General features: G+C 70.4%; 114 protein-coding genes, 1 tRNA gene, 1 other RNA gene and 2 pseudogenes (1 of these 118 running past the window's edge). 60 read left to right on the top strand and 58 right to left on the bottom strand.

The annotated features are described in order from the left end of the window. The 6 genes from CBM981_RS02260 to maeA form a co-directional block, all read left to right on the top strand. A protein-coding gene (locus CBM981_RS02260; RefSeq protein WP_087067083.1) for a DUF427 domain-containing protein crosses the window boundary here: on the top strand, positions 1 to 131 show its 3' portion. The gene continues 148 nt to the left of window position 1, outside the view; only the last 131 of its 279 coding nucleotides appear in the window; the start codon falls outside the window, past its left edge; the stop codon is at positions 129 to 131. Then, a complete protein-coding gene (locus CBM981_RS02255; protein WP_087067082.1) occupies positions 128 to 1,120 on the top strand; it encodes an isopenicillin N synthase family oxygenase in 993 nt (330 codons plus the stop codon). The genes CBM981_RS02260 and CBM981_RS02255 overlap by 4 nt, the downstream gene beginning before the upstream one ends. Positions 1,121 to 1,144: 24 nt before the next feature. Further along, a complete protein-coding gene (locus tag CBM981_RS15685) occupies positions 1,145 to 1,453 on the top strand; it encodes a hypothetical protein (RefSeq protein WP_197686665.1) in 309 nt (102 codons plus the stop codon). 119 nt (positions 1,454 to 1,572) lie between these two features. Further along, entirely contained in the window at positions 1,573 to 2,205 is a 633-nt protein-coding gene (locus CBM981_RS02250) for a PCC domain-containing protein (RefSeq protein WP_087067081.1), read from the top strand. 9 nt (positions 2,206 to 2,214) lie between these two features. Next, the gene (locus CBM981_RS02245) at positions 2,215 to 2,802 is read left to right on the top strand and encodes a hypothetical protein (RefSeq protein ID WP_087067080.1); all 588 of its coding nucleotides are present in this window, start codon (positions 2,215 to 2,217) and stop codon (positions 2,800 to 2,802) included. Positions 2,803 to 3,037: 235 nt separating this feature from the next. Beyond that, positions 3,038 to 5,620 (top strand): oxaloacetate-decarboxylating malate dehydrogenase, encoded by a 2,583-nt coding sequence (gene maeA, locus CBM981_RS02240; RefSeq protein WP_087067079.1) that lies wholly within the window; start codon positions 3,038 to 3,040, stop codon positions 5,618 to 5,620. Here maeA and CBM981_RS02235 read toward each other — a convergent pair. The 3 genes from CBM981_RS02235 to CBM981_RS02225 form a co-directional block, all read right to left on the bottom strand. Beyond that, entirely contained in the window at positions 5,536 to 7,647 is a 2,112-nt protein-coding gene (locus tag CBM981_RS02235) for a glycosyltransferase (RefSeq protein ID WP_087067078.1), read from the bottom strand. The two genes, maeA and CBM981_RS02235, sit on opposite strands and share 85 nt — an antisense overlap. Positions 7,648 to 7,706: 59 nt before the next feature. Then, a complete protein-coding gene (locus CBM981_RS02230; protein WP_087067077.1) occupies positions 7,707 to 8,417 on the bottom strand; it encodes a DUF4079 domain-containing protein in 711 nt (236 codons plus the stop codon). A 79-nt stretch (positions 8,418 to 8,496) separates the two neighbouring features. Then, on the bottom strand, positions 8,497 to 9,105 hold the full coding sequence (locus tag CBM981_RS02225) for a cysteine hydrolase family protein (RefSeq protein ID WP_087069123.1): 609 nt from the start codon (positions 9,103 to 9,105) through the stop codon (positions 8,497 to 8,499). Between the two features lie 108 nt (positions 9,106 to 9,213). On the opposite strand from CBM981_RS02225, the gene CBM981_RS02220 reads away from it, so the two are divergent. Next, entirely contained in the window at positions 9,214 to 10,602 is a 1,389-nt protein-coding gene (locus CBM981_RS02220; protein WP_087067076.1) for a glutamine synthetase family protein, read from the top strand. 13 nt (positions 10,603 to 10,615) lie between these two features. Continuing rightward, on the top strand, positions 10,616 to 11,746 hold the full coding sequence (locus CBM981_RS02215) for a DUF819 family protein (RefSeq protein WP_225867482.1): 1,131 nt from the start codon (positions 10,616 to 10,618) through the stop codon (positions 11,744 to 11,746). A 10-nt stretch (positions 11,747 to 11,756) separates the two neighbouring features. Here the strand turns inward: CBM981_RS02215 and CBM981_RS02210 are convergent, their stop codons facing one another. Further along, positions 11,757 to 12,692 carry a carbon-nitrogen hydrolase family protein gene (locus CBM981_RS02210; protein ID WP_225867481.1) on the bottom strand — a complete coding sequence of 312 codons (936 nt, stop codon included), beginning with the start codon at positions 12,690 to 12,692 and terminating at the stop codon, positions 11,757 to 11,759. 39 nt (positions 12,693 to 12,731) lie between these two features. Continuing rightward, a complete protein-coding gene (locus tag CBM981_RS02205) occupies positions 12,732 to 14,372 on the bottom strand; it encodes an NCS2 family permease (protein ID WP_225867480.1) in 1,641 nt (546 codons plus the stop codon). Between the two features lie 69 nt (positions 14,373 to 14,441). Between CBM981_RS02205 and CBM981_RS02200 the strand changes: the two genes are divergently transcribed. The 3 genes from CBM981_RS02200 (at position 14,442) to CBM981_RS02190 (ending at position 17,103) form a co-directional block, all read left to right on the top strand. Beyond that, on the top strand, positions 14,442 to 15,455 hold the full coding sequence (locus tag CBM981_RS02200) for an ATP-binding cassette domain-containing protein (protein ID WP_172820794.1): 1,014 nt from the start codon (positions 14,442 to 14,444) through the stop codon (positions 15,453 to 15,455). A gap of 110 nt (positions 15,456 to 15,565) precedes the next feature. Continuing rightward, a complete protein-coding gene (locus CBM981_RS02195) occupies positions 15,566 to 16,300 on the top strand; it encodes an ABC-2 family transporter protein (RefSeq protein ID WP_087069119.1) in 735 nt (244 codons plus the stop codon). After that, positions 16,300 to 17,103 carry an ABC transporter permease gene (locus tag CBM981_RS02190; RefSeq protein WP_087067075.1) on the top strand — a complete coding sequence of 268 codons (804 nt, stop codon included), beginning with the start codon at positions 16,300 to 16,302 and terminating at the stop codon, positions 17,101 to 17,103. Before CBM981_RS02195 ends, CBM981_RS02190 begins: the two co-directional genes overlap by 1 nt. Here the strand turns inward: CBM981_RS02190 and CBM981_RS02185 are convergent. Then, positions 17,082 to 18,713, bottom strand: a complete 1,632-nt coding sequence (locus CBM981_RS02185; RefSeq protein ID WP_087067074.1) for a glucose-6-phosphate isomerase — start codon at positions 18,711 to 18,713, stop codon at positions 17,082 to 17,084. The two genes, CBM981_RS02190 and CBM981_RS02185, sit on opposite strands and share 22 nt — an antisense overlap. A 186-nt stretch (positions 18,714 to 18,899) precedes the next feature. Between CBM981_RS02185 and CBM981_RS02180 the strand changes: the two genes are divergently transcribed. Further along, positions 18,900 to 19,763, top strand: coding sequence for a helicase DnaB (locus tag CBM981_RS02180; RefSeq protein WP_087067073.1), 864 nt, complete (start codon positions 18,900 to 18,902; stop codon positions 19,761 to 19,763). A gap of 55 nt (positions 19,764 to 19,818) precedes the next feature. Here the strand turns inward: CBM981_RS02180 and CBM981_RS02175 are convergent, their stop codons facing one another. From CBM981_RS02175 to CBM981_RS02165, 3 genes are read right to left on the bottom strand one after another with little or no spacing between them, the layout of a single operon-like run. Beyond that, positions 19,819 to 20,700: an N-acetylmuramoyl-L-alanine amidase gene (locus CBM981_RS02175; RefSeq protein WP_087067072.1), complete on the bottom strand. Its 882-nt coding sequence runs from the start codon at positions 20,698 to 20,700 to the stop codon at positions 19,819 to 19,821. Then, positions 20,697 to 22,436, bottom strand: a complete 1,740-nt coding sequence (locus CBM981_RS02170; RefSeq protein WP_087067071.1) for a M61 family metallopeptidase — start codon at positions 22,434 to 22,436, stop codon at positions 20,697 to 20,699. Before CBM981_RS02170 ends, CBM981_RS02175 begins: the two co-directional genes overlap by 4 nt. Before the next feature lie 10 nt (positions 22,437 to 22,446). Then, positions 22,447 to 22,806 carry a DUF1257 domain-containing protein gene (locus CBM981_RS02165; RefSeq protein ID WP_087067070.1) on the bottom strand — a complete coding sequence of 120 codons (360 nt, stop codon included), beginning with the start codon at positions 22,804 to 22,806 and terminating at the stop codon, positions 22,447 to 22,449. Positions 22,807 to 22,813: 7 nt separating this feature from the next. Here CBM981_RS02165 and purN point away from each other — a divergent pair, with 7 nt between their 5' ends. Beyond that, positions 22,814 to 23,488, top strand: a complete 675-nt coding sequence (gene purN, locus CBM981_RS02160; protein WP_087069118.1) for a phosphoribosylglycinamide formyltransferase — start codon at positions 22,814 to 22,816, stop codon at positions 23,486 to 23,488. On the opposite strand, the gene argC is transcribed toward purN, so the two are convergent. After that, positions 23,468 to 24,532, bottom strand: coding sequence for an N-acetyl-gamma-glutamyl-phosphate reductase (gene argC / locus CBM981_RS02155; protein ID WP_087067069.1), 1,065 nt, complete (start codon positions 24,530 to 24,532; stop codon positions 23,468 to 23,470). The genes purN and argC overlap by 21 nt on opposite strands. Before the next feature lie 110 nt (positions 24,533 to 24,642). On the opposite strand from argC, the gene ribBA reads away from it, so the two are divergent. Continuing rightward, a complete protein-coding gene (gene ribBA, locus CBM981_RS02150; protein ID WP_369801662.1) occupies positions 24,643 to 26,346 on the top strand; it encodes a bifunctional 3,4-dihydroxy-2-butanone-4-phosphate synthase/GTP cyclohydrolase II in 1,704 nt (567 codons plus the stop codon). 78 nt (positions 26,347 to 26,424) lie between these two features. Here ribBA and CBM981_RS02145 read toward each other — a convergent pair whose 3' ends face one another. Beyond that, on the bottom strand, positions 26,425 to 26,865 hold the full coding sequence (locus CBM981_RS02145; RefSeq protein WP_087067068.1) for a peptidylprolyl isomerase: 441 nt from the start codon (positions 26,863 to 26,865) through the stop codon (positions 26,425 to 26,427). 100 nt (positions 26,866 to 26,965) lie between these two features. Here CBM981_RS02145 and mtnP point away from each other — a divergent pair, with 100 nt between their 5' ends. Beyond that, positions 26,966 to 27,946 carry an S-methyl-5'-thioadenosine phosphorylase gene (mtnP, locus tag CBM981_RS02140; RefSeq protein ID WP_225867479.1) on the top strand — a complete coding sequence of 327 codons (981 nt, stop codon included), beginning with the start codon at positions 26,966 to 26,968 and terminating at the stop codon, positions 27,944 to 27,946. Here the strand turns inward: mtnP and murQ are convergent. The 4 genes and pseudogenes from murQ to dnaK all read right to left on the bottom strand — a co-directional run. Next, positions 27,919 to 28,881, bottom strand: a complete 963-nt coding sequence (gene murQ, locus CBM981_RS02135; protein ID WP_087067067.1) for an N-acetylmuramic acid 6-phosphate etherase — start codon at positions 28,879 to 28,881, stop codon at positions 27,919 to 27,921. The two genes, mtnP and murQ, sit on opposite strands and share 28 nt — an antisense overlap. Then, on the bottom strand, positions 28,878 to 29,330 hold the full coding sequence (locus CBM981_RS02130) for a DUF3110 domain-containing protein (RefSeq protein WP_087067066.1): 453 nt from the start codon (positions 29,328 to 29,330) through the stop codon (positions 28,878 to 28,880). Before CBM981_RS02130 ends, murQ begins: the two co-directional genes overlap by 4 nt. Positions 29,331 to 29,454: 124 nt before the next feature. Continuing rightward, entirely contained in the window at positions 29,455 to 30,438 is a 984-nt protein-coding gene (locus CBM981_RS02125; RefSeq protein WP_087067065.1) for a DnaJ C-terminal domain-containing protein, read from the bottom strand. Positions 30,439 to 30,815: 377 nt separating this feature from the next. Further along, positions 30,816 to 32,933: pseudogene (gene dnaK, locus CBM981_RS02120) on the bottom strand (molecular chaperone DnaK); the annotation flags it as partial. A gap of 149 nt (positions 32,934 to 33,082) precedes the next feature. Here dnaK and pstC point away from each other — a divergent pair. The 3 genes from pstC (at position 33,083) to pstB (ending at position 35,920) form a co-directional block, all read left to right on the top strand. Next, complete coding sequence (gene pstC / locus CBM981_RS02115; RefSeq protein WP_172820793.1) at positions 33,083 to 34,072, top strand: phosphate ABC transporter permease subunit PstC; 990 nt, start codon at positions 33,083 to 33,085, stop codon at positions 34,070 to 34,072. A 22-nt stretch (positions 34,073 to 34,094) separates the two neighbouring features. Next, positions 34,095 to 35,021 carry a phosphate ABC transporter permease PstA gene (gene pstA, locus CBM981_RS02110; protein ID WP_225867478.1) on the top strand — a complete coding sequence of 309 codons (927 nt, stop codon included), beginning with the start codon at positions 34,095 to 34,097 and terminating at the stop codon, positions 35,019 to 35,021. Between the two features lie 95 nt (positions 35,022 to 35,116). Further along, positions 35,117 to 35,920: a phosphate ABC transporter ATP-binding protein PstB gene (pstB, locus tag CBM981_RS02105; protein ID WP_369801680.1), complete on the top strand. Its 804-nt coding sequence runs from the start codon at positions 35,117 to 35,119 to the stop codon at positions 35,918 to 35,920. Positions 35,921 to 36,014: 94 nt separating this feature from the next. On the opposite strand, the gene CBM981_RS02100 is transcribed toward pstB, so the two are convergent. Continuing rightward, positions 36,015 to 36,101, bottom strand: a tRNA-Ser gene (locus tag CBM981_RS02100). 38 nt (positions 36,102 to 36,139) lie between these two features. Between CBM981_RS02100 and CBM981_RS02095 the strand changes: the two genes are divergently transcribed. The 11 genes from CBM981_RS02095 (at position 36,140) to CBM981_RS02045 (ending at position 44,195) form a co-directional block, all read left to right on the top strand. Then, positions 36,140 to 36,508: a 2Fe-2S iron-sulfur cluster-binding protein gene (locus CBM981_RS02095; protein ID WP_087067062.1), complete on the top strand. Its 369-nt coding sequence runs from the start codon at positions 36,140 to 36,142 to the stop codon at positions 36,506 to 36,508. After that, positions 36,505 to 37,422, top strand: coding sequence for an inositol monophosphatase family protein (locus tag CBM981_RS02090; RefSeq protein ID WP_087067061.1), 918 nt, complete (start codon positions 36,505 to 36,507; stop codon positions 37,420 to 37,422). The genes CBM981_RS02095 and CBM981_RS02090 overlap by 4 nt, the downstream gene beginning before the upstream one ends. A 32-nt stretch (positions 37,423 to 37,454) precedes the next feature. Next, complete coding sequence (locus CBM981_RS02085; RefSeq protein WP_087067060.1) at positions 37,455 to 38,642, top strand: ATP phosphoribosyltransferase regulatory subunit; 1,188 nt, start codon at positions 37,455 to 37,457, stop codon at positions 38,640 to 38,642. Between the two features lie 26 nt (positions 38,643 to 38,668). After that, positions 38,669 to 38,893 (top strand): ferredoxin family protein, encoded by a 225-nt coding sequence (locus tag CBM981_RS02080; protein ID WP_087067059.1) that lies wholly within the window; start codon positions 38,669 to 38,671, stop codon positions 38,891 to 38,893. 26 nt (positions 38,894 to 38,919) lie between these two features. Next, on the top strand, positions 38,920 to 39,384 hold the full coding sequence (locus CBM981_RS02075; RefSeq protein WP_087067058.1) for a hypothetical protein: 465 nt from the start codon (positions 38,920 to 38,922) through the stop codon (positions 39,382 to 39,384). Positions 39,385 to 39,816: 432 nt separating this feature from the next. After that, on the top strand, positions 39,817 to 40,041 hold the full coding sequence (locus tag CBM981_RS02070; protein ID WP_087067057.1) for an acetyltransferase: 225 nt from the start codon (positions 39,817 to 39,819) through the stop codon (positions 40,039 to 40,041). Positions 40,042 to 40,264: 223 nt separating this feature from the next. Continuing rightward, on the top strand, positions 40,265 to 40,963 hold the full coding sequence (locus CBM981_RS02065; protein ID WP_157665306.1) for a hypothetical protein: 699 nt from the start codon (positions 40,265 to 40,267) through the stop codon (positions 40,961 to 40,963). A 67-nt stretch (positions 40,964 to 41,030) separates the two neighbouring features. Further along, positions 41,031 to 41,267 (top strand): hypothetical protein, encoded by a 237-nt coding sequence (locus CBM981_RS02060; RefSeq protein WP_087067055.1) that lies wholly within the window; start codon positions 41,031 to 41,033, stop codon positions 41,265 to 41,267. Between the two features lie 19 nt (positions 41,268 to 41,286). Continuing rightward, positions 41,287 to 43,293 (top strand): molecular chaperone HtpG, encoded by a 2,007-nt coding sequence (gene htpG, locus CBM981_RS02055; RefSeq protein WP_369801661.1) that lies wholly within the window; start codon positions 41,287 to 41,289, stop codon positions 43,291 to 43,293. Between the two features lie 61 nt (positions 43,294 to 43,354). Continuing rightward, positions 43,355 to 43,591: a 50S ribosomal protein L28 gene (gene rpmB, locus CBM981_RS02050; protein WP_087067053.1), complete on the top strand. Its 237-nt coding sequence runs from the start codon at positions 43,355 to 43,357 to the stop codon at positions 43,589 to 43,591. A gap of 25 nt (positions 43,592 to 43,616) precedes the next feature. After that, positions 43,617 to 44,195: a peroxiredoxin gene (locus tag CBM981_RS02045; protein WP_087067052.1), complete on the top strand. Its 579-nt coding sequence runs from the start codon at positions 43,617 to 43,619 to the stop codon at positions 44,193 to 44,195. A gap of 494 nt (positions 44,196 to 44,689) precedes the next feature. On the opposite strand, the gene CBM981_RS15155 is transcribed toward CBM981_RS02045, so the two are convergent. The 4 genes from CBM981_RS15155 to CBM981_RS02030 all read right to left on the bottom strand — a co-directional run bounded on the left by CBM981_RS15155 (position 44,690) and on the right by CBM981_RS02030 (position 48,635). Further along, positions 44,690 to 45,670 carry a hypothetical protein gene (locus CBM981_RS15155; RefSeq protein WP_157665305.1) on the bottom strand — a complete coding sequence of 327 codons (981 nt, stop codon included), beginning with the start codon at positions 45,668 to 45,670 and terminating at the stop codon, positions 44,690 to 44,692. A gap of 280 nt (positions 45,671 to 45,950) precedes the next feature. Next, positions 45,951 to 46,973 carry a zinc-binding alcohol dehydrogenase family protein gene (locus CBM981_RS02040; RefSeq protein ID WP_087067051.1) on the bottom strand — a complete coding sequence of 341 codons (1,023 nt, stop codon included), beginning with the start codon at positions 46,971 to 46,973 and terminating at the stop codon, positions 45,951 to 45,953. A gap of 22 nt (positions 46,974 to 46,995) precedes the next feature. After that, complete coding sequence (gene csaB / locus CBM981_RS02035; RefSeq protein ID WP_087069113.1) at positions 46,996 to 48,036, bottom strand: polysaccharide pyruvyl transferase CsaB; 1,041 nt, start codon at positions 48,034 to 48,036, stop codon at positions 46,996 to 46,998. A 29-nt stretch (positions 48,037 to 48,065) separates the two neighbouring features. Next, the gene (locus CBM981_RS02030) at positions 48,066 to 48,635 is read right to left on the bottom strand and encodes a rhomboid family intramembrane serine protease (RefSeq protein WP_087067050.1); all 570 of its coding nucleotides are present in this window, start codon (positions 48,633 to 48,635) and stop codon (positions 48,066 to 48,068) included. A 48-nt stretch (positions 48,636 to 48,683) separates the two neighbouring features. Between CBM981_RS02030 and CBM981_RS02025 the strand changes: the two genes are divergently transcribed. From CBM981_RS02025 to psaK, 3 genes are all read left to right on the top strand, one after another. Continuing rightward, a complete protein-coding gene (locus CBM981_RS02025; protein WP_087067049.1) occupies positions 48,684 to 48,998 on the top strand; it encodes a DUF2499 domain-containing protein in 315 nt (104 codons plus the stop codon). Further along, a complete protein-coding gene (locus tag CBM981_RS02020) occupies positions 48,995 to 49,330 on the top strand; it encodes a DUF3593 domain-containing protein (protein WP_172820791.1) in 336 nt (111 codons plus the stop codon). The genes CBM981_RS02025 and CBM981_RS02020 overlap by 4 nt, the downstream gene beginning before the upstream one ends. Before the next feature lie 87 nt (positions 49,331 to 49,417). Continuing rightward, complete coding sequence (gene psaK / locus CBM981_RS02015; RefSeq protein WP_087067048.1) at positions 49,418 to 49,675, top strand: photosystem I reaction center subunit PsaK; 258 nt, start codon at positions 49,418 to 49,420, stop codon at positions 49,673 to 49,675. A gap of 11 nt (positions 49,676 to 49,686) precedes the next feature. Here psaK and CBM981_RS02010 read toward each other — a convergent pair whose 3' ends face one another. Together CBM981_RS02010 and dxs are read right to left on the bottom strand one after the other, a co-directional pair. Next, entirely contained in the window at positions 49,687 to 50,862 is a 1,176-nt protein-coding gene (locus tag CBM981_RS02010; RefSeq protein ID WP_087067047.1) for an NAD(P)/FAD-dependent oxidoreductase, read from the bottom strand. 56 nt (positions 50,863 to 50,918) lie between these two features. Continuing rightward, entirely contained in the window at positions 50,919 to 52,844 is a 1,926-nt protein-coding gene (gene dxs / locus CBM981_RS02005) for a 1-deoxy-D-xylulose-5-phosphate synthase (RefSeq protein ID WP_087067046.1), read from the bottom strand. 71 nt (positions 52,845 to 52,915) lie between these two features. Between dxs and ilvA the strand changes: the two genes are divergently transcribed. The 3 genes from ilvA (at position 52,916) to CBM981_RS01990 (ending at position 55,478) form a co-directional block, all read left to right on the top strand. Continuing rightward, positions 52,916 to 54,508 (top strand): threonine ammonia-lyase, biosynthetic, encoded by a 1,593-nt coding sequence (gene ilvA / locus CBM981_RS02000; protein WP_087067045.1) that lies wholly within the window; start codon positions 52,916 to 52,918, stop codon positions 54,506 to 54,508. 112 nt (positions 54,509 to 54,620) lie between these two features. Continuing rightward, complete coding sequence (gene scpB, locus CBM981_RS01995; RefSeq protein WP_087067044.1) at positions 54,621 to 55,166, top strand: SMC-Scp complex subunit ScpB; 546 nt, start codon at positions 54,621 to 54,623, stop codon at positions 55,164 to 55,166. A 24-nt stretch (positions 55,167 to 55,190) separates the two neighbouring features. Further along, positions 55,191 to 55,478: a YggT family protein gene (locus CBM981_RS01990; protein ID WP_087067043.1), complete on the top strand. Its 288-nt coding sequence runs from the start codon at positions 55,191 to 55,193 to the stop codon at positions 55,476 to 55,478. Positions 55,479 to 55,521: 43 nt separating this feature from the next. Here the strand turns inward: CBM981_RS01990 and CBM981_RS01985 are convergent, their stop codons facing one another. After that, complete coding sequence (locus tag CBM981_RS01985; protein ID WP_172820790.1) at positions 55,522 to 55,995, bottom strand: hypothetical protein; 474 nt, start codon at positions 55,993 to 55,995, stop codon at positions 55,522 to 55,524. 54 nt (positions 55,996 to 56,049) lie between these two features. After that, positions 56,050 to 56,379, bottom strand: coding sequence for a nucleoside triphosphate pyrophosphohydrolase family protein (locus CBM981_RS01980; protein WP_087067042.1), 330 nt, complete (start codon positions 56,377 to 56,379; stop codon positions 56,050 to 56,052). 58 nt (positions 56,380 to 56,437) lie between these two features. On the opposite strand from CBM981_RS01980, the gene pyk reads away from it, so the two are divergent. The 4 genes from pyk to ftsH all read left to right on the top strand — a co-directional run bounded on the left by pyk (position 56,438) and on the right by ftsH (position 61,982). Next, on the top strand, positions 56,438 to 58,222 hold the full coding sequence (pyk, locus tag CBM981_RS01975) for a pyruvate kinase (protein ID WP_087067041.1): 1,785 nt from the start codon (positions 56,438 to 56,440) through the stop codon (positions 58,220 to 58,222). Between the two features lie 19 nt (positions 58,223 to 58,241). Beyond that, on the top strand, positions 58,242 to 59,471 hold the full coding sequence (locus tag CBM981_RS01970) for an ABC transporter permease (RefSeq protein WP_087067040.1): 1,230 nt from the start codon (positions 58,242 to 58,244) through the stop codon (positions 59,469 to 59,471). Between the two features lie 131 nt (positions 59,472 to 59,602). After that, positions 59,603 to 59,992 (top strand): DUF1830 domain-containing protein, encoded by a 390-nt coding sequence (locus CBM981_RS01965; RefSeq protein WP_225867477.1) that lies wholly within the window; start codon positions 59,603 to 59,605, stop codon positions 59,990 to 59,992. Positions 59,993 to 60,047: 55 nt separating this feature from the next. Then, positions 60,048 to 61,982, top strand: coding sequence for an ATP-dependent zinc metalloprotease FtsH (gene ftsH, locus CBM981_RS01960; RefSeq protein ID WP_087067038.1), 1,935 nt, complete (start codon positions 60,048 to 60,050; stop codon positions 61,980 to 61,982). 161 nt (positions 61,983 to 62,143) lie between these two features. On the opposite strand, the gene clpP is transcribed toward ftsH, so the two are convergent. After that, positions 62,144 to 62,734: an ATP-dependent Clp endopeptidase proteolytic subunit ClpP gene (gene clpP, locus CBM981_RS01955; RefSeq protein WP_087067037.1), complete on the bottom strand. Its 591-nt coding sequence runs from the start codon at positions 62,732 to 62,734 to the stop codon at positions 62,144 to 62,146. 76 nt (positions 62,735 to 62,810) lie between these two features. On the opposite strand from clpP, the gene psb29 reads away from it, so the two are divergent. Continuing rightward, on the top strand, positions 62,811 to 63,587 hold the full coding sequence (psb29, locus tag CBM981_RS01950; protein ID WP_087067036.1) for a photosystem II biogenesis protein Psp29: 777 nt from the start codon (positions 62,811 to 62,813) through the stop codon (positions 63,585 to 63,587). On the opposite strand, the gene CBM981_RS01945 is transcribed toward psb29, so the two are convergent. The 4 genes from CBM981_RS01945 to petN form a co-directional block, all read right to left on the bottom strand. Further along, positions 63,475 to 64,896 carry a hypothetical protein gene (locus tag CBM981_RS01945; protein ID WP_172820789.1) on the bottom strand — a complete coding sequence of 474 codons (1,422 nt, stop codon included), beginning with the start codon at positions 64,894 to 64,896 and terminating at the stop codon, positions 63,475 to 63,477. The genes psb29 and CBM981_RS01945 overlap by 113 nt on opposite strands. Then, entirely contained in the window at positions 64,893 to 66,164 is a 1,272-nt protein-coding gene (locus CBM981_RS01940; RefSeq protein WP_225867476.1) for a CofH family radical SAM protein, read from the bottom strand. The genes CBM981_RS01945 and CBM981_RS01940 overlap by 4 nt, the downstream gene beginning before the upstream one ends. Before the next feature lie 71 nt (positions 66,165 to 66,235). Beyond that, complete coding sequence (locus tag CBM981_RS01935) at positions 66,236 to 66,502, bottom strand: hypothetical protein (protein ID WP_087067034.1); 267 nt, start codon at positions 66,500 to 66,502, stop codon at positions 66,236 to 66,238. A gap of 33 nt (positions 66,503 to 66,535) precedes the next feature. Continuing rightward, positions 66,536 to 66,637 carry a cytochrome b6-f complex subunit PetN gene (gene petN / locus CBM981_RS01930; protein ID WP_071778245.1) on the bottom strand — a complete coding sequence of 34 codons (102 nt, stop codon included), beginning with the start codon at positions 66,635 to 66,637 and terminating at the stop codon, positions 66,536 to 66,538. 62 nt (positions 66,638 to 66,699) lie between these two features. On the opposite strand from petN, the gene clpS reads away from it, so the two are divergent. After that, positions 66,700 to 66,990 (top strand): ATP-dependent Clp protease adapter ClpS, encoded by a 291-nt coding sequence (clpS, locus tag CBM981_RS01925; RefSeq protein ID WP_087067033.1) that lies wholly within the window; start codon positions 66,700 to 66,702, stop codon positions 66,988 to 66,990. Further along, positions 66,990 to 67,268 (top strand): DUF2103 domain-containing protein, encoded by a 279-nt coding sequence (locus tag CBM981_RS01920; RefSeq protein WP_087067032.1) that lies wholly within the window; start codon positions 66,990 to 66,992, stop codon positions 67,266 to 67,268. Before clpS ends, CBM981_RS01920 begins: the two co-directional genes overlap by 1 nt. Here the strand turns inward: CBM981_RS01920 and CBM981_RS01915 are convergent. From CBM981_RS01915 to CBM981_RS01900, 4 genes are all read right to left on the bottom strand, one after another. Further along, positions 67,250 to 67,747, bottom strand: a complete 498-nt coding sequence (locus tag CBM981_RS01915; protein WP_087067031.1) for a hypothetical protein — start codon at positions 67,745 to 67,747, stop codon at positions 67,250 to 67,252. The two genes, CBM981_RS01920 and CBM981_RS01915, sit on opposite strands and share 19 nt — an antisense overlap. A 164-nt stretch (positions 67,748 to 67,911) precedes the next feature. Beyond that, positions 67,912 to 68,095: non-coding RNA, 6S RNA (ssrS, locus tag CBM981_RS01910), on the bottom strand. 56 nt (positions 68,096 to 68,151) lie between these two features. Beyond that, entirely contained in the window at positions 68,152 to 69,432 is a 1,281-nt protein-coding gene (locus CBM981_RS01905; protein ID WP_172820788.1) for a 5-(carboxyamino)imidazole ribonucleotide synthase, read from the bottom strand. A gap of 166 nt (positions 69,433 to 69,598) precedes the next feature. After that, on the bottom strand, positions 69,599 to 70,510 hold the full coding sequence (locus CBM981_RS01900; protein WP_087067029.1) for a carbohydrate ABC transporter permease: 912 nt from the start codon (positions 70,508 to 70,510) through the stop codon (positions 69,599 to 69,601). A 54-nt stretch (positions 70,511 to 70,564) separates the two neighbouring features. Here CBM981_RS01900 and recQ point away from each other — a divergent pair, with 54 nt between their 5' ends. Continuing rightward, complete coding sequence (recQ, locus tag CBM981_RS01895) at positions 70,565 to 72,460, top strand: DNA helicase RecQ (protein ID WP_304441608.1); 1,896 nt, start codon at positions 70,565 to 70,567, stop codon at positions 72,458 to 72,460. A gap of 132 nt (positions 72,461 to 72,592) precedes the next feature. On the opposite strand, the gene CBM981_RS01890 is transcribed toward recQ, so the two are convergent. The 4 genes from CBM981_RS01890 to CBM981_RS01880 all read right to left on the bottom strand — a co-directional run bounded on the left by CBM981_RS01890 (position 72,593) and on the right by CBM981_RS01880 (position 75,360). Further along, a protein-coding gene (locus tag CBM981_RS01890) for an IS3 family transposase (protein WP_369801644.1) occupies positions 72,593 to 73,707 on the bottom strand; the annotation gives its coding sequence in 2 pieces (ribosomal slippage) (positions 72,593 to 73,446 and positions 73,446 to 73,707; 1,116 coding nt in all). A 71-nt stretch (positions 73,708 to 73,778) separates the two neighbouring features. After that, positions 73,779 to 73,928, bottom strand: a complete 150-nt coding sequence (locus tag CBM981_RS15570) for a hypothetical protein (RefSeq protein WP_172820787.1) — start codon at positions 73,926 to 73,928, stop codon at positions 73,779 to 73,781. 61 nt (positions 73,929 to 73,989) lie between these two features. Then, positions 73,990 to 74,673 carry a hypothetical protein gene (locus tag CBM981_RS01885; protein ID WP_087069108.1) on the bottom strand — a complete coding sequence of 228 codons (684 nt, stop codon included), beginning with the start codon at positions 74,671 to 74,673 and terminating at the stop codon, positions 73,990 to 73,992. 375 nt (positions 74,674 to 75,048) lie between these two features. After that, entirely contained in the window at positions 75,049 to 75,360 is a 312-nt protein-coding gene (locus CBM981_RS01880; protein ID WP_087067027.1) for a hypothetical protein, read from the bottom strand. A gap of 371 nt (positions 75,361 to 75,731) precedes the next feature. On the opposite strand from CBM981_RS01880, the gene CBM981_RS01875 reads away from it, so the two are divergent. Further along, positions 75,732 to 76,256, top strand: a complete 525-nt coding sequence (locus tag CBM981_RS01875) for a M23 family metallopeptidase (protein ID WP_225867475.1) — start codon at positions 75,732 to 75,734, stop codon at positions 76,254 to 76,256. A gap of 45 nt (positions 76,257 to 76,301) precedes the next feature. Here CBM981_RS01875 and CBM981_RS01870 read toward each other — a convergent pair whose 3' ends face one another. Continuing rightward, a complete protein-coding gene (locus CBM981_RS01870) occupies positions 76,302 to 77,111 on the bottom strand; it encodes a prohibitin family protein (RefSeq protein WP_087067026.1) in 810 nt (269 codons plus the stop codon). Positions 77,112 to 77,168: 57 nt separating this feature from the next. On the opposite strand from CBM981_RS01870, the gene aroB reads away from it, so the two are divergent. Beyond that, a complete protein-coding gene (gene aroB / locus CBM981_RS01865) occupies positions 77,169 to 78,368 on the top strand; it encodes a 3-dehydroquinate synthase (RefSeq protein WP_087067025.1) in 1,200 nt (399 codons plus the stop codon). Here the strand turns inward: aroB and CBM981_RS01860 are convergent. Together CBM981_RS01860 and CBM981_RS01855 are read right to left on the bottom strand one after the other, a co-directional pair. Further along, on the bottom strand, positions 78,313 to 79,095 hold the full coding sequence (locus tag CBM981_RS01860) for a DUF429 domain-containing protein (protein WP_087067024.1): 783 nt from the start codon (positions 79,093 to 79,095) through the stop codon (positions 78,313 to 78,315). The genes aroB and CBM981_RS01860 overlap by 56 nt on opposite strands. Continuing rightward, positions 79,058 to 79,411, bottom strand: a complete 354-nt coding sequence (locus tag CBM981_RS01855) for a hypothetical protein (protein WP_087067023.1) — start codon at positions 79,409 to 79,411, stop codon at positions 79,058 to 79,060. Before CBM981_RS01855 ends, CBM981_RS01860 begins: the two co-directional genes overlap by 38 nt. A 184-nt stretch (positions 79,412 to 79,595) precedes the next feature. Here CBM981_RS01855 and CBM981_RS16015 point away from each other — a divergent pair. Then, positions 79,596 to 79,694 (top strand): annotated as a pseudogene (locus tag CBM981_RS16015) (Nif11 family protein); the annotation flags it as partial. A 28-nt stretch (positions 79,695 to 79,722) separates the two neighbouring features. On the opposite strand, the gene CBM981_RS01845 reads toward CBM981_RS16015, so the two are convergent. Beyond that, positions 79,723 to 81,189, bottom strand: coding sequence for a Rieske 2Fe-2S domain-containing protein (locus CBM981_RS01845; RefSeq protein ID WP_087067022.1), 1,467 nt, complete (start codon positions 81,187 to 81,189; stop codon positions 79,723 to 79,725). A 41-nt stretch (positions 81,190 to 81,230) separates the two neighbouring features. Further along, complete coding sequence (locus tag CBM981_RS01840; RefSeq protein ID WP_087067021.1) at positions 81,231 to 81,992, bottom strand: class I SAM-dependent methyltransferase; 762 nt, start codon at positions 81,990 to 81,992, stop codon at positions 81,231 to 81,233. 76 nt (positions 81,993 to 82,068) lie between these two features. Here CBM981_RS01840 and CBM981_RS01835 point away from each other — a divergent pair, with 76 nt between their 5' ends. Then, entirely contained in the window at positions 82,069 to 82,734 is a 666-nt protein-coding gene (locus CBM981_RS01835; protein WP_087067020.1) for an SDR family oxidoreductase, read from the top strand. Here CBM981_RS01835 and CBM981_RS01830 read toward each other — a convergent pair. From CBM981_RS01830 to CBM981_RS01795, 8 genes are all read right to left on the bottom strand, one after another. Next, a complete protein-coding gene (locus CBM981_RS01830) occupies positions 82,731 to 83,393 on the bottom strand; it encodes an MnhB domain-containing protein (protein WP_087067019.1) in 663 nt (220 codons plus the stop codon). The genes CBM981_RS01835 and CBM981_RS01830 overlap by 4 nt on opposite strands. Continuing rightward, entirely contained in the window at positions 83,390 to 83,959 is a 570-nt protein-coding gene (locus tag CBM981_RS01825) for a hydrogenase subunit MbhD domain-containing protein (protein ID WP_087067018.1), read from the bottom strand. The genes CBM981_RS01830 and CBM981_RS01825 overlap by 4 nt, the downstream gene beginning before the upstream one ends. After that, a complete protein-coding gene (locus CBM981_RS01820; RefSeq protein ID WP_087067017.1) occupies positions 83,956 to 84,282 on the bottom strand; it encodes a monovalent cation/H(+) antiporter subunit G in 327 nt (108 codons plus the stop codon). The genes CBM981_RS01825 and CBM981_RS01820 overlap by 4 nt, the downstream gene beginning before the upstream one ends. Then, positions 84,279 to 84,527 carry a hypothetical protein gene (locus CBM981_RS01815; RefSeq protein ID WP_087067016.1) on the bottom strand — a complete coding sequence of 83 codons (249 nt, stop codon included), beginning with the start codon at positions 84,525 to 84,527 and terminating at the stop codon, positions 84,279 to 84,281. Before CBM981_RS01815 ends, CBM981_RS01820 begins: the two co-directional genes overlap by 4 nt. Then, positions 84,527 to 84,958, bottom strand: a complete 432-nt coding sequence (locus CBM981_RS01810; RefSeq protein WP_225867612.1) for a Na+/H+ antiporter subunit E — start codon at positions 84,956 to 84,958, stop codon at positions 84,527 to 84,529. Before CBM981_RS01810 ends, CBM981_RS01815 begins: the two co-directional genes overlap by 1 nt. After that, complete coding sequence (locus CBM981_RS01805; protein WP_087067014.1) at positions 84,955 to 86,487, bottom strand: proton-conducting transporter membrane subunit; 1,533 nt, start codon at positions 86,485 to 86,487, stop codon at positions 84,955 to 84,957. Before CBM981_RS01805 ends, CBM981_RS01810 begins: the two co-directional genes overlap by 4 nt. Next, positions 86,484 to 86,897: a cation:proton antiporter subunit C gene (locus CBM981_RS01800; protein WP_172820919.1), complete on the bottom strand. Its 414-nt coding sequence runs from the start codon at positions 86,895 to 86,897 to the stop codon at positions 86,484 to 86,486. The genes CBM981_RS01805 and CBM981_RS01800 overlap by 4 nt, the downstream gene beginning before the upstream one ends. A 65-nt stretch (positions 86,898 to 86,962) precedes the next feature. After that, on the bottom strand, positions 86,963 to 88,147 hold the full coding sequence (locus CBM981_RS01795) for an SAM-dependent methyltransferase (RefSeq protein WP_087069106.1): 1,185 nt from the start codon (positions 88,145 to 88,147) through the stop codon (positions 86,963 to 86,965). 47 nt (positions 88,148 to 88,194) lie between these two features. Between CBM981_RS01795 and CBM981_RS01790 the strand changes: the two genes are divergently transcribed. Further along, the gene (locus CBM981_RS01790; RefSeq protein WP_172820785.1) at positions 88,195 to 89,016 is read left to right on the top strand and encodes a TPM domain-containing protein; all 822 of its coding nucleotides are present in this window, start codon (positions 88,195 to 88,197) and stop codon (positions 89,014 to 89,016) included. A gap of 23 nt (positions 89,017 to 89,039) precedes the next feature. On the opposite strand, the gene CBM981_RS01785 is transcribed toward CBM981_RS01790, so the two are convergent. The 3 genes from CBM981_RS01785 to CBM981_RS01775 form a co-directional block, all read right to left on the bottom strand. Continuing rightward, positions 89,040 to 89,933 (bottom strand): glycoside hydrolase family 104 protein, encoded by an 894-nt coding sequence (locus CBM981_RS01785; RefSeq protein WP_087067012.1) that lies wholly within the window; start codon positions 89,931 to 89,933, stop codon positions 89,040 to 89,042. Between the two features lie 236 nt (positions 89,934 to 90,169). After that, entirely contained in the window at positions 90,170 to 91,246 is a 1,077-nt protein-coding gene (locus CBM981_RS01780) for a hypothetical protein (protein WP_087067011.1), read from the bottom strand. Further along, positions 91,240 to 92,145 (bottom strand): TIGR04168 family protein, encoded by a 906-nt coding sequence (locus CBM981_RS01775; protein ID WP_087067010.1) that lies wholly within the window; start codon positions 92,143 to 92,145, stop codon positions 91,240 to 91,242. Before CBM981_RS01775 ends, CBM981_RS01780 begins: the two co-directional genes overlap by 7 nt. A 45-nt stretch (positions 92,146 to 92,190) precedes the next feature. On the opposite strand from CBM981_RS01775, the gene nadA reads away from it, so the two are divergent. Then, positions 92,191 to 93,189: a quinolinate synthase NadA gene (gene nadA / locus CBM981_RS01770; protein ID WP_369801660.1), complete on the top strand. Its 999-nt coding sequence runs from the start codon at positions 92,191 to 92,193 to the stop codon at positions 93,187 to 93,189. A gap of 300 nt (positions 93,190 to 93,489) precedes the next feature. Here nadA and CBM981_RS01765 read toward each other — a convergent pair whose 3' ends face one another. Continuing rightward, the gene (locus tag CBM981_RS01765; protein WP_225867474.1) at positions 93,490 to 94,473 is read right to left on the bottom strand and encodes an SDR family NAD(P)-dependent oxidoreductase; all 984 of its coding nucleotides are present in this window, start codon (positions 94,471 to 94,473) and stop codon (positions 93,490 to 93,492) included. A 14-nt stretch (positions 94,474 to 94,487) separates the two neighbouring features. Further along, positions 94,488 to 95,570: a class I fructose-bisphosphate aldolase gene (locus tag CBM981_RS01760; RefSeq protein WP_087067009.1), complete on the bottom strand. Its 1,083-nt coding sequence runs from the start codon at positions 95,568 to 95,570 to the stop codon at positions 94,488 to 94,490. Positions 95,571 to 95,695: 125 nt separating this feature from the next. Here CBM981_RS01760 and CBM981_RS01755 point away from each other — a divergent pair, with 125 nt between their 5' ends. The 7 genes from CBM981_RS01755 to CBM981_RS01725 all read left to right on the top strand — a co-directional run bounded on the left by CBM981_RS01755 (position 95,696) and on the right by CBM981_RS01725 (position 100,232). Next, the gene (locus CBM981_RS01755; protein ID WP_087067008.1) at positions 95,696 to 95,869 is read left to right on the top strand and encodes a conjugal transfer protein TrbI; all 174 of its coding nucleotides are present in this window, start codon (positions 95,696 to 95,698) and stop codon (positions 95,867 to 95,869) included. Between the two features lie 29 nt (positions 95,870 to 95,898). Further along, complete coding sequence (locus CBM981_RS01750) at positions 95,899 to 96,972, top strand: ligase-associated DNA damage response exonuclease (RefSeq protein ID WP_087067007.1); 1,074 nt, start codon at positions 95,899 to 95,901, stop codon at positions 96,970 to 96,972. Next, complete coding sequence (locus CBM981_RS01745; RefSeq protein WP_087067006.1) at positions 96,969 to 97,385, top strand: hypothetical protein; 417 nt, start codon at positions 96,969 to 96,971, stop codon at positions 97,383 to 97,385. Before CBM981_RS01750 ends, CBM981_RS01745 begins: the two co-directional genes overlap by 4 nt. 347 nt (positions 97,386 to 97,732) lie before the next feature. After that, on the top strand, positions 97,733 to 98,050 hold the full coding sequence (locus tag CBM981_RS01740) for an HPF/RaiA family ribosome-associated protein (protein WP_087069102.1): 318 nt from the start codon (positions 97,733 to 97,735) through the stop codon (positions 98,048 to 98,050). Between the two features lie 71 nt (positions 98,051 to 98,121). Then, complete coding sequence (locus CBM981_RS01735) at positions 98,122 to 99,048, top strand: hypothetical protein (protein WP_087067005.1); 927 nt, start codon at positions 98,122 to 98,124, stop codon at positions 99,046 to 99,048. A gap of 129 nt (positions 99,049 to 99,177) precedes the next feature. Further along, positions 99,178 to 99,663 carry a hypothetical protein gene (locus tag CBM981_RS01730; RefSeq protein WP_087067004.1) on the top strand — a complete coding sequence of 162 codons (486 nt, stop codon included), beginning with the start codon at positions 99,178 to 99,180 and terminating at the stop codon, positions 99,661 to 99,663. Between the two features lie 56 nt (positions 99,664 to 99,719). Then, positions 99,720 to 100,232 (top strand): hypothetical protein, encoded by a 513-nt coding sequence (locus CBM981_RS01725; protein WP_087067003.1) that lies wholly within the window; start codon positions 99,720 to 99,722, stop codon positions 100,230 to 100,232. A gap of 153 nt (positions 100,233 to 100,385) precedes the next feature. On the opposite strand, the gene CBM981_RS01720 is transcribed toward CBM981_RS01725, so the two are convergent. Further along, on the bottom strand, positions 100,386 to 101,624 hold the full coding sequence (locus tag CBM981_RS01720; RefSeq protein WP_087067002.1) for a M20 aminoacylase family protein: 1,239 nt from the start codon (positions 101,622 to 101,624) through the stop codon (positions 100,386 to 100,388). 541 nt (positions 101,625 to 102,165) lie between these two features. Between CBM981_RS01720 and CBM981_RS15145 the strand changes: the two genes are divergently transcribed. After that, positions 102,166 to 103,191 (top strand): hypothetical protein, encoded by a 1,026-nt coding sequence (locus CBM981_RS15145; protein WP_157665302.1) that lies wholly within the window; start codon positions 102,166 to 102,168, stop codon positions 103,189 to 103,191. Positions 103,192 to 103,195: 4 nt separating this feature from the next. Here CBM981_RS15145 and CBM981_RS01715 read toward each other — a convergent pair whose 3' ends face one another. Beyond that, positions 103,196 to 103,867, bottom strand: coding sequence for a TetR/AcrR family transcriptional regulator (locus tag CBM981_RS01715; protein WP_087067001.1), 672 nt, complete (start codon positions 103,865 to 103,867; stop codon positions 103,196 to 103,198). Between the two features lie 59 nt (positions 103,868 to 103,926). Here CBM981_RS01715 and CBM981_RS01710 point away from each other — a divergent pair, with 59 nt between their 5' ends. Genes CBM981_RS01710 through CBM981_RS01700 form a run of 3 tightly spaced genes read left to right on the top strand, consistent with a single transcriptional unit; the run spans position 103,927 to position 106,864 of the window. Continuing rightward, positions 103,927 to 105,033: an HlyD family efflux transporter periplasmic adaptor subunit gene (locus CBM981_RS01710; RefSeq protein WP_087067000.1), complete on the top strand. Its 1,107-nt coding sequence runs from the start codon at positions 103,927 to 103,929 to the stop codon at positions 105,031 to 105,033. Then, complete coding sequence (gene devC / locus CBM981_RS01705) at positions 105,030 to 106,178, top strand: ABC transporter permease DevC (protein ID WP_087066999.1); 1,149 nt, start codon at positions 105,030 to 105,032, stop codon at positions 106,176 to 106,178. The genes CBM981_RS01710 and devC overlap by 4 nt, the downstream gene beginning before the upstream one ends. A gap of 14 nt (positions 106,179 to 106,192) precedes the next feature. After that, positions 106,193 to 106,864 (top strand): ATP-binding cassette domain-containing protein, encoded by a 672-nt coding sequence (locus CBM981_RS01700; RefSeq protein ID WP_087066998.1) that lies wholly within the window; start codon positions 106,193 to 106,195, stop codon positions 106,862 to 106,864. Positions 106,865 to 106,886: 22 nt separating this feature from the next. Here the strand turns inward: CBM981_RS01700 and CBM981_RS01695 are convergent, their stop codons facing one another. Beyond that, complete coding sequence (locus tag CBM981_RS01695; RefSeq protein WP_087066997.1) at positions 106,887 to 107,636, bottom strand: SIMPL domain-containing protein; 750 nt, start codon at positions 107,634 to 107,636, stop codon at positions 106,887 to 106,889. Positions 107,637 to 107,883 lie beyond the last annotated feature (247 nt).

Below are 107,883 nucleotides of genomic sequence, written 5' to 3'. Positions count from 1 at the left end.
CCCACTACTACGACGTGGTGGTGGACGGAGCCGTGAACGCCAATGCCGCCTGGTTTTACCCCGAGCCCAAGGACGCCGCCCGCCAGATCCAGGGCCGGGTGGCCTTCTGGAAGGGGGTGACGGTGCAATGAGCCCGGCCGCTGGGCTGGACCATGCCGACGAACCGGCCGTGCTCGATGTGGATCTGCTGCGCTTCGAGCGGGGCGACCGGGCCGCCCGGGCCGCCGTGGTCGATGGGGTGCGGCGCAGTCTGGCCACCGGCTTCGTGACCACCAGCCACGACCTACCCAGCGCTCTGCTGGATGAGGCCTACGGCCTGCTGGAGCAGTTCTTCCAGCTGCCCCAGGAGCGCAAGCAGGCCTGCGTGGCCCCAGGGGCCTGCGGGCAGACGGGCTACACCGGCCACCTGGTGGAAACCGCCGCCGGGGCCGCCCTGGCCGACTGGAAGGAGATGCTCAACTGGGCGGAGCCCCTGCCGGCGGGCCACCCCCTGCGCCGCCGCTTTCCCGTGCTGTATCCGGAGCAGCTGCTGCCCGAAGCGGCCGTGCCCGGCATCACCGCCGTGCTCACGGCCTTCCACCGGGCCATCGCCGATCTGCAGCGGCGATTTCTGCGGGTGATCGCCGTGGGCCTGGGCGTGCATGACACCCTCTTCGATGCCATGGTCGAGGAGGCGCCGACCCTCACCCGGGCGGTGCATTACCCGCCGATCCATGAGGCGCCGGCGGAGGGCCACGTGTGGGCGGCGGCCCACGCCGACATCAACCTGATCACCGCCCTGCCCCGCGCCACCGCCCCGGGCCTCGAGGTGCGGGTGGGGGAGCGCTGGGTGAAGGCCTGCCCGCCTGACGGGCACGTGATCCTCAACACGGGGCTGATGCTGGAGCGGCTCAGCAACGGGCTGATCCCCAGCGGCTGGCACCGGGTGAAGGCCGAACCCGGCAGCCGCGGCGGTCGGCTCAGCGTGGTGCAGTTCTGCCATCCGCGACCCTCCACCGTGCTGCAGCCCTTCCCGAGCTGCTGCGGTGCCGCCCACCCCCAGCGCTTTGGAGCTGAACTCGCCGCCGACGCCCTCGAGGCCGTGCTGCACCGCATCAACCTGACCGGTTCGGCATGCTGAGAACCCCGTTGCCGCATCCCGCCGATGGCCTGCCCCAGCTGCGGTAGCTGGTCGGTGAAATCCGACCGCAGCCTCGCCGGGCGCTATGTGTGCGGGCGCTGCGGCCGCCCGCTTGGGCTGCAGGCCGAGCGGCGCATCCGGCGCGGGAGAGTCCCTGGCGGACGAAGCAGGCGCCGCGGCTGGTGTCTGGTGCTGGGCCTGCTGGCCATCGGGGCGGGGCTCTCGGCGCTGGAGTTCAGCCGCCGTCCACCACGGGGCCTGCCCCCCGTTCCCGCGCCGCCGTCGCCGCCCCAGAGCCCGTTCCAGGCCGCACCCCCCGGGCGAAGCCTCTGAAGGCCGTGCCGGCCGGAGAACGCCATGGCTGATGCCGGGCCTGAGCAGCGGCGGGGGAGGCCGATGGGGGAGGGCGATAGGTTTGCGGAGCTCTCCAGCCCCCATCATCCTTCCTGCCGATGCGCTGTCTGGCCCTCCACCTCGAACCCGGCACCGACGTGCGCAAGGCGCTCGAGCAGGTGGCGGCCCAGGAAGGGGGCTCGGGCTTCGTGCTCAGCGTGGTGGGCAACCTCTCCCAGGCGGCCTTTCAGTGTCCGGGCAAGGCCGCGCCCACCGTGCTGGCCGGTGAGCTGGAGATCATCACGCTGCAGGGCACCCTCGCGGCCGGCGGGGTGCACCTGCACCTGAGCTTCTCCGACGACGCCTGCCAGGTGTGGGGAGGGCACCTCGAGCCGGGCACCCTGGTGCTCAGGGGGGCAGACCTGCTGGTGGGACTGTTCGACCCCGAGCCGATCCAGCTGGGCCCGGAGGCGGCCGGGCTCAGCCAGCCTGCCCTCGAGGCACCACCGCCCCGGCCGCAGCCGCCGTCGTCCCAGGAGCCTCGGGTGGCGATCGCGGTGCTGCCGGGCTGTCCGTTCTCGGCCCGGGCCCTGCGGATGCTGCACACCCTCGGCATCCCCCATGTGGTCAGCGAGCCCAGCCAGCCCGGCAGCGTGCCCCAGGTGTTCATCGACGGCAGCTTCATCGGCGGCTACGACGCCCTGGCGGAGCTCCATGCCCAGGGCCAGCTGGACAGCCTGCGGTTGCTCTAGGGCCATCCCATGGCCGACGACTCCGCCCCCACCCCGCCCGCCGTTCTGCGCCTCACCACTGGCAGGGGCTGCGGCCTGGCGATCGGGCGCTACCCCCGCTTCCGCTACGACGCCAGCGGCGGCGGCGGCACCGGCTCCGTGCCGCACGGGTCGGCAGGGCCCCCCGGGCCCCGGCCGGTGCGTTTCGATCCAGCCGCCCTGGCCATTCCGGATCTGAGCTGGCGCACCACACGGGTGCTGGGCGTGCCGATCCCGCCCGGCGTGCGCATCGCCATCGAGCCCCTGGAACTGGCGGGCCAGCTGGATACGGCCACCGGCGCCATGGAGCTCCGCTTCCGGGCCCGCTTCCATTGCAGCCTGTTCGGCAGATACCGCCCCGGCGCCCTCCAGGTGGACACTCTCTTGAGCACGGGCTCGGTGAGCGGCAGGCGCCACAGGGACGCGGGAATGCCGGTCGGCCCGGATGGCCACGCCGTGCTGGCGGGGGTGGCCGAGGTGCCGGCCAGCGGCGATGGGGTGCTGGATGCCTTCCTGGGGCTGCCGGACGATGCGCTGGCCGTGCTGCGCTGCCAGATCGTGCTGCACCCACCGGCCTGAACCCGGAGACCCCGTCGTGGAGACCGCTGCCCACCACACCCCTGCCATAGCGTGACGGCAAGCCCAGCCTGCGCCCGCCATGCAGCGCCATCCCCTTCAGGACGTCTTTCTCTCCCTGGTGGGCGGCCGCCGGCGGCGGTGGCGCCCGGCGGTGGTTTGATGTTCCGTTCCCTTGGCGGCTGCGACGGTCACGACCGACCGGGCGGATCCGGCCCGGGTGCCTGAGACAGACCCGATGTTCTTCCGGATCCACCACACGCTCCACTACCACTACGAGAAGCCGGTGTTTCTGGAGCCGCACACCCTGCGGCTCACACCCCGTCAGAGCACCTCCCAGCGGCTGCTGAGCCACAGCCTCACGGTGCGCGAACCCGCCGCCGGCAGCACCGCGGTGGAGGAGCCCGGGGGTGGCGACACCACCGAGATCTGGTTCACCGGCCTGCGGCAGGAGCTCTGGATCCACACCACAGCGGTGGTGGAAACCCTGCGCGACAACCCCTTTGCCTGGATCCTCACCGACCGGGCCGCCCAGGGGCTTCCGCTGCGGTACGCGCCCGCCACGGCCCAGGCCCTGGCGCCCTTCCTCGGTGACGCCGAGCCCAGCGTGGCGGCCTGGGCAGCGGAGCTGGCCGCCGAGGCGGGGCACCTCACCACCGATCTGCTGCTGCTGATGGCCGATCGGATCCACCACACGTTCGACCACGTGGGCCGTTTCGACGGCGAACCGCTGCAGCCGGCGGAAACCCTGGCCCAGCGCCGCGGCGCCTGCCGCGACACGGCGATGCTCTACGTGGCGGCCTGCCGCAGCCTGGGCCTGGCGGCCCGTTTCGTGAGCGGCTACTCGATGCACCACCCCCCCGAGGTGAGCGAGCACGAGCTGCACGCCTGGGCGGAGGTGTGGCTGCCGGGCGGCGGCTGGCGGGCCTACGACCCCAGCCTCGGCCTGGCGGTGGCCGATGGCCACGTGACCCTGGTGGCGGCGGCGGATCACCGGCTGGCGGCCCCGGTGAGCGGGCACTACCGGGGCACCGGTGTGGGCTCCCACCTGCACTACCGCGTGCGCGTGGAGGCCAGCCCGGATGGCGAGCGCTTCCTGCGGCCGCACGGCAGCGCCCTGCTCGCCGACCCGCGCCACAACAGGGACACGGCCTTCTCCCCCGAAGAACGCCAACGGCTCGGGATGGAGGCCCTGCTGCCGGCCGCGGTGGAGACGCTCGCGCAGCAGGTGGAGCGGGTGTGGCAGGGATTCCAGGCCCTGCAGGGGGATCAGGAGCGCTTCGTGTATCTGGACCGGCTGCGCCGCAGCAACCGCACCCTCTTTCACGCCTTCCTGCAGCAGCACATCGAGGCCGCCCTGCCCGTGGTGTACACCCCCACCGTGGGCCGGGTGATCCAGGGCTACAGCCACGCCCATCAGCCCCCGGACCTGGGCGTGTTTCTCACGCCGGAGCAGGAGCAGCGGCTGCCGCAGCTGCTGCGCCAGGCGGCCGAGGGGCCGGTGGAGCTGCTGCTGATCACCGACGCCGAGGGGATCCTGGGGCTGGGCGACCAGGGCGTGGGCGGCATCCACATCTGCCAGGGCAAGCTGGCGGTGTACACGCTCTGCAGCGGGCTCCACCCCAGCCGGGCGCTGGCCGTGGTGCTCGATGTGGGCACCGACAACCCCCAGCTGCTGGCCGACCCGCTCTATCCGGGCCGCCGCCAGCCCCGCCTGCGCGGCGAGGCCTACGACCGCTTTCTCGACGCCGTCGTGGCGGCGGCCCAGCAGGTGTTTCCCGGCGTGTTCCTGCACTGGGAAGACTTCGGCAAGGGCCAGGCCCGCCGGGTGCTGGACCGCTACCGCGACCGGGCACCGAGCTTCAACGACGACATCCAGGGCACCAGCGGCGTGGCCGCCGCCGCGGTGCTGGCGGCCTGCCGCGGTCTGGGCACCGGGCTGTCGGAGCAGCGCATCGTGATCTTCGGGGCGGGCACCGCCGGCTGCGGCATCGCCGAGCGGTTGCTGCGGCTGCTGCAGGCCGCCGGTCTCAGCCCCGACCAGGCCAGGCAACGGCTGTGGGCCCTCGACCGCCAGGGCCTCATCGTGGCGGGCCAGCCGGGCCTCACCGGTGCGCCCGCCGGCCTGGCCCGGCCCGCCGGGGAAGCCGACGGCTACGGCCGCGACGGCGACGGCCGCATCGGCCTGCTGGAGGTGGTGCGCCAGGTGCGCCCCACCGTGCTGATCGGCACCTCCACCGTGGCCGGCGCCTTCAGCCAGGCGGTGGTGGAAACGATGGCGGCAGGCTGCCCGCGGCCCCTGATCCTGCCGCTCTCCAACCCCACGGCCCTGGCGGAAGCCACCCCGGCCGATCTGCTGGCCTGGAGCGGCGGCCGCGCCCTGGTGGCCACCGGCAGCCCGTTCGCGCCGGTGCCCTGGCAGGGGCAGGAGCGGGTGATCGGCCAATGCAACAACTGCTTCCTCTATCCCGGCCTCGGCTTCGCCTCCGTGGCGGTGGGGGCGAGCCGGGTGAGTGAAGCGATGATCGATGCCGCCCTCGAGGCCCTCTCCGCAGCCATCCCCGCGGCGCTGGATCCGGACGCCCCGCTCATGCCCGCCCTGCACCAGGTGCGTGCCGTGTCGCGGGCGGTGGCGGAGGCGGTGGCCATCACCGCCGTGGCGGAGGGCCTGGCCGGGCTGGCCACCACGCCCGAAGAGGCCCTGCGGTGCCTGGACCGGGCCCAGTGGCAGGCGCGCTACGGCGACACGCCTGGCGCCGAGGGTTGGGGGGAGGGTGCCGGGGACAGCGGGGTGGGCGGCAGCAGGGTCAGCGGCGGTTGAGGCGAGGCGGCCCCGGAGCGATGCGGCAGGCCCCCCAGCCGGATCGGCAGCAGGCTGCGCCGGAACCAGTCGTCGGCCGGAACCGGCTGGAAAAGGCGCCCCAGCAGCACCAGCAACGCCAGGGGCTCCAGGGGAGCGCGGCGCTGCGGCCACAGGCCGGGTTGGCGGTAGAGCTGCTGCTGCAGCCATTCCCGCTGGCCCGCCGTCAGCGTTCCCCACTCGCACCCCAGCCGGGATCCACGCCGCGCCACCAGCCGCAGCGGCCAGTCCGGCGCCGGAGCGGCACGGTCAGCCGGAGCGGCAGGTTCAGCGCCGGACCCGCCCAGGGCTGACCAGCGCAAGGCAGCACCAGCTCCCGGCAGGAGGACGGCCCCCGGCAGGGGGGAGGCCCCCGGCAGGGTCAGCTCCACACCGTCCTCGCTGATGGCGCTCAGCCGGCACGGCAGGCCGTTCAGCAGGGCGGAGGCCTGCACCGAGAACCAGGGCAGCGCGCTGCGCCGCTCCCGGTCCCAGCAGCTGCGCAGGGCCAGAGCCAGCAGCAGGGCGTTGAGGCCGCTCCAGGCCAGGCCGAGGCCGAAGCTGGCGGGGGTGATCGGATCGAGGGGGGGCAGGCTGGGGTCGCGGGAGAGGCCCAGCAGGTTGAGCAGCGCCACCAGCTGCACCACCAGCAGGGCCAGCAACGGGGCCCAGAGGCGTGGGTCGGCTCCCACCACGCGGCCCTGGGCCAGGCCCTTGGGGGTCACCTGGAAATGGGCCGGACGGCGGCACAGCCAGCGGGCGATGGTGGCCACGAGGGGCAGGAGGAAGGTCCAGCGGTAGAGCTCGGGCAGCAGCCCCGTGCGGGCCTGGCCGCTGAACCAGCGCGCCAGCAGCAGCTGGGCGGCGTAGAAGGGCAGGGCGTAGCGCAGCAGGCCGGCCATGGTGACCTGCAGCGGCAGCACGCCCAGCAGGCCGATGGCGAGGGGCATCAAGGCCAGCAGCAGCTGGGGCAGGGCGTTGAACCAGTGCAGGATCCCCTCCAGGAAGGCGAGGCGCTGGAGCGGGGTGAGGCCGGGGATGGTGAGGGGATTGGCGCCGCTGCGCAGGGTCTGGAGGGTGCCGCTGGCCCAGCGGCAGCGCTGCCGGGCCATGGCCGCGACCGTGAGGGGTGCCAGGCCGGCGCTGAGCTTCTCCGGTACGAACAGGCACTCCCAGCCCGCGGCGGCGAGGCGGATGCCGGTGGCGAGGTCTTCGGAGGAGGTGGCGGTGTCGAAGCCCCCCACGGCCTGCAGGGCGGAGCGCCGCACCAGGAAGGAGGTGCCGGCGCACACCACCGCCCCCACCCCCTGCCGCACCGGTTCGATCCAGCGGTAGAAGCTCTCCTCATCGGGCATCAGCCAGCGCTCCAGCCGCAGGTTGCGCATCACCGGATCGGCGTTCATGTAGGTCTGGGGTGTCTGCACCAGCCCCACCTGCGCCTCGGCGAACAGGCCCACGCTGCGGCGCAGAAAGGTGCGGAGCGGCACCACGTCGGCATCGAACACGGCGATCAGATCGCCGTGCAGCCGGGGGAGCACGTGGTTGAGGTTGCCGGCCTTGGCGTGGCGGCGGTCGGTGCGGGCGCTGTAGCGGCAGCCCAGCAGCCGGCACAGCGCCTCCAGCTCGGGCCTGGCCGCATCATCGAGCAGCCACACCGTGGTGTGGGGATAGTCGAGGCTCAGGCAGCCGCGCAGACAGCGCTCCACCACCTCCGCGGGTTCGCCGTAGGTGGGCACCAGCACGTCCACCCAGGGCAGGCTGCCGGGCTGCGGCGATGGCGCCAGGGTCTGCGCGGCCCGCTCCACCCGCGCGCCGATGCCGGGGTCGGGGGCGAGGCTGAACAGCAGCTGCAGGAAGCTGTGGGCCAGCAGCCACACCTCGGCGAGCAGCACCAGCAGGCTCAGCCCGGCGTGGAGCGGACCGTCCAGCACCAGGGTGCTCGACAGTCGCCAGTGGAGATAGCGCGCGGCCAGCAGAGCCAGCAGCCACACTGCCCAGGGAAGCCGCATCAGTGAGCACGGGAGGGATCAGCGCGCACCCGTGTCGGTGCGTGGGTGTCGGGCGGCGGTCACGGCTGGGCGGGAGCAGCCGGGGGCGCCGGAGGCGGGCACACCTGGTTGGCGAAGTCGCAGGCGTACACGGCCGGCTTCTGCCAGCTCAGCGGAATCTCCAGCAGATCGCGGGGGCCGCTGATGCCCTGGGCCAGGAAGAGAAGCGCGGCGAGGATGTTGGCGCTGATGTGGAGCCGGCGCCAGCGCAGCTGCCGGAGGATCTCCGGCCGCGCCGCCACGGAGAACAGCATCAGTCCGGTGAGGCCGATGCCGCCCCAGAAGTGCGACTGCCAGAAGGCCGGATCGAGGGGGTTGTCGCTGAGGCGCCACACCTCCGGCTGCAGGCCCAGCCCGATGACGCCGGCCCAGCAGAGCAGGGCGAAGGAGGCGCGGTACACCGCCTGGCGGGAACGCCACAGGGCCACCAGCGCCGCCACCGTGCCCGCCAGCACCAGCAGCAGCAGCCCCGCCCGCCCGGCACTGAGCTCCGAAGGGGTCTTGGTGGTGATCACCACGGCGATGGCGATCAGTTCGATGGCCACCACGGCCGCCGCCAGCCAGCGGCCCAGATCGGCGTGCTCCACCCCCACGGTGGGCGGCAGCTTGGCCTTCTGCACGCGCCGCTGCCGGGTCTGGCTGGCCAGGCGCAGCACCATGCCGAGCAGGGGGTACACCAGCACCACCGCAAGGGCGGGATGGAGAACCCAGAGCCAATCGGTGGTGGTCATGCGCTTCGTGCGGCCGGGAGATGCCCGGCGTTGCTCGTGAACTACAGGCTAGAAGCGATTTCGGATTGCACCGAAGGGCTCAGGCCGCACCGCCTCCCACACCCGGCGCCGGCGCCAGCCAGATCTCGAACTCCGCCACCGGCATCTGGGCGGCATAGCCCCGGAAGCAGGCCAGCGCCTGATCGTGCCGCTCCAGGCTCTCCGCCATGCAGGCATCGGTGAGGCACACCATCCGGTAGCCGCGGTCGGCGCCGTCCTTGACGGTGTGGTCGATGCACTGGTCCGTGAGCAGCCCGATCACCACCAGCGTGTCGATGCCGATGTTGCGCAGCAGGTAGTCGAGCGGGGTGGAACTGAACGGCGACGAGGAGCTCTTGGGCAGCACCAGCTCATCGCCCACGGGCGCCAGCGGCGGGATCACGCGGCTGGCCGGGGAGCCGGGAGCAAAGCCCATGCCGCAGCGTTTGTAGTCGGCGCTGCGGTCGCGGCCGTCGGCGGTGAGGTCGGCGATCATGGTGTGGATCACCTCCAGGCCATGGGCGCGGGCCAGGGCCAGGGCCCGCTGGGCCGCCGGCAGCGTCTGACGGGAGAACACGGCGTCGAAGCCCGGCCGGGGGCGGGGCTGGGCACGGCCACAGGTGCCCTCCTGCAGATCCACCAGCAGCAGCGCCGTGCGCGCCGGATCCAGCGGGCTCAGCCCCGGGTTTATGGCCGGATGATCCGTGGGGGGCGGGGGGAACAGGGGGGACAGACGGCGGCCCGCTGGCCATCCTGAAGCCAGCCCTGCCTCGCCGCCATGGTCACCGCCCCCGATCCCCTGGCCGAGCTGGAGGCACAGCTGCGCCGGCGGGGGGTGAAGCGCCTGGCGGTCACCTGGGTGAACCACGCCGGTGCCGTGCTGGTGAAAGTGGTGCCGGTCGGGGCCCTGGCCAGTGCGGTGAAGCTGGGGGTGGGCTTCTCGCCGGTGTCCGACGCCTTCCGCAGCGACGGCGCCATCGATCCCCAGCACCGGCTGGCCCGCCCCGATGGCGACCTGCGGCTGCGGGCCGACCCCGCCAGCCTCGCCCCCCTGGAGGCCGCCAGCGGCTGGGCCTGGGCAGCGGGAACGCGGCACCACCGCGATGGCGGCCTCTACGACGGCGACCAGCGCGGGTTCTGCTCCCGTCAGCAGCACGAGCTGGCCGGCGCTGGCCTCGTCCTGCAGGCCGGCTTCGAGCTGGAGTGGATGGTGGTGGGGGGGGAGGAGCCAGGCCAGGACGGGCCGCAGCCGGCGCTGGCGGGTGGTCCGTACGGCGCCGACCGGCTGGTGGAGGGCCTCGACTACGCCGCCGCCCTCACCGACGCCTGTGACGCCGCCGGGCTGCCCTGGCAGCAGCTGCACCCCGAATACGGCCGCGGCCAGTTCGAACTGTCGCTAGCGCCGGCGTCGCCGCTGCAGGCCGCCGACCGGCTGGTGCTGGCCAAGCTGCTGATCCAGCGGGTGAGCCGCCGCTTCGGCTGGCGCTGCAGCTTCAGCCCCAAACCCTTCGCCGCTCTGGTGGGCAATGGCGGCCACGTGCATCTGAGCGTGCGCCAGGGCGGGGCGGCGCTGCTGCAGGACGGAGAGGGCCCGGGCGGGCTGCAGCCCGGCGGCGCCGCCGTGGTGGCCGGGCTGCTGCAGCACCTGCCGGCCCTGCTGCCGCTGGCCTGCAACAGCGCCGTGTCATACCGGCGGCTGGCGCCGGGCAGCTGGTCGGCTCCGTTCCAGGCCTGGGGCATCGAAAACCGTGAGGCCGCCGTGCGCCTGGTGCCCGCGGCGGCGGATGGGGCGGAGGCCCACCTGGAGCTCAAGGTGGCCGACCTCACCGCCAATCCCTACCTGCTGCTGGGCGCCCTCCAGGCCGTGGTGGCCGAGAGCCTGACCCGGCCCGCCGGGGAGCTCGCGGCAGCCGCCACAGCGCTGCCGGAGCCCGTGGCGGGCGATCCGAGCGTGCTGGAGGAGGAGGAGGCGCCACGGCTGCCCGCCACGCTGGCGGAGGCCAGCCAGGCCTTCGCCGCCAGCACCCTGCTGCGCTGCGCCCTGGGGGAAGCGCTGCACGGTTCCCTGCTCGATGCGCAGCAGGCGGAGATCCGCCGGGCCCACAACCTCAGCGATGACGCCCTGCTGGCGGCCAGCCGCTGGTGGCCCATCGTGGGGGGCCTGTAGGCCCGGCGCCGCCATGGTTCTGTCGCTGGTTCCGTCGCTGCTGCTGATCGGCCTGCTCACGGTGGCGGGCTGGTGGCTGGCGGAGCGCACCCCCATCGGCCGCCAGCTGGGGATGACCCTGCTGGTGCTGTTCCTGGGGCTGCTGGCCACCAACCTGCTGGGCTGGCGGCCGGATCCCGCCGCCGAGGCCGTGGTGAACGGGCCGCTCACCTCCCTGGCGATCGCCCTGCTGCTGCTGGCGGTGGATCTGCGGCGGGTGTGGCCGGGCGCCCAGCGGCTGCTGGGCCCCTTCGCCGTGGCGGTGCTGGGTGCCGTGGCCGGCACCGCCCTGGGGGGGCTGCTGCTGCGGGGGGTGCTCGGCAGCGATCTGGCCGCCCTGAGCGGCCTGTTCACCGCCACCTTCAGCGGCGGCAGCCTCAACTTCGTGTCGGTGGCCCGCACGTTGCGGCCCCCCGAGAGCCTGGTGCTGATCGCCACCGCCGCCGATCACGTGGTGTTCAGCGTGTGGTTTCTGATCTCCCTGGCCCTGGGGCGGGGACAGGGGCCGGGTGAGGCTGAGCAGGCCCGCAGCCACACCGGCTGGGATCCGGGCCACGACCACCCGCGGGCCCTGCTCAGCCGGGCGGGCGGGGCTGCCCTCCTGTGGGGGGTGGTGATCGTGGTGCTCAGCCAGGCCACCACCGGAGTGCTGCAGCGCTGGTGGGCCGGGGTGCCCGGGATCCTGGTGCTCACCACCATCGCGCTGGTGGCGGCCCAGGTGCCCGCCGTGGCCCGGGCCCGCCTCAGCTATCCCCTCGGCCTGCTGCTGATCCAGCCGTTCTTCACCGTGATCGGACTCAGCTCGCCGGTGCAGGGGCTGCTGGGGGAGGGGCGCTGGGTGCTTCTGCTGGCCGTCGTCGTGGTGGCGACCCAGGCCGCCTGCGTGCTGCTGGTCGGCCGCTGGCGGGGCTGGCCGGCGGCCGACAGCCTGGTGGGTTGCCAGGCGGCGGTGGGCGGACCCAGCACGGCCCTGGCCCTGGCCGGCGCCCTGCGCCGGCCCGATCTGGCACTGCCGGGGGTGGCGATCGGGCTGCTGGGGTATCTGGTGGGCACCTACCTGGGGCTGGCGATGGCGGCGGTACTGACGGCCACCCAGGCCTCCTGAGGGCCGGGCCTCATCCATACAGCTCCGGGCGACGGTCGTCCAGGTAGCGGGTTCCGGCCGGATGCAGGGGTGCGTAGTCGCCAGGCACGCAGTCGGCCAGCAGCAGGGTGGGCCGGGGCCGGGCGGCCACCAGCAGGTCGCCATGGGGGCCGGCCACGACGCTGTTGCCCAGGTACGCCGCCATCGCCATGCCGTTCACGGTCTCCTCGCCGCAGCGGTTGGCATAGGCCACGAAGCACTGGTTCTGGATCGCGTTGGCCGGGATCAGGGTGCGCGACACATCCGGGTAGGGCCGGTCAGTGCGCTCGCCGGTGCTGAGCATCGCCCAGGCATCGGCGGCCGTGGGGATCAGGATCAGGCCAGCACCCTCCAGGGCCAGGCGGCGGCTCAGCTCGGGGAACTCGGCCTCGTAGCAGTTCAGCAGCCCCACCGGAAAGCCGTTCACCTGGTGCACCGTGAAGGCCGGCCCCTCTTCATCCACGCGGTAGCCCGGGCTCCAGCAGCGCTTCTCATCCGGACCCCACAGGTGGGTCTTGCGGTAGTTGCGCAGCAGTGTTCCGTCCCGGTCGAACAGGGCGATGGCGTCAAAGAAGCGTTCCTCACCCGCCACCAGCGCCCGCTCCGGGTAGGGGCAGGCGATCGCCACACCGTGGCGCCGCGCCGCGGCCGCCACGCGGCCCAGGCTCGGCCCGTCGAGGGGCTCAGCCAGCGCCCGGGCCAGGTCCGGCGTCACGATGTAGCCGCTGAGATACAGCTCCGGGAATGCCAGCAGCTGGGCCTGCTGCGCTGCGGCCAGCGCGGCCACCTGCTCGAGCCGCTCCAGGTTCTCCTGCACAGCGTCCGGCGTGGCTGCCGTGCCCGTGCCCTGCCAGATCGCCAGCCGCAGGCCCGCTCCAGGCCCGGGCGGGCGCGGGTGTATCAAGGCCTGCAGGCAGTAGTGCAACACCAGGGAGCCGGGCCGATCCGTGCTCAGTCTCCACGGGGATCAGTTTCCGTGCCCGTCGGTCGGGGTGCTGGTCAGCCGTGGTGCTGGTGCCTCCCCGCGGCAACACCCCTGGCGTCGCTGCCAGGCCGCACTGGCCAGCAGGATCAGGGCCATGGCCCCATAGCCCGCCGCCCAGGGGCTGCCCACGCCCCAGCCCAGCTGCAGCACCGTGTCGGCCTGATCGAAGCGCCAGGCGTGGATCACCCCGAACCAGGACGCCAGTGCCGCCGTGGCGGCACAGAGGGCGGCCGCCAGAAAGCGCTGCTCGATCACGTACACCAGCAGCGCCGAGAGCAGCATCGCCGTGATGATCAGGCCCTGCTCCAGGGCGAAGGCGCCGCTGGCCCACACATCGGCCCGCTGCAGGGGCTCCAGCAGCGCCGGGCCGAAGGGTACGGCCGCCGTGCCCGCCCCCCCGGCCCGCAGCCCTGCCTTGAGCATCAGCGCCCCCCAGCCCGCCAGACCGGGCAGCAACCCCAGCACCACCGCCGGCGCATGGCGGCGCGGCGTGGCCTCGAAGGCCTGCGCCGCCATCACTACCCCGAGATAGAGCACGATCGCCATGCCGGCCTCGATCGGCACCAGCTGGCCGATCACCCCGAAGGCCCCCAGGAGGCAGGCGGCGCCCATCAGCAGGCCGTTCACCCAGGAGTAGCCGAGGCGCGCCCCCATCGCCTTCCAGCCGGGGTGGCCGATGTAGATGGTGGTGGGAAAGCAGGAGCCGAACAGGGCCGCCGCCATGGTGCCCACCCCGTTGATCAGCAGCGATTCCCGCACCGGATAGCGGTCGCCGGCGGCTTCGGCGCTCTCCAGGTTCTGCAGGGAGCCGATCACGTTGAACAGCCCCATCGGCACGATCACCCCAAGCCAGGGCAGCAGCTCCCCCCGGGCCGCCCACAGCGTCCCGAGCTGCGGCACCGGCAGGTGCAGGCCCAGCTGGGCTGTGGCCAGGCTCCAGGCGGCCGGCTCGATCCGCAGCAGGCCGCTGCTCCAGGCCAGCACCATGCCCAGCAGCAGCGCCACCAGACCGCCGGGCAGGGGCAGCCGCAGCCGGCCGAAATACGCCACCAGGATCACCGCCAGCACGGCCAGGCCCACCAGGGGCTGGGCATAGGTGCGCAGCAGGAAGCCGAGGGCGATGTAGCCCAGGGCGATGCCCGCCAGGGTGGAGAGCAGGGCGGCGCGGGGCAGCCAGCGGCGCAGCACCTGGGCCACGAAGGAGCCGCCCGTTTCGATCAGTCCCGAACCCAGGCAGGCCATCAGCCCCGCCTGCCAGGAGAGGGTCACCGCCTGGGCCTCGGACAGGCCGGCGGCGAGGCCGGAGAGCTTCACCGGCAGCATCACCAGGAACACGTAGGCGAACAGGCTCACCGTGTTGATGCCGTAGGGCAGGGCGGTGCGTGTGGCCAGCCCCTCCAGCCGGTCGAGGCGGTACGCCTGGCGGGCATAGGCCAGGTTGCCCACCACCAGGCTGAGGCCGGTGGCGGGCAGGATGGTGCCGAACACCAGCGCATCCGGATAGCCCAGCAATCCGCGGCACAGCGCCAGGATCAGCAGGATCTGGATCAGGTTGTCGAGGAGCAGGCCCAGCAGGCCGTCCCAGTCGCCCCTCACCCACCAGCGCGGCTTGATCGGGGCCATGACAACCGGCTGGGGCGCCCCCCCAGAATGCCGCCAGAAGAGCCGGCGCCGGGAGTGGGCCGTCACCCGATGCCGATCCTCCCCAAGCCGATCATCGACGTGCGCCTGCTCAGCAAGCGCTACCGGGTGGCCGAAAAGCGTCCCGGACTGGTGGGCACCCTGCAGCACCTGCTGCAGCGCCGCTACCGCGAGGTGTGCGCCGTGCAGGGGGTGAGCTTCGCGATCGAGCCGGGCGAGATGGTGGGCTTCCTCGGCCCCAACGGCGCCGGCAAGACCACCACCCTCAAGATGCTCACCGGCCTGATCCATCCCAGTGGCGGCTCGGTGCGGGTGGCGGACTGCGTGCCCTTCGAGCGCCGTGAACGGTTCCTGCAGCAGATCACCCTGGTGATGGGCAACCGCCAGCAGCTGATCTGGGACCTGCCCGCCCTCGACTCCTTCCGCGTCAATGCGGCGGTGTACGGCATCGACGAGGCCACGGCCGAGCGCCGCATCGGCGAGCTGGCCGAGATGCTCGAGCTGGGCCCGGAGCTGCAACGGCCGGTGCGCAAACTCTCCCTCGGCCAGAGGATGAAGGCCGAACTGCTGGCCGCCCTGCTCCACCGGCCAGCGGTGCTCTTCCTCGATGAACCCACCCTGGGGCTGGATGTGAACGCCCAGGCCCGGGTGCGCGACTTCCTGGCCGACTACAACCGCCGCACCGGCGCCACGGTGCTGCTCACCAGCCACTACATGGGGGACATCACCGCGCTCTGCGAGCGGGTGCTGCTGATCCATGAGGGCCAGCTCTTCCACGATGGTCCGCTGGCCCGCCTCACCCAGGAGCTGGCCCCCCACCGGGAGGTGCGGCTGGAGCTGCAGGAGCTGCAGCCGGCCGGCAGCTTCGCGGCCTACGGCCTGGTGGATGAGCACCAGGGCCACCACGTGCGGCTGCGCATCCGCCGCGAGCAGCTCACCGAACGGGTGGCCTCCCTGCTGAGTGCCTTCGCCGTGAGCGATCTGGAGGTGAGCGACCCGCCGATCGAGCAGCTGATCGGCGAGGTGTTCCGCCGGGAGGATCGCCAGGCCCAGGGCGCGCCATGAACCGCCATCCCTTGAGAAGCTCCCTAAGGGCAAGAGCCGGAGCCGGCGGCCGCGGCCTCGCCAGGGCCGCGAGGATCGCCCGGGTGCTGCTGGAAACCCAGTACGCCTACATGCTCGAGTACCGGGCCGAGATCGCCCTGTGGGTGCTCTCGGGGGTGCTCCCCCTGATCATGCTCGGCGTGTGGAGCGGCTCGGGTGCCTCCGAGGCCGCGGGGCTCAGCCCGGTGCAGCTGAGCCGCTACTTCCTGGCGGCCTTCCTGGTGCGGCAGTTCACGGTGGTGTGGATGATCCACGTGTTCGAGGAGGACGTGCTCCAGGGCAAGCTCTCCCCCTTCCTGCTGCAGCCGCTGCTGCCCCTGTGGCGCTACTTCGCGGCCCATCTGGCGGAACAGGCCACCCGGCTGCCGTTCCTGCTGGTGCTGCTGCCACCCCTGGCCCTGATCGCCCCGGGCAGCCTCTGGCTGCCGCCGCCCGGCAGGCTGCTGCTGGGGGTGCTGGCCATCCTGGCGGTGTTTCTGCTGCGCTTCCTGATCCAGACCGTGGTGGCGATGGCCTGCTTCTGGACCGAACGGGCCGCTGCCCTCGACCGGCTGCTGATGATTCCCTACCTCTTCCTGTCGGGTCTGGTGGCGCCGCTCGACACCTTCCCCCCGGCGATGCGGCGCCTGGCCGAGGCCACCCCCTTCCCCTGGATGGTGGACTTCCCGGCCCGGCTGCTGGCCGGGGCGCCGGTGGAGGCCGGCCGGGGCTTTGGGGCGATCGCGGCCTGGTGCGCCCTGGTGCTGCCGCTCGCGGCCTGGCTGTGGCGGCGGGGGCTGAGGCGTTACGCCGCCATGGGGGCGTGATGGCACGGTATCTGCGCAGCCTGCGCTGCTTCTGGAGCACCGCTCTGAACGCCGAACTGGAATACCCCGCCAATTTCTGGATCGAGGCCCTTTCGGTGCTGGGCAACCTGGCCGGCAGCGTGTTCGTGCTGGGCCTGCTGTTCGGCGGGCCCTCCCGCGGGGCCGCGGCGCAGCTGGGCGGCTGGAGCTGGGAGCAGGCCCTGGTGGTGCTGGGCCTGTACACCCTTCTGGAGGGCTTCACCACCAGCCTGCTGCAGCCCAACCTCAGCCGCATCGTGGGGCACGTGCAGACCGGCAGCCTCGACTTCGTGCTGCTCAAGCCCGTGGACAGCCAGTTCTGGCTCTCCACCCGCATGCTCTCCCCCTGGGGCCTGCCCGGTGTGGTCGCCGGCCTGGCCCTCTGCGGCTGGGCCGCCGGTCGGGCCGGCGCCAGCGGGCAGTCCACCACCGTGCTGCTGGCGCTGGCGCTGGTGCTCGCCAGCGCCGTGATCCTCTACAGCCTCTGGTTCGTGCTGGCGGCCCTGAGCATCTGGTTCGTGAAGGTGTGGAACGCCACGGAGGTGCTGCGCTACACCCTGGTGGCCGGCCGCTATCCGGTGAGCGCCTACCCGGCGGCCCTGCGGCTGGTGTTCACCTTCGTGCTGCCGGTGGCGTTCCTCACCACGGTGCCGGCCGAGGCGATCCTCGGACGCGGAGAACCGGCCTGGGCCGTGGCGGGACTGGTGGTGGCGGCCGTGTGCTTTGCGGCGAGCCGCTGGTTCTGGCGCTTCGCCCTGCGGCACTACACCTCGGCGTCCAGCTGAGGGCGCAGGCTCACCTGCAGGCTGGCCGGCTGGCCCCAGTCGCCCTCCACCTGGAGAGCCGGCTGGTTGGCACTGAGGTGGCGCAGGATCCAGAAGATCGGCTCCGGTGACGGCACGGCCCGGCCCCCGGCCTCCAGCCCCCGCTGCAGCTGCTCGAGGCTGCGGGTCTGGCCGTCGGCCAGCAGGCTCTCCAGCTCCGCCTGGAGCTCGAGGATCGAGGCGGCGGCAAGCTTACCGGCCTCCACGCCGGGCTGGTCGTAGGCGTTGATGTTCACCAGTTCGGCATAGAGCCCCACGGCCCGCTCGAACAGGGCCACCAGGGCACCGAGGGCCCGGGCGTCGAAGCGGCGCAGGGTGATCGAGAGGCTCTGGCGGCCACTCTCCATCAGGGCGGTGCGGGTGCCCTGGAGGAAGCCTTCCAGCACGTCGCCGGGGCGCTCGCCGTGCAGCGCCGGGATGTCGGCGGGATCATCGAGAGCTTCGATGAAGGTCACGAAGAAGTTGTCCACGCCGTCGCGCAGCTGCTGCACATAGGCGTGCTGGTCGGTGGAACCCTTGTTGCCATACACCGCGATGCCCTGGTTCACCACCGCACCATCGCGATCGAGCTTCTTGCCCAGGCTCTCCATCACCAGCTGCTGCAGGTAGCGGCTGAACACCGCCAGCCGGTCGCGGTAGGGCAGCAGCACCATGTCGCGCTCACCGCGGCCGTGGCCCGCCACGTGCCAGGCGGCTGCCATCAGGGCCGCCGGATTGGCGGTGAGGGAGGTCGTGCGGGTGGCGGCATCCATCTGGGCGGCCCCGGCCAGAAACGCCCGCAGGTCGGTGCCGATCAGGGCGGCCGGCAGCAGGCCCACGGCGCTGGTGATGCTGGTGCGCCCCCCCACCCAGTCGAACATGTCAAAGCGGGCCAGCCACTGCTCCCCCGCCGCCAGCCGGTCCAGCCGGCTGCCCACCATCGTCACGGCCACGGCCTGCCCTGCCCAGTCACCGCCCTGGCTGCTGAGCCGCTCGCGCACCTGCTCCATGGCGATGCGGGGCTCGGGGGTGCCGCCCGACTTGCTCACCACGATTACCAGGGTGGTGCCGAGCCGGTCCTGCAGGCGGCCCAGGATGCGGCTGATGCCCTGGGGGTCGACGTTGTCGATGAAGTGGAAGGGCAGGCCACAGTTCTCCTGCTGCAGCGCCTCGATCATCAACAGCGGACCGAGACCGGAACCGCCGATGCCGATCCAGAGCACATCGGTGAAGCGCTGCCCTCCAGGGGCCGGCAGAGCGCCGGAGAGCACCTTCCGGCCGAAGGCCTCGATCTGATCGATTTCGTTGGCGATGTGGCGGGCGGTGTCCTGGTCGGGAGCCATCTGGGGGGCCCGCAGCCAGTAATGGCCCACCATCCGCTGTTCATCGGGATTGGCGATGGCTCCCCCCTCCAGGGCCTCCATGGCGGCGAAGGCGCTGGTGAAACCGGGCTGGAGGCGGTCCAGGTCGTCCTGGTTCAGCGCCATGCGGCTGACATCGAGCCAGAAGCCGAGATCCTCATGGAACCAGAGCAGCTCGCAGAACCGGCTCCACTGGGTCACGGCATCGGAGCCATTGAAATCGGCAGGCATGGAGTCAGCGGGGTTGGCGTGGGAGCACGCCGAGGTCTGGCCTGCTGAACCTAGACGTGATCCAGACGATCCACAGAAAAGGGGGTCGGCCCCAGGACCGTTCAGGTTCGGGAGGCAGAAATGGAGAGTGTTCTTAAGATCAGGTTTCAGTTCGTTGGCATTTTTGTGCGCCTTGGCTCCACTTCGGTGAGGCAGGCCCTACGCCTGGGCCCGGATCGGGTTCGGCCCGCCTCAGCCCTCCCTCGCCATGGGCGGGCCAGGCGCCGCAGGTTCCGGGCCATTGGCGTTCTCGCCGGGCTCGGCCTGGCAGCCTTCACCCCGGCGGGCCGCTGGCAGGAATCCCCGTCCCTGGTGCTCGAACCGGGCCTCAGCAGCAGCGTGCATTACCCGGCGGACGGCAGCAACCCCGACCCCCTCCAGTTCTCCGCCAGCGAACTGCAGGAACTGCAGCGCCGCTTCGGGGTGCATGGCCCGCAGCCCCAGCTGGCCCAATTGTTCACCGAGGGCATCGACCAGTTCGAGCCCCTGCGCAACCACACCCTGGCCAGGCTGGAGGATCTGCGCCCGGTGATCCTCTCCGCCTCGGCCCAGCATCGGATCAACCCGATGCTGGTGACCGCCGTGCTCTTCGACGAGATGCGGCATGCCAAGCCAGGGGAGGATCTGCCGATCGCGGCCCATTCCGGCCTGTTCAGCACCCACGGTCCGGCCCAGCTGGGCCTGGGCGAAATGGTGCACCAGGGGCTGCTCCGCCCCGATGCCACAGCGGAGGAGGTGATGGAGGCGCGGCGTCAGCTGCTGGATCCGCAGCAGAACGTGGTGCTGCTGGTGGGGAAATTCGCCCGGCTCAGCGACGCCCTGGGCTTCCCCCGCGGGCGCGTGCTGCAGGCCAGCGCCGATCCGCGCGAGGCCAAGGCCCTGGCCACCCTGGCCTACCTGCACAACGGCAAGCTCGACTACCCCCGCCGCATCCTGCGCTCGATGCAGGATCCCGCCCTGCACGCCCTGCTGTACGGCACCCGCAGGCCGGCCCTCTCCCCTCTGATCTGAGCGCCAGGGATCAGAGGGTTCTCACGAGACTGCCCGGCAGAGGATGGGTGCGGTCTCAGCACATCGCGCCGAGGCTCTCCAGCCGGGTCTGCAGGGCACGCCAGTCGAAGCTGCGTGGATCGGAGCGTTCACCCCCCAGATCCACGGCCCTGTGGGTGGTGATGTGGTCCGGGGGGATCGGGTAGCGCTCCATCCAGTCGGCCAGCAGGGCCGCCAGGGCGTCGTACTGCTCCGGTGTGTAGCCGCTGTGGCTCGGCCCGTCGTCCTCACCGTCCAGGGGTGTTTCCAGACTCACGTGCAACGCGAAGTTGTTCACCGATCCGCCCACCTCGGGGTTGGTCACCACCCACTGGCCCCGGAAGGCGGAGTTGCCGGCCCCGAAAGCCCGCTGCTCAGGCTCGAGCAGCAGCACCGTTTTGCCGTCCAGGCCGATCACGGCGTGGTAACTCACCTGGTCTTCATCGCGGGGGTGGGGGGTGAGGAAGGTGTTGATGGCCGAGCCGATGCCGTACACCGTTTCGTGCAGCACCACCACCCGGGGCGTGGGATCGAGGGGATTGCCGAAGGCATCACGGCTGAAGCGTGTGCCGTAGTTGGTGGGGTGGATGCGCACCCGCAGCGGCGCGCTGTGCAGCTGATCCACCAGGGCGCGGAGGCGCTGGCCCTCGGCCCCGTCTGCGGTGGCGACACAGCGGGGGGACTGCATGGGCGATGTCCAGCGGGTTGCCGGTGGGGGACCGGGAGCCTGGCGGCGGCCGGGCTCCGGAGCCATCGGCGGCTGGCGCACCTCCTCGAGCAGCTCCAGCAGGGAGGCCTGGCCGCTGCTCCCCGCCTCGGCGTCCGCCAGGCCCCGGCTGATCCAGCCGATCACGCCCAGCAACACCATCCCCGCCGCCGCCACGCCCGCAAGGACCAGGGGTTGCTGGCGCAGGTTCATGGACACTCCAGGGCGAGCCAGCGGCGGCGGCGATCCTCGGCGCCTTCACCGGCCGCCGGGTCGATCCGCAGGGTCCAGGCCTCCACGGCCGGAGGCTCGGGCTCAAGCTCGGCGCTGCGCACCTGGCCATCACGGGCATAGAGCACCCGGAGGGGGGGAGCGGCAACGCAACCAGCGAGCACGGCCTTCAGATCCTCGGGCTGATGCAGACGCCACCCGTTGAGGGCCAGCAGTTCATCGCCCACCGTGAATCCAGCCCGTTGTGCAGGAGAGTCACGCACAACCCGCTGCAGCGTCAAGCCCTCGGGCCTGGATTGCAGCTGCCACCCCAGCCACAGGCTGGGGGAGCGGCGACTCTCCAGCATCAGCCCCACATCGGCCAGGTAGTCGGCCAGGGGAGGATCCTCCACCCCTTCCAGCCAGGCTGGCAGCAGGGAGGCAAGATCACCCGCCTCGGCAGCGAAGGCCGCGATCAGATCAGCCTCCCGGTAGCCCCGGCCCGCACGGCCCAGCCGGTGCCACAGACAGCGCAGCACCACCGGCAGGCCGCTGCCGTGACGCCGCAGGTGCAGATCGAGCACCAACGCCAGCACCGCCCCCTTGAGGTAGTAGCTGATCTGGTTGTTGGGGGAATGGGCATCGGCGCGGTAAAGCTTCACCCAGGCCTCCTCGCCGCTCTGGCGCAGGCTCTGCACCGCCCGGCCGGGAGTGAGCAGGTAGCGGCTGAGGTCGCTGCCGAGATCCTCCAGCAGCTCCTCAACGCTGCCCAGCCCGGCACTGAAGGGCAGAAGCTGATCCACGTAGCTGGTGATCCCCTCGGCAAACCAGAGGGTGGGAATCACCACCGCCTGGCCGTAGGCATAGGGAGTGAGTTCGGCGGGCCGCAGCCGGCGCACGTTCCATTGGTGCAGGTATTCGTGCGCCACCAGCTGCAGCAGCTTGCGGCGCCCGTCCGGGCGGGCCAGGCGGCGGCGGCCGTACTGCAGCACCGTGCTGGTGTCGTGCTCCAGGCCGCCGTAGCCGTCGGCATTGAGGTGCAGCACGACCAGGTAGTGATCGGCGGCAGGCCGATCCACCCCCATCAGCCGGCAGCAGGCCAGACACACCTGCTCCACATCAGCCAGCCAGCGGGGGTCCTCCTGGGGCAGGTCGCCGCCGCTGAGGGTGCGCCCCCAGGTGACCCAGCGGTGGGGAACGCCGGCCACGGCGAAGGCGTGGCAGGGGTGGGGCCCCACTTCCACCGGGGTGTCCACCAGGGCATCGAAGTGGCGGGCGGTCCAGCCCCCATCCGGATCGGCGGGAAGGGGGACGAACGCCTGCCAGCCAGGCGGCAGCTGCAGGCACAGGCGGTGGGCCGACCACCGCTCCCCCTCCAGCTCCAGCGCCACCGCAGCCAGGGCCAGGAAGCCGTGATCGCCATCGAGATGGCAGGTGCGCACCGTGAGCTCGGTGGCGAGGATGCGGTAGCGGATCTCCACCGGCTCGAGACCGGGCAGGGCCAGCTCCCAGCGGCTGGTGCCTACCCGCCGGGGTTGGAGCACCCTGCCTGCCTGCACCACCTCCAGCCCCTCCAGCTGGCGCACGTAGTCGCGGATCAGGTAGGAGCCGGGGGTCCAGGCCGGCAGGGCGAAGCGCAACAGCTGCCGGCTGGGTTGGTAACGGAGCCGCACCCCCACCAGCTGGGATTCGGGTGCACGCAGATCGAGGCTGAGGCTGGGCAGAAACGACGTGGGCACCGCAGCGATCTCAGGCGCTGACGCTCACATGAACGGAGCCTTCGGCGGTGTCGGCGAAATGCAGCTGGGCCTCCTTCACGGCCATCCGGGCCGCGTAGCCACGGGTGAGCCGACCGAGAAGCGCCTGGAGTGACCGGCTGCGGCTGAGGCGCTGCAGATCCCCCACCAGCGCCAGGCTGCCATCGGACTGACGCCGCCAGCCCAGAGCCCCACCGCCCGCCAGCCGCACCTGCAACACCACGGCCTGGCGCACGTCGGCAAAGCCCTGGAGATCCCCTCCCCAACGGGGGACGAGGCCCACGGCCTCGAGGCTCGCGGCCAGCGTCTGGGGGTCGCGGAACAGGGTTGGCAGGATGGAGAGATGGGACATGAACCCGATGCCCGCTTTGGACGACTTTAGCGAGGACGGGCCCAGCATCCAGTGGCCGTTGCCACAGCGGGATCCCGGCTTCCCTCCTGCCGGTCCTGCCCTGCGGCTCGGGGTGATGGCCTCGGGCAGCGGCAGCAACTTCGAGGCGCTGGTGAGGGCCTGCCGTGAGGGCCGCCTGCACGGCGAGGTGGCGTTGCTGGTGGTGAACAATCCCGGCTGCGGCGCCCAGGATCGGGCCGAACGGCTCGGGGTGCCCTGTCAGCTGCTGGACCACCGCCAGCACGCCAGCCGTGAAGCCCTCGATCACGCCCTGGTCGCCGCCTTCCGCCAGGCCCGGGCGGATCTGGTGGTGATGGCGGGCTGGATGCGCATCGTCACGCCCACCTTGATCGCCGCCTTCCCGGATCGGCTGGTGAACATCCACCCCTCCCTGCTGCCCAGCTTTCGCGGCATCGATGCGGTGGGGCAGGCCCTCGCGGCCGGCGTGGCCCTCAGCGGCTGCACGGTGCATCTGGTGAACGAGGCCGTGGATGCGGGGCGGATCCTGGTGCAGGCCGCCGTGCCGGTGCTGCCCGGCGACAGCCGCGAACGGCTGGCGGCCCGCATCCAGCGGCAGGAGCACCGCATCCTGCCGCTGGGAGTGCGGCTGGCCGCCCGGGCCCTAGGGATAGAAGGGCAGTAGGGGCAACCCCGTGGTGGCCTCGAGGCCGGCCATCAGGTTGAGGCACTGCACCCCCTGGCCCGCCTGCCCCTTCACCAGGTTGTCGATCGCTCCCATCACGATCAGCTGGCCGGTGCGGGGATCGAGCTGCACCGAGAGCAGCGCCCGGTTGGTCTGGCGCACCCACTTGGTGGAGGGGTAGGTGCCCACCGGCAGCACCTGCACGCAGGGGCTGCCGGCATAGGCCGATTCCACCACGGTGCGGCAGTCATCGGCGGTGAGGCCGGGATCCCGCAGCCGGCAGTACACCGTGGCCAGCAGTCCACGCACCATCGGCACCAGATGGGGCGTGAACTGCAGCTGGATCGTCTCCCCGGCCACCTGGCTGGCGATCTGCTCGATCTCACTGGTGTGGCGGTGGCCCACAACGCCGTAGGGGGCGATCGCCTCGGCGGCCTCCGCCAGCAGCAGATGTTCCTTGGCGGCCCGGCCACCGCCGCTGGTGCCGGTCTTGGCATCGATCACGATGCCTGAGGTCTCGATCAGCCCCTGGCGGAGCAGGGGCAGCAGGCCCAGCAGGGAGGCGGTGGGGAAGCAGCCGGGGGCTGCCACCAGGCGGGCCTGGCGCAGGCGCCGGCCCTCCAGTTCCGGCAGGCCGTACACCGCTTCGGCGCAGAGGTCATCGTCCTGCCGGGGAACGTCCCGCGCTTCGGCTGTGTACACCGCCTGCCAGGCCGCCAGGGAGCGGTAGCGGTAGTCGGCGGAGAGATCCACCACCCGCACCCCGCGATCGAGGAGGGCAGGCACCAGCCGGGCCGCCAGTCCGTTAGGCAGGCTCAGCACGGCGAAGTCGGCGGCGGCGGCGATCGCCTCCGGGTCGGGGCTCTGCACCACGGGGTCACCCGGCAGGGGCAGGAACGGGGTGATCTCGCTCCAGCGCTTGCCGCTGCTGCGCTCCCCGCCCAGGAAGGTCACCGTGAGGGCCGGGTGCCCCTGCAGCAACCGCAGGGTCTGCAGACCGCCGTACCCACTGGCACCGATCACGGCAACGCGCTGGCTGGCCATGGCGGAACTCTCACCCCGGGACGACCCGGGCTTTATAAAGGATGATTGCGCCCCCACCGATCCGGCGCCTTCCCCGGGAACCCCTCCTCGTCCCCTTCCCCTCCCCGCCGTTGGCCCTCCTGCGCGACCCGTCACCCAACCCGGCCCCCCAGAGCCAGGATCCCAGCAAACCAGCGGCGGCGGTCGCCATCCGGTTCGACGCCATCGCCGATGCCCTGGCCGCCATCCGCAACGGCGAGTCGATCGTGGTGGTGGATGACGAGAACCGGGAGAACGAAGGCGATCTGATCTGCGCCGCCCAGTTCGCCACCCCAGAGCAGATCAACTTCATGGCCACCGAGGCCCGGGGCCTGATCTGTCTGGCGATGGAGGGGGAGCGGCTCGACGCCCTCGATCTGCCCCTGATGGTGGACCGCAACACCGACGAGAACCAGACCGCCTTCACCGTGAGCGTGGACGCGGGCCCGGAGAACGGGGTGAGCACCGGCATCTCGGCCGACGACCGCGCCCGCACCATCCAGGTGGCGATCCATCCCGGCACCCGCCCCAGCGATCTGCGCCGGCCCGGCCACATCTTTCCGCTGCGGGCCCGCCAGGGCGGCGTGCTGAAGCGGGCGGGCCACACGGAGGCCGCCGTGGACCTGGCCCGCCTCGCCGGCCTCTATCCCGCCGGGGTGATCTGCGAGATCCAGAACCCCGATGGCTCGATGGCCCGCCTGCCCCAGCTGGCGGCCTACGCCGCCCGCCACGGGCTGCGGCTGATCAACATCGCCGATCTGATCCGCTACCGCCTCGACACCGAACGCTTCGTGCGGCGCCAGGCCGAGGCGGCCCTGCCGAGCAGCTTCGGCCGGTTCCGCGCCATCGGCTACCGCAACGAACTCGACGGCAGCGAGCACGTGGCGATCGTGAAGGGCCACCCGGAGCGGGCCAGCGGGCCGGTGCTGGTGCGGGTGCACAGCGAATGCCTCACCGGCGATGCCTTCGGCTCCCTGCGCTGCGACTGCCGCCCCCAGCTGGAGGCCGCCCTGCGGATGCTGGAGGAGGCCGGCGAAGGCGTGGTGGTGTACCTGCGCCAGGAGGGCCGTGGCATCGGCCTGATCAACAAACTCAAGGCCTACTCGCTCCAGGACACGGGCCTGGACACGGTGGAGGCGAACGAGCGGCTCGGCTTCCCCGCCGATCTGCGCAACTACGGCGTGGGGGCCCAGATCCTCAGCGATCTCGGCGTGCAGCGCCTGCGGCTGATCACCAACAACCCGCGCAAGATCGCCGGCCTCGGCGGCTACGGCCTCCAGGTGGTGGACCGGGTGCCCCTGGTGATGGATGCCGGGGAGCACAACGCGGCCTATCTGGCCGTGAAACGCTCCAAGCTCGGGCACCTGATGGGGGATGGCCCCAGCTGCCCCCTGGGGCCCACCGCCGTGCTGGCCTGGAGCGGCACCAGCGATGGTCACACCCTGGCCGAACGGTTGGAGCACCTGCAGGCCTGGGCCCTGGAACAGGGGTTGCAACTGAGCCGGGAGGAGCACCCGCGCCTGCTGGCCCTGCTGCACCAGCCAACCCTGGCCGTGCTGATCGGACCCGGGGCTGGCCAGGAGACCCTGGCGGAGGCCGGGCTCACCGACCTGCTGCAGCGGCTGGCCCGCTGGCCCCACACCTGCAGCGTGGGCCTGCTGCTGGCGCCGGATGCCCAGCGCACCAACCACCCCAGCGCCCAGCTGGAGCCCCAGCGCCGCCCCCTGGCGGAGCTGGCCGCGGGCGGGGGAGCGGGGCTCCCCCTCAAAGCCGAGGCTTTTCTGGTGTGGGGCTGAATCCGGCCGCGCCAGGACCAGGGGGTCAGGACAACCGGGGGATCAGCCGGGGCGGCCGGCAGTCCTGAGAGGTGGCCGTCAGTCCTGGATGGTCACCTTGTTGATGCGGCTGCCGTTCTTGAGGGCCAGCACCACATCCATGTTCGCGGTGTGACCGAACACGGTGTGCACACCATCGAGGTGGGGTTGGGCGTCATGGCAGATGTAGAACTGCGAGCCGCCGGTGTTGCGGCCGGCGTGGGCCATGGCGAGGGTGCCGGCCTTGTGCTTCTGGCTGTTGATCTCGCAGTCGATGTGGTAGCCGGGCCCACCGGTGCCGGCCATCCCGCGCTCGCCCTCCCGGCTGTTGGGGCAGCCGCCCTGGGCCATGAAGCCGGGGATCACCCGGTGGAAGGCCAGACCGTCGTAGAAGCCCTCCCTGGCCAGCTTGGTGAAGTTGGCGACGGTGTTCGGAGCGTCGGTGTCGAACAGGTCGAGTTCGATGGTGCCGGCATCCGTCTCCATCAGGGCTTTGGTCACGGGCTCAGAGCGCAAAGCACGACTGTATGGGGCCAGGAGGACAATGGGGGCCCGGTGCCGGTCGGCCACGTCCGGGGCCCCCTGAGACTTCCCCCACCCGATGCCACCCTCCAGCTCCAGCACCCCGACTCCCTCTGAAGCTCCTGCCGAAGCTCCTGCCGAAGCGCCCGCACGGCCGGCGGGCAGCGATCTGCGCCAGGCCCGGCTGGGTGTGCTGGGCGGCAGCGGGCTCTACGCCATGGAGGGGCTGGAGGACGTCCGGGAGATCAGCGTCGACACCCCCTACGGCAGGCCATCGGACGCGCTGCGGCTCGGACGCATCAACGACCTTGAGGTGGTGTTCCTGGCCCGGCACGGTCGCCATCACAGCTACACGCCCAGCGAGGTTCCCTACCGGGCCAACCTCTGGGCCCTGCGCTCCCTCGGGGTGCGCTGGATCCTGTCGGTGTCGGCCGTGGGCTCGCTGCAGCAAGCGGTGCAGCCCCTGGACATGGTGGTGCCGGATCAGTTCATCGACCGCACCCACCAGCGGCCCCTGAGCTTCTTCGGCGAGGGCGTGGTGGCCCATGTCACCGCAGCCGATCCCTTCTGCGGTGTGCTCAGCCGCCTGTTGGCGGATGTGGGCGAGAGCCTGATGCCCGCCGGCCGCCAGCTGCACCGCGGCGGCACCTACCTGTGCATGGAGGGCCCCGCCTTCTCCACCCGCGCCGAATCGGAGCTCTACCGCAGCTGGGGCTGCGGCGTGATCGGCATGACCAACCACACCGAGGCGCGCCTGGCCCGGGAAGCCGAGATGGCCTACGCCACCCTGGCGATGGTCACCGACTACGACTGCTGGCACCAGGAGCACGCCTCGGTGACGGTGGAGCTGGTGATCGACAACCTGCGCGCCAACGCCGCCCTGGCCCAGCAGATCGTGCGGGTGGCCGCCGAGCGGATCGGCGAACTGCGGCCCACCAGCAGCTCCCACCACGCCCTGCGCCACGCCCTGATGACGCCACCGGAGCACGTGCCCCCCGCCACCCGGCGCCGGGTGGACCTGTTCACCAGTCCCTACTGGGGGCCGTTCAACGGCGGCTGAGCCGCGCCGAGGCGGGCACCACAGGCCGCCAGGGTCTGGCGAAGGCTGGGCCCATGGGCCTCGAGCAGGGCCCGGGCCTCGGCGGCCTCAAGCCCGGAGGCCTCCATCAGCAGCGCCAGCTTCACGGAACCACCGGAGCGCTCGAGCAGACGCGAGCCGCGGCTCCGGTCCACACCGGCCAGATCCCGCAGGATGCGCAGGGCCCGGTCTTCCAGCTTCGCGTTGGTGACGGCCACATCCACCATGCGGTTGCCGTACACCTTGCCCAGCCTCACCATCACCCCCGTGGAGAGGATGTTGAGCGCCATCTTGGTGGCGGTGCCGGCCTTGAGGCGGGTGGAGCCCGCCAGCAGCTCCGGGCCGGTGAGCAGGCGGATGTCGATGCTGCAGGGCATGGGCACCTGATCGGCAGGCACGCAGGCCATGGCGATGGCCAGGGCGCCGAGCGCGCAGGCATGCTGCAGGCCCCCACGCACGTAGGGAGTGGTGCCGCCGGCGGCGATGCCCACCAGGCAATCCCCAGGGCCGAACCCCCGCGCCTCCAGATCGCTGCGCCCGGCCTCCTCCAGATCCTCCAGGCCCTCGGAGCTGCGCAACAGGGCCGGGGCACCGCCAGCGAGCACCCCCTGCACCAGCTCGGGAGGGGTGCAGAAGGTGGGAGGACACTCCGCCGCATCGAGCACCCCGAGCCTGCCGGAGGTGCCGGCCCCCAGATAGAACAGCCGGCCTCCGCAGCGGAGCCTCTCGGTGATCGCCTCCACGGCGGCTGTGAGGGCCGGAGCGGCGGCGGCCACGGCGCGCTGGGGTTCCAGGTCGTTGCGGCAGAACAGATCCACCAGGGCCGCCGTGGGCAGCTGGTCAAGGTTGGCGCTGAGGGGATTGGCCTGCTCCGTAAGGAGATGACCGCGGTCGGCTCCTGTGGCCGCAGCACTCACAGCAGGCCCTCCAGCTGGCGGCGGAAGGCCTCCAGTTCGGGATCGCCGCTGCTGATCGGCTCCGCGGCGCCCCGCTCGGAAGCGGCCGGACGCGCAGCCTCGGTGCCACCCACCGTGCCGGCCGTGGCGGCCTGCTCCTGCCAGTTGTGCACATCCATGTTGCGCTCAGGCGGTGCGATCAGCAGCCGCTCCTCCGCCGTCTGGGGCAGGAAGCCCACGGGCACGAAGCGGGCCTCGTAGCCCGAATCCCGACAGAACTGCTCCATCTCCGAGCGATCGAGGGCCTCAACGCTGGGCACGGGGAAATCCTGGGCCTCGAGCAGACCGGCATAGCGCTCGGCATCATCCCGGGCCTCGAAGAGGAGCACCACCGTGCGGCCGTTGATCTCGAGGGAGTGGATGCCTTCCTGATCGGTTCCTGGATCGAAGAGCAGCACGTGCACCGGCATGGGAATGGCGAAGGGTGCGGCGGGCTCCCCAGTGTCTCATCGTTGGCCCGGCACTGCCCAGGGCCGCCGGCGATCGCAACCCAGCGAGACAGCTCCGGACGTTCAGCCTCTGAGGGCCTGTGGATCAGCCCGCCATCGCGCCGTCCCCCCGGGGCGTCGCCTCGTCGGCCAGCTCGAGCAGGCGGTTGTAGAGCGCCATCTCGGCGTCGTCAAGCTGCTCCGGCAGCACGATCTTCACCTCCACCAGCTGGTCGCCCCGCTGCTCACCCCAGCTGAGCCCGCGCCCGCGCAGCCGCAGCAACCGCCCGCTCGAGGAGCAGGGCGGCACGGTGAGCTTCACGGGGCCGCGCAGGGTGGGCACCACCACCTGGCAGCCCAGGGCTGCCTCGGCGGGGGAGAGCTCCAGGGGAAAGTGCACCCGCAGCCCGTCGATGCGCAGGCCCTCCTCGGTGCGCACCTGCAGGTGCAGGAAGTGATCACCCCCCCCCGGCGCCACCCCCTCCAGCCGCAGCCGCCAGCCGTCGCCGGCCATGGGAGGGGTCCAGACCTCCACCACCGTGCCATCGGCGAGGGTCAGCTCCAGCCGCTCGCCCTGCAGGGCCTGCTCGGGGGTGAGGTCCACACGGCTCTCCAGATCGGTGGAGGCCTGCACCGGCGGTGGTGGCGCCGGCGAGGGGGTCACCGGTCCGCCGCTGGGAGGATCGGGATCGAAGGGGCTGGGGCTGTGCCCGCTGGAGCTGTGCTGGCGGGGGCTGTCCTGGTTGGTGCTGTCCTGGCGATGGCGGCCGCGCTGACCGAACAGCTCGGCGAGGTAGTCCTCGAACAGGGGGAAAGCGGTGGCGAAGGGGTCCCGGGGGCCGCCGGACCCCGCCGGGTCGCCACGCTCCCACGCCGCCCGCCGCCGGGGATCCGAGAGCACCGCGTAGGCCTCGTTCACCAGCTTGAACCGCTCCTCGGCCACCGGATCGTTGCCGTTGAGATCGGGGTGGTAGCGGCGCGCCTGGCTGCGGAAGGCCCGCTTCAGGCTGGCGGGGTCAGCACCGGGATCCAGGCCGAGCACAGCCCAGTAGTCCGGCGGGGCAAGCGGGGGTTGGCTCACTGGGCTCAAATGTCACCCCAGGGGTCGTCGTCCGGCACGGGAGCGGGCCTGCGAGGGCTGGGGCGGCTGTCCCGCCGCGGGGCATCCCGATCGGCTCTGCCCAAGCCATCACCCGCCGCAGCGCCGGTCGGCGGCAAGCGCCGGTCCTGGACGTCCGGTTCCCCTTCCCGCCGACCGGTGCGGTCGCGCTCCAGGGGAGGAGCGTCGGGCTCCGGGCGCCGGGGCGCGGATCGTGCAATGGGCTGGCGCTCGGATGGGTAGGGCTCGGGCTGGTAAAGGTCAGCGTCGTAAGGCTTGGCGCCGTAAGGCTCCCGGTCGTAGCGGTCTGTCTCGTAGCGGTCTGGGCCATAGCGGTCTGGGCCATAGCGCTCGGGCCCGTAGGCGTCAGGCTCGTTGCGCCTGCCGGCGTTTCCAGACCCCCGGCCAGCGTCGCGCCAGTCGCCAGTGTCCCGCCGGTCGCCAGCATCGCGGCCGTAGCCGCCTGCAGAGCCGTAGCTCCGGGCGGAGCCATAACCGGCGGCGGGGCCGAAGTCGCCGGTGGAGCGTCCCGGGGGCATGGCCCAGGGGTCGCTGCCGGGGCGGTTCCAGTCATCCCAGTCGTCGTCGGCGAAGAGTTCGTCCTTGAGCGAGCCCAGGGTGTTCTTGAGGCCCTGCAGCGGCCCCTGCTCGCTGCGCCGCTCGCTCAGCAGCCGCCGGTTGAGGGCATAGAGCGCCTCCTGCAGCTGGCTCACCGCCAGGTCGAGCTCGCCCGGATCGGCATCGCCGCGCTCCTCGAGGGCCATCAGATCCTGCACGTCCCGCAGGGCCATCTCCACCGCCCGCTGCTGGCGCTCGGCGCCGTAGGGCCCCAGTTCCACGGAGGCATCGCGCAGGCGCCGCTCCGCCTGGGCCACCAGGGTGAGGGCCTTGTTGCGGCGGTCGATGGCGGCGCGCTTGCGGCGGTCCTCCGCGGCCTTCTGCTCCGCCTCCTCGATCAGCCGGGCGATCTCCTCCTCGCTGAGGTTGGAGCCGCCCTGGATGCTCACGCTCTGCTGGCGGCCGGTGGTGCGGTCGGTGGCCGACACCTGCAGCAGCCCGTTGGCGTCGATGTCGAACGACACCTGCACCTGGGGCACCCCCCGGGGGGCCGGCGGGATCCCGGAGAGGCGGAAGCGGCCCAGGCTCTTGTTGCCTTCGGCCATCTGGCGCTCGCCCTGCAGCACGTGGATCTCCACCGAGCTCTGGTTGGCCTCCGACGTGCTGAACAGGTCGCTCTTGCGCACCGGAATCGGCGTGTTGCGCGGGATCAGCACCTTCATGGCCCCGCCGATCGTCTCCAGCCCCAGGGAGAGGGGGGTGACGTCGTTGAGCATCAGATCGCGAAGTTCACCGGTGAGGATGCCGGCCTGCACGGCCGCTCCAACCGCTACCACCTCATCGGGGTTCACCGACTGGCAGGGCTCCCGGGGGATCAGGGTGCGGACCATCGCCTGCACCATCGGCATGCGGGTGGAGCCGCCCACCAGCACCACGTCGTCGATCTCGTCAGCCGCCAGACCGGAATCGCGCAGGGCCCGCTGCACGGGGCGCAGGAGCCGGTCGAGCAGATCCGGGCAGAGGGCCTCGAAGCGGCTCCGCTCCAGGCTGGTCTCGATGTGCAGGGGGCCGTCGGCGCCGGTGGCGATGAACGGCAGCGAGATCGGGGTGGTCTGCACCCCGCTCAGTTCCATCTTCGCCTTCTCCGCCGCCTCGGTGAGGCGCTGCAGGGCCTGACGGTCGCGGCGGAGGTCGAGGTCGTGCTCCTTCTGGAAGCCGTCCGCCAGCCAGTCCACGATGCGGCGGTCCCAGTCGTTGCCGCCCAGCTGGGTATCGCCGCTGGTGGCCTTCACATCGAACACCCCCTGGGCGATGCGCAGCACCGACACATCGAAGGTGCCGCCGCCCAGATCGAACACCAGCACCCGCTTGGCGGCGGCGCGATCGAAGCCGTAGGCCAGCGCGGCTGCGGTGGGCTCGTTGAGGATGCGCTCAACGGCGATGCCGGCGAGGCGACCGGCATCGCGGGTGGCCTGGCGCTGGGCGTCATTGAAATAGGCGGGCACCGTGATCACCGCGGCCTCCACCGGCTCGCCGAGGTAGGTGGCCGCGTCGTCCACCAGCTTGCGCAGGATGCTGGCCACCAGCTCCTCGGGGGCGTACTCCCGCTCGGTGGCGGGGCACACCACCCGCACGTTGCCCTGGTCGTTGGCGCGGATCGTGTAGGGCACGCCGAGGCTGGACTCCTCCAGCTCCTCCCACTGGCGCCCCACGAACCGCTTGAGATTGGCGAAGGTGTTGCGCGGATTGAGCACGAGCTGACGGCGGGCCAGCTGCCCCACCAGCAACTCTTGATCCCGGCTGAAGCCCACCACCGACGGGGTGGTGCGGCTGCCCTCGGCACTGGCGATCACCACCGGACGGCCGCCCTCCAGCACCGCCACCACCGAGTTGGTGGTCCCGAGGTCGATGCCGACGATGCGACCCATGAACAGCGCGACCCCGTCACCCCTCTGGCGCCCCAAAACTACCGGGCGGGCCGTCATTAATCACGGGTTAAAGCAAGGATGGGCGCTCCTACGTACATTCACAGGGCTCCAACCAGCTCTGGGCTGACCGCAGCGCCTCCGGAATCTTCATGACAGCGGACCTCCTTCCAGCGGCCAGCGGCAAGGCGCTCAGCGAGGCCAGCGGGGAGGCGTTCACCCTGAGGCGGCGCCCCCCCGCCGAGAAACTGCTGGACCTCGGCTTCCGTCAGCTCACCCTCAGCCTGGCCGCCGTGGTGGCCTTGGTGCTTCTGGGCATCTTTTTGGTGGTGCTGCAGGGGTCGCAGGAGGCGATCCAGACCTTCGGGCTGAGCTTCCTCACCACCTCCGCCTGGGATCCGGTCAACGACCAGTACGGCGCCCTAATCGCCATTTACGGCACATTGGTGAGTTCCCTGCTCGCCCTGCTGGTCGCCGTGCCCCTCGGCGTCGGCACGGCCATCTTCATCACCGAAGACCTGGTGCCTCCCCTGGTGCGCGACGCGGTGGGGCTGATGGTGGAGCTACTGGCCGCCATTCCCTCGGTGGTGCTGGGGCTGTGGGCCATCTTCGTGATGGAGCCCGCCATCCGTCCGGGGCTGAACCTGCTGCACCGGCTGCTGAGCTGGTCGCCCCTGTTCGACACCCAACCCCAGGGACCAGGCATGGCGCCGGCCATCCTGATCCTGGTGGTCATGATCCTGCCGATCATCACGGCCATCTCCCGCGACGCCCTGAACCAGGTGCCACCGGAACTCCGACTGGGTGCCTATGGCGTGGGCACCACCCGCTGGGGCGCCATCACCAGTGTGATTCTGCCGGCGGCGATCTCCGCCATCACCGGTGGGGTGATGCTCGCCCTCGGGAGGGCCATGGGCGAAACCATGGCCGTCACGATGATCATCGGCAATGCCCTCAATTTCAGCTTCTCACTGCTGGCTCCGGGCAACACGATCGCCGCGATGCTGGCCAACCAGTTCGGCGAAGCCAGTGGCGTCCAGGTGTCGGCATTGATGTATGCAGCGCTGGTGCTGATGGTGCTCACTTTTCTTGTGAATGTCTTGGCGCAGTGGCTGGTTCGTCGCCTCAGCCTCCGCTACTGAGACCTCCCTTCGGATCCTAGCCATGACCCACTCCGCTCCAGTGCCTGTCGACGGATCTAATCCAGCCGAGAGCCTGTTCGTACGCCGCCCTCTGCGCTTCGACCCATCGCTCAAACGTAACCGCATCAACCGGCTCTGCACCTCGGTAGCGGCCCTGTTCGCCACCGTTGCAGTCCTACCGCTGCTGCTGGTAATTGCCTATGTGCTGGTGCAGGGAGGGCGGTTGATCAGCCTGCGGCTGTTCACCGAGCTGCCGCCGGCTCCCGGCCTGGAAGGTGGCGGCATCGGCAATGCGGTGCTGGGCACCATCGTGGTGACCCTGATCGCTTCGCTCATCGCCGTCCCGATCGGGGTGGGCGGAGGCATCTACCTCACCGAATACTCCCAACGGGGCTGGTTCGCCCGCTTCGTGAGTTTCGGCAACGATGTGCTCGCCGGGGTGCCGTCGATCATCTGCGGCGTGTTCGTGTACGGGGTGGTGGTGGCCACCCGGATCTTCTTCAATCAGAGCTACAGCGCCGTGGCCGGGGGCCTCGCCCTGGCCACCCTGATGCTGCCCACGGTGATCAAGACCACCGATGAGGGCCTGAAGCTGGTTCCCCAGGAACTGCGCTGGGGCGCCTACGGCGTGGGTGCCTCGAAATTCGTCACCGTGATGCGCATCACGCTTCCGGCGGCCTTCACCCCGATCGCCACCGGCATCGTGCTGGGGATCGCCCGGGCGGCGGGGGAGACAGCACCCCTGATCTTCACCGCTCTGTTCTCACCCTTCTGGCCTGAGGGCATCTTCAACCCGATCGCCACCATGTCGGTGTTGATCTTCAACTTCGCGATCATGCCCTACGAGGCCCAGAACGAACTGGCCTGGGCAGCCTCCTTCGTGCTGGTGATGATGATCCTGGTGGCCAATCTGGTGGCCCGCTGGCTCAGCAGCCTCTCCCGCACCTGAGGCCCATTCCCTTCCCGCCCCGCCTCTCCCGCTCAGCCTCTCCCGCCCTGCATCGTCGCCACACCTTCTCCATGACCTCCGCACCGATTGCCAGCATGGGCTCCGCCGAGGCCGCCAGGCCCGACATCTGCCTCTCGCTGGAGAACGTGACCATCTCCTACGGCCGGTTCGAGGCGGTGAAGAACGTGTACATGGACATCCCGCGTGGCAAGGTCACGGCCTTCATCGGCCCTTCGGGCTGCGGTAAGTCCACGGTGCTGCGGTCACTCAACCGGATGAACGACCTGATCCCAGGCTGCCATCTCAAGGGCCGGGTGGTGTTCGATGGCCATGACATCTACGACAAACGGGTGGATGCCGTGGAGGTGCGGCGTCGCATCGGCATGGTGTTCCAGAAACCCAACCCATTCCCCAAGAGCATCTACGAAAACATTGCTTTCGGCGCGCGGATCAACGGCTACCGGGGCGACATGGACGAGCTCGTGGAGCGCTCCCTGCGCAAGGCCGCCGTGTGGGATGAGTGCAAGGACAAGCTCAAGGAGAGTGGCCTGGCCCTCTCCGGCGGCCAGCAGCAACGCCTCTGCATCGCCAGGGCGATTGCCACCGAGCCCGAAGTGATCCTGATGGATGAGCCCTGCTCGGCATTGGATCCGATCTCCACCCTGAAGATTGAGGAAACGATGCACGAACTCAAGCGCAGCTACACCATCGTGATCGTGACCCACAACATGCAGCAGGCCGTGCGGGTGGCCGATCTCACCGCCTTCTACAACGCAGAGGCTGTGAGTGGAGGATCGGGGAAAGTGGGCTACCTCGTGGAGTTCAACGACACCCAGACGATCTTCAACATGCCCAGCCAGCAGGCCACCCAGGACTACGTCACCGGCCGCTTCGGCTGAAGCGGACCCAACGCTCCTGGCGAGACCATGAAGTTCTGCGACTGGGGCGTTGAAGGGGCATAAAAAAACCGGCCATCGGGCCGGTGATTGGAAGCGGAGAGGGAGGGATTCGAACCCTCGATAGAGTTGCCCCTATACAGCATTTCCAGTGCTGCGCCTTCGACCACTCGGCCACCTCTCCAGCGGCAAAATGGGGCACTCGAGTGGCAATGTAGCAGCATGACCATCACCTACCCGATCACCGTCCACTGGCGCCAGACCGGCCGGACCATCCGGCATGACGTGCCCGAGGGCGACTACATCCTGCGCAGCTTCGAGGAGCAGGGCGACCCACTCCCCTTCAGCTGCCGCAACGGCTGCTGCACCGCCTGCGCCGTGCGCGTGCTGGCGGGCAGCATCGACCACCGCGAGGCCCTGGGCCTGTCACGGGAGCTGCGCCAGAAGGGCTACGGCCTGCTGTGCGTGGCCAGGGCCACCGGACCGCTGGAGGTGGAGACCCAGGAGGAGGACGAGGTCTACGACCTGCAGTTCGGCCGCCACTTCGGCCGTGGCAGGGTGCGGACCGGTCTGCCCCTCGAGGAGGAATGAGCCCCCGCTGCCCCGGATCCGACCGCGCCTTCGAGGAGTCGGGCCTCACCGCGCCGCAGCGGGACGCGCTGCTGGCCGTGGCGCGCAGCGCCGCTGAAGCCGGTGGTGCCGTGCTCAGCAGCCATTTCGGCCAGGTGAGCCAGATCCGCGAGAAGGGCCGCTGCGGTGACCTGGTGACCGAGGCCGATCTCGCCGCCGAGGCCGCCGTGCTGGATCTGCTGCGATGCCAGACACCGGAACTCGGCGTGCTGGCCGAGGAAAGCGGCCGCCGCCGGGGCAGCGGCGCACTCGAGTGGTGCGTGGATCCCCTGGATGGCACCACCAACTTCGCCCACGGCTATCCCTTCTTCGGTTGCTCGGTGGGACTCTGCTGGCAAGGCCAGCCCCTGCTGGGGGTGTTGGCGGTGCCTGCCCTGCAGGAGCTCTACTGGGCAGCTCCGGGACTGGGCAGCTGGTGCCGCCACGGCCAGAGCGGCGAGGAGCGGCGCCTGCAGGTGAGCCCCTGCGCCCAGCTGCAGGATGCCCTGCTGGTGACGGGCTTCGCCTACGACCGCTTCCAGCGGCTTGACAACAACTACGCCGAGTTCGCCTACTTCACCCATCGCACCCATGGCGTGCGCCGCGGCGGGGCCGCGGCGGTGGATCTGGCCTTCGTGGCGGCCGGACGGCTGGATGGCTACTGGGAGCGGGGCCTCTCCCCCTGGGACCTGGCAGCAGGCGTGGTGCTGGTGGAGCAGGCCGGGGGCCGGGTGAGCGCCTACGACGGCAGCGAGCTGGTGCTGGCCGATGGCCGCCTCATCGCCTGTGCCCCAGGCCTGCACGCCGCGCTGGTGGAGGGGCTGGCCGCCTGCAGACCGCTGAGCGGCGCCAGCTTCGGCGCCCCGGAGCTGGATGCGGCCCGGGCCACTCCATAGGATCGGCCTCCTCAGCCGCCCCGCCCGCGCCCATGGCCCTGCAACCCGCCGCCGGCGCCAGGGATCTCAATCCCCGCGAGGTGGAGCGCAACCGGCGCATCTGTGGCGATCTGGCGGCGGTGTACCGGCGCTGGGGGTACCAGGTAGTGGCCCCGCCGGGCTTCGAGCGGCTCGACACCCTGGCCGCCGGCGGCGGCATCGACAGCCGTGAGCTGGTACGGCTGGCCGCCGATGAACCCCTGGGTCTCAGGCCCGAGCTCACCGCCTCGATCGCCCGGGCCGCCAGCACCCGTCTGGGGAGTCGGCCACGGCCGCTGCGCCTCTGGGCCGAAGGTCCCACCTTCCGCAGCAGCGTGGCCGACACGGGCCTGCAGCGCATCCATGAGCAGCTGCAGAGCGGTGTGGAACTGCTGGGCGAGCCCACGGCGGCGGCGGACGCCGAGCTCACACGGCTGCTGCTGGCGGCCGCCGGCAGCCTCGGCCTGCGCCCCGAACACCGGCCGCGCCTGCTGGTGGGCCACCACGGCGTGCTGAAGGCCCTGCTGCAGCAGATACCCGGCCCCCAGCAGAGCGGGGCCCGGGCAGCCCTCACCAGCTTCGATCCGATCGCGCTCGGGCAGCTCAACCTGAACGGCAGTGATCGCCAGCGCCTGATGGCCCTGATGCGTCTGCGAGGCCACGCCACCCAGGTGCTTTACCAGCTGGAGCAATGGCTGGGTCCGGTGCCGCTTCTGAAAGATCTCGGCCACACCCTGGCGGTGCTCACGCCGGCGGCGGAGCGGCTGGGGGTGGCGGTGCAGCTCGATCCCACCTTCCAGCCCCATTTCGATCTCTATGACGGTCTGGTGCTCAAGCTGGTGTGCCAGGGCCGCGAGGCACCGGTGGCGATCGCCGGCGGCGGCCGCTACGACGCTCTGGTGGGGCGCTTCTGCGGCGATGCCCAGATCGCGGCCGGGGTGGGCTTCGCCTTCGATGTGGAGGCCGTCCGCGAGCTGCTCTCCTCGGACAGCGCTGCGGCCGTCGCTGCGGCCGAAGTCGCCCCGGATCTGGTGGCCTACGCCGAGGACACCCTGCTGGCCGCTGCCCTGGAGATGCTTGAAGGCCTGCACAGCCGTGGGACCCGGGCCGAACTGCTGCCGGGCCCCGTGACCAGCCGCACAGGTGCGGAGGCGATCGCCGCCGAGCGCGGCTCCCCGAGAGTGCACTGGCTCGCTCCCTAGGATCGGGCCAGCCCAAGCCGCGCACCATGGCCCACACGATCGTCACCAACGTCTGCGAAGGGGTGGCCGATTGTGTGGATGCCTGCCCGGTGGCCTGCATCCATCCAGGCCAGGGCGCCAACAGCAAGGGCACCAGCTTTTACTGGATCGATTTCGATACCTGCATCGACTGCGGCATCTGCCTGCAGGTGTGCCCGGTGGAGGGAGCGATCCTGCCGGAGGAGAAGGCCGAGCTGCAACAGCGCGCATAAGATTCAGCCTCTCTCCCCGTTGCGTGATGCCGTCGGCTCTTCCTGGCACCTCCCTGCTCGCCACGCTGCTGCTGGCAGGCATGGCTGCACTGCCAGCTCAGGCCGAGTGCCGCTTCCTGATACCACTGGGCGGCAGCGGTGATCCGGTGGTGAGCAAGCAGATCGGCCCCGATCGGGCCCTGGGCCGGACCAACTGGAACACAGATTTCATCGTGGACCGCGACTACAGGAGCTACCGGTTCTTCTTCACCTCGGCCTCATCGGAGCGGGCCACCTTTCCCATTGCCGGCTTCATGATCTTCACCGATGGGGCCAACCTGCAGGTGATCAACGAAACACCCACCTTCGAGCCTGGTGAGGGCAGGGAGTTCGGCCCCTTCCCGGCGGTGCCCGGCCGCCGCACCCGGCTGATGAATTTCAAGGTCGGCTCGCGAAGCCGGCCCGCCGCACTGGGCTTCAGCTACCGGATCTCCGTCCAGGGATGTGAATAGACGTGGGCGCCGGCCCCGCCACGCCGGGGGCGCAGCACGCCCATCGCGCCGCCCACTGGTTCTGTTGCTCTCCGCGTGCCTGGCCCTGGCCGCCATCGCCATGGCCCTCGACGATCCGCCTGAGCGGGCCGAGCCCCGCTCCAGGCAACGCCTGAAGATCGGTCGGGAGCTGCGCAAGTTCTGAGCTTCCAACCCAGGGAGGTACTGCAGCGGATGGACAGCGATGGGCTGAGACCGCTTCCCCTGGCGTGCCCGCACCAGGATGTCCGCCACAGCCCGGCCACCCTGCCAGCCCGGTCGCGACAGGCTTTTCCGGCCAGGCCCGGGGCTCTTGGCCGTGGCTGGACTCAAGGGGGGTATCCACCCTCTCGGCAACCTGCCAGAACCTCCACGCTTTCCTAGACCGGAGATGCCAGTGAGACGGAGCACACCATGTTCCTCAAAACCCGCCAGGACGGAGCACTGATGGAAGTGCTGAATGTGCATCAGCTTTTTGACCCCTTCGTGACCAACGTGGAGGGTCGCCTGCATGCCGGTGAGGAGATGCAGGACAGGGCGCCCTTCCTGAAGGCCGATCTTCGCTTTCCCTCCGGAGAAGCCCTGCCCCGCTGCTGGATGGATCCCGCCTACAAGCTGCACGCTGCCCCTGTGGGCTGAGCATCGCGAGGGGGCAGCCTCGGCAGGGCACCGCGACAGGGGGTGCCCTGCGGTTGATGCGCTCCCCGGTTCCCCGCTTCATGATCCCGCGGTCGGCATGTCCATGGGCAGACATGTACCTGGGCAACAGTGGGAGGTGGTGGTCCACAACGCCCTGGGCCAGGCGATCCTGGGCCTGTTCCACCCTGGCTCACACGTTCCCATCCCCCCCACCCCGCCGACCATGGCCTGGATTCATGTCCCCGTGTTCGTGCTGGCTCCGCACGGGCACCTTCCCCCCAGCGATGCGCTCCACTGGCCTGCCCTGGTGGCCGCGCAGGCCGAGGGCGTCCGCAGCGCCCGGCGGCTGCGGATCTACCCCTGTCCACCAGCCGGGCCCAGCGACCTGGAGGGGTTGGTGCAGCAGGTCAGGAAGGGCACCCCACCCTTCTGCAATGCGCTCGTTCCAGGGCTGGAGATCGGCGCCCTCAGCCTGGGCGTGTACGACCTGCGGGGGGAGACGCCAGACGAACGGATCGGCCAACCGCCGGCGGCTCTGCGCAACCCCGCGATCACCTGCCTGGACGAGCTCCCCCTGGCCGAGGTGGCCAATGAGGCCTGCTGGTTCTACCCCACCGAAACCGGCACCTACCTGGCCTGCGATACCCCGGAGCAGGTGCAGCAGCAGCCGGGATACCAGCCGGAACGCAGCAGGACCACCGATCCGCTGGCCTACCGGCGCGATCAGCTGCGCTTGCTCTGGTCGCTGCTGGGCGGCGACGAACACCTCACCTGCGTGGGGCTCACCTATGGGGGCCAGCGCATCGACTGGCCTGTGACCTCGGAAACCCCGGCAGCCGCCAGCAGCTGGACGTGGTTTGCGGTTGATTCCTCCTCGGAGCAGCCCTACCGGGAACTCGAGCGGCAGGTGCTCGAGGGCTGAGCCCGGGGGCACTGGATTGACAAGCCCGATCCGCCTGGCTAGTACGTGCGTACTCATCTGTACTGCCATGGCGATCGCCTCCCCCTACACCGTGTTCCGGGCCCCTGATCTCGGTGCCCCTGATCTCGCTTGGCTGCCACCTCCGGTGCCGTCTCCGGCGCCACCGATCGCCCCCAACGCCCATCCCCAACGTCGACACCGGCCGCGCAAGCGTGCCCTCAGCCGGGTCAGCCTGGGGGACAGGGCCGTCCCCTGCGGCTGGGAGCAGCTGATCCAGGGCGAACTGTTCGGTCCCAGCTTCTGACACCGCCGCCCCAGTCGGCATGGCGGGACGGTTTCCTGCCCATGCCACCCCCTTGGCGGCATGGGCTGCCGCGGAGGATTCTGGTAGCCACGTTGAAGACGGACGCACGGTGCTGCAAGCCGAACAGGGTCAGATCCAGATCCATACCGAGAACATCTTCCCGATCATCAAGAAGGCCGTGTACAGCGGCCACGAGGTGTTCCTGCGGGAGCTGGTGAGCAACGGCGTGGATGCCATCAGCAAGCGCCGCATGGCCGCCATGGCCGGCGACTGCAGCGAGGGCCCCGAAGGCCGCATCCAGATCCGCATCGACCGTGAGGCCAAGACCCTCACCATCTCCGACAACGGCATCGGCATGAGCGCCGACGAGGTGAAGCGCTACATCAACCAGGTGGCCTTCTCCAGCGCCGAAGACTTCCTGGAGAAATACAAGAGCGAGAGCGACGCCATCATCGGCCACTTCGGCCTCGGCTTCTACTCCAGCTTCATGGTGGCCAGCCAGGTGGAGCTGGTGAGCCTCAGCGCCCGGGAAGGAGCCGAAGCCGTGCGCTGGAGCTGCGACGGCTCCCCGAACTTCAGTCTGGAAGCAGCCGAGCGCAGCGAGCCCGGCACCGATGTGATCCTGCACCTGATGGAGGAGGAGCTCGAATACATCGAGCCGGCCCGCATCCGCACACTGATCACCACCTACTGCGACTTCATGCCGGTGGAGGTGCAGCTGGAGGGGGAAACCGTGAACAAGCGGGAGGCCCCCTGGCGCAGGAGCGCCCGCGAGCTCAGCGACGACGACTACATCGAGCTCTATCGCTACCTCTACCCCTTCCAGGGCGACCCGCTGCTCTGGGTGCACCTCAACACCGACTACCCCTACACCCTGCAGGGCATCCTCTACTTCCCGAAATCCACCGGGCGGGCCGACTGGGAGAAGGGCGAGATCAAGCTCTACTGCAACCAGGTGTTCGTAAGCGATTCGATCAAGGAGGTGGTGCCCCGCTACCTGCTGCCCCTGCGCGGCGTGATCGATTCGCCGGACATCCCCCTCAACGTGAGCCGCTCGGCCCTGCAGACCGACCGGCGCGTGCGCTCGATCGGCGGCTTCGTGGCCAAGAAGGTGGCCGACCGGCTCAAGGAACTGCACAGAGACGACCCCAAGCGCTACGCCGAGATCTGGGAATCCCTGGCCCCGTTCATCAAGATCGGTGCCATGGAGGATGAGAAATTCGCCGATCAGGTGGCCGATCTGGTGCTGTTCGGCACCACGGCGGCGCCCTTTGACGGCGAGCCCGCCGATGGTGACAGCCTCGATCCGATCCCGGCCGAAGGCGGCAAGGCCTACACCACGCTCTCCGGCTACCGCTCGCGGCTGAGCCCCGACAACGACAAACGGGTGCTCTACTGCACCGATGAGGCTGGTCAGGCCGGTGCCCTGGCCCTGTGGAAGAGCCAGGAGGCCGAGGTGCTGCTCGCCGACAGCTTCATCGACACCCAGTTCATCCCCTGGCTTGAGTACCGCCACGAGGAGCTGAAGTTCCAGCGGGTGGATGCCGAGCTCGACGATTCCCTCCAGGAGAAGGACAGCGAGCTGGCTGATGCCGATGGCAAGGATGCCTCCGAGAAGCTGCGTGAACTCTTCAAGGGCGCCCTCGCTGACGACAAGGTGACCCTCCAGATCCAGGCCCTCAAGGGCGACAACGCCCCCGCCGCCCTGATCCTGCTGCCGGAGCAGATGCGCCGCATCAACGACATGGGCGCCCTGATGGAGCAGCGGCTCCCCGGGCTGCCGGATCATCACGTGCTGCTGATCAACCGGCGCCACAAGCTGGTGGAGGGGCTGCTCAAGCTGAGTGCCGGCTCGGTGATCACCGGCAGCGGCAGCTCCCCCAGTCAGGAGCTGGCCCACGCCCTCAGCCGCCACATCTACGAGATGGCTCGGCTGGCGGTGGGCGGCCTGGAGCCCAACCAGTTGGCCGGCTTCCAGCAGCGCAGCTGCGACCTGATGGGCCAGCTGATGGAGCGGGGGCTCTGAGCGTTTGGTAAAGTCTCCGCTTGGGCTGATGCCCAGAAGTTGTTCTGAACGGTTGTAGGTCATGTCCCGGGTCTGCCAGCTCACCGGCAAGCGCGCCAACAACGGCATGGCCGTGTCCCACTCCCACGTGCGCACCAAGAAGCTCCAGCAGGTGAACCTGCAGGAACGACGCCTGTGGTGGGCCGAAGGCAACCGCTTCGTGAAGCTGCGGGTCTCCACCAGGGCCCTGCGCACCATTCAGAAGAAGGGCCTGGGCGCCTACGCCAAGGAACTGGGCATCAACCTCGCCAAGATCTGAGGGCCCAGCCTTCCCCCCCAGTGTGATGAAGCGCCGTGATCTGCTGAGGCTGACCACCGTCTCAGCCGGATCGCTCTTGCTGGGCCTGCTGGGTCGTCCCCGGCAGGCCCTTGCATTGGGGGGCACCCTGCCCGCGCTCGGGCAGCCCGCCCCTGCCTTCCGGCTCAGCGGGGTCGTTCCCGCGGCCGATGGCTCCGCCGTTCCCGGCGAACTGGCGCTCGGCGATTTCGCCGGCCAGTGGCTCGTGCTCTATTTCTATCCGCGCGACTTCACCGGTGGCTGCACCCTGGAGGCCCGTGGCTTCCAGAGGGATCTGGCCCACTTCCAGGAGGCTGGAGCTGCGGTGGTGGGTGTGAGCGCCGATGACGCCGACTCCCACACCGAGTTCTGCAGCAGTGAGGGGCTGGCGTTCCCGCTGCTCTCCGATCCGGGGGGCAGGGTGAGCGAGAGCTACGGCAGCTGGATCGCCCCCTTCTCCCAACGGCACACCTTTCTGATCGACCCTAAAGGCGTGCTGCGCGAGCGCTGGGTGGCCGTGCGACCGAGCGGCCACAGCACGGAGGTGCTGGACGCCTTGCAGAAACAGCAGGCCCTTCAGGCCTAGATGGTGTGTCCCACCAGGTGATGCTCCTCGGCATCGTCCTGCTGTCTGTGCGGGTCGCGATCGGTCCAGGCGGCCAGATGCGGCCAGCGCTCCCTGGAGGGGATGGAGCGGATGGCGCCGGCCCCGGCAGCGCGTTGCCCACCACTGATCGATTGGCTTCTTTGCGGGCCGTGAAGCAGAGCTGCAGGGGCTGACGGCTCCTGGTCTTGAGCTGAGCACACCGCATCAGCTGGGCGAGCTGGTGACGAACCACCGATGGCCGGCAGCGCGGTGCTCCCGGTGGTGGCGTGATCCCCTCTCGATTGGTCCCTGAAACCGGGGACCCCCCCTGAAGCATCCAGCAGCCACTGTTGGGTGGGGCGCTGGCGCACACGCCACTCTCATGGGAAGGCTTCACCAAGGGCGGCCTCCCCCCTTTCAGGGGGAGGTGTCTGGCCTCAGTTCAGTCAGCCAGCGGGTGGGCCCAGAAAGGATGACCACTCATCAGGCCTGACTCAAGCAAGAGCCGGAGCAAACGAAGCCAAACCGTTGCTATCCACCGTAAGGACACCAGAGGCATAGGGAAAACTATTGCCGTTGATGCCTGCCAAGACCTCAAAGTTTCTGACGGGCAGATAACCAAGCGAGGAACTGATCTTGTTTTGAGTCACGGTGTAGATGCCTTGCGGTAAAACCATTTGGTCCACGCCTTTACCCCCATCTAGAATAATATCGCGATCATCCGAGCCGGGATCAGCCGATGGCGAATCTGGATTTGGAATCACTTTTCCAAAACCGATAAACCGATCATTTCCATCGCCAAGGTTGATCTTACAGATACCGTTATAATCATCAAGCTCAACGCCACCATTGCGCACATCCACGGTGTCATCACCCGCACCCATATCCAGGCTGGCACCATCGATCTCGAGAACATCATTCACGACTACCGTGTCATTGCCAGCATCCATATCCACACGTCCACCCTCGTCCAACCAAAGCCAAGAGCCAACCTTGAGGAGGTCTGATCCTGGACCCATCCTCAACCAGCCAATATCATGATACATGCTATTTTTTGCATGAATAATATCGTCCCCAGACCCTGTTTCTACAAATGGCCCATTAAACGCTATTTCCGATGCCATGACCCTATCATTTCCTTTTCCAGTGTCAAGATCGGAATCACCCAGGAACAATCTCCTTCTTGACTTCAGCACATCATTGCCGCGCCCCGTGATAATTTCTCCTGAACCGTCGGCCTCCGGCCCTAGAACTCGAATGTCCCTCCTACCCGTAATGACATCATGACCAGCCCCCATCGAGATGATCCCTTTCAATTCCATCGCGTAGCGGCTACTGATCCGGTCGTTTCTTCCCAGAAGCTTGATCGACCCTTTGTTGGCAATTCTTAAGCGCCTCGATCGAACACTATCCCGTCCGGAAGTACCCACAATCGCGCGCCTGAGCGGCGCTCTCAATACAATGCGAAGGCCCATGATCAACATCCTCCCGAGAATGAGATCATTGGAGACCGCGTAACTTGCTAGGCATGCCTAGGGCTATCTACAAGATAATTTTCCCATGGCAACAATCACCACAACTAAATATTTCTACATTGAAAGGTGAGCTCGGTGAGCTTTATGCGAATGATTGTCTTTTGCCAGAGAGCAGGCAACACGCAGGGGGCTGTGTGAACACGCTGAGGGCTGTGGGCCGCGATGGCGGGACCACCAAAGCGGCCCTCGCAGAGCGGGTGGGCCTGGTCAGGCTCCACACCTAGAAGCCTTCCAGCACCACCTTGCCAAGGCTGTGGCCGCTGGCCAGCTGCCGATGGGCGCTCTCCAGATTCGCTGCATTGATCCGGCCCCGGTGGTCCTGCAGGGTGCTGCGCACCAGGCCCCCCTCCACCAGGTCCGCCAGGCGCTGCAGCAGGCGCCCCTGCTCCGCCATGTCTGCGGTGCCGAACAGAGAGCGGGTGAACATGAACTCCCAGTGCAGGGAAAGGCTCTTGCGCTTGAGGGCCAGCAGGTTGAGCGCGGCTGGGTCAGGGTCGTCGATCAGGGCCAGGGCCCCCTGGGGGCGAAGCACATCCACCAGGGCCTCGAAGTGCCGGTCGGTGTGGGTGAGGCCCACGGCCCACTCCACCCCGCCGATGCCCAGGGCCTCCAGCTGGGGCCGCAGCGGGAGCTGGTGGTTCAGCACGTGGTGGGCACCCAGCGCGAGCACCCAGGCCCGGCTCTCCGGCCGTGAGGCGGTGCCCACCACCGTGAGGCCGGTGAGCGCCCGCAGCAACTGCACCAGAATCGAGCCCACCCCGCCGGCGGCCCCCACCACCAGCAGCGCCTGGCCATGCCCGGCCTCGGGGTGCTGGGGCAGCCGCAGGCGATCGAACAGCAGTTCCCAGGCCGTGATGGCCGTGAGCGGCAGGGCGGCAGCCTCCGCGGCGGAGAGGGAGCCGGGGGCCGCCGCCACCAGCCGGTGATCCACCCGCTGCAGCTCGGCGTTGCTGCCCTGGCGCGGCAGGGACCCGGCATACCACACCCTCTCGCCCGGGGTGAAGCCGCTCACCGCGGACCCGAGGGCCTGGACGCGACCCACCGCGTCCCAGCCCAGGACCCGCCAGCCCCCGGCCGGCGGCACTTCCCGCTGTCGCACCTTGAGATCCACCGGGTTCACCGCCACCGCCTCCAGCCGCACCAGCAGGTCGTGCTCCCCTGGCTGGGGCTCCGGCAGCTCCAGATCCAGCAGGTAGTGCGGCGAACCGAGCTCCGCCGACCGCTGGTAGCCCACTGCGCGCATGGGCGCCTCCCTGTGGCGAATCTCAGGCCAGCCTGGCAAGCAGGCGGGCATGCACCTGGGTGGACTGCCTGAGCTGACGCACCCGCTCCGGATCGGGGGGGGCATCGAGGCAGGCCTGCCAGCGGGCGGTGAGGCCGGCGGGGGGTGGTTGATCGAGGCGGTGGCAGGGGCAGCCGAGGGCGGAGGCGGCCGCCTCCACCTTGGGGTCGTAGCTGAGGGCGGCCGTGGGCGCCCCGGCGGCGGCGGCCAGGATCAGGCCGTGCAGGCGCATGGCCAGCACCAGGCCACTGCCGGCGCAGAGCCGCATGGCCTCCCGCGGACGGTCGGGGCTGAGTTCGCGGCTGCGGGCCGCCAGGGCCGGGCTGAGCAGCCCCTGCGCCCGCAGGGACGCCAGCAGGCCCCGGTCCTGATGGGCGTGGAACGGCAGCCAGATCAGTTCCCGCTCCGGAGCCAGCCCCTCGAGGGCCTGCAGCCACGGCCTCCAGCCCTCACCCTCCAGCTGTGGCGTGGGCCGGAAGCAGAGCACGATCGGCCCGCCTTCGCCGCGCCACAGCTCCGGTGCGACGCTCCACACCGGATCGGCCCCCACGGCGCCCTCGCCTCGGCGTCCGAGGCTCCTTGCCAGGGCCGCCGAGGCCGGGTCCCGCCAGCTCACCGCGGTGACCAGCGGCAGCAGTCCCCGCACCAGCCAGCGGCTGCGCTTCCGGCGGAGCGGACCCAGTCCCTGTCCCCACAGCAGCACCGGCTTGCCCTGGCTGCGGGCCAGCAGCACCAGCGTGGCGTAGTACACCAGGCTCAGAAAGCTGGTGCTGTCCTGCAGCAGGCTGCCGCCGCCGAACACCAGGGCATCGCAGCGGCCCACCGCCTCCAGCACCGCCGCCAGGCTGGTGCGGTCCACCGTGGCCACGCCGTAGCGGCGCTGCACCAGGGATTGGTCGCGGGCCGTCACGGTGGGCCGGCAGCCGGCCGGCAGCGCGGCCAGCAGCACCTCCAGCAGGGCGTCGTCGCCCAGGTTGTGCTCGCCGTAGTAGCCCACCAGCAGCGGACGTGGACGCAGGGGCACGGGGCGCGGGGCCAGCAGCGGTGCCATGCCTACCACCGGGCACCACCCGCATCCTGCTGCTGGGCGGGCAGGGGCGCCCCCAGCCAGGCAGCCAGCAGGCCGGCCACGAAGCCGGAGGCATGGCCGATCCAGCTCACACCAGCCGGACTGAGCAGGGGAAGCAGCGACGGCAGCAGGCCGCCATAGGTGGTGAGGCACACCAGCGACAGCACGATCGGCCAGGGCCGGCGCTCCACCAGCCCGGCGGCCAGCAGGTAGCCCAGCAGCCCGTACACCACGCCGGAAAGGCCATGGCTGGCGTTGTGCCACAGCAGCCACACCGGCAGGGAGCACACCAGCACCGACGCCCACACCCGCAGGTAGGGGCGGATTCCCCGGGAGAGCACCAGCCAGGAGAGGGGCACGAACCAGAGGGAATTGCTCAGCAGATGGCCGAAGCCGGCGTGGCTGAAGGGCGCGGTGACGATGCCCCACACCGGCCCGCCGGGCACCAGCGGCAGGTTCCAGCGGCCGCCGAACAGCAGCTGGTCCACCAGCTCCTGGACCCAGGCCACCGCCAGGATCAGGAGCGGCAGCAGCAGACGGGAGCGCAGGCCCATCGGTGCAGGTCCCTCGCGGAGCAGACAACGCAATGGCAGAGTCTGCCCATGCATGCCCTCTCACTGCCGACTTGGTGGATCCACATCGCCTCGGTGCTGGAGTGGATGGTGGCGATCGTGGCGGTGCAGACCTACGGCCGGCGGCGCGCTGAACCGGGCTGGCGCTGGCTGGCCTTGGCGATGACGCCGGCCCTGGTGAGCGCCATGGCCGCCTGCACCTGGCACCTGTTCGACAACAGCCCTGCCCTCCAGGGGCTGGTGGTGTTCCAGGCCGGCTGCACCCTGCTGGGCAACGTCGCCCTGGCCGGGGCCGCCCTCCATCTGCTGCGCCAGCAGCAGGCGGCCCGGCCTCCGGCACCATGAACGGGCTCGGCCCCCTGCTGCAGGCCCTGCTGGAGCGGCTGGCGGCGGTGGACGCCGGGCCGCTGTTCGTGCTCTCGCTGCTGCCCTATCTCGCCTTCCTGTGGTGGGCCCGCCAGGTGCAGGCCTTCCCCCGGCTGGCCCTGCGCGGCTTTCAGCTCACCCTGCTGTTCGTGGCGGTGACGATCGGCGCGGCGGTGATCGCCGAGCAGCGGTTCGGGCGCCAGCTGGCGGACGTGGATCCCCTCCACGGCGGCGCCGAAGCCTTCCTCACCCTCGCCAATCTGGTGGTGGCGCTGGGCTTTCTGCAGGGGCCACCGCCGGCGGAGCCCTGAGGCTGCCGGCCCCCTGGATGAACAAGTCTTACGGCGGTGCCAACGCCGCCGTCCTCGCCCGGAAGATGGGGCGTCGGCTTGTGATCCATGCTCGCTCCACTTCTGGCTGTGGCCCCCGCCACCATCACCTGGTCGCCGAAGGTGGCGCTGGTGATGATCGTCTGCAACGTGATCGCCATCGCGATCGGCAAAGCCACCATCAAGCAGCCCAACGTGGGCCTGCAGCTGCCCAACAGCGCCATGTTCGGCGGCATGAGCCACGGGGCCATGCTCGGCACCCTCAGCCTCGGCCACATCCTCGGCATCGGCACGATCCTGGGTCTGGCCTCCCGCGGCGTGGTCTGAACCGGGGCGCCTCAGCCCCCCGCCAGGTAGGGCAGCACCCTGAGGCCGTACCGCTCGAAGCGGTAGTCGAAGAGCAGGGCGGAGAGATCCTCCGCTCGCCTCCTCTCCAGGGCGCTGAGCAGGCGCTCGAGCCGCTGATCCGCCGCACCGCTCACCAGAGAGAGCCAGGTGCGGCGAGCCAGTCGCCCACTCAGCGACCAGCGCCAGCCCAGGGCCTGGCGGAGCTGGGCGGCATAGCGGCGGGCCAGCCGGGCCGGATCCGTGCCCTCCAGCAACAGGGGAGCCAGCACATCCGCACTGGTGATGGCGTGGCGGATTCCCTCGCCGCCCAGCAGGTTGGCCGTGCTCACCGCATCCCCAAGGCCCAGCAGGTGGCCGAGGCCATGGTCTTCCCGGCGGCGGATGCTGCTGCGGATCCGGCCGCCATGCCGGTCGAGCACCGGGGCCTGGGCCAGGTCCAGCCGTGCCAGCAGACCCATCAGCTCAGCCTGGAGCGGCTCGCAGCCCGAGGGCAGCTCCGGCTCGAGCCGGCAGATTCCCACCTTGAGCAGTCCGGGCGCCATCGGAAACACCCAGCCGTAGCCGCGCCGCACCCAGGAGCTGCCGAGGAAGAAGCTGAGTCGTTCGGCCCACGGCTGCCACTGGGCCATCCCCACCTGCAGCAGCCACTCCACCCCCAGGCCCACCACCAGGGGCGCACGGCGGCGGTCGGGATCCCCCAGCAGGGCCCTGGCTTCGCCGCTGGCGTCGATCACCCAGCGGCTGGCCACGGACACCAGGCGCCCCCCCCGCCCATGCCGCAGCCAGGTGCGCATCCTGCCCCCGCAGTGCGACGAGGCCACCGCCCGCCAGCCCAGCACCACCCGGGCTCCCAGGGCGGCAGCCTCATCGGCCTGCCAACGGCGCAGAGCGGCGAAGTCGAGCACCGCACCGAGCGGGCGTGACGACCGCCACACCCGGGCGCGGCCAGCCGGCCCCACCAGATGCCAGGCCCGCCAGCGGGCGGCGATCACCTCCTCGGGGAGCGCCAGGCCCTCCACCGCCGACTGGGGCACGGCCGCACTGCTGAAGGCCGCCCGAGCCAGGTCGTCGAGGCGATCCACCAGCATCACCCGAACGCCCGCGGCGGCCAGATGGCGGGCGAGGCGCCCCCCCGCCGGGCCCGCCCCCACCACCAGCACATCCACGCTGGCAGGGGGATCGCCTGGATCGAGCCGAGGGCCCCCGCAGGGATCGGTGGTGCTCAGACCGCCAGGGGGGGTTGGGCCGGAAGCGGAACCCGCAGCACCGTGCCGAAGCGCTCCAGGATGCGCTCCGCCATCTGGGGCGGGGTGAGGCCCAGGCTCTCCTTGCTCTGGGCGGGAGAGGCATGGTCCACGAGCATGTCGGGGATGCCGATGCGGAACACCGGCACCAGCACGTCGTGATCCACCAGGCTCTCGGTGACGGCCGCACCGAAGCCCCCGGCCAGGCATCCCTCTTCCATCGTCACCACCCGGCCGATGCGCCGGGCCATGGGCAGGATCAGGGCCTCATCCAGCGGCCGCAGGAAGCGGGCGTTGATCACGGCCGCGCGCACACCCTGTTCCTGCAGCAGTCCGGCCGTGGCCATGGCGGGATGCACCATGGCGCCGTAGGCCACGATCAGCAGGTCGTCGCCGTCGGCCAGCAGTTCCCCGCGGCCGATCTCCAGCGCTTCGAAGCCCTCCTCCGCCAGGGGCACGCCCTCACCCTCGCCCCGGGGAATGCGCAGGGCGCAGGGGCCGTCGTGCTGGATGGCGGTGATCAGCATCCGCTGCAGCTCGGCTTCGTCCTTCGGCGCCATCACCGTGAAGTTGGGCACGCAGCGCAGGTAACTGATGTCGTACTGACCCTGGTGGGTGGGGCCGTCGGCCCCCACGATGCCGGCCCGGTCCATCACGAAGGTGACGGGCAGCTTCTGGATGCCCACATCGTGGATCAGCTGGTCGTAGGCGCGCTGCAGGAAGGTGCTGTAGATGGCGCACACCGGCCGCAGGCCCTCGCAGGCCATGCCGGCCGCCATGGTCACGGCGTGCTGTTCGGCGATGCCCACGTCGAAATACTGGGCGGGCAGCGCTTTCTCCAGCAGGTCCAGGCCGGTGCCGGTGGCCATCGCCGCGGTGATGCCCACCACGCGGGGATCCTGGTCGCAGATCTTCACCAGCGTCTGGCCGAACACCTTGCTGTAGCTCGGCGGCTTCGGCTTGCTGGAGGGAAAGGCCTTGCCGGTGGCCAGGTCGAAGGCGCTCTGGGCGTGGTAGCCCACCTGATCGGCTTCGGCGTAGGGGTAGCCCTTGCCCTTGGTGGTGGCCACGTGCACCAGCACCGGCCCGTCGTGGGCATGGGCCTGCTGGAACACCTTCACCATGCCGGCGATGTCGTGGCCGTCGATCGGGCCCATGTAGGTGAAGCCCAGCTCCTCGAACACGGCACCCACCTTGGGCACCGCCAGCCGCTTCATGCTCTCCTTGAGATTCTTGAGCTCCGGCGGCAGCTCGCCGTGCATGAACGGCAGGTGCTTGATCGCCTCCTCGGCGTTGTCCTGCAGAAACTGCAGCGGCGGGCTGTGCCGCATGCGGTTGAGGTGGGTGGAAAGGGCGCCCACGGGCGGGCTGATCGACATGTCGTTGTCGTTCAGCACCACCAGCAGCCGGGTGTGGGGCAGGTGGCCGGCGTGGTTGATCGCCTCCAGGGCCATGCCGCCGGTGAGGGCGCCGTCGCCGATCACGGCCACGCACTTGAAGCTTTCACCGCGCCGGTCGCGCGCCAGGGCCATGCCCAGGGCCGCGGAGATCGAGGTGCTGGCATGGCCGGCGCCGAAATGGTCGAAGCGGCTCTCGCTGCGCTTGAGGTAGCCCGCCACGCCGCCTTTTTGGCGGAGGGTGTGGAAATCCTTGTAGCGGCCGGTGATCAGCTTGTGGGGGTAGGCCTGGTGGCCCACGTCCCACACCACCTTGTCGCGGTCGAGATCGAGGGTCTGGTAGAGGGCGAGGGTGAGTTCCACCACCCCCAGGCCCGGCCCCAGGTGGCCACCGCTGGTGCTCACCACCTCCAGATGCCGCTCGCGGATCTGACGCCCGATCGCCTCGAGCTCGGCGATGCTCAGACCGTGCAACTGGTTGGGGTGGGTCAGCTCACTGAGATGCATTACGACCCGTGCGTTGGATGCAATCTAGGGGGTTCGCCCGGCGATCCCGTGCGGATTGCGACACTGGGGTCATGAGCGAGCCGCCCCGACACGCGACAGCCCCGGCCTGGGCAGAACCGGCCTCCTCCGACGCCTATCTGCGCCGCATCCTGCGGGCCCGCGTCTACGACGTGGCGATCGAGTCGCCCCTGGATGCGGCGCCGAACCTCTCGGCACGGCTGGACAACCGGGTGCTGCTCAAACGGGAGGACCTGCAGCCGGTGTTCAGCTTCAAGCTGCGGGGCGCCTACAACAAGATGGCGAGCCTCAGCCCGGCCGAACTGGAGCGGGGTGTGATCGCCGCCAGTGCCGGCAACCACGCCCAGGGGGTGGCCCTCGGCGCCCAGCGGCTGGGCTGCCGCGCCGTGATCGTGATGCCGGTCACCACCCCGGAGATGAAGGTGCGGGCCGTGGCGGCCCGGGGGGCCGAGGTGGTGCTCCACGGCGACAACTACGACGCCGCCTGCGGCCATGCCCAGCAGCTGGCGGCCGCCCGGGGCCTCAGCTTCATCCACCCCTTCGACGACCCGGAGGTGATCGCCGGCCAGGGCACGATCGGCCTGGAGATCCTGCGCCAGTGCTCCCAGCCACCGGATGCCATCTACGTGGCGGTGGGCGGCGGCGGACTGATCGCCGGCATCGCCGCCTACGTGAAGACCCTCTGGCCCCAGGTGCAGATCGTGGGAGTGGAGCCCCACGACGCCGATGCCATGGCCCGGTCGCTGGCGGCGGGGGAGCGGGTGCGACTGGAGCAGGTGGGGCTCTTCGCCGACGGCGTGGCCGTGCGGCAGGTGGGGGTCCACACCTTCGCCCTGGCCCAGCGCTACGTGGACCGCATGGTGACCGTGGGCACCGATGAGATCTGCGCCGCCATCAAGGACGTGTTCGAGGACACCCGCTCGATCCTCGAACCCGCCGGCGCCCTCGCTGTGGCGGGCATGAAGCTGGACGTGGAGCTGCAGGGCCATCGGGAGCGCACCCTGGTGGCGGTGGCCTGCGGCGCCAACATGAACTTCGACCGGCTGCGCTTCGTGGCCGAGCGGGCCGAGCTGGGCGAGGAGCGGGAGGCCATGCTGGCCGTGGAGATTCCCGAGCGGCCGGGCAGTCTGCGGCGCTTCTGCCAGGTGCTGGGGGAGCGCAGCCTCACGGAGTTCAGTTACCGCCTGGCGGACCCCCGGGTGGCCCACATCTTCGTGGGCGTGCAGATCCAGGGCCACGCCGACACCCTGCAGCTGCTGGAGGAACTCACGGCGGCCGGCTTCCCCTGCCTGGATCTCAGCTGCAACGAGCTGGCCAAGCTGCACCTGCGCCACATGGTGGGCGGCCGGCTTCCCGCCAGCGCCGGCGAGGCCCTCGAGCAGGGGGAGGAACTGCTCTACCGCTTCGAGTTCCCCGAGAAGCCCGGGGCGTTGATGGCCTTCGTGAACGCCCTGCAGGCCAGCTGGAACATCAGCATCTTCCATTACCGCAACCACGGTGCCGACGTGGGCCGGATCGTGGTGGGCGTGCAGGTGCCGCCGGCCGAACGCCAGGCTTGGCAGAGCTTCCTCGACAGCCTCGGATACGCCCACTGGGATGAGAGCGGCAACCCGGCCTACCGCCTGTTCCTGGGCTCCAAGAGCTGATCCAGCCGCTGCGTCGCGGCTGCGTCGGGTCTGCCGGCGGCCAGAGGGGCAGCGGGGGCAGACAAGGGGCCGGCCCTCTCCTACCTTGCGTCCCTGTCCTGGGCACACCGCCATGGGCGTGGATCCCGAAGCCGGCACCATCCAGCCCCCTTCCCCGGCCGTGCCGAATCTGTCGCTTCCTGCCCATCTCGAGGCGATCCTCTACCTCAAGGGGAAGCCCCTGAGCCTCCAGGAGCTGGCCTCCATCGCGGGGGTGGATACGGCAACCGCAGAGGTGGGGCTGATCACGCTCATGGCCGACTACGCCCATCGCGACACCGCCCTGGAAATCCGGCAGGACGGCCTGCACTACGGGCTGCAGCTGCGGGAAAGCCTGGCGGAGCTGGTGCAGAACCTCGTACCCGTGGACCTCTCCACCGCCGCCCTGCGGACCCTGGCCACGATTGCCCTCAAGAAGCGCATCCTGCAGTCGGAGCTGGTGGAACTGCGCGGCTCGGGTGCCTACGACCACATCAAGGAGCTGCTGAGCCAGAACTTCATCGAGCGGCGCCGCCAGAGCGAAGGCCGGTCGTACTGGATCAGCCTCAGCGAGAAATTCCACCGCACCTTCACGGTTCGAGCGGAGGAACAGCAACCCCAGCCGCGGCGGGCTGCATAGAGTCGGGGTTCATCCCGTGGTCCCATGGACGTCGTCGCCCAGGTGCTGAGCGTGCTCAGCCGCACGCTGGAGATCTATTCCCTGATCCTGCTGGTGCGGGTGCTGCTGAGCTGGTTTCCGAATCTCGACTGGGGCAATCCGGTGCTCTCCAGCGTCAGCTCGATCACCGACCCCTACCTCAACGTGTTCCGCGGCCTGATCCCGCCGATCGGGGGACTCGATCTCTCGGCGATCCTGGCCTTCCTCACCCTCAGCCTGGGGCAGCAGCTGCTCGGCAGCGCCAGCGTGAGCATGATGGCGTCGATGTACTGAGCTCCTGGTACTGAGCTCCTGGTACTGAGCTCCTGGTGCAGGCTCAGCTCGCCAGGTCCTGCTCCAGGGGAAGCAGTTCGTCCTCGGCACCGGCCCTCGTGCGCACCGGCGCGTTGAATCCCCGCGCCTTCACGTTGCGAAAGCGGATGGGCCGTGGAGTGCCGGCGGGTACCGACAGCCGCAGGGCGAAGGTGGACACGCCCGGAGGCACATCCCCGATCGAACCCACCCGGGTGCGGTTCTGCAGCACCGGCTCGCCGCTCGAATCCACGATCAGGGCAAACACATCGGTGTCCACCACCGGCTTGCGCCGGTTGTTGACCACGGTGCCGCGCATGGCGTAACAGGTGGCCCCGGCCGGACGGCGCAGCTCGGGCTGGGAGGCCACATCGTTCGCCGGGCAGGGCTCCAGCGTCACGTTCTGCACCTGCAGATCGGCGGCTCCAGCCCCCGGCGCGAACAGCAGGAGGCCGCTGATGAGCACCAGGACCGGCAACAGGCGCTTCAGGGGAGGCATCGCGGGGCGGATGGGAATCGGGCTGGCAGGGGGAGCGGGCGGCTGCCGGAACAGTCAGCGCAGGTCGCCCTCGCCTGCGATCACGTTACGGGCGGCACGGCTGGCCAGCTTCTCCAGATTGGCCGAAGCCACGGTGTCGAGATCGAGACCCAGTTCGGAGGCCAGCTGGGCCACGTACCAGAGCACATCGCCGAGCTCCAGCTGCAGGGCCGCCCGCACCTCGTCACTGAACACGCCGCCCCGATCGCGCAGCACCTTCTTCACCTTGTCGGCCACTTCTCCCGACTCGCCGCACAGGCCCAGGGTGGGGTAGATGGGGTTCTGGCCGACCCCGGGGTACAGCGCCGTGCGGCGGCACCGTTCCTGGTAAGTCTGGAAGTCCATTCGTGCCAGTCCTGAGACAGGGCACGATGGTAGTTTCGGCCTTAACTTCGCCACCGCGATGTCCCAGCCCGATCTCATGCGTCGCACCAAGATCGTCGCCACGATCGGGCCCGCCACCGAATCCCCCGAACGCCTCAAGGCCCTGGTGGAAGCGGGGGCCACCACGTTCCGGCTGAATTTCTCCCACGGCGACCACAGCGATCACGCGGCCCGGATCGCCACGATCCGCCAGGTGTCGGTGGAAATGGGCGTGCATGTGGGCATCCTCCAGGACCTGCAGGGTCCCAAGATCCGCCTGGGGCGCTTCGCCGATGGCCCGATCACCCTGGCCCGGGGCTCCCGTTTCAGCCTCACGTCCCGGGATGTGGCCTGCACCCAGGAGATCGCCACGGTCACCTACGACAAGCTGGCCGACGAGGTGACCCCCGGCAGCCGCATCCTGCTGGATGACGGCCGCGTGGAAATGTGCGTGGAATCGGTGAGCGCCGCTGATCACACTCTCCACTGCACCGTGACGGTGGGTGGGGTGCTCAGTAACAACAAGGGGGTGAACTTCCCCGATGTGCAGCTCTCGATTCGTGCCCTCACGGACAAGGACCGTGCTGATCTCAGCTTCGGACTGAAGCACGGCGTGGACTGGGTGGCACTCAGTTTCGTGCGCAATCCCTCCGACCTGCAGGAAATCAAGGAACTGATCGCCAGCCAGGGCCATGCCACCCCCGTGGTGGCCAAGATCGAGAAATTCGAGGCCATCGACCAGATCGACGACATCCTGATGTTGTGCGATGGGGTGATGGTGGCCCGCGGTGATCTCGGGGTGGAGATGCCGGCCGAGGAGGTGCCCCTGCTGCAGAAGGAGCTGATCCGCAAGGCCAACAGCCTGGGGATTCCGGTGATCACCGCCACCCAGATGCTCGACTCGATGGTGAGCTGCCCGCGGCCCACCCGCGCCGAGGTGAGCGATGTGGCCAACGCCATCCTCGACGGCACCGACGCCGTGATGCTCTCCAACGAGAGCGCCGTGGGCGACTACCCGGTGGAGGCCGTGGCCACGATGGCCACGATCGCCCGCCGCATCGAGCGCGACTACCCCATGCGCCTGATCGACAGCCGCATGGCCACCACCATCCCCAACGCCATCTGCCAGGCGGTGAGCAACATCGCCCGCAACCTCAACGCCGCGGCGATCCTGCCGCTCACCAAGAGTGGCGCGACCGCGCGCAACGTGAGCAAGTTCAGGCCCAGCACCCCGATCCTGGCAGTCACCAGTGAGCCCCAGGTGGCGCGCCAGCTGCAGCTGATCTGGGGGGTGAATCCCCTGCTGGTGCCCGAGCAGACCTCCACCACCAGCACCTTCAGTCTGGCGATGAGCCTGGCCCGTGAGGGAGGATTCCTCCAGGACGGCGACCTGGTGGTGCAGACCGCCGGCACCCTGGCCGGGGTGAGCGGTTCCACCGACTTCATCAAGGTCGGCATCGTGACCGCGGTGCTGCCCCGGGGACTGGGCATCGGCACCGGCTCGGTGAGCGGCCGGGTGCGGGTGGTGATCCGGGCCGAGGACGCCGCCGCCATCCAGACGGGCGAGATCCTGGTGGTGCGGGAGACCACCGCCGCCTACGTGGAGGCGTTCCGCCGGGCCAAGGCGGTGATCGCCGAGGCGGGCGGCGCCGAGAGCCATGCGGCCGTGATCGCCCAGCGCACCGGCATCCCGGCGATCGTGGGGGTCACCAATGCCCTCGAGAGCCTGCGCGATGGCGAGATCGTGACCCTCGATCTCCACCATGGGCTGGTGCACCGCGGTGCCCGCAGCCACAATGCCGACCCCGTCGGCGCCATCGTCTAGGGCCGACCTCCCCCATCCCATGGCCTCGAAGCTGCCCCTGGGCGAAACGGTGGGCATGGCCCTGTCCACCCTGCGCGCCAACCGCCTGCGCAGCCTGCTCACGATGCTGGGCATCGTGATCGGCAACGCCTCCGTGATCACCCTGGTGGGGGTGGGCCGTGGGGCCCAGAACCTGGCCGAGGGGCAGCTGAGCAACCTCGGCGCCAACGTGCTCTTCGTGGTGCCGGGCAACAACGACACCCGCCGCCAGGGCATCGACTTCCCCAAGACCCTGGTGCTCGAGGACGCCCAGGCCATCGCGGAGCAGGTGCCCACGGTGAAGCGGGTGGCGCCCCAGATCACGCTCAGCGAGGTGGTGCAGGCGGGCGGACTCAGCAGCACGGCCTCCGTGAACGGCATCACGCCCGAATTCCTGCCGGTGCGGCAGTTCGAGATGGCGCGCGGCCGCTTCTTCTCGGCCAGCGACCTGGAGGCGGCCCGCAGTGTGGCGGTGATCGGCCCCGATCTGGCCGAGAAGATGTTCCCCGGGGGCACAGCCGTGGGGCGCACCCTGCGCATCCGCACCCAGCCGTTCGAGGTGATCGGCGTGCTGCAGGCCAAAGGTGCCGTGTTCGGCCAGAACCAGGACGAGAACGCCTATGTGCCCCTCACCACGATGGTGAGCAAGCTCTCGGGGCGCGATCCCACCTACGGGGTGAGCCTCAACTTCATCAGTGTGGAGGCCAGGGATGGCGACAGCACCGGTGCGGCCGCCTTCCAGATCACCAATCTGCTGCGGCAGCGGCACCGCATCCTGCGGGAGGACGACTTCGCCGTGCGCTCCCAGCAGGACGCTCTCACGATCGTGAGCACGATCACCGGCGGACTCACCTTGATGCTGGCGGCGATCGGCGCCGTGTCGCTGCTGGTGGGTGGCATCGGCATCATGAACATCATGCTGGTGTCGGTGAGCGAGCGCACGGCCGAAATCGGCCTGCGCAAGGCCCTGGGCGCCCGCAGCGGCGACGTGCTGCTCCAGTTCCTGGTGGAGTCGCTCGTGCTGGCGAGCCTGGGAGGCGCCATCGGCACAGCCGTGGGGATCGGCACCGTGAGCCTGGTGGCCCTGCTCACCCCGCTGCCGGCCACGATCGGCACCGGCACGATCCTGGTCACGGTGGGACTGTCGGGCTCGATCGGCCTGTTCTTCGGGGTGGTGCCGGCCCGCCGCGCTTCCCAGCTCGATCCGATCGTGGCCCTGCGCAGCCTCTGACGCGCGCCGGCACCGGCCTGCCTGGGCGGGAATCCCGAAAAAAGTCTTAAGCCGTTCCGGCAGATGCGGAAACCGTGGCGTAGGCCACCAACGGCCTGGGGCATTCGATGGCTTGATAGGTCCCATCGTGAGTGGTAATCACCTTGACCTGGCTGGAGTGCGGATACCGGAACAGCAGCGATCGCATGGTGATCGCCCGCTGTGTCGGACCCGAACAGTTCTTCCTCGAACGGGTGGTGTTTCCCTTTGAACTGCTGAGCTTTTCCTGCCCTCCCGACTCGGAGCTCAAGATCTGGACCCACGGGCTCGGGGGCCCCGAGCTGATCGAGACCCTGGCCGTGGCGGACCTCGCGATCGGAGCCATCGCCGCTGATCCAGCCGCCGTGGACAGCCCTGACGGCGCCGGGACCGCTGCCCCGGAACCGGGCGCCCCGGGAGGAGCGATGGGGCTGATGGCGCGCGGATTGAGCCTCAGCCACGGCAACGGTGATCTGGTGCAGACCTGGGTGACGGCCGGCTGAACCGGGGGCCAGCGGTCCGTCTCCGCCGTTACACTTATTAAAAAGTGTCTCAGCAATGAACCAGCGCTGGCGTCTGATTCTCCTCTGGCTCCTGCCACTGGCGGTGGTGGCTTTCCTCGGCTGGCAGATTCTCAGCAGCGGTGGGATCGGCAACTTCACCCAGGGCGGCGCCACCACAGCCCCGCGCAACACAGCCGTGGCCCGCATGAGCTACGGCCGCTTCCTCGACTATGTGAATGCCGGGCGCGTCACAGCCGTCGACATCTTTGACGGCGGCCGCAGCGCCGTGATCGAGGCCGTGGATCCCGAACTCGACAACCGCGTGCAGCGGCTGCGGGTCGATCTGCCCGGGGTGGCACCCGAGCTGGTGAACAACCTGAAAGAACAGGGGATCAGCTTTGACATCCATCCCCCCCGTCAGGCCCCGCCGGTGCTCGGCATTCTGGGCAATCTGCTGTTCCCGCTCCTGCTGATCGGCTCGCTCATCTTCCTGGCGCGGCGCTCCAGCGGCATGCCCGGAGGTCCGGGTCAGGCCATGCAGTTCGGCAAGACCAAGGCCCGCTTCGCCATGGAGGCGGAAACGGGCGTCAAATTTGACGACGTGGCCGGCGTGGAAGAGGCCAAGCAGGACCTGGAAGAGGTGGTGACGTTCCTGAAGACCCCCGAACGCTTCACCTCCGTGGGCGCCCGGATCCCCAAGGGCGTGCTTCTGGTCGGCCCCCCCGGCACCGGCAAGACCCTGTTGGCCAAGGCGATCGCCGGCGAGGCCGGGGTGCCCTTCTTCTCCCTCTCCGGCTCGGAATTCGTGGAGATGTTCGTGGGCGTGGGCGCCAGTCGCGTGCGCGATCTGTTCAAGCGGGCCAAGGAGAACAGCCCCTGCCTGATCTTCATCGATGAGATCGATGCCGTGGGCCGCCAGCGCGGCGCCGGCGTGGGCGGCGGCAACGACGAGCGGGAGCAGACCCTCAATCAGCTGCTCACCGAGATGGACGGCTTCGAGGGCAACAGCGGCATCATCATCATCGCCGCCACCAACCGGGCCGACGTGCTCGATTCAGCCCTGCTGCGCCCCGGCCGCTTCGATCGCCAGGTGCAGGTGGACGTTCCCGACATCAAGGGCCGCCTCTCGATCCTGAAGGTGCACTCCCGCAACAAGAAACTCGCGGACGACGTGAGTCTCGAAACCATTGCCCGCCGCACCCCGGGCTTCTCCGGCGCCGATCTGGCCAACCTGCTCAACGAGGCGGCGATCCTCACGGCGCGCCGCCGCAAGGAGGCCACCACGCTGGCGGAGATCGACGATGCGGTGGACCGCGTCATCGCGGGCATGGAGGGCAAGCCCCTCACCGATGGCCGCAGCAAGCGCCTGATCGCCTACCACGAGGTGGGGCATGCCCTGGTGGGAACCCTGGTGAAGGCCCACGATCCCGTTCAGAAGGTGACGCTGATCCCCCGCGGTCAGGCCCAGGGCCTCACCTGGTTCTCCCCGGATGAGGAGCAGATGCTGGTGAGCAAGGCCCAGTTGCGCGCTCGCATCATGGGGGCCCTCGGCGGCCGCGCTGCCGAGGAAGTGGTGTTCGGCCACGCCGAGGTCACCACCGGTGCCGGCGGTGACATCCAGCAGGTGGCTTCCATCGCCCGGCAGATGGTGACCCGCTTCGGCATGAGCGATCTGGGTCAGTTCTCCCTGGAGGCGGGCAATCAGGAGGTGTTCCTCGGCCGTGACCTGATGACCCGCAGCGATGGGTCGGATCGCATGGCCAGCCGGATCGACGATGCCGTGCGCCAGATCGTGCAGACCTGCTACGAGGACACCGTGCGCCTGGTGGCTGAGCACCGCACCTGCATGGACAGGGTGGTGGAACTGCTGATCGAGAAGGAAAGCCTGGATGGCGAGGAATTCCGGGCCCTGGTGTCGGAATTCACCAGCATTCCCGAGAAGGAGCGGTTCTCCCCGCTGCTCGCCGAGGCCGCCTTCCCGGCCGGCTGAACCCCGGCGGCACCAACCCCCTGCGGCATCAACCGCAGAAAAACAGGCCAAAAAGAAGGGCTCACCCAAGGTGAGCCCTTTGCGCTGGATACGACGGAACTGGACTGTCAGGCGGGAGGCTGGACCACGGAGGTGACCTGATACTCAGGCGGATCTGACGCTCAGACGGGGCGCACAGTGCGCTTCTCGATCACCTTGTCGATCAGGCCATAGGCCATGGCTTCAACGGGGGACATGAAGAAATCGCGGTCGGTGTCTTCCTCGATGCGGGACATGGGCTGGCCGGTGCGGTCGGCCAGCTCCTGGTTCAGCTTCTGCTTGAGATAGAGGATCTCATCGGCCTGGATGCGGATGTCGCTGGCCTGGCCGCGGGCGCCACCGAGGGGCTGGTGGATCATGATGCGCGAGTGGGTGAGGCTGCTGCGCTTGCCCTTGGCTCCGGCACAGAGCAGGAAGGCCCCCATCGACGCCGCCAGGCCAACGCACACCGTCTGCACATCGGGCTTGATGTGCTGCATGGTGTCGAAGATGCCAAGGCCGTCGTAGACGGAACCGCCAGGGGAGTTGATGTAGAGGAAGATGTCCTTCTCCGGGTCTTCCGCCTCGAGAAACAGCAACTGGGCCACGATCCGGTTGGCGGATTCGGCCGTCACGGGCTCCCCGAGAAAGACGATCCGCTCCCGCAGCAGGCGCGAGTAGATGTCGAACGCGCGCTCTCCCCGGCCCGACTCCTCAATCACGATCGGGATCATGGGGATGGTCAGTGAACTGGCGCGATCCTACTGAGCCTGGGCGGCTAGGGTCGCTTCACACCTGATCCCGAGCAGCGTGAGCGCCGCCCTGACCGTCTCCGACAGCAAGCGGGCCTTTCGCCGCGCCTTCCCCCACGTGATCGCGCCCCTGTACCGGCGCATGGTGGATGAGCTGCTGGTTGAGCTTCACCTGCTCAGCCGGCAGCGCGGCTTCGAGGCGAACCCCCTGTTCGCCTGCGGCCTGATCCAGGTGTTCGATGGCTTCGCCAAGGGGTACCGCCCCGACGGACACAAGGCCGCCCTGCTCGCCGCGCTGTGCTCCGCCACCGGCTTCGACGCTGAAGCGCTGCGCAGGGAGGCCGAGGCCAGCAGGAACGCCATGGGCAACCACACCGTGGAGGAGGTGAAGGGCTGGATCGAGCATCAGGGGGAGGGAGCGCCCGAACCCCTGGCCTCCGCCCTGGCCAGCATCCGCCGCCCCGACTTCCACTACTCGCGCCTGATGGCCGTCGGGCTGCTCAGCCTGCTGGAGGAGGCCCGGGGGGCCGACGCGATGGACCCCGCCACCCTGCGCTCCTACGCGCAGGAACTGGCCGCCGCGATCGGATTGATGCGTGAGCGTGTCGACAAGGACCTCAGCCTCTACGCCACCAACCTGGAGAAGCTGGCCCAGGCAGTGGCCCTGATGGAGGAAACCGTGGCGGCGGAACGCCGCAAGCGGGAACGGCAGCAGGCCGGCCTCACCGACGCGCCGGCGGGGTCGATGGCTGAGCTGAAGGCGGAGTCGGCGCCGGAGGCGGAGACGGCTCCACCCCCGTCGTCTGCAACTGCAGACGCGCCCACAGCGCACTGATCGGCGAGGCCTCGCCGGCCGGCCGCTCGGCCACTACGGCGAGCCGTGCCGCCTGACGCAGGGGGGAGGGCAGGCTGGGCGGCATCAGCCCCAGGTCGGTCAGGGCCCGCGGCTGGAGCTCGAGCCTGAGCAGGGGAGCCTGCGGACCCGAGGCCACCGGAGACCCTGGGATCGCCTTGGGCTCCGGTCCCAGGAAGAGCACCAGCTCGGGTGCGGCTCCAGGCCGACTGAGCCAGCGCCACCCCCCCACCACCACGCCGTCCTCACGGCGCCAGAGGCTGGCGGGCAACGTAGCGGTGCCGGCGGGCAGGGCGGAGGGTGGTGCCGCATCGCTCAGCCCCTCCTGGGCAAGACGCTCGCGCAGGTTGGTCAGCAGCTCGGCCCAGACCCTGCGATCAGCCCCTGGAGCGAGCTGAACAAGGAGACTGGCCTGGAACGGGCCCGAGGGCATCGGCCGCAGCATCAGGCGGAAGGGGGTGCGGCGCAGCCTGGCCAGCTCGGCGGGCCCGGCGCCATAGCGGGTGGCCAGGGGATCGCGGATCAGCTGGCGGCCCAGCAGGCCCTGAAGCAGCACATCCAGGCTCCTGCCCTCCAGCAGCAGCAGGCTGTCGCCTGCCTGGGGTGCCTCGCCCCGAACGGATCCGGCCACGGCCTGGGAGACGGGAGCCGGGGCGGCGGCCAGCAGACCGGTGACAGCGGCGGCTTCGCCCCGGGCCGCCAGGCTGCCCCCTGACAGCTCCAGGCTCAGACAGCCCTCCTGGAAGCTCTGCAGCAGCGGCGCCACCGGTCCTGCCATCACCCCAAAGGCACCGGGGGTCCAGAACGCCGCCTGCTCCTGTTCCAGGCGAGCCAGACAGCGTTGTTCCAGGCCTCGATGCTGACGGGGCTGCCGCTTGAGCTGGTCGGTGAGGAGGCGATGGGAGAGGGGGTCGGCCGCCACCACCAGCAGGTCGTCCACCACCGCGCTGTGGGGAGGCATGGCCAGGGCACCGGTGAGCAGGGCCCGGGGCATGGGCAGCACCAGATAGGCAGGGCCGTCCCCCTGACTGCCCCAGAACTGCCACCACAGACGACGCTGCTGCGACCACAGCCTCGCGGCGGGGGCCTCGCCGAGCCGCTCCTGCCAGAGGCGCGGCACCGGCCTGCCGGGGGCGGCCGGAAAACTCTGCAGCAGGGCGGCCTGGGCCAGCAGGCGGCCGAGCCCCTCGGCCCGGGGACGCGGCAGCCGCCACAGCGCCACAGCGGGCCCCAGCAGCAGCAGCAGGGTGGTGGCGGCCGTCACCCGCAGCGGCATTCTCCGCCAGTTCATGACACGGGGGCGTAGAGGGTGGTGCGCTGCTGCACCGGGCGCCCGAGCTGCAGGGCGGAGCGGCGGAGATCGGCGGCGCTCTGGGCGGTACCGCCGCGGGCACCGGCCATGGTGGTGATGTGTTCCTCCATGAGCGTGCCGCCGAGGTCGTTGCAGCCCCAGCGCAGGGCCCGCTGGGCCCCCGCCAGGGTGAGCTTCACCCAGCTGGGCTGGTGGTTGGTGATCCAGGGCCCCAGGATGAGGCGGGCCAGGGCCGTGAGCAGCAGCATGGCCTCCAGATCGGGCTGGTCGCGTCCCACCCTGCGGCGCAGGGGGGCCGGTGCCGCCGCACCGACGAAGGGCAGCAGCACGAACTCACTGAACCCCTGCAGGCCGTGGGCCCGTGCTCTGGACTGCAGGGTGATCAGGGTGATCAGGTGGGCGGCCAGGTCGGCGGGGGCCTCCAGGTGCCCGGCCATCAGGGTGGCGGTGGCTGGCAGCCCCTGGGCATGCACCTGCAGCATCACCGCCACCCACTGGCGGGCACTGAGCTTTTCAGGACACAGCACCCGGCGCACCCGCTCAGTGAGCACCTCGGCGGCCGTCCCGGGCACGGAGCCCAGGCCGGCCCGCTTGAGGCGCTGCAGCACCGTGTCAAGGGGAAGCCCGTCCTGCTCGGCGAAGAACAGCAGTTCCTGGGGTGAGAAGGCGTGCAGGTGCACCCCCGGCGCCGCCTGCTGAAGTTGCCCCAGCAGCTGCTCGGCGTGGGCCAGCTGGCTGCCATCCAGGCGAGCGGCAGGATTGAGCCCCCCCTGCACGCACAGTTCGGTCGCCCCCAGCCGGCGGGCCTCCGCGGCGCGGCGCGCCAGCTCGTCGCCCCTGAGCCAGTAGGCGCCCGGCTCCCCCGGATCACGGCGGAAGGCGCAGAAGGCGCAGTGCTTGACGCAGTGGTTCGACGCATTCAGGTTGCGGTTCACCACGTAGGTGACAGTGTCACCCGCCAGCTTCCGGCGCAGCGCATCGGCCCCCTGGCGCAGCGCGCTGCGATCCTCCTGGCTCCAGGGGCGCTCCAGCAGAGCCAGGGCCAGGCCGGGCAGGCTGCTCTCCTCCAGCTGGGCCCGATCCAGCCTCCGGCCCTGAAGGCGCTGGTGCTCACTGGCCAGAGCCTCGAGCAGGGCGGCGGCGGGTAACTGGCGATAAAGGGTGGCTTCGCGATCGTCCGGAGGGGGCACGAGCAGGTCGGCCGCCAGCGACCACGACCACGGGGAGAGGGCCCCGGATTCGAGCATCTCAGATGCGAGGACCTCGGATGCAATGGCCCCGGACGCGGGGGCCTCCGGCTTGGGGCCCGGGGGCGGTGTCACGGCCGTGGGGACTGGCCGCGGGAAGGGGAACGGCGGCCTGCAGCGATTCCCGAGGCCGGCCGGGCGGCCCCTGCCTTGGAGGCCGAGCGGCTGCCCGCCCTGGCCGGCGATCCCTTGGTGGAGCTGCTGCTGGCGGCGTTGCGGCGGCGGCGATCGCGCCACTCCACCACGGAGAGGTAGACCACTCCGCCACTGACCAACAGCAGCAGCACCGCGGCCAGGCCAGCCAGGAGCTGGGTGCTGCTGAAGGGCAGATCAGCCAAAGGATCGGAGACCGGGTAAGGGGGCTGAGTGGATCAGAACTTGATGCTGCCGTCGCCGTGGCGGCCCCACACCACCATGGCGATGGAGAAGCTGAACAGGGCAGCCAGAGAAGCCCATCCCAGGGTGATCAACATGCCGGAAGCGCGTGGCGTGGGCGCACTGTACCTAGGCTCCTGCCACATCGAACAGGCCGCCCATGGTGCGTTCGTCTCCCGTCGCCGTTCGCGAACGGCAGCAGCTGCGTCAGCCCTATCCCAACTACCGGGTCGTGGTGCTGGACGACGCCATCAACACCTTCCAGCACGTGGTGGAGTGCCTTGTGCGGTTCATCCCCGGCATGCAGCCCGACCGGGCCTGGGACCTGGCCCACCGCATCGACAGCGACGGCTCCGCGGTGGTGTGGTGCGGGCCCCAGGAACAGGCCGAGCTCTACCACCAGCAGCTCGGCGCCGAAGGCCTGACGATGGCCCCCCTGGAGAGGGACTGATGGGCCGGGTGGTGATCACCCACAGCACCTACCTCGAGGGCCTGATCCCGCTGCTGCAGCAGCTGGCGCGCTCCCCCGGGGTGGACACCGTGACCCCGGCGGTCATCAGCCGGGTGCGGGGGCGCTGCCCGGGGCTGCGCCTGCGGGTGTCCACCCCGATCCGCGGCGGCCACAAGCTGCTGGCCCGCCGGGGCACCAGTGCCCAGGAGGTGTTCGTGATCACCACGGCGAGCCGGGAGCAGCTTCAGGAGCTCGTGGATCAGCTGCTGGCGGACTGACCGGCACCGGGGGACGGACCGGCACCGCGGCCCCCCAGGCTCACCCGCAGCTCCCCACCGCCCTGGCGCTCATAGACGGCCGTGGCGTTGAAGCAGGCCCAGGCCCCGCCATTGCGGAACCAGCTGTCCTGCTGGAGCGTGAGGTGATCGGGCTGGAGCCCCCAGCGCTCCTGCAGGAAGGTGAGGTAGTCCGCCGGATTGGTCTGGGGAGCCTGCCAGTGCACCACGGCGAAACGGTGGCCCCGCACCCGGTAGAGGCCGTCCCTGCCTTCCTGGATCTCCTCCTGGAGCAGGAAGGTGCGGAACCGGCTCGGGAACGCTGCGGCATCCAGCTGGACCGGGGGCCCTTCCAGCGGGTACTTGCGCAGGTAGAGCTGCCTGGCGCGGGGAAACACCGGGCCCGGAGCCACGGACAACAGGGTGGTGAAGGCCTGCTGAAAACTGGTGTCCGCAGGCTGCCGGGGGGAAGAGGAGGCCATCGCCGCGTCCGCATGCCGTTACCCCCACCATGGCCGCAGGTCGCCAACCTGGCGAGGTTTGAGGGTTGATCCCGGTGAACCGGATCCTGGTGACCTTGAGCAGGGTGACCCTGAACTGGAGACCCGGAACCGGGTGAAACCTGAAAAGGGGGATCAGAACAATGGGGTGGACCGCCGCGCCGTCTTGCCCCAGTGTTCGACCTGGTGGAACCAGAAGGGGTGTCAGAGGCGGGGCTTCGTTTCCGGCTGCAAGGCCGGTCTACGTCGCTTCCGCTGCAGACTCCCCATGTCGAAAGAGGAGTCAGATCAGAAAACTGTAGAAGGCAGTCACCAACGCGGCAGTCCTGCGGAACTCTAGGGCTGTTCGGCGGGAACCTGCGGCCATGGCCTGCCGCATCGCCGCATCAGTACACGGGGCGGGGCCAGATGGCCCGCACCTGCTCCAGGCGCTGCCTGGCCTGGCGCTGCCGCTCCTCGGCGGTGGCGCCATCCAGCAGCAGGGTGATGTGGCCGAGCTTGCGCCCCAGGCTGGAGCCGTGTTTGCCGTACCAGTGCAGCTGGGCCTGGGGCAGGCAGGCCAGGGCCTCGCGCTGGGGCTCGTAGGAGCTCTCAAAACGTTCGAAGCCCAGCAGATTCACCATCAGGGCTCCTGGCACCTTCAGCTCCACCTCCCCCATCGGCAAGCCGGCCACGATCCGGGCCTGCTGGGCGAACTGGCTGGTGTGGGAGGCCTCGATCGTGACGTGGCCGGAATTGTGGGTGCGGGGGGCGATCTCGTTGATCTGCAGTCCCTCGGGGCCGTAGAAGAGCTCGATCGAGAGCACCCCCACGTAATCGATGGCGGTGAGCAGCGACACGGCGATGTTGCGGGCGAAGGCCTGCACGGCGTGGGGCACGGCCGCAGGGGCGAGCACCCAGTCGCAGACGCGGTGGTGCTGATGGGTCTGGACCAGGGGATAGCAGCGCACCTGCCCCTGCTGATCGCGGCACACCAGCTGGGAGAGCTCCAGCTCGAAGGCCACGAACCGTTCCACGATCCAGTTGGCCGGATCCACGCTCTCGAGCAGCTCCTCGAGATCCGTGGGCTCACGCAGCACCAGGGTGGCCTTGCCGTCGTACCCGCCCGTGGCCGCCTTGGCCATGATCGGGTAACTCCAGCCCGGGGGCAGGGCGGGTCCCGGCTCCGGAGCAGGCAGCGCCGGCACGTGGTGCTCGGACTTCGGGTCGGGGTCGGCCGCCGGAAGCGGCACCAGGTCGGCCAGGGGGCGCCAGGCGGGGGCCGGCAGATTGAGCCGCTGCAGCAGCTCCCGCTGGCTGCGCTTGTTCACCAGCGGTGCCAGGGCCCTGAGGCTCGGCACGAACCGCACCCCTTCGGCCTCGAGGGCGGCGAGGGCCTCGAGATCGACCCACTCGTTCTCAAAGGTGATCGCCCGGCAGCCGCTGGCCAGCCGGCGGGTGGCCTCGCCGTCCCGAGGGTCGGCCTCCACCACCCGGGTCGCCAGCCTGGTCGCCGGATCGTCCCGGGATGGGGTCTGAACCGCCACAGGGATCCCGAGTTCCTGGGCCGCCCCCGCCAGCATCCAGGCCAGCTGGCCGCCGCCCACCACGCCGATCGGCAGCGCTGGGGCGGCGGTGGCGGCGGCGGCGGAGGCCTCACTCGGGACGTCGACGAGGGATTCGACCATCAACAGCGGCGCAGACTGACAGAACGACATGGAGGAGGCACGGACGCGGCCGCCTGCGGGGACGGGCACCAGGCCGACAGGCGAGCAGCGCCAAGACCGCGTGGGTACCACGAGGATGAACTCCTCTGGGTGTTGGAGTCCAGAATTTCAGGATACGGCGTGGAGCTCAGGTGAGGCCCCGATCCCCGGCGAAGGCAAAGCGGATCAGGCTCAGCACCAGCACGATCAGAAACAGGGCCAGACCCACGGTGCAGGCGTAACTGATCTCCAGTTCGGAGAAGGCCTGGTCGTACACGTAGTACACCAGGGTGCGGGTGGAGTCGGCCGGACCGCCCTGGGTCATCAGATACACCTCCTCGAACACCTTGGTGGCCGCGATCGCCGAGATCACCGCCACCAGCGTGAGGTAGGGCCGCAGCAGGGGCAGGGTGATGTCCACGTGCTTGCGCCAGCCCTCGCTGCCATCGAGGGAGGCGGCCTCGTAGAGATCGGCGGAGATGCCCTGCAGACCCGCCAGGAAGATCACCATGTAGTAGCCCAGGCCCTTCCACAGGGTGACGAGCATCACCGAGGGCAGGGCCAGCAGCGGAGAGGTGAGGAACCCGATCGGGCTGAAGGCATCCCCGAGCAGGGCACTGAGCCAGCCGTTGATCAGGCCGTTTTCGGCATAGAGCCAGCGGAAGGCGATGGCCGCCACCACGATCGAGACCAGCACCGGCGTGTAGAAGGCGGCGCGGAACCAGTGGATGCCGGGCAACTGGCGGTTCACCAGCACCGCCAGGGCCAGGGCACCGAGCACCACCGGTGGCACCACACCGATCAGGTAGAGAAAGGTGGTGCCCGTGACCCGGAAGAACATGGGATCGGCCAGCAGCCGCCGCACGTTGGCCAGGCCCACGAAGCGCAGGGGCTCGCTCACATCCAGACCCGCCTGGGTGAAGCTCATCAGCAGCGCCATCGCCGCCGGGATCAGCACCGAAAGGCCGATCAGCAGCAGGGCCGGAGCCAGGAAGGCCCAGGCGGCGGCATTGGAGCGTGAGCTGCTCGGAAACCCGCTGCTGCGGGAGGACGGGGACATCGCAGGCACGGCATTGGGGGCATTCTGGAAGATCCCCCCGCAGCCGCCAGCCCCTTGAGCGCCCCGGTGCCCCTCGATCCACCGATGGATCCGCCCGCCCCTCCCGGCGCCCGCGCCTGCGCCGATCCCCAGGCCGTGCTCCAGCAGGTGTTCGGCTACCGGACCTTCCGCGGGCCCCAGGAGGAGATTGTGCGCCATGTGATCGGCGGCGGCTCCGGCCTGGTGCTGATGCCCACCGGTGGCGGCAAGTCGCTCTGTTATCAGGTGCCGGCGCTGTGCCGGCCGGGGCTGGCGGTGGTGGTCTCGCCCCTGATCGCCCTGATGCAGGACCAGGTGGAGGCCCTGCAGCAGGCGGGCGTGCGGGCTGAGGCGCTGCATTCGGCCCTCACGGCGGAGCAGACGAGCACGGTGTGGCAGCAGCTCGGTCGCGGGCAGCTCGATCTGCTCTACGTGTCGCCGGAACGGCTGCTGGGGGGCGATCTGCTCGAGCGGCTGGCGGAGCGGGAGCTGGCCCTGTTCGCCATCGATGAGGCCCACTGCGTGTCCCAGTGGGGCCACGACTTCCGTCCCGAATACATCCAGCTGGCAGTGCTGGCCGAGCGCTTCCCGGCGGTGCCGCGGCTGGCCCTCACGGCCACCGCCGACCCCCGCAGCCGGGAGGAGATCGTGGCGCGGCTGCGGCTGGAGCACGGCCGGGTGTTCCTGGCCAGCTTCGACCGGCCCAACATCCGCTATCTGCTGCGGGCCAAGGAGGACCCGAAGGCCCAGCTGCTGCAGTTTCTGGAGCAGCACCGGGGCGAGGCGGGCATTGTGTATGCCCGCTCGCGGGCCCGGGTGGAGCGCTTCGCGGCGGATCTGCGGGCCGCCGGCTTCGATGCCCTCGGCTACCACGCCGGCATGGAGGCGGAGCAGCGCAGCCGCACCCTGCAGCAGTTCCGCAACGGGAGCGGCGTGGTGGTGGTGGCCACGATCGCCTTCGGCATGGGCATCGACAAGCCCGACGTGCGCTTCGTGGCCCACGTGGACCTGCCCAAGAGCCTGGAGGCCTACTACCAGGAAACGGGCCGGGCCGGCCGCGACGGCCTGCCGGCCGTGGCCTGGATGGTGCATGGCCCCGGCGACATCCCCCAGCTGCGCCGCTTCATCGACGACGGGGAATCCCCGGAGGCCCAGAAGCGCATCGAGCACGGCAAGCTCGATGCCCTGATCGGCTTCACCGAGGCCCCCGGCTGCCGCCGCCAGGTGCTGCTGCAGCACTTCGGCGAGCAGCTGGCCGAACCCTGCGGCAACTGTGACGGCTGCCTCGAGCCCCAGGAGCGGGTGGATGTCACCGAGCCGGCCCGCAAGGCCCTCTCCGCCGTGTACCGCACCGGCCAGCGCTTCGGAGCCGCCCATGTGGTGGACGTGCTGCTGGGGGGCAGCACCGAACGGATCCGCAGCCTCGGCCACGACGGCCTGAGCGTGTACGGCATCGGCCGGGAGCTCGACCGCAGCCAGTGGCGCACCTTGCTGCGCCAGCTCACCAGCGCCGGCTATCTGCAGCCCGTGCCCGAGGGCCATGGCGGCCTCTGCTTCGGGGCTGAGGCGCTGGTGAAGCCGCTGCTGCGGGGAGAAACCAGGCTGGAGCTGCCGCTGCCGCCGCCCCGCAAGGAGCGTCGGCGCAGCCACGCCGGCGCCGGCACGGGCTGGGGTACGGCCGGTTCAGGCGCGGAGCTGGGCGAGCTGGACGACACCCTGGTGGCCGCCCTCAAGGCCTGGCGGCGCGAGCAGGCCCGCCAGCAGGGGGTGCCGCCCTACGTGGTGTTCCACGACCGCACCCTGCTGGAGCTGGCCGGGCGCCGCCCCGCCGATCTGGGGGAGCTGGCCGGGGTGAGCGGCATCGGCGCCGCCAAGCTGGAGCGCTACGGGGAGGCGCTGCTGGCGGTGCTGGCCACCGCAGGGGCGAGTTAGTCCCTGGGCTGCTCCTGGCGGTTGGGGCTCAGGAAACGGCCCGAGAGCCGAACGGCGAGCACCACCGCCGCAACGCCGTACTGACGTGACCCCCTTTATCGGTCCAGGGCTTATGAGAGTGGGTGGTCATGGTCATGCTGCAGCTCCTTGTTGAGCTGCCTCCATGGGCGTACGCCCTTGGAGGGCCGAATGCGGCCTGAGCGTGTTGTACTCCCATCGCCAGCGATCGGCCAGGATCTGAGCCTCCGGGGCTGTGGTGAACAACTCGGTGTTGAGGAACTCATCCCGGAACCGGCCGTTGAACGACTCGGCAAAACCGTTCTCCCACGGGGATCCTGGCTCGATGTAGGCCGTGCTGGTGGTGGTACTGGTCTCACACCAGTCCCGTAGAGCCTGGGCAATGAACTCAGGGCCGTTGTCCGATCGGATGAACGCTGGCGCCGGGTAGAGGCTGGTGAGTTCCTCCAGCACAGTCACCACGTCTTTGGCCTTGCACCGCCTGCCCACCCGGATCGCCAGGCAGAGGCGGCTGTGCTCGTCGATCACGTTCAGGAACTTGAGTCTGCGGCCATCGGCGGTGGCATCGAACTGGAAATCCATGGCCCACACCTGGTGGGGATGCTGGGCCCGGTGACGCCTCACCGAGCCGTCGGCGGGCCGTGCCCGCTTCCGCTTCCTGGGAGTGGGCCGCTGCAGCCCCTCCTCCCGCCAGAGCCGTTGCACCCGCTTGTGGTTCACGGTCCAGCCCTCCCGACGCAGCAGGCGGTAGGCCATGCGGCGGCCCCAGCGGATGTGCTCAGCTGCAATCTCCCTCAGGCGGTGCCGAAGCTTGGTCTCCTCCAGGTCGACGACCTTCCCGCAATGGCGCTGGGTGCTGCGGTGCTGCCCCACAACACGGCAGGCCTGGCGCTCTGATGCCCGGTAACGCTCCTGCAGGACCGTGACGGCCCTGCGACGGCGTTCCGGGCTCAGAAGTTTCCCTCCGCAAGGTCCTTGAGCATCGCCTTCTCCAACTCGGCTTCTGCCAACAACTTCTTGAGCCGGGCGTTCTCCTTCTCCAGCTGCGTCAGCCGGCGGGCCTCCTCGGCCTGCATGCCGCCGTACTGCTGCCGCCAGCGGTGATACGTCGGCTGCGTCACCTCGATGACGCGGCAGACATCGGCGACGGTCTTGCCCTGGGCAATCAGCTGGTCGGCGGTCTTGAGCTTGCGGATGATCTGCTCCGCTGTGTGCCTGGTGCGTTTCATGGTGAAGTCCCCGGCCCAGTCTGGCCGGCTGAGGACTCTCATTCACCCTGGACCAATTCCCGGGGTCCACGTCAGTACGACACGAAGGTGATCGCCTGACCCCCGCTGCCGGTCTCGTAGGCCGCCCGCTCCAGCAGCACGAAGTCGGCGATCGAGGCCGCCGTGCCCCAGAGCAGCACCCACACACTCACGTAGGTCACGCCTTTGAGGGTCTGGTTCATGGTGCCGCTGCAGTGGAGCGAAGCTAGGAGGTGGCGGCGTTCAGTCAGCGGCACCTGTCAGTCAGCGGCACCTGGCGGGCTCGGTGTAGGTGATCGCCTGATAGCGGCCGTCCGTGGTGCGCACGGCCACACAGGTGTCGGTGCGGGGTTGCTCCCAGTAGGTGTAGGAGCTGTCGCCGATCTGATCACCACCGCGGTAGGTGTAGCCCTTCGCAGTGAGCTCTCGCTCGGCGCTGGCACCCCTCACGCCCACCAGCTGCTGCAGCGCACTCACCGGGGCCCCGACCCGGGCGGGTTCCTGGGCACGGCTCTGGCTGCTGCCGGCAATTAGCCCACCGATCAAGGCACCCACCGCCGCGCCCACGAGGGTGCCGCCGGTCACCTTGCTGGACGCGTCATCGAACCTGGCGTCAGGGTTCTGCACCTGGTCAAGCCTGACCGCGAGCCGGCGCTGTTCTCCGTCATTCCAGACAAAGAGGTCGTGGTTGGGCTTGGCGTTGTGGCGCACGTTCTTGATGCTGCTGTACGTCTCCACCTGCAGTGCCTGAGGGTTGGGGCCGGTGAAGACGAAGTCAGTGCCGTCATCGAGCTTCACCACAAAGGAATCCCTGCCGCCGGCGGCCTTGTGCTTGAAGGTGCAGTGGCCGTTGAACACTTCATACCCTCCGCTCGTCAGCTTGCAGCGCCCCTGGGCACGGACGAGCACTTCGGCCAGCGCCGCCTGCTGGAAGGGAGCCGCTGCCATGGCGAGGACCAGGCCTGGGCCGATGAGCGAGGTGGTGCGCTTTCGGAGGGCTTTGATGATGTGGGAGACAGGCACAGAATTCAGAGAGATCAGGATCAGGGACGTTTCGAACGTAACGGACGCCCCAGCCCCACGGCGCCGAGACAAATGCCGAGCTGATCACGTTCAAAAGGTTTACGAATTCAGGTGATCACAGGCCGGTGATCACCGTCTACCGACCTTGATGCGGCCCAGTCGTTGCGGTGGCATGGCAGAAGCTGCAGGACACAATCGGAGCCCGTCCTGGCTTGGGTCAGTGGCATGCACCCCGGGGCGGCCAACTCCCTCCTGCGGATCAGTCACCGAGCGAACCACGCTCGCTGAGCCGTCCAGGCATCACGAAGGCCTGCGCCGCCCCAGCCTCCCGACCATGGACAGGGCTGCCCAGCACGCCAGAGCAAGACCCAGGGGCCCGATCAGGAGCAGATCCACCCGGATGTCGGCCTCGGGGGTGATGGCCTGGATCAGGCCTTCCCAGAGGGCGAACAGCAACCAGGCCACGGCATTGGCCGTGAGGGGGATGCGGCTTCGGGGCAGCGCCCATGCCGCCAGGGTCCACAGCAGGGCGACGGCCAGAATCATGAGGGGACGGCCGATCAGCTGGGCCAGGAGGGTCGTCATCGCCATCGACCCATCGTCGGCCACCATCGCAAGGCGGATGGGTACGGGGCCGCCATCCCGGCGGAGCGACCAGAACCGTGCCGGGAGCTGAATCGGGCCGCAGGCGCCGGGAAGCGGTACAACCGGTCGGCGTCGCACCCCTGTCCGCCATGGCTCCTGGAGGCTCCGGGTTCGCCGATGCGCTGCTGCTCGCCCTGCTGAGCGCCGGTGCGGCGGCGACAACCGGCCTGGCCGGGCCGGTTAGCCCCGAGCCGCCGATCCCCGACTCCGCCACCGGTGCCATTGGATGGCCAGAGCCCGGGCCACCCCCAGGCGTGGACATGGTCCCCCCGAGAGCTGCCCCGACAGCTGCCCCGACAGCTGCCCCGGCGCCGGACAGGCCCGCACGCCCCTCCCAGGTGCCGGCAACGGTGCCGGTGGGGGATCTGGCCCTGCTCGAAGCTGGCCATGAGCCGCCCTCCAGGGGCAGCGGCTCGCCGCCACCCCTCCATTACCCCCTGCCGGTCGCCCCCAGCGAGCTGGATCCCTGGGGCTGGCGCTATTCTACGGCCCGCGCGGCCTGGCGTATGCACACCGGCCTTGACCTGCTCGCCCCGGAGGGCACCCCGGTGCTGGCCGTGCAGGCCGGCCAGGTGCAGCGGGTGGCGGAGATCGACGGCTACGGCCTCACGGTGCTGGTGGAGCACGGCGGCGGCTGGTCGAGCCTCTACGCCCACCTGCGGGACGCGTCCGTGAGCCCCGGCGAGCCGCTGCGGGCCGGCCAGCCCCTGGGCCGGCTGGGCCAGAGCGGCAACGCCAGCGCACCGCATCTGCACCTGGAGCTGCGCCAGCGGCAGCCCCAGGGCGTAGTGGCGGTGGACCCCGGCCCGCTGCTGCCGCCACCGCCGGCCGCCGGGCCGATCGCCCGGGAGCCTGGACCCTGACCGGCGCCCCGGAACCTCCAACCCGGACGCGCCCAGCCCCGGTGCTCAGCGCCGCCCGTTCACGATCACCGGCGTGCCGGCGCCCCCGGCCGTGCCCGGCAGCGCCGGCACCACGGAGGTCTGGCCGTCCCACTTGTCGAGGAAGAGCTTGTAGAGCACCTGGTCGTCGAGGCTGGAGTTGAGGGTCTGGTAGCGCTTGGCTTCCTGCTCGGCGATCAGCACCTCCGTCTGGGCCCGCAGCAGCTGCTGCTCGGCGATCTGCTTCTGTTCGATCGCGGCGCGGTATTCCTCGGCGATCTGCAGGCCGGTGAGATCGAGGCTCTGCACGCTCACGTAGTCGAACTTGCGCAGCTCCTCGGCCACCTTCTCCTGCACCAGTTCCGAGATCGAGTTCCACTCGGTGGCGATGGTCACCAGCTCGTACTGGGAGAACACCGACTTGAGGGCCTTCAGCAGCGAAGGCTGGATCACCCGCGGATAGATCTGCTGGTCGTCCGTGGCGATCGTCTCGTAGATCCGGCCGGCCTCTCCCGGCTTCACGGCGTACTTCACCGTGGCGGTGGCCTGGATCACCTGCAGATCCTTGGTGAGGGTGGAGAACTGCTCGGGACGCACTTGGGTGCGCACGTCGAACAGGGAGGTGGCCTGCACCAGGGGAGCCTTGAAGTTGGCCCCCGGCGTGCGGGGCACCCCCGTGACCCGCCCCAGGGTGGTGATCACCGCCACGCTGCCGGCCGGCACGATGAACAGAGTCTGGCTGAGCAGGAGCACCAGGCCGAGCACCACCGCCAGGATCAGGGTGAGGCCCGCTCCAGGCCCCTCCGGTGCGTTGGCGGAGCGGAGAGGCGATTGCATGGCTGGAGCCCGGGCCAATGCCGGACCCTAGCCTCATCAAGCCGTCCCCCAAGACCCATGTCCGCCGCCGCCACCACTGCAGGCAGTGCGTGCAGCCCCCGCACCATCCGCGTGGAGCTGAGCGCCAACCCCTACCCGGTGGTGATCGGTGCGGGAAGCCTGGCCCGGCTCGGCGAGCAGGTGGCGGCCCTGGGGTTCAAGGCCGGCACCAAGGTGCTGGTGGTGACCAACCCCGACGTGGACACCCACTACGGCGCCGCCGCTCTGGCCAGCCTGCGGGAGGCGGGCCTGGTGGCCGAGCGGCTGGTGATCGAGGCCGGCGAAGACCGGAAGACACCCGCCACCGTGGCCCTGATCCACGATGCGGCCTTCCGGCAGAAGCTGGAGCGCGGCTCGCTGATCGTGGCCCTGGGCGGCGGCGTGGTGGGGGACATGGCGGGCTTCGCGGCCGCCACCTGGCTGCGGGGGATCGCCGTGGTGCAGGTGCCCACCACCCTGCTGGCGATGGTGGATGCGGCGATCGGCGGCAAGACCGGCGTGAACCATCCGGGCGGCAAGAACCTGATCGGCGCCTTCCACCAGCCGCGGCTGGTGCTGGTGGACCCCGCCACCCTGGCCACCCTGCCGGAGCGGGAGTTCCGCGCCGGCATGGCCGAGGTGATCAAGTACGGCGTGATCGGCGATGCGGTGCTGTTCGCCGATCTGGAGGCGGCGGCGGCACGGCAGCCCGGGGCGGGGCTGGCCAGCCAGCAGGCCGTGGGAGCGAAGCTGCTGCAGAGCCTGCTGGAGCGCTCCGCCGCCGCCAAGGCCCGGGTGGTGGCCGCCGATGAGCGCGAGGGGGGCCTGCGGGCGATCCTCAACTACGGCCACACCCTCGGCCATGTGGTGGAAACCCTCCGCGGCTACGGCACCGTGCTGCACGGCGAAGCCGTGGCGATCGGCATGGCGGCCGCCGGCGAGATCGCCGTGGCCATGGGCCTCTGGAGCCGCCAGGATCAGGCGCGCCAGCTGGCCCTGATCGCGGCCGCCGGCCTGCCACACACCTGGCCCAGCCTGGACAACGAGGCCGTGCTGGCGTGTCTTCAGGGCGACAAGAAGGTGCGGGAGGGGCGGCTGCGCTTCGTGCTGCCCACGGCGATCGGCGCGGTGCAGATCCGCGATGACGTGACCGCCGACACCATCCTCAGCACGATCGCGGAGCTCACGCCGAAATCCGCATCGGCAGGCCCGTCCGATCCGGATCCCCACCCAGGGTGAGGGCTTCCCCTCGCCGGAGCCTGCCAGCACTCCAGAGGCAGGCCAGGGCATCGAGGATGTCGTCATCGGCCACCAGGCCGCGGCGCAGGGAGGCACGGATCGCCGCCGCTGCCCCCGGCAGCCAGGCCTCCACCAGGGCCCCACGCTGGCTGGCTCCGGCCGCGGTCTTCTTGGCCTCCGCCATCGGCACCCCCCCGTTCCACTGCCGGAAGGCCAGCTCCGGATGCACCTCCCACACCCGCGGGCGCAGGCTGGGCTCCGCCTGGAGCAGGCCATCGAGCTGGCGGATGCGCGGCAGCAGGTTGTAGGCCTGCTGGCTGAGCCGCCGCCCGGAGGCCGCCGCGCTGAGGGCGCAGGCCTCCGCGTAGGTGGAGGCGGCCAGGCAGGGCCGCAGCGGCGCGGGAAACACACTGCTGCGGCGGGGGCCCAGCAGCCGGCGGGCCTCCTGATCACAGCGCCGCGGCCCGGCCTCGGCCAGGCCCACCGGCATGTCCACGGCGGTGAGGGCAAGCCCGGGGGCGGCCAGCGCCGGCTGCAGGCTCTCCAGCAGCTGCCAGTGCAGCTCCGCCGCGGCGCAGGGCAGGGCAGGGGCGGTGATCACCAGCCAGCCGCCGCGGCAGCCATCCACCCCCTGCAGGGCCCCGGGAGGCCCGCGAAAGACCGGGTCAGGGTGGGGATCGGCCGCCGGTTCAGGGGTCGGAAGCGCTCTCGGGGTAGTGGTCTTCAAGGGCGGTTTCCAGCGTGGTGAGCAGCAGCACGAGCGCCGCCCTGGGTTCCAGGTCGGCGCCGCTCACCTGGCCGATCCAGCGATGGCAGAGGTGCTCGATCTGCTGGAACAGGGTGCCGCCCCGGCGCAGGGTGGCCATCACCCGCTCCACGCTCTCCTCGTCCGCTTCGGGCGGCAGGCCCACCACGTAGCGGCGGCCGTCGTCTCCCACGTAGGTGAGCTGACCATCGGCGTCGAGGATCGGAGCCGCATGCGGGGTGATCGGCTGGTCGTCGGCCGAACCGTGGGGCCCGGCCCCATCTGGTGGCTGCGTCATGGGTGGTCCCCCGTTTCCTTCTCCTAGGAAGAACCCGGACCGTTGCCAAGCCGGCGGCCAGGGCAATCAGGAGGGCTGATCAGTGCCGCCGCCGCTCGGTAACGGCAGGAACCTTGCCGTGGTGCAGGGGCGCGGCCATGGTGGGAGAACCCCTGGTGGCAGCCATGCACGGGCGCAAACTGCGATGAGTTGGAGCGAACTGGAACGGTTGGTGGAGAGCGCCGAGGCCGACCATGCCCTCCGGCGGGCGCTCACGCACTGCCGCAGCGAGCATGAACTGGTGCTGGCGGCGCGGCAGCTGGGCTTCAGGATCACGGCACGGGATCTGGCACGCGCCCGCTGCGCTGACCAGCAGGAGCGCCACGGCCTGCTGGGCGAGCCCCCCGCCTCGGCTCAGGGGCATTGCGAGGCGGCGCACCCGCCCCACGGCTGAGGCCCCGCTCCCAGCGCTCGCACTGCCGCAGGAGCAGCCAGCCGGCGAGCGCCAGGGCGGCCAGCGCCAGCCTCCCAACCCACAGGCCCTGCCCCCAGAGGGCGGCGAGGCCAACGAGCGCCACCGCGACCGCCAGTTGCAGCCAGGGACGCACGGCCCGCAGGCGCCGTTGGGCCGTGGAGCAGGCATGGCAGTGGCGGGTGTGGGCATGGTCGCGATCCATCAACTGATCGCGGTCGAGCCGCTCCGGCAGGGGGCGGCCGGGGAAGGGCTCACCGCCCGGACCGTTCACCCAGGCGTGCAGGGCCCTCACATACCGATCGGAGTCGGTGGGCAGGAAACAGGCCTGGCTGAACGCATGGCTGCCCCCCCGCCGGGCCAGGGCCCGCTCCTGCCAGTGGAGGAACACCTGGTCGTCCTCCAGCACGGTGTGGTTGGCGATGTGCTGCAGCCAGCGGGGGCGGAAGCGCAGCAGCAACCGCGGCAGCGCCGAGCGGAACTGGAACGGGAAGCGGGCGAACAGGCGGCATTCACCCGGCCGGATCGGGGTGGCGTACACCACGGTGAGGATGCGGGCGAAGCCCTTGGCGGTGAGGTCGTGCCACATCAGCGCAGGCGCCGCGAAGGTGGTGAACTGGCTGCCCAGCCGGCCCCGGCGCGGCCCCTCCAGCCACTCGGCCGTGAAGCCCTCCGGCCCCTCCGAGGTGAGGCTGGCCTGCACGGGAGCCGCGTTCTCGCGCCGACCCACCGTGCGGTGGTGGGTGAAGGGCACATGGCTCACGTCCAGCACGTTCTCCAGCAGGGTGAGGGCATCCATGGGCAGGTCCCGGAAGGTGTCCTGCACCAGCCAGCCCGGCTCCTCCAGCTGGGGCACCAGGGGCAGGGGCACCTGGGGGGCCCGTTCGGGGTCTCCCGAGAACACGAACAGCAATCCCTGGCCCGTGGCGGTGGGCAGGGCCGTGCAGCGGGAGCGGGCGCTGCCGCAGGCCACCGCGGCCTGGGCGGGGTCCGCCTGGGGGATGGCGGTGCACAGGCCGCTGCCGTCGAAGCTCCAGCCGTGGTACGGGCACTCCAGCTCGCCGCGGTCATTGAGCCGCCCCTCGCTCAGGGGCACGAGCCGGTGGGGGCACACATCCTCGAAGGCCCGCCAGGTGGCCGCGGCGGCATCCCACCAGAGCACCAGGTCCTGCTCCAGCAGGGTGAAGGCGGTGGGGCGGCCGGGATCGAGATCCTCCAGGTAGGCCACCGGATACCACCGCTGCCGCCAGGCGTTCTGCCGGCGCCCTTCCTCGAGGCTGGGGGTGGACCCGGGGGTGCTGATCGGAACCGTGCCGGAGGAAGCCATGTGCTGCAGATGCCTGGCCGGATGATGGCGCGGCGGCGAGCTCAGCCGGGATGCGGCAGGCGCACCCCGGCGAACACCCGCAGGAATCGCCGCACCGTGATGAGCCGCAGCAGATGTTTCCGGTGGAGGCAAAACACCCGCCAGTCGCTCACATCCATCCCCCCCAGCCCGGGGCGTGGAGGCAGGCCGGCGAAGCGGCGTGGAGAGGGGGCTTCCGCATGCCAGATCAACCCCACCCCCCAGTCGGTGTTGACCACGCAGTGGTCGAGATGGGGACACCGGCTGAGCAGATCGAGAAAGGCCAGGTAGGTCTGGCCCATCCATTCCCCCGGGCGGAACTCGGGGCAGGTGAGCGCGGGATCGGGGGGGTTGCAGTCGTGCACCACGATCACCCCACCCGGCCGGAGCAGCTGGAGGGCGACGTGGAGATCGAGACTGGAGGCCGCATAGGTGTGGTACGGATCCAGGAACACCACATCGAAGCGCTCTCCCGACTCCACCAGGGGCTGCAGAACCCTGGCCCCCTCCGCGCCCTCCTGGCGGTGGTGCACAGGCAGGCCGTCCGCGTAGTCGGCTGGAGCGTTGTAGAGGGCGCGGCGACGGTGCACGAACTGACGGCCGCACACCGCCATGAACCGGCCCCCTGAGGTGGGTGTGGCGATCTCCAGGTAGCTGCTGTAGGCATTCGCCCAGCCCAGGGCATTCACCACGTCCGCCTTGCCGCAGAGGGGGTGGCGGTTCCGGTCGAGACACCGCTCCGCCAGCGCGGCCAGATCCGCCGGGCCTGGGGCTTGCCCTGCCATCCCGGCCTCCCTGAACTGCTCTGGCGGCAGCGTAGGCGGACTGCTTAGGGTCACACCGTTCCATCGGGAAGGGGTGATGGCGACGATCGCCGTGAGCGGTGCCAGCGGCAAGACCGGCTGGCGCGTGGTGCAGGAAGCCCTTCGCCAGGGGCATGCGGTGCGCGCCCTGGTGCGTCCCCACTCCACCCTGCCCGCCGGGCTGGACGGCGCCGAGGTGATCCGGCTCGAGCTTCACCAGCCCCGGAAGCTGGAGGAGGCGCTGCGGGGCTGCGACGCCCTGGTGATCGCCACGGGGGCCCGGCCTTCAGTGGATCTCAGCGGCCCCCTCAAGGTGGATGCCTTCGGCGTGCGGGACCAGATCCGGGCCTGCACCGCCGTGGGGCTGAAGCGGGTGGTGCTGGTGAGTTCCCTGTGCGCCGGCCGCTGGCTGCACCCGCTCAATCTGTTCGGCCTCATCCTAGTGTGGAAGCGCCTCGGCGAGCAGTGGCTGGAACGCAGTGGGCTGGACTGGACGATCGTGCGCCCCGGCGGGCTGATTGAACGGGAGGAGAAGCTCGATCAGGAGGGCGTGGTGTTCACCGGCCCGGACCAGCAGGAGAGCGACAGCATCCCCCGGCGTCTGGTGGCCCGGGTGTGCCTGGAGGCCCTCGCCACCCCGGACGCCTGCGGCCGCATCGTGGAGATCACCAGCCGAGGGGATCAGCAGCCCCAGCCCCTGGCCGCCTGGCTGGCCGCGGGCTAGAGCAGCCCCCGGTAGCGCACCAGCAGCTGCACCATCGCCCAGGAGCCCAGGGTCACCTTCACGGCCACCAGCACGTTGAGCAGGGGGATCCAGCCACCGCTGTCGATGGCGCCAAACGTGCCGGGGCCCCAGGGGGTGAGACCCCCCAGGCTGAGCAGGGCCACCACCAGGAAGGCCACAACGGCGGCCTTCTCCCACAGGTCGGCGCGGTAGCGCTGGTAGAGCCGGTCGGCCAGGCGCACCGACCCGCTGATCAGCAGCAAGCCGATGGCCGTGCCGCCGGCCACGCCGGCCGCGAAGCCGCCGCCGGGGGAGAGGTGGCCCCGCAGGGCCAGTTCCACCGCCACCAGGGCACACACGGTGGAACCGAGCTGGCAGAGCACCACCGAGGGAGCGTCCTGCAGGCCCCGGATCCGGCGCTGGCTGGGCTCTCCGCTGAAGATCCAGCGCACCCCGATCGAGGCCAGGGTGAACACCACCACCTCCGCCACCGTGTCGTAGAGGCGGGTCTTGAGGATCACGGTGGACACCAGGTTGGGCACGGCACCGGTCTGCAGCAACAGCTCGAGCGCCCGATCGATCTGGGGCGGCTCCGGCAGGCTCAGCAGCAGCGGCGCCAGGCAGAGGAGCACGGCCGCCAGGGCGTAGATCCAGCTCATGGGGTGGCTCCGGAGCGGGGAGGCGGCGGAGCGAGCGGCGGCAGCAGCAGCAGGCTGTGGCCGTCGGCCCGCCAGTCGGCGGCGCCCGGCAGATCCTCCAGCCGCTCGAGCAGCTGGGGGCGATGCAGCCGCAGCTGGAAGTGCTCCTGGCCTCCCTCCACCGGCTGGAGCAGGCCGTGCAGGCCGGCGTCGGCGGCGGCGGGGCCGACCAGCAGCTCCAGACGCAGGTGCAGGGGCTCCAGCCAGCTGCGCAGCTGCCGCACCACCTTCTCGGGAGGTGGCGCGCCGCCCGGCAGGGCCAGCCGCAGCACCATCGAGGAGCGCAGCGCCACCGCATAGAGGGTGGTGGAGAGCAAGGTGCCCACGAGGGCTTCGGTGAGCGCCACGTCGGCGGCGCCCAGCAGGGCATAGATCAGGGCGGCCACCGCCCCCAGGATGCCCCGCAGCACCAGGGTCTGGTAGGGATTGGGCTGGGCCACGAGCAGGACCGCCGTGAGCGGCAGCAGTGCCGTGATCGGGATCAGCAGGGCGGCATCGCCGCTGAGGGTGATGGCAGCCGATGTCATGGCTGGCGCTCCTCCTTGGCGCCCCCGGAGGGGAAGGAGGGAGGCAGCGGCTGGGAGCAGCTGGCGAGCACGTAGCCGAAGATCGTGTTCCACACCACCAGCGACAGCAGGGCCAGCAGCAGCAGGGGCCATTCCGGCCGCAGGCGGAGCAGCAGCCCCACCAGCATCAGGGCCGAGCCGAGGGTGTCGGCGATGCTGAGGTAGTGCAGCTTGCGCAGGAAGCTGCCGCGGCCGAGCAGGGGCCAGGTGCCGCCGAACCAGAACACCAGGCCCGCCAGCAGCAGCAGGGTGCTGAGGAGCTGGGTCACGCCCGGTGCGCTCATCGGTCCACCCCCCGCAGCAGGTTGGCCAGGAGCATCACGGCCGCATTGCCCACGCTGAGCACGATCACCCCGACGATCCCGAGCATCCAGTCGTCCCGCACCACCGACACGGCGAGCATGAGGATCGCCACCTTGGTGGACACGCTGGCGAAGGCCGCCAGGCGGTGCCACACATCCACCGAGCGGCAGGCCACCAGGATCGGCAGCAGCAGGGCGAGCACCATACCGAGCAGGATCACCGCCATCACCGCACCTCCCGGGAGTCAGGCGTGGTGCCGGCGCCGGAACCGGGGGGCAGGGGCCGGGCCATGCGATGCACCCGGTAGGCCTGGCCTCCCGGCTCCACCCCGAGCGCAATCGTGAGCGGGGTGAGGGTGATGCGGAACACCTCCAGGAACGTGAGCAGCGCAGAGCCCCGGGCGGTGAGCGGCGACGGCTCCAGGCGCCCCTCCAGGCGCTGGCCCATCAGCAGCAGGCGCACGGCCTCCCCATAGGCCACCGGAATGGCGACCAGGCTGGCCAGCAGGAGCCGGAGCAGCTGGCGGATGGGCAGGTGCCGGCTGCGGCGGGCCTGGGGCAGGGCCAGCGCCACGGCCAGGCCGATGGCCACGTTGGTGGCGCCCAGATCGGCGCTGAGCAGGCACCAGATCAGCAGGCGCAGGGCGATGGTGATCATCCGGGCCACAGCACCTCCCTCGGCATCAGCAGGCCCACCAGAACGGCTCCCACCACGGCCAGGCCGCCCAGCAGTTCCTGCAGCCGCTCCAGATCCGGCAGGGGCAGCGGCAGGGGTGCCGGCCAGGGCACTGGCAACGGATCGGAGGCGGGCAGGCGCCGCCGCTGCAGGCCGAGGGCGATCAGGGTGAGACCACTGAACAGCCCCAGGCCGAAGGCGAGCACCCCCAGCGCCTTGCCGGCGGACCCCGGCGGCGGCAGGGGCCCGAGGGCCAGGCCGCCCACCAGCAGCAGCGCGGCCAGCAGCCACGGGCCCGGAGCCGGAGGCGCCCACTCCCACCGGATCGGCCGCCAGCACAGCCGTGCATAGACGGCCGCCGTGCCTGCCATCGCCAGCACCAGAACCTGGGGCACCGGCAGCATGCCGCTGCCAGCTCCCACCACGGAGGCGAGCTGGTCCTTGGTCCAGAACCCGAGCAGGAAGGGAGCGCCGGCGATCGAGAGGGAAGCCACATACCAGGGCAGGCCGAGGGCGGCCGGAAGCGGCTGCAGCCGCCAGGTGCGCAGATCCCGGCTGCCGAGGCGGCCGGCCAGCAGGAACAGGCAGGCCTTCGCCAGCCCATGGGCCAGGGCGTAGACAGCGCCGGTGGCGGGGCTGAGCAGCACCAGGCCGGCCTGGCCCAGGGTGCTCCAGGCGAGCACCCGTTTGAGGTCGGTGTCCGCCAGGGCATACAGCAGCGCCAGCAGGGCGCTGGCCAGGCCGATCAGGCCGAGCAGGGGTTGCAGCTGGGGCAGCTGGTTGGCCAGGCGCAGCAGGGGGCAGAGACCACCGGCCACCACGACGCCGGAGAGCAGGGCCGACACGTCGGCCGGAGCCTCGGCATGGGTGCGGGGGAGCCACAGCCCCGACAGGAACACCCCCGACTTGGTGAGCAGGCCCACCAGCAGCAGGGCCACCACCACGGCCAGGTTGCGGGGTTCGAGGCCTGGCGCGCCCAGGGCAGCGAGGCGGAAGCTGCCGGTGTTCAGGTAGAGCAGGGCAACGCCCACCAGGTACACGGTCATCACCGTGTTGCCCACCAGCAGGTAGCGCAGGGCGATCCAGAGCTGCTGGGGCTCCCGCTTCTGCAGGATCAGCAGGAAGGCCGTGACCCCCACCACCTCGAGAGCCACGTAGAGGCTCACCAGGTCGACCGCCAGAAAGGCCGAGTTGAGGCCGCCGAGCAGCACCATCACCAGCAGCAGGAAGGGGCCCGGCGGGCGCCGGCTCCAGGTGTCGAGCACCACGGCCAGCACCACGAGCCCGTTGAGCAGCAGGAAGGGAGCGGCCAGGGCATCGGCCTGCAGCAGCACCCCCAGCGGGCCGGTGAGCTGCAGGAACCAGGGGCAGGTGCCGTTGAACAGCAGCGCCCCGACGGCCGTGGTGGCCAGGGCACAGCCCAGGGCCAGCCAGCGGGCGGTGGAGGGCAGCAGCGCGGAGAGGAAGGCCCCCAGGAAGGGGAGCAGCAGCCAGGCGATCAGCAGGGTCATGGCGCTGCCCGGCTGGCCGGGGCGGCAGCGCCCGGGGCGGAGGGGGCCTGGCTGGCCTGCAGCTGCTCGAAGCTGGCGGGCTCCAGGAGCGGGTCCACGGCCGAGAGCCGGGTGATCACCACCAGCAGCACCGCCTGGATCGACAGACCGATCACGATCGCGGTGAGGATCACGGCCTGGGGAATCGGATCCGCCCAGGCGCCGAGCCTGGAGAGCGCTTCGGGATCGGCCACCACGGGCGTGCGCAGCCCGCTGCGGGCGGCCACCAGCACGAACAGGGCCACCGCGGCGGTGCCCATCACGTCCATGGCCAGGGCCTTGAGGAAGAGGTTCTGGCGGCCGATCAATCCGAGCAGGCCGGCCAGCAGGGCCCCCAGCACCAGGGCCTCCAGCAGTCGGAAGGTGTCGATCAGGGGGGAGGCCCATCCACGGCGCGCTGACAGTAGCCGCTTCCTGCCGGGATTTGGGGGATGGCCTAGGGCGCCGGAGCGGGGGGGAGCAGGAAGCGGGGGGTGGCCATGGGGCCGCGGCTGAAGGCCAGCCAGCGGAAGTCCCCCAGGGTGTGCGGGTCCACGAGGCGGAGCAGGGCCTCCCGGAGCTCCAGCCGTTCAGCCAGCCCGCTGGCCTGGCCGGCCGGAGGGTCATGCTGCAGGCCGTGCAGCCGCTCGGCCAGACCCAGGGCCAGCAGGGCCTCCCCCTGGCGGCACTGGCCCAGCACCCGCCAGCCGGCCCGGCGGGCCTGCTCCTGCAGCGTGTCGATGCAGAGATGGGCGGTGAGATCCCAGGCTCCCGGTTCCAGCAACGGATCGGTGCTGGCCCGCTGGCCCCGGTAGGCCAGCAGGGTGCCGGCGGAGCGCTGGGGGGCGTAGTAGCGCCAGGCCTCCAGGGCGTAGTCGATCACCAGCAGCGGTCCTGCGGCCAGGGCGGCGGCGCAGGCCTCCAGCCAGGGGCCGGAGCCGGGGTGCAGTTCCGTGCACCAGCCGGCCGGGCGCTGCTCCCCGGGCGGATCGAGCCCGAGGGCGGCGAGGTGCGCCAGGGCCTCAGGCTCCAGGGGTTCGCCGGGCTCGAGCCGCAACCGGGGGCCGGTGCTGCCGCCCTCCACGAGCCGCACCAGCTGGCGGCGCCAGAGCGCCCCGTCCCACACGATCCGCTCCACCGCCAGGGCATCGAGCACCTCATGGGCCAGCACCACGCCCCGCACCGGCGCGGCCGCGAGCTCCTGCCAGCAGGTCCAGCGGCAGGGCAGGGGCGAGGCCTGCAGCAGCCGGCGCTGCCGCTCCGCCATGCCGGCGTTCGGCTCCACCAGCCAGAGGGTGGTGCGGGCGGCCAGCGCGGGCCAGTGGCGCTGCAGGGCCTGGGCCAGCTCCAGGGCCAGCGCTCCTTCCCCCGGGCCCGCCTCCACCAGGGCGAGCGGACCTGGCCCGTGGGCGGAGAGCCAGGCGGCCAGCTGGGGGGCCAGCAGGGCCGCGAAGTCGGGGCCGAGGGCGGGGGAGGTGACGAAGTCGCCGTCGCGCCCGATCCGCAGGCGGCCGGCGCCATAGGCGCCGTGGTCGGGGTCGTGCAGCGCCCAGGCCATGAAGCGCTGGAACGGCACCGCTCCGCCGCAGTTCCGCAGCCGCTCCGCCAGCCAGACCGGGCAGGGCGGGGGGGGTGCACTCACGGCCGGCACGCAGCTCGGGGAGAATGCATTGTCACGGAGAACGGTGCATGGGAAGGAGTCTGGCCACGCGGGCGGCATCCACGCTGGCGGCGCTGTTGCTGGTCCTCTGCACCCTGGTGGGTGGAGGGGCAGGCCCGGCCTTCGCTTACGACAACCCGGACCTGCTGCCGGACCACCCCACGCCGGTGATCGATCTGGCCCGGGCCCTCACCGACGGCCAGCGGGCCGAGCTGGAGGAGCACCTCACCGGCTTCGAGGCGGACACGGGCTGGAAGCTGCGGGTGCTCACCCAGTACGAGCGCACGCCAGGGCTGGCCGTGAAGGAGTTCTGGAACCTGGATGAGCGCAGCCTGCTGCTGGTGGCCGATCCCCGCGGCGGCAACCTGCTGAACTTCAACGTGGGCGATGCGCTCTTCGCCCTGATGCCGCGCACCTACTGGGTGGAGCTGCAGACCCGTTTCGGCAACCAGTACTACGTGCGTGACCACGGGGAGGACGGCGCCATCGTGGATGCGCTGGCCGCGGTGGAGACCTGCCTGGAGCGGGGCGGCTGCCAGGTGGTGCCGGGCCTGCCCAACGAACAGTGGGTGCTCACCCTGGCCACCTCGATCCTGGGGGGCCTGATCGTGGGCTTCGCCGCCTACCCGCGCCAGGAGGGCCGCACGGTGGAATGGGCCTGGGTGCTGCTGCTCTCGCCCCTTTGGGTGATCCTGTTCGGCGTGTTCGGCGTGGCCCCGATCGTGACCCGCACCGACGACCTGCTCCCCCTGCTGCGCAATGGGCTGGGATTCTCCGGCGCCATCGCGGCGGCCTACCTGATCGCCCAGAACACGGTGGGCCGCAGCCGCATCAAGCCCGACGAGGGCTGACGCGCTTTCGGCCCGGGCGGAACTCAGCTGGCGGAGCGGGGACCGAGGGTGTCGAGGGCCTCGAGCTGGCAGCGAAGCGAATCGGCCGGGAGGCAGGCAGGCTTCACCGGCTTCGGCGGTTCGGCGGCGGCGAGGTCGTCCAGCACCCGCTGCTGGCGCTGGCGCAGGTAGGCCAGGTTCTGCTCGTAGAACTGGCGCAGCTCCTGGTAGCGCTTCACGGGCTGGCCGTAGAAGCTGCGGCCGGCCAGGGTGGGGAAGGAGGCCCACTCCGGGGCGAGCCGGTGGGCCAGGTAGGGGGTGAACTGGCCCTGGTCGGCCAGATGGAGGGCGCCACGGCGCTGCACCAGGTAGAGGGCGGCCTGGTCCTGCACCTGGGGGCCGAAGGCGTCAGGCCCCTGCAGCTGGAAGCCGAGGGCGCGGGACACCATCGCCCAGGTGGGGGGCATGAACTGGTAGGCCCCGGCGGCGGCACTGGCGTAGCGGGCGCTGCGCACCACCCGGTTGGGGTGACGGTCCAGGGAGGGCATCAGCCCGCCGCCGAACATGATCCGGTAGCCCACGTCGGCGCCACCGGCCCAGGTGCCCTCGGCGTAGCGGATGGTGTTGAGCAGGGCGCGCCGCTCGGGGGTGATGGCGTACACGCGGGGGCCCGGCGGCGGCAGGGGCACCGACAGGGCCACGGAATGGGGTTGCGGCAGGGCCCGGGCGGCGGCGGGCACCGGCGCGTGGGAGGGGTGCACCGGCGGCGGCACCGGGATGGTGGTGAGCACCCGGCCCACGCCGCCGCCGACGGTGCCGAGGGTCACAGGCCCGAGGGCTGCCATGGCCGGCTGGGCCGTGGCCAGAGCGGTGGCCGAGGCCGTGAGCGAAGCCACAGAGGCGGCGAAGAACGCGTTCGTTGTTTTGGCGAAGGACAAAACCGGAAGCAAAACAACAGGACGGGCAGCAGATTGGCGATCGAATGGCTCAAACCAGTTGCTGTTAGTGCCAATCGCACAAGCGTCCACTGGTGTCAATGGCAACGCTGAATGGTTCAGATCACTGTCAGGGCCCTAAATAGCCCCCTTTTCAACAACAGCAACACCGATGGACCTGGCCACAACGATTGGAGCTGCTGATCACCCCAGCGGGGGCCCGTTCCTGCCCCCAGCGCTCAGGCCAGGCCCCGCTGCATCGCGAAGGCGGCGATGGCGGCGGCGGCCGTGGCGGCCCCATCGGCCGGCAGGGGGCCATGGGAGGGGGGGTGCAGGGGCTGATCCAGCTGCCAGCGGCCGGTCTGCAGGTCGTGCTGGCTCAGCAGCCGATGGTGGGCGTGGCGCTGCAGGGCCTGCTCCAGCACGGGGGCTTCCGCGAAACCTTCCCGGTGCACTGCGTGGATGCCCACGTTCTGCCCCATGGCCTCGCAGAAGCTGCTGTAGCCGGGCTTGGTGATCAGGCGGGCGCAGTGGCGCATCAGCTCCAGGGGTCGCACCTCCGCCGGCAGCACCCGGCCGTTGGCCGCCCGGGCCAGGGCCGGATCGTGGCCCAGGAAGGTCCAGTGCGGCCACAGCGCCAGCAGGGCGGGGTCGAGCCGCAGCCCCAGCCCCCCGAAGCTGATCAGCACGCAGCGCTCCCGCTCGGCGGGGAGCCCCAGCCGGCGGGCCAGATCCGCCCCATCCAGGCGGGGTTCCCCGGCCGTGAGCCCGAGCTGCTGCTGCGGCAGCCCCCAGGCCATCGGCATGGCCAGGGGGCACTGCAGCAGCAGATCCCCCCGGCGGTAGAGCTGCTCACAGCGGTCGGCCCAGGCCGTGAAGGCACCGCCAAGGGGGCGGTAGATCGCCTCCCAGCCGAAGCTGGCCAGCCAGATCAGGGGAGCCCCGACCCGCTCGGCCAGCAGCACCGCTGCCGGGGGCACATCGGCCAGCAGCAGCAGCGGCTCTCCCTGGGCCTGCAGCCAGGCGGCCTCCTGGCTGATCTGGTGCGGCAGCTGCCGCTCGAGCTGCTCCAGGGCCTCGAGGGTGGCGGCGGGGTCCGAACCGAGGGCATCGGCCTGCAGCATGCCCACGTCCCAGCGGCAGGGGCGGAGCTCGAAGGGCACCGGTCCGAAGGCGGTGGCCAGGAAGGAGGGCGGCAGGGCCGTGGAGAGCACCAGCCGCCAGTGGGGGAAGCGGCGATGCAGGGCGGTGAGCACGGCGGCGGTGCGCGAGCCATGGCCGAAACCATGGGCACTGATGCAGGCGTGGATCAGCACGGTTCCACCCGCACGCGGGGGAGCGGCTCGGCCCCGCTCTGGGCTGGAGCGGCCTGGTGCACCACCTCCTCATAGTGAAGCCGGCCGTCGAGGCCATACCAGCGGTGGCTGGCCCGGAGCACCGGCGCGGCCGGCGTGGTGTCCAGCTCCACCCAGGCGAAGTGGCGCAGCTCCTGGCCGGCCAGGTCGCGGCCATGGCGGGGCACGAAGGCGGCATTGAGATAGAGGGTGCCGCGGCGGTCCACGGCCACGCTGCGGCGATCTCCCTGGCCCCGGCGCAGGGCGTGATGCATGTGGCCGAACACCACCAGCGGCACGGGCCGCCGCTGGCGGATCTGGCGGATGGCCAGGGCCAGGTCCTGATCCCCCCAGTCGCAGGCGGGGCTCTTCCAGTCGCGCCCGCAGGGATCCGCCGCGCTGCTGCCCAGACCGGCGGGGCCGCTGTGGGCCAGCAGCACCAGCGGCAGCTCCGGATCGGCGGCCAGGGCGGCCGCCGTGATCCGGTCAGCCGACTCCTGCAGGGTGAGGGGCCCGAAGGCGGCCAGGACCGCCTTGGAGAGATGGAAGCCGCCGCCGGCCGTTCCCGGCCGCGCCCCCACCACCGCCAGGCCTGGCGGCCTCAGCTGCCGCAGGGCCCAGCCGCAGTGGAGGGGTCCGAGGGTGGCGAGCTGGCGCTGCAGGGTGCGGCCCGAGGCATCGCGGCCGGCGTCATGGTTGCCGAGGATGCAGGCCACGGGCAGCGGCAGCTGGCGCAGCAGGGCAGGCACCTGGGGGGTGCCGTCGCTGAGATCGCCCACCACCAGCACGGCGTCCGGCCGGATCAGCTCCAGGAGGCGATGGTCGCTGCCATCCCAGGCGCCGTGCGGATCTCCCACCACGGCCAGGCGCAGAAGACCCATCCACCCCTAACTAAGCTGCAACATCCTGCCCGTTGGGGATCCCGGTTGGTTTTCGCAGCCGCCCAGACCACCCAGGCCCGTGCCGCGCAGCACGGCGCCGGGGAGCCTTCGCCACCCCCGGCCGCCGAGCTGCCGGCGGCGATCGCTGCCCTGCGGCGCGAACGCAACGCGGTGATCCTGGCGCACTACTACCAGGACGACGCCATCCAGGACATCGCCGACTTCATCGGCGATTCGCTGGAGCTGGCCCGCAAGGCCGCGAGCACCGACGCCGATGTGATCGTGTTCTGCGGCGTGCACTTCATGGCCGAGACGGCCAAGATCCTCAATCCCTCCAAGACGGTGCTGCTGCCGGATCTGGAGGCCGGCTGCTCCCTGGCGGACGCCTGCCCCGCCGATCGCTTCGCCGCCTTCCGGGCCGAGCACCCCGAGCACATCGTGGTGAGCTACATCAACTGCTCGGCGGCGGTGAAGGCCCAGAGCGACCTGATCTGCACCAGCAGCAACGCGGTGGAGCTGGTGAAGCAACTCCCGGCCGACCGGCCGATCCTGTTCGCGCCGGATCAGAACCTGGGCCGCTGGGTGCAGAACCAGAGCGGCCGGGAGCTCACCCTCTGGCCCGGCAGCTGCCTGGTGCACGAAACCTTCAGCGAGCAGGCGCTGCTGCAGCTGAAGCTGGAGCATCCCGAAGCGGAGGTGCTGGCCCACCCGGAATGCCAGCAGCACCTGCTGGATCTGGCCGACTTCATCGGCTCCACCAGCAAGCTGCTGGCCCGGGCGGCGGAGAGTGAGGCACCCGCCTTCATCGTGCTCACCGAGCCGGGGATCCTGCACCAGATGCGCCAGCGGGTGCCGGGCAAGGCGTTCTTCGAGGTGCCGGGCGCAGACGGCTGCAGCTGCAACGCCTGCCCCTACATGCGGCTCAACACGCTGGAGAAGCTGTGGCAGTGCCTGCAGACCATGGCGCCGGCGATCGAGATGGACGAAGCCCTGCGGCGGCGGGCCCTGGCACCGATCCAGCGGATGCTGGAGATGAGCCGTTAGCGAGGTTCAGGGCAGGGCGCGCCTCCATGGTGGACGACAGCACGCCCGTGTCCTGCGTCACGGTTGATCTGAGCCGAGACCACCTGCTCCAAGGTGGCTGCCCATCGCCTGCCTGCTGAACCAGCGCCCGTTCCCGCAGCTGCGCCCGATCGAACGTGCCGGAGCTGTTGGGTGGAAGATCCGCAGTGGCCAGGAAGCGCAGCGGGTGGGGGACGAAAACTGCGGCGACATGCGCGGGCCCCCCAAGGTGAACGTTGCCCTCCGGCAGCCATGGCATGGCCCCGGGCCGGAGTCTTCCGCTCAGGTCGCTGCAAGCGCGAGCTCGGCAGGCAGCCCCAGCTGCTGCGCGCTCAGCGCCCAGAGCTCAGCCGCCAGGGCATCATCACGGGCAGCCTCAGCGGGCTCGCTCCGCTCGAAGCGGCGGCGGCCAGGCCCCAGCACCCGGTTGCTCCAGTACTGAAACCCCGGTCCCTGTGGGACCGGGTCGGCCGCCAGGGCGGCCAGCAGAGCACCGGCGCGGCCGGGGGATTCGGTGAGGCGCAGCAGATCCCTGGCCACGAAGGCGAAGACCACCTGGCCCACGGGGTTGATCCGGCGGCTGTCGCGGAAGAAGCCGCCGCCGCCGCGGGGGATCACGAGCCCCGGGCTCCAGGCCAGCACCGGCAGCGCCAGGCCCCGCTGGCGCAGACGCCGCTCCACCTCCCGCGCCATCACCAGGTTGCAGAGCTTGGTGTCCTTGTAGGCCTTCTCGGCGTTGAAGCTGCTGTGGCCATCGAGCATCGGGGCGCCGGGCCCCTGCCGCAGCCCGGCCAGATCGCCCAGGCCGGCGGGCTGCCCCACCCGGCCCCCGGGGGTGGTGGGGTCGTGCACCTCCGAGGCGGTCACCACCAGCCGCGGCTCGGTGCCCCGGAGCAGCAGGGGCAGCAGCCGCTGCAGCAGGGCCTGATGGGCCAGATGGTTCACCGCCAGCGTGAGCTCGTAGCCCTGGGCCGACCAGCGCGGTTCGCGGGCACCGTTGTACTGCAGGCCGGCGTTGAGCACCAGCGCGTCGATCGGCTCCCCGGCGGCCAGCAGCCGCTCGGCGGCGCTCTCCACGCTCTCCAGATCAGCCAGATTGAGGATGCAGGGGCGCAGGGCACCGCTGAGCCGGCTCCGCAACCCAGCCGCGGTGGCGGCATCACGGCAGGCCACGGTGAGCGTGTGGCCGGCCTGCAGCAGTCGGGCTGCGGCTTCGAAGCCGATCCCGGAGCTGCCTCCGGTGAGCAGGATGTGGCGCTGGGGCACGGAAGGAGGGCCGTTCAGTAGCTGTAGTTCGCCTCGAACAGCGGGGTGCCGTCGGAGGGTTCCGAGCCGGCCACGTAGAACCCCTGGGCGGCCTGGCCGTTGGCCCGCGCCCGCGCCAGCAGCGCCTCCTGCCCCGCTGCCACATCGTGACCAGCCCAGTGCCTGAGGCACGACTGCTGCAGGGCCCGGCCATAGGAGAAGCCCAGGTGCCACGGGGCCGGCGTGATCGCCCGGTTGATGCCGTTGAGGAACACACTCGCCTCCTCCTCGCTCAGCCCACCGGAGAGGAACAGGATCGCCGGCACGCTCACCGGCACCGTGCGCTGCAGCGTGCGCAGGGTGAACTCCGCCGCCAGATCCGGGCTGGGGGGTTCGGCGCAGCCCATGCCGGGCAGGGTCATGGAGGGCTTGAGCAGGCTGCCCTCCAGAAACACGCCGTTGTGGCTGAGGGCCCGGTACACGGTGCGCAGCACCCACTCCTGCACCGCCGCGGTGGTCTCGATGTCGTGGTCGCCGTCCATCAGGATCTCGGGCTCCACGATCGGCACCAGCCCCTCCTCCTGCACGGTGCGGGCGTAGCGGGCCAGGCCCCAGGCGTTCTCCCGCACGCACAGCTCCGAGGGGGAACCCTCCGGCGTGATCCTGAGCACGGCGCGCCACTTGGCGAAGCGGGCGCCGCGGGCGTAGTAGCGGGCCGCCCGCTCCTGCAGGCCCTTGAGGCCGGTGCACCAGCTCTCGCCCGGCAGGCCGCCCGGCAGGGGTTCCACGCCCCGGTCCACCTTGATGCCGGGCACGATGCCCCGCTCCTGGAACAGCTCCACGATCGGCGGGCCGTCCTGGCCCCCGGCGTCCATGCTGTCCTGGAAGAGGGTTTCCTCGTAGAGGATCACGCCGCTGATGTGGTCGTCGATGCCGGGGGCGGTGGCCAGCAGGCTGCGGTAGGCGCGGCGGTGCTCCTCGGTGTTCTCCACCCCGATGGCCGCGAAGCGTTTCCCCACCGTGCCGGTGGATTCATCGGCGGCCAGCAATCCCTTGCCCTGGGCGGCCAGGGCACAGGCGGTGCTGGCCAGTTCCTCGCGGAAGCTCTCAAGCGTCATCGTTTCCGGCGCGGCCGACAGGAGAGCCACCAGGCTCCTCCCTCTGGCTAGGCAGGGCCGGAGGCCATGTCAACGCCACCCGGCGCCGGAGGGTGCTAGCCCAGAAGCAGATTCGGAGTGCTGCCATGGCCCCCACCCCCTGCGCCTGCCCCAGCTGCACCTGTGCGGTGTCCCCCGGCGAGGCCGTGGTGAGGAACAACCTCGCCTACTGCTGTGAGGCCTGCGCCAGCGGCCATCCCAACCACGAGCCCTGTCACGGCGCCAGCAGCGCCGCCTGCGGCTGCCCGTGCGGCTCCTGAGCCCCGGCTGAGCCGGCTGATCCCGCCCGATGCCCCTGCCCCCCGGCGCCCTGCTGCAGCTCACGCCCCAGGGGCTGCACTGCCCGGCCGCCGATGCCTGGATCGATCCGTGGCGGCCGGTGCCCCGGGCCCTGATCACCCACGCCCATGCCGACCACGCCCGGCCGGGCTGCGGCGAGTACTGGGCGATCGGTGCCAGTGAGACGATCCTGCGGCAGCGGCTCGGCCACGCCATCAACCTGCTGCCGGTGGACTACGGCCAGACCCTGCGCATCGGCGGGGCGAGGGTGTCGTTCCACAGCGCCGGCCATGTGCTCGGCTCCGCCCAGATCCGGCTGGAGGCGGGCGGGGAGAGCTGGCTGGTGAGCGGCGACTACAAGCGCTGCGCCGACCCCAGCTGCGCCCCCTTCGAGCCCGTGCAGGCCGATGTGTTCATCACCGAGGCCACCTTCGGCCTGCCGATCTACCGCTGGCAGAGCGGCGCCGCGGTGGCCCGCCAGATCCGCGCCTGGTGGCAGGGGGCTCCGGAGCGCCCCTCGCTGCTGTTCGCCTATGCCTTCGGCAAGGCCCAGCGGCTGCTGGCCGAGCTGCACGCCATCGGCGTGGAGGAGGAGGTGCTGCTGCACGGGGCGGTTGAGGCCCTGATGCCGGCCTACCGGGAGGCGGGGGTGGCCATGCCCCCCACCCGGCCCGTGAGCGCCGTGGCGAAGGGCGAGTCGCTGGCGGGGCGGCTGGTGATCGCCCCGCCCTCGGCCCACCGCTCGGTGTGGATGAAGCGCTTCCGGCTGCCGCAGACGGCCTTCGCCAGCGGCTGGATGGCGGTGCGGGGCGCCCGCCGCCGGCGTGGCTACGAGCGGGGCTTCGTGCTGAGCGACCATGCCGACTGGCCGGGCCTGGTGCGCACTGTGCAGGGGAGCGGCGCCCGCCAGGTGTACGTGACCCACGGCAACAGCGACGGCCTGGCCCGCTACCTGCGGGAGGTGGAAGGGATCGCCGCCGAACCACTGGACGGGCGCTTCCAGGCGGAACGGGGCCGGGAGGAGCAGGAGGAGCAGGAGGAGCAGGAACAGCAGCCCGAGCAGCCGGAGGCGCCCGCACCATGAACTGGGGCCGGGCGTTGCTCGTATGGCTGCTGATGATGCTGGCGGAAACGCTCCAGGGGATCCTTCGGCAGAAGCTGCTGAGCCCGGTCCTGGGAGACCTGCCGGCACGGCAGCTCGGTGTGCTGAGCGGATCCCTGCTCGTGCTGCTGATCAGCTGGCTCGCCCGGGGGTGGATGGGTGCCGCCTCCAGACCCCGGCTTCTGCGGGTCGGTGGGGCCTGGGTGGCCCTGACCGTCGCCTTCGAGCTGGCCGTGGGAAAGGCGCTGGGCTACGGCAGCGCGCGACTGCTGGCCGACTACGACCCGAGGCAGGGCGGCTATCTGGGCTTCGGCCTGCTCGTGATGCTGGTGGCACCGGCGCTCACGGCCGCATCCGGCGATGGGAGGGAGCCCCCGCCAGCTCGGAGCCCGTGATGAGGGTAGGGGGCGCCGGCGGGCCCGGCCTGCAGCAGCACACCCAGCAGGGCCACGCCACCACGATCTCGTCGCTGCCGAAGCGCGGCTGGAACGCACGCCCCCGCTCCCGTTGCGCCCGTAGCCGGCAGGCCGCCATGGCACCAACGGTGTCCACGGTGGCTTTTCGGGGTGGTGGGAGCCTGCGCTCGGGCGGATGGGGCCTCTGCGGTTGGATCTGTTGCCCCTGGGCATCAACGGTTCCACGCGATGGCTCTACGGGATGTGAAGCGATCCAGGGCGGCTTCCGGATATCCAGCTATGCCTTGAGCAGGCTCCCGGAAGCCGCCCACCCGCAGAGCGAAGCCATGCAGATCCAGGTGAATACAGACAAGAACATTGTGGGTGATGAGGCGTTCATGCACCACATCGAGAACACCCTGAATCACACGCTTTCCCGGTTCTCGGATCACATCACCAGGCTGGAAGTCCACCTCAGTGACGAGAACAGCGCCTCAAAATCAGGCGGGATGGACAGGCGCTGCCTCCTGGAGGCTCGGGTGGCAGGACGCGACCCGGCCTCTGTGACCGACCAGGCACTCACCGTGGAGCAGGCGGTGCACGGCGCTGCCCACAAGATGGTGAGCCTGCTTGACAGCGAGCTGGGCAAGATGGGCCACCACTAGCGACACCAGCACCATCCGGCAGCTGGAAACCCCTCGTCCGGCGCGAGAAGCATGGGCAGGAATCGATCGTGATGGCCTTGCTGGCCTACGTGGTGCTGAAGGGCCTTGAGAGCACGGTGGTGCGGGCCCTGCAGCTGCAGGGTGCCCGTCATCCGGTGGATGGGGTCAACCCGGTCAGTGCCTGCAACCTGTTCTTCTTCGCCCTGCTGGTGGTGGGCGTGAGTGTGATGGTCGCCGACCACCGCAGCCTGCGCCGGCAGCTGCCCCGGTTGCAGCGCCACCAGTGGAACCTGCTGGGGCTGGACCTGCTGGCCGGGAGCCTGACCGGTCCCCTGGGCAGCTACATGGCCATCGAGAGCCTGGCGGTGATCGAGAAGACCCTGGTGTTCACCCTGGTGCTGCCGGCTTCGGCGCTGCTCTCGCGCCTGTGGCTCAAGGAGCCCTTCCCCCGCCGCTTCTGGCTCACCACGGGGGTGATCGGCCTGGGGCTGGGGCTGGCCTCCCTGGGCAGCGGGGCGCCGATGGGCATGCACCGGCTGGCCGGTCTGGGCTGGGGTGCGGTGGGCGTGGCGGGATTCTCCTGCAGCGCAGTCACCGCCCGCCGGCTGGGCCAGGAGGGCCTCGGCCTCGGGCTCACCACCGGACTGCCGTCGCTGCTGGCCGCCCTGGTGTTCCTGGCGATCGGGCTGGTGCTGTTCGGAGCCGAACACTTCATGCACCTGCAGCTGTGGTGGGTGGCCGGCGTGATCGGGCTCTACGCCCTCACCGTGGTGCTGGGCAGTGAGTGGAGCCTGCGGCTGAGCTACCGCCGCTTCCGCGTGGCCACCGTGGCGGTGGTGGGGTCACTCTCCCTGGTGGTGTCGGTGCTGAGCGCGGCGGCGCTGCTGGCCGAGCCCGCAGGCCCGCCGGTGCTCCTCGGCTCGGCCCTGGTGCTGGCGGGGGTGCTGCTGGCGGTGGGCAGAAGCAGCACGACATCGCCCGGATCGGTGATCAGCTGAACCGCACGGAAAGGTGCACGGCCCCTTCCGCCCCAAGGCGGGTTGCGCGGGTGACGTTAACGCGGGTGTAGTGGAGGGCCTGCCCGCTCAAGGGGCCGCCATACTATCAACGGATGCCGCTGAGTTCCAATGAGTGACGTGCTGATCGTCTTCAAGGCGGATGTCGGTTTCCGAACCAGTGAGCTGGTCAAAGAGAAAGGCCTCGGACCCGGAGTTGAGGTGAGCAGGGTGTCCTTCTCGATTGAGCAGTTAAGCAGGAATCGCCCCCTGGAAGTCTCCATGACCCTGGTGGATATTCATGAGCTGCCACTGTTTGTGGAGAGGGTGAAGAGCCAGGGCCTGATCAGCGCCGAGCTCGACTTCTATGACAAGAAAAGGTTGAATACGGTTCCCAACCCAGTACCGACAACCCAGAAAGATCACTCCATCTTTCTCTCGATTTCCTCTGGCAGCTGGCGTGTCCAATCGGCGGAATTCTCGTCTCAGGAGCACGACAGCGGTGGTGTCATCACCCTTGTCATGAGCGTGGACAAGGGATCACTCTTCAGCTTCGTCAGCGACAACAGCGGCCAGACCAGCGTGCACTCCACCACCTCCTGGGACGTCAAGAACTAGCCAACCAGCTCCAGGCGGGGTGGGTGCAAGATGCAGAGGTTCCCTTCCGCCGCGCCATGGTCATGCGTTCTCCATCACTCGGCCTGAACCGGGTGCCCTACCTGGCCGGATCCCTGGCGGCCTGCCTCACCTGCGCAGCACTGCTGGCTCCCCAGGCCGCCTCGGCGGGGGCCTGCACCTTCCTCCAGCCGATCGGCGGCAGCGGCCCGATCGTGAAGAAGCGGGTGCAGCGCCCCAAGGGTCCGATCGGCAGCACGATCGGCCGCACCAACTGGAACACCGACTTCACCGTGGATCGCGACTACAGCAGCTACAAGCTGTTCTTCACGGCCGACTCCACCGACCAGGGCAGCTACCCGATCGAGGCCTATCTCAAGTTCAGCGACGGCAGCAATCTGCGTGTGGTGCAGGAAACCCTGAAGCCAGCCCTGGGAACGGGAACGATGTTCGGTCCCTTCCCGGCTGTGGCGGGCAAGCGTGTGAGCCAGGTGAACATCAAGGTGGGCACCGCCAAGGAGCCGGGCGCCACCGGTTTCAGCTACCGCATCTCCGTGCAGGGCTGCCGCTGAGGAGGCCACGCCACCAACCAGCCCTGCCAAGGGCGCCGATCGTGGGCGCCCTGCCTGAGGCCACTGCGGCGCAGGGCTGGTACGGCTTCGGCGCTTCGGTCGGGGCCGAGGATGATTCCGCGGGTCCAGGAGCTTCGCTTTCCACGGCATGGCCTACCCGGGTCCTGGTGGTGCACGCCACGGCGTTGGCGGCCTGGCGGCGGCGGCAGCTGGGGCTGCTGGGGTCATGGCGAGCTCCCGCTCCACCAGGGTGGCCCAGTAGCTGGCCCCGATCGGCAGGATCGCGTCGTTGAAGTCGTAGCGGGGGTTGTGCAGCAGGCAGCCACCCTCACCCGGGCCATTGCCGATCCAGCCGTAGGCCCCCGGCCGAGCCTGCAGCATGTAAGCGAAGTCCTCCGCTCCCATGGTGGGCGGCCGCTCGCGCTCCACCTGCGCCTCACCCACCACCGCCGCCATGGCGGCCGCCGCCGCCGCCGCCTGCTCCGGCCGGTTCAGCGTGGGGGGGTAGCCCTCGATCAGCCGCAGCTGCGCCTTGGCGCCGTGGGCGGCGGCCACGCCCGCCACCATCGCCCGGATCTGTTCATGCAACCTGTTGCGCAGGGCCGGATCGAAGTAGCGCAGGCTGCCGCGCAGCACCGCCTCCTGAGGGATCACGTTCCAGGTGTCGCCGGCATGGAACTGGGTGAGGCTCAGCACCGCGGCGTCGCTGGGGGCCACGCGGCGGCTCACGATCGTGTGCAGGGCCTGCACCAGGGCGGCGCCGGCCGCGATCGGATCGATGCCCTCCTCCGGCATGGCCGCGTGGCAGCCACGGCCGCGCACGAGGATCTCGAGGCTGTCGCAGCCAGCCATCATCGGACCGCTGCGGATGGCGAAGCGGCCGACAGCAAGCCCCGGCCAGTTGTGGAGCCCGTAGACGGCGTCCACCGGGAAGCGCTCGAACAGCCCCTCCTCCACCATCTGCCGGCCGCCGCCTTCGTTCTCCTCCGCCGGCTGGAAGATCAGCACCACCGTGCCGTTGAAGCGGCGGGTCTCCGCCAGATAGCGCGCTGCTCCCAGCAGCATCACGGTGTGGCCGTCATGGCCGCAGGCATGCATCCGCTGCGGATCGGTGGAGCGGTGGGCGAAGCCATTGGCTTCGCTGAGGTGCAGGGCATCCATGTCGGCCCGCAGCCCGATGCGGCGGGGGGAGCGGCCGGCTTGCAGCACCCCCACCACCCCCGTGCGGGCCAGGCCGGTGTGCACCGCATCACAGCCGAACTGCCGCAGGCGCTCGGCCACCAGCGCCGCCGTTCTCACCTCCTGGAAGGCGGTTTCGGGGTGGGCGTGCAGATCGCGGCGCCAGGCGGTGAGCTCCGGGGCCAGCTCCAGGATCCGGGGGATCAGCGGCATCGGCACGGGGAGCGCTGCAGACCAGTGTGGGCGGCGGCGGCGCCCTGCCACGCCGGCATGTGATGGCCACCTGACCCCAGGCCCCGAACGGATTCTTGCGGGGGGGCCATCGGAGGGTCGCCGCCGCTCTTGGCCAGCGCCTGGCTGTCGTTCGGCACACCGTTGTCGAGCACGTCGCTGCTTCCCCTGCCGGAGGATGGAGCCCGGGAGTTCCCTGCTGGGCTCCATCCCGCTCAGTTCGCCCTGTTCAACGGACCTCGACCTCACTGGCTTCGGCTACCGCATCGCCAGAGAGACCTGAGGCTGAAGCAGGACGCGAACCGGGAGGGGGCGATCGGAGTTCAGGACGGAGCTCGGTACGAAACCCGATGTAATCATAATCCCATGCAATTGTAGCAGCTGGGAGCACCTGCTCGCCGGCATACAATACAACGATTAGATAAAGAAGTGAAGATAAAGCCTACGTTGTCCCCCGCCGCAGAGAAGCCTGGGCAGCTCAATCCCACAATGAGGTTAGAGGTTACTGGGAGACACAGAGACCATGGCCAACCTGTCAAACTTCACGTTCACCGCTCGTCCAGACAGGGCGAGGTCGCTGGTCGACGGCTGGGTCATCAACCCTGGCAAGAAGGTTTCCACCCTGGCCGGGGGGGACATCGTGAAAGGCACATCCCTGCTGGCAAGCCTGGATGGTGTGCTGGTGAGCGAAGGAGGACGGCTGATCACCGGCGCAGGCAAGGACCGTGTTCTAGGCAGGGGCGGCTTGCACGGGGTGTTGGTGGAACAGACAGCCGTGATCAAGACGGGTGGAGGAGCAGACACCATCCGCGGCCTTGTAGCGAACGGTTCGTTCAGTGGCAGCATTACGAATCATGGGCTGATCAGCACCGGCGGCGGCAACGACATCCTCAAAGGGATCCGGGGAGATGGTGTGTTCAGCTATGGCTTTGGAATCGAGAATACGGGCAGGATCAGCATGGGCCCAGGAGATGACAGCATTCTGGGGCAAAGTCCAAATGGTACGGGCCTGCGTGTATTAACAGGAAGTATTGATACCGGAGACGGCGATGACACGATCGAAGGTACCAGGCTGGGCCCGATTCCCACGATATTTCTGACTCCAGGCATTGAAATCGGGGGAGAGGTCAGGATCACGACAGGAGACGGCAACGACCTGGTCATAGGCCGAGGCATCACAGGCATTCAGAATTCGGGTTTGATTCGCACCGGTAGGGGCAACGACCGAGTGGATGCGCTCACCGGGGGATTTTCCGGATTAGGCGGTACACTCCTGGGGGCAGGGAATGACACCCTGGCGGGCTTTGCAGCCCTCGGTTTCGGCGGCGGTGTTAACGCGGGCACCTTCATCGGTGGCAAGGGTAAGGACAAAATACTGCTTGATAACGGTGTCTACACCATCACGGGAGAGATCCTGTCGCGTCCTGCCGATGGTGGTTCCATGAGGGTCAGGAGTTTTGAGAAGATCGGCGGCATCAATGGGGGGATGTTCAACTTTGCCGATGGAACACTGACTGTCAGCGGAGGGGTTGCCACGTCCCTCGTGTGAACCCTCACAGGGGATGCCGGTTCTCTGGCGGGGAGTTGGTTGACTGACCGCCGTCAGAACCCGCCTGCACCAGCTTCACCAGCACCGCGGCGTAGGCCTGGCGGTCCACCGGGGCCACCTCGCGGCCGTGCAGCAGGTCCTGCATCAGGATCAGGTGCACCAGGGCGCCCATGAACACCCGGGCGCGCAGCTCGGCCTCCGGGCCGGCGGGGAGGGCCTCGAACAGGTGCACCACCTGGGCCACGCCGGTGCGCTCCAGCTGGGCCACGAAGGTTCTGGCCAGTTCCGGGAAGCGCTCCGATTCGCCGATCACCAGGCGCAGCAAGGAGAGGAACGGGGGCTGCGCCGGACGGCGGGCCAGGCAGCGGGCGGCCAGTTCGGTGAGGGCGGCGGCGGGGTCTGGTGGGAGGCTCTGGCCGGGGGAGCTGCCGAACAGCTCGCTCAGGCGCTCGCCCACCATCTGCTCGGTGAGGGCACGGAACAGGGCCTTCTTGTCGGCGAAGTGGCTGTACACGGTGGCCTTGGACACGTGGGCCGCCCTGGCGATGCGGTCCATCGAGGTGGCGGCGTAGCCGTGGCTGAGGAACTCCTGGCGGGCGCCATCAAGGATCGCCTGCCGCTTGCGCTCGGCCCGCAGACCCCGGCTGGTGGTGGCGGGCACAGCGGCAGAGGGCATGGACAGCGCGCTGGCAAGACTGAACTGAACGGTACAGTCAGGAGAGCTGGGAGAGGGAGATGGCCTGGCCGCAGCTGCCACCCTGGCCTCAGCGGCCTCAGCAGCGGGCCCGGCGCCGCCCCTGGCTGCTGCTGGGCGGCGGCGCCCTGGCGCTGGGCCTGGCGCTGGTGGCGGGCCGGGCCCTGTTGCGGCGGGCAGCGCCGCCGCAACCGGCGGTGGTGCAGCAGCCGATCCGCACCGTCACCGCCCTGGGGCGGCTGGAGCCGGTGAGTGAGCTGCGCACGATCGCGGCGCCCACCACGGGCCCCGGCCAGCCCACCCTGCTGAAGCTGCTGGTGGAGCGGGGGGAGCAGGTGAAGGCCGGCCAGCTGCTGGCGGTGCTCGACAACCAGCCCCAGCTCGAGGCCAGCGTGAATGCCGCCCGCGCCGAGGTGAATCTGGCCCGCTCGCGGCTGGCCATCGCCCGCGCCGATGCCGGCAGCGGTGAGGCCAGCCAGCTGGCCAGGGTGCGCTCGCTCGAGGCCCAGCAGCGCACGGCCGCCACCGAGGCCCGTCGCTACCGGAGCCTCTATGCCAGCGGGGCGGTGTCGGCGGAAGACCGCGACAACCGCCAGCTCGCCCTCGCCACCGTGACCGCCGCGCTGGAGGAGGCCCGGGCCCTGCTGGTGCGCCAGCAGGCCCGCAGCAGCGCCGGCGCCGGCGGGGTGGACCTGGATGTGGAGGCGGCCCAGCGCAGCCTGGAGGCGGCGGAGGCCAACCTGCAGCGGGCCATCGCCAGCCGCGATGACAACCTGATCCACGCGCCGATCGAGGGCACCGTGCTGCAGGTGTTCGCCCGGGCCGGCGAGGCCCCGGGCAGCGCCGGCATCCTGCAACTCGGCCAGATCGGCCGCATGCAGGTGGTGGCCGAGGTGTACGAGAGCGACCTGCCGCGGGTGAAGCTCGGCCAGCCGGTGCGGATCACCAGCCCGGCGCTGGAGGAGCCGCTGCAGGCCACGGTGGAGCAGATCGGCGCGATCGTGCTGCGCCAGAACGTGATCAACACCGACCCCAGCGCCAACAACGACAACCGGGTGGTGGAGGTGCGGGCGCCGCTGACGCCGGGGAGCCATCCCCGCGCCGCCCGGTTCACGAACCTGCAGGTGCGGGTGGTGATCGGCCCATGAGAACGCCGCTCGGCTGGTTGCAGCTCCGCCACGACCCCGGCCGCTTCCTGGTGGCCCTGGCCGGCATCGCCTTCGCCGACCTGCTGATGTTCATGCAGCTGGGCTTCCAGGCGGCGCTGTATGACAGCAACACCCGGCTGGATCGCTCCTTCAGGGCCGATGTGGTGCTGATCAGCCCGAAGGCGCTGAACCTGCAGAACCTCTCCACCTTCCCGCGCCGGCGGCTGCTGCAGGCCCTGGATGTGCCCGGGGTGAGCGAGGCCCAGGGGCTGTACATCCGCACCGTGACCTGGCGCAATCCCCAGACCCTGCGCAGCGCCACGGTGCAGGTGCTGGGCTTCAATCCCGATGCCGATGTGCTGCGCCTGCCGGAGGTGCGGGCCCAGGCCGATCTGCTGAAGCTGCCCGACACGGTGCTGTTCGACCGGGGCGCCCGGGGGCAATACAAGGAGGCGATCGCCCGGATAGACCGGGGCGAGCGGGTGACCAGCGAGATCGAGCGGCGCACGATCACCGTGGGCGGGCTGTTCCGGCTGGGGGCGTCATTCGGGGCCGACGCCACCTTGATGGCGAGCGACCAGACCTTCCTGCGCATGTTCCCGCGGGTGAGCGCCGGCAGCGTGAGCGTGGGCCTGCTCACCCTGGCGCCGGGGGCCTCCAGCGAGGGGGTGGTGGAGGCCCTGCGCCGCCACCTGCCGAACGATGTGAAGGTGCTCAGCCAGGCCGACTTCGTGCAGTTCGAGGAGAACTACTGGCGGGTGGCGAGCCCGGTGGGCTTCATCTTCGGGCTGGGCACGGCCATGGCCTTCGCCGTGGGGGTGGTGATCGTGGTGCTGGTGCTCTCCAACGACGTGAATGCCCACTTGGCCGAATACGCCACCTTCAAGGCGATGGGCTTCCGCAACCGCTTCCTGCTGCTGGTGGTGGTGGAGCAGGCCCTGATCCTGGCGGCGCTGGGCTTCATTCCCGGCGCCCTGATGCCGCTGTGGCTCTATGCGGTGGCGGCCCAGGCCACGAGCCTGCCGATCGCGATGACCCTGGAGCGGGCGGTGGTGGTGTTCGTGCTCACCCTGGCGATGTGCCTGGCCTCGGGGGCGATCGCCACCCGGCGGCTGCAGGCGGCCGATCCGGCCGAGCTGTTCTGAGCCGGAGATCCGCAATGGCCAGCGCGATCGCGATCCAGGGGCTCAACCACCACTTCGGCCAGGGCGCGGTGCGGCGCCAGGTGCTGTTCGATGTGGCGCTGGAGGTGGCGGCCGGCGAGATCGTGCTGCTCACCGGCCCATCGGGCTCGGGGAAAACCACCCTGCTCACCCTGATCGGCGGCCTGCGGGCGGCGCAGGGGGGCTCGCTGATCGTGCTGGGCCGGCAGCTGGTGGGCGCCAGCGCCCTGGAGCTCACCCTGGCGCGGCGGGAGCACGGCTACATCTTCCAGGCCCACAACCTGCACCGCAGCCTCACCGCCCGCCAGAACGTGCGCATGGCACTGGAGATGCGCGGCAGCCTGAGCGCCGCGGAGATGGACCGCCGCTCCCGGGCCATGCTCGAGGGCGTGGGGCTGGGCGACCACCTGGAGGTGAAGCCCGCTGAGCTGTCGGGCGGCGAAAAGCAGCGGGTGGCGGTGGCGCGGGCGCTGGTGGGGGAGCCGCCGCTGCTGCTGGCCGATGAACCCACCGCCGCCCTCGACAGCCGCTCCGGCCGCGAGGTGGTGACCCTGATGCAACGGCTGGCACGGGAGCACGGCACCACGATCCTGCTGGTGACCCACGACAGCCGCATCCTCGACATCGCCGATCGCACCCTGGCGCTGGAGGACGGCCGCCTGCGCTGAGGCCCTGGGCGCAAGTTCGAGCTCACTCGACGCGGAAGGTCACGCCCATCACGGCGGTGATGTCCTTCTCGATGGTGGAGGTGTCGTAGGAGCCGTAGCTGCTCATCTCGGTGGAGTTGGGCACGGTGATCTGGAAGGAGCCGGTGTCGGCCTGGGTGATCACGCCGATGCTGGAGCCGGCCTGGCGGGCGATCTCGCGGGCGCGCAGGCGGGCGTCGCGGGTGGCCTTGGCGAGCATGTCCACGCGTTTGTCGGAGAGCTTGGTGTAGGTGTAGGCGGGGTCGTTGATGGTGAGCGGCACGCCTTCGCCCACGAGCTGGCCGATCTGCTGGGCCACGGCGGCCACCTTGGCCACATCGGACGTGCTGATGCGGATCGGCTGGCGGGTGGTGTAGGTGACGGACTGCAGTTCGCCCGTACGCGAGTCGCGCACCTCCGAGCGTTCGGACTTGATCGGCTGGAGGCTGATGGCCTCCTCGGCGATACCCTGCTCGCGCAGAAAGGCGAGGGTGCGCTCCACCTGGGGCTGCAGTTGCTGATAGGAGGCCTGCAGCGAGGGGGCACTTTCGGCCACCTCCACCGTCCAGTCGGCATGGTCGCTGGTGATGCGCTCGGTGCTGGCGCCGGTCACCGTGATGGTGTCGTTGCCGCGGCGGATGCCCTTCACCAGCACGGAGGTGGACACCACCAGGCCGGTGGCCAACACGGCCATGGCGAACACCAGCGGCGGCGTGCGGCGCAGGGTGGTCACGAGGGGGGAGAAACGGCCCATGGCCAGGCGCAGCGGGTGAGCTCGTCCCTCAGTGTGACCACGCCGGCACAGCTGGCCAGGCCAGGGGTCAGTTGGCTATCTGGTAGCCACGCGCACAGGTGGTTGGCGGATCCGTAGAAGAAGCCTGGGGGTGTGGCTAGCTTGGGCCTCAAGGGCAGTGGCTCACTGGGACCAGAGGCTTCATGGGGATGAGGGGCAGCACGTTTAGGCGGACAGAGAATGGGGTCCGGAGGTGGTTATCGGATCC

The sequence above is a fragment of the Cyanobium sp. NIES-981 genome, from assembly GCF_900088535.1.
GTDB lineage: Bacteria > Cyanobacteriota > Cyanobacteriia > PCC-6307 > Cyanobiaceae > NIES-981.
This window is presented reverse-complemented; position numbering and strand designations above follow the sequence as displayed.

Excerpts from the sequence above, each read along its gene's own strand:
- CBM981_RS02255 (WP_087067082.1), top strand. The coding sequence starts at position 128 with ATGAGCCCGGCCGCTGGGCTGGACCATGCCGACGAACCGGCCGTGCTC.
- CBM981_RS15685 (WP_197686665.1), top strand. The coding sequence starts at position 1,145 with ATGGCCTGCCCCAGCTGCGGTAGCTGGTCGGTGAAATCCGACCGCAGC.
- CBM981_RS02250 (WP_087067081.1), top strand. The coding sequence starts at position 1,573 with ATGCGCTGTCTGGCCCTCCACCTCGAACCCGGCACCGACGTGCGCAAG.
- CBM981_RS02245 (WP_087067080.1), top strand. The coding sequence starts at position 2,215 with ATGGCCGACGACTCCGCCCCCACCCCGCCCGCCGTTCTGCGCCTCACC.
- maeA (WP_087067079.1), top strand. The coding sequence starts at position 3,038 with ATGTTCTTCCGGATCCACCACACGCTCCACTACCACTACGAGAAGCCG.
- CBM981_RS02235 (WP_087067078.1), bottom strand. The coding sequence starts at position 7,647 with ATGCGGCTTCCCTGGGCAGTGTGGCTGCTGGCTCTGCTGGCCGCGCGC.
- CBM981_RS02230 (WP_087067077.1), bottom strand. The coding sequence starts at position 8,417 with ATGACCACCACCGATTGGCTCTGGGTTCTCCATCCCGCCCTTGCGGTG.
- CBM981_RS02220 (WP_087067076.1), top strand. The coding sequence starts at position 9,214 with ATGGTCACCGCCCCCGATCCCCTGGCCGAGCTGGAGGCACAGCTGCGC.
- CBM981_RS02215 (WP_225867482.1), top strand. The coding sequence starts at position 10,616 with ATGGTTCTGTCGCTGGTTCCGTCGCTGCTGCTGATCGGCCTGCTCACG.
- CBM981_RS02205 (WP_225867480.1), bottom strand. The coding sequence starts at position 14,372 with ATGGCCCCGATCAAGCCGCGCTGGTGGGTGAGGGGCGACTGGGACGGC.
- CBM981_RS02200 (WP_172820794.1), top strand. The coding sequence starts at position 14,442 with ATGCCGATCCTCCCCAAGCCGATCATCGACGTGCGCCTGCTCAGCAAG.
- CBM981_RS02195 (WP_087069119.1), top strand. The coding sequence starts at position 15,566 with ATGCTCGAGTACCGGGCCGAGATCGCCCTGTGGGTGCTCTCGGGGGTG.
- CBM981_RS02190 (WP_087067075.1), top strand. The coding sequence starts at position 16,300 with ATGGCACGGTATCTGCGCAGCCTGCGCTGCTTCTGGAGCACCGCTCTG.
- CBM981_RS02185 (WP_087067074.1), bottom strand. The coding sequence starts at position 18,713 with ATGCCTGCCGATTTCAATGGCTCCGATGCCGTGACCCAGTGGAGCCGG.
- CBM981_RS02175 (WP_087067072.1), bottom strand. The coding sequence starts at position 20,700 with ATGAACCTGCGCCAGCAACCCCTGGTCCTTGCGGGCGTGGCGGCGGCG.
- CBM981_RS02165 (WP_087067070.1), bottom strand. The coding sequence starts at position 22,806 with ATGTCCCATCTCTCCATCCTGCCAACCCTGTTCCGCGACCCCCAGACG.
- purN (WP_087069118.1), top strand. The coding sequence starts at position 22,814 with ATGCCCGCTTTGGACGACTTTAGCGAGGACGGGCCCAGCATCCAGTGG.
- argC (WP_087067069.1), bottom strand. The coding sequence starts at position 24,532 with ATGGCCAGCCAGCGCGTTGCCGTGATCGGTGCCAGTGGGTACGGCGGT.
- mtnP (WP_225867479.1), top strand. The coding sequence starts at position 26,966 with ATGCCACCCTCCAGCTCCAGCACCCCGACTCCCTCTGAAGCTCCTGCC.
- CBM981_RS02130 (WP_087067066.1), bottom strand. The coding sequence starts at position 29,330 with ATGCCGGTGCACGTGCTGCTCTTCGATCCAGGAACCGATCAGGAAGGC.
- pstC (WP_172820793.1), top strand. The coding sequence starts at position 33,083 with ATGACAGCGGACCTCCTTCCAGCGGCCAGCGGCAAGGCGCTCAGCGAG.
- pstA (WP_225867478.1), top strand. The coding sequence starts at position 34,095 with ATGACCCACTCCGCTCCAGTGCCTGTCGACGGATCTAATCCAGCCGAG.
- pstB (WP_369801680.1), top strand. The coding sequence starts at position 35,117 with ATGGGCTCCGCCGAGGCCGCCAGGCCCGACATCTGCCTCTCGCTGGAG.
- CBM981_RS02095 (WP_087067062.1), top strand. The coding sequence starts at position 36,140 with ATGACCATCACCTACCCGATCACCGTCCACTGGCGCCAGACCGGCCGG.
- CBM981_RS02090 (WP_087067061.1), top strand. The coding sequence starts at position 36,505 with ATGAGCCCCCGCTGCCCCGGATCCGACCGCGCCTTCGAGGAGTCGGGC.
- CBM981_RS02085 (WP_087067060.1), top strand. The coding sequence starts at position 37,455 with ATGGCCCTGCAACCCGCCGCCGGCGCCAGGGATCTCAATCCCCGCGAG.
- CBM981_RS02080 (WP_087067059.1), top strand. The coding sequence starts at position 38,669 with ATGGCCCACACGATCGTCACCAACGTCTGCGAAGGGGTGGCCGATTGT.
- CBM981_RS02075 (WP_087067058.1), top strand. The coding sequence starts at position 38,920 with ATGCCGTCGGCTCTTCCTGGCACCTCCCTGCTCGCCACGCTGCTGCTG.
- CBM981_RS02070 (WP_087067057.1), top strand. The coding sequence starts at position 39,817 with ATGTTCCTCAAAACCCGCCAGGACGGAGCACTGATGGAAGTGCTGAAT.
- CBM981_RS02065 (WP_157665306.1), top strand. The coding sequence starts at position 40,265 with ATGGCCTGGATTCATGTCCCCGTGTTCGTGCTGGCTCCGCACGGGCAC.
- CBM981_RS02060 (WP_087067055.1), top strand. The coding sequence starts at position 41,031 with ATGGCGATCGCCTCCCCCTACACCGTGTTCCGGGCCCCTGATCTCGGT.
- htpG (WP_369801661.1), top strand. The coding sequence starts at position 41,287 with ATGGCGGGACGGTTTCCTGCCCATGCCACCCCCTTGGCGGCATGGGCT.
- rpmB (WP_087067053.1), top strand. The coding sequence starts at position 43,355 with ATGTCCCGGGTCTGCCAGCTCACCGGCAAGCGCGCCAACAACGGCATG.
- CBM981_RS02045 (WP_087067052.1), top strand. The coding sequence starts at position 43,617 with ATGAAGCGCCGTGATCTGCTGAGGCTGACCACCGTCTCAGCCGGATCG.
- CBM981_RS15155 (WP_157665305.1), bottom strand. The coding sequence starts at position 45,670 with ATGGGCCTTCGCATTGTATTGAGAGCGCCGCTCAGGCGCGCGATTGTG.
- CBM981_RS02040 (WP_087067051.1), bottom strand. The coding sequence starts at position 46,973 with ATGCGCGCAGTGGGCTACCAGCGGTCGGCGGAGCTCGGTTCGCCGCAC.
- CBM981_RS02030 (WP_087067050.1), bottom strand. The coding sequence starts at position 48,635 with ATGGGCCTGCGCTCCCGTCTGCTGCTGCCGCTCCTGATCCTGGCGGTG.
- CBM981_RS02025 (WP_087067049.1), top strand. The coding sequence starts at position 48,684 with ATGCATGCCCTCTCACTGCCGACTTGGTGGATCCACATCGCCTCGGTG.
- CBM981_RS02020 (WP_172820791.1), top strand. The coding sequence starts at position 48,995 with ATGAACGGGCTCGGCCCCCTGCTGCAGGCCCTGCTGGAGCGGCTGGCG.
- psaK (WP_087067048.1), top strand. The coding sequence starts at position 49,418 with ATGCTCGCTCCACTTCTGGCTGTGGCCCCCGCCACCATCACCTGGTCG.
- dxs (WP_087067046.1), bottom strand. The coding sequence starts at position 52,844 with ATGCATCTCAGTGAGCTGACCCACCCCAACCAGTTGCACGGTCTGAGC.
- ilvA (WP_087067045.1), top strand. The coding sequence starts at position 52,916 with ATGAGCGAGCCGCCCCGACACGCGACAGCCCCGGCCTGGGCAGAACCG.
- scpB (WP_087067044.1), top strand. The coding sequence starts at position 54,621 with ATGGGCGTGGATCCCGAAGCCGGCACCATCCAGCCCCCTTCCCCGGCC.
- CBM981_RS01990 (WP_087067043.1), top strand. The coding sequence starts at position 55,191 with ATGGACGTCGTCGCCCAGGTGCTGAGCGTGCTCAGCCGCACGCTGGAG.
- CBM981_RS01985 (WP_172820790.1), bottom strand. The coding sequence starts at position 55,995 with ATGCCTCCCCTGAAGCGCCTGTTGCCGGTCCTGGTGCTCATCAGCGGC.
- CBM981_RS01980 (WP_087067042.1), bottom strand. The coding sequence starts at position 56,379 with ATGGACTTCCAGACTTACCAGGAACGGTGCCGCCGCACGGCGCTGTAC.
- pyk (WP_087067041.1), top strand. The coding sequence starts at position 56,438 with ATGTCCCAGCCCGATCTCATGCGTCGCACCAAGATCGTCGCCACGATC.
- CBM981_RS01970 (WP_087067040.1), top strand. The coding sequence starts at position 58,242 with ATGGCCTCGAAGCTGCCCCTGGGCGAAACGGTGGGCATGGCCCTGTCC.
- ftsH (WP_087067038.1), top strand. The coding sequence starts at position 60,048 with ATGAACCAGCGCTGGCGTCTGATTCTCCTCTGGCTCCTGCCACTGGCG.
- clpP (WP_087067037.1), bottom strand. The coding sequence starts at position 62,734 with ATGATCCCGATCGTGATTGAGGAGTCGGGCCGGGGAGAGCGCGCGTTC.
- CBM981_RS01945 (WP_172820789.1), bottom strand. The coding sequence starts at position 64,896 with ATGAACTGGCGGAGAATGCCGCTGCGGGTGACGGCCGCCACCACCCTG.
- CBM981_RS01940 (WP_225867476.1), bottom strand. The coding sequence starts at position 66,164 with ATGCTCGAATCCGGGGCCCTCTCCCCGTGGTCGTGGTCGCTGGCGGCC.
- petN (WP_071778245.1), bottom strand. The coding sequence starts at position 66,637 with ATGTTGATCACCCTGGGATGGGCTTCTCTGGCTGCCCTGTTCAGCTTC.
- clpS (WP_087067033.1), top strand. The coding sequence starts at position 66,700 with ATGGTGCGTTCGTCTCCCGTCGCCGTTCGCGAACGGCAGCAGCTGCGT.
- CBM981_RS01920 (WP_087067032.1), top strand. The coding sequence starts at position 66,990 with ATGGGCCGGGTGGTGATCACCCACAGCACCTACCTCGAGGGCCTGATC.
- CBM981_RS01915 (WP_087067031.1), bottom strand. The coding sequence starts at position 67,747 with ATGGCCTCCTCTTCCCCCCGGCAGCCTGCGGACACCAGTTTTCAGCAG.
- CBM981_RS01905 (WP_172820788.1), bottom strand. The coding sequence starts at position 69,432 with ATGGTCGAATCCCTCGTCGACGTCCCGAGTGAGGCCTCCGCCGCCGCC.
- CBM981_RS01900 (WP_087067029.1), bottom strand. The coding sequence starts at position 70,510 with ATGTCCCCGTCCTCCCGCAGCAGCGGGTTTCCGAGCAGCTCACGCTCC.
- CBM981_RS15570 (WP_172820787.1), bottom strand. The coding sequence starts at position 73,928 with ATGAACCAGACCCTCAAAGGCGTGACCTACGTGAGTGTGTGGGTGCTG.
- CBM981_RS01885 (WP_087069108.1), bottom strand. The coding sequence starts at position 74,673 with ATGGCAGCGGCTCCCTTCCAGCAGGCGGCGCTGGCCGAAGTGCTCGTC.
- CBM981_RS01880 (WP_087067027.1), bottom strand. The coding sequence starts at position 75,360 with ATGGTGGCCGACGATGGGTCGATGGCGATGACGACCCTCCTGGCCCAG.
- CBM981_RS01870 (WP_087067026.1), bottom strand. The coding sequence starts at position 77,111 with ATGCAATCGCCTCTCCGCTCCGCCAACGCACCGGAGGGGCCTGGAGCG.
- aroB (WP_087067025.1), top strand. The coding sequence starts at position 77,169 with ATGTCCGCCGCCGCCACCACTGCAGGCAGTGCGTGCAGCCCCCGCACC.
- CBM981_RS01855 (WP_087067023.1), bottom strand. The coding sequence starts at position 79,411 with ATGACGCAGCCACCAGATGGGGCCGGGCCCCACGGTTCGGCCGACGAC.
- CBM981_RS01845 (WP_087067022.1), bottom strand. The coding sequence starts at position 81,189 with ATGGCTTCCTCCGGCACGGTTCCGATCAGCACCCCCGGGTCCACCCCC.
- CBM981_RS01840 (WP_087067021.1), bottom strand. The coding sequence starts at position 81,992 with ATGGCAGGGCAAGCCCCAGGCCCGGCGGATCTGGCCGCGCTGGCGGAG.
- CBM981_RS01835 (WP_087067020.1), top strand. The coding sequence starts at position 82,069 with ATGGCGACGATCGCCGTGAGCGGTGCCAGCGGCAAGACCGGCTGGCGC.
- CBM981_RS01830 (WP_087067019.1), bottom strand. The coding sequence starts at position 83,393 with ATGAGCTGGATCTACGCCCTGGCGGCCGTGCTCCTCTGCCTGGCGCCG.
- CBM981_RS01825 (WP_087067018.1), bottom strand. The coding sequence starts at position 83,959 with ATGACATCGGCTGCCATCACCCTCAGCGGCGATGCCGCCCTGCTGATC.
- CBM981_RS01820 (WP_087067017.1), bottom strand. The coding sequence starts at position 84,282 with ATGAGCGCACCGGGCGTGACCCAGCTCCTCAGCACCCTGCTGCTGCTG.
- CBM981_RS01815 (WP_087067016.1), bottom strand. The coding sequence starts at position 84,527 with ATGGCGGTGATCCTGCTCGGTATGGTGCTCGCCCTGCTGCTGCCGATC.
- CBM981_RS01810 (WP_225867612.1), bottom strand. The coding sequence starts at position 84,958 with ATGATCACCATCGCCCTGCGCCTGCTGATCTGGTGCCTGCTCAGCGCC.
- CBM981_RS01805 (WP_087067014.1), bottom strand. The coding sequence starts at position 86,487 with ATGACCCTGCTGATCGCCTGGCTGCTGCTCCCCTTCCTGGGGGCCTTC.
- CBM981_RS01790 (WP_172820785.1), top strand. The coding sequence starts at position 88,195 with ATGGGAAGGAGTCTGGCCACGCGGGCGGCATCCACGCTGGCGGCGCTG.
- CBM981_RS01775 (WP_087067010.1), bottom strand. The coding sequence starts at position 92,145 with ATGGGTCTTCTGCGCCTGGCCGTGGTGGGAGATCCGCACGGCGCCTGG.
- CBM981_RS01760 (WP_087067009.1), bottom strand. The coding sequence starts at position 95,570 with ATGACGCTTGAGAGCTTCCGCGAGGAACTGGCCAGCACCGCCTGTGCC.
- CBM981_RS01755 (WP_087067008.1), top strand. The coding sequence starts at position 95,696 with ATGGCCCCCACCCCCTGCGCCTGCCCCAGCTGCACCTGTGCGGTGTCC.
- CBM981_RS01750 (WP_087067007.1), top strand. The coding sequence starts at position 95,899 with ATGCCCCTGCCCCCCGGCGCCCTGCTGCAGCTCACGCCCCAGGGGCTG.
- CBM981_RS01745 (WP_087067006.1), top strand. The coding sequence starts at position 96,969 with ATGAACTGGGGCCGGGCGTTGCTCGTATGGCTGCTGATGATGCTGGCG.
- CBM981_RS01740 (WP_087069102.1), top strand. The coding sequence starts at position 97,733 with ATGCAGATCCAGGTGAATACAGACAAGAACATTGTGGGTGATGAGGCG.
- CBM981_RS01735 (WP_087067005.1), top strand. The coding sequence starts at position 98,122 with ATGGCCTTGCTGGCCTACGTGGTGCTGAAGGGCCTTGAGAGCACGGTG.
- CBM981_RS01730 (WP_087067004.1), top strand. The coding sequence starts at position 99,178 with ATGAGTGACGTGCTGATCGTCTTCAAGGCGGATGTCGGTTTCCGAACC.
- CBM981_RS01725 (WP_087067003.1), top strand. The coding sequence starts at position 99,720 with ATGGTCATGCGTTCTCCATCACTCGGCCTGAACCGGGTGCCCTACCTG.
- CBM981_RS01720 (WP_087067002.1), bottom strand. The coding sequence starts at position 101,624 with ATGCCGCTGATCCCCCGGATCCTGGAGCTGGCCCCGGAGCTCACCGCC.
- CBM981_RS15145 (WP_157665302.1), top strand. The coding sequence starts at position 102,166 with ATGGCCAACCTGTCAAACTTCACGTTCACCGCTCGTCCAGACAGGGCG.
- CBM981_RS01715 (WP_087067001.1), bottom strand. The coding sequence starts at position 103,867 with ATGCCCTCTGCCGCTGTGCCCGCCACCACCAGCCGGGGTCTGCGGGCC.
- CBM981_RS01710 (WP_087067000.1), top strand. The coding sequence starts at position 103,927 with ATGGCCTGGCCGCAGCTGCCACCCTGGCCTCAGCGGCCTCAGCAGCGG.
- devC (WP_087066999.1), top strand. The coding sequence starts at position 105,030 with ATGAGAACGCCGCTCGGCTGGTTGCAGCTCCGCCACGACCCCGGCCGC.
- CBM981_RS01700 (WP_087066998.1), top strand. The coding sequence starts at position 106,193 with ATGGCCAGCGCGATCGCGATCCAGGGGCTCAACCACCACTTCGGCCAG.
- CBM981_RS01695 (WP_087066997.1), bottom strand. The coding sequence starts at position 107,636 with ATGGGCCGTTTCTCCCCCCTCGTGACCACCCTGCGCCGCACGCCGCCG.